The organism is Virgibacillus litoralis, assembly GCF_017873675.1.
GTDB lineage: Bacteria > Bacillota > Bacilli > Bacillales > Amphibacillaceae > Lentibacillus > Lentibacillus litoralis.
Genome location: NZ_JAGGKK010000010.1, coordinates 1 through 115,343, shown reverse-complemented (window position 1 = coordinate 115,343; position 115,343 = coordinate 1). Strand labels below are relative to the sequence as shown.

The following is a 115,343-nucleotide window of genomic DNA, read 5'->3' as shown; positions in this document are numbered from 1 at the left end:
AAATATAAAATTATACAATTTAATTGTAATTGTCCGTATAGCCAATGTCAAGGAATCGTAACAATTAGCAATCGCTCTCAAAATAATAAATCCTTTGCCAGTAATTACCAGCAAAGGATTTAAGTAGTTAAATATTCTTATACATCTAAGCTTTCCTGTCCCTTTTCTTCTGTTTCTTCTGGCTGTTCATCTAAATTATAATGCTGACGAATCATTCCATGTAGTTCTGTCATGACATTTTCATTAGCCTTCAGATATTCTTTTGCATTTTCCCGGCCTTGTCCAAGCCTATCTCCATTATAGGAATACCATGCACCACTTTTTTGAACTATATCAAGGTCAGATCCAACATCTATTATTTCGCCCTCTTTGGAAATACCTTCCCCATACATAATGTCGACCTCCGCCTTCTTGAAAGGTGGCGCTACTTTATTCTTAACCACTTTTATTCGTGTTTTATTACCAACCATATCATTTCCCTGTTTCAATGTCTCCGCACGGCGAACTTCCAATCTAACAGATGCATAGAATTTCAGTGCGCGACCACCAGGAGTTGTTTCCGGATTACCAAACATAACCCCAACCTTTTCTCTGATCTGGTTAATGAATATAGCAGTTGTCTTTGATTTATTAATTGCACCTGATAGTTTTCTAAGCGCTTGTGACATAAGTCGTGCCTGCAAGCCCACATGCGCGTCACCCATTTCACCTTCAATTTCCGCTTTGGGAACTAGGGCAGCAACCGAGTCAACAACAACTATATCTACAGCGCCACTGCGCACAAGTGCCTCAGCAATTTCCAAAGCTTGCTCACCGGTATCTGGCTGAGATAATAGTAATTCATCTATATTCACCCCTAATGCTCGCGCATATGTAGGGTCAAGTGCATGCTCCGCATCTATAAATGCTGCATGTCCACCTTTTCGTTGGGCTTCAGCAATTGCGTGAAGAGCAACAGTTGTTTTACCAGAAGATTCTGGTCCATATATTTCTACTACTCGTCCTCTCGGATATCCACCAATACCTAAGGCTACGTCCAATGCAAGCGAACCACTTGGAATTGTTGCGATCTTTTGTTCAGCCTGTTCACCTAACTTCATAACAGAACCTTTACCGAATTGTTTTTCAATTTGTTTTAACGCCATATCTAAAGCTTGTTTTTTATCTCCCAACGAGCTTACCTCCTTTAATTAACTATCTACATCATACCTTGTTTTTCATGATTTGCCAAGAAAAGAACGAATAAATGTTCTCATTTTCCGAGGTTCATTAAACGGGAAAATTGGTTTTTACTAGATTATTAGACTCTGAAAATACAATTTCCCAGTAAATTCATGATTCAAAAATTCTATTTCAATAAATTATACAAAAGTTCAAACCCTTTTAAAGTGGCTTTTTTTCGTATAGCTTGCCGACTGCCCTGGAATGTATATTTTCTTACAATACTATCATTAGAACCGTCATAAATTGCGATGAAAACAGTTCCAGGAGGATGGCCTTCCACACTATCCGGTCCAGCTGCTCCCGTAAAGCTAATACCTATATCTGAATCTAAAAGGGTACAAATGTTTCTGGCCATTTCTGCAGCACATTCATCACTGACCGTTCCAAACTGTCTAATAGTTTCAGGCGAAATATGCAAAACATTTTCTTTAACGTTTGTATCATAACAGACTAGTCCGCCACGGCATACTTTAGAAGTACCCTCAACAGCTATAAGCTTTTCAGTAAACATACCTCCTGTTAAGCTTTCAGCAGCACCTATGTACTTATTTTGAGCTTTTAATAAGGCAAACACGTTCTCCTCTATTGTTTGCTCATCGGCTCCGTACATGTGGTCTCCTACTTTGGCTTGAATTTGCAGCCTTGTCTTGCTGATTAAATTGGAAGCCTCTTCTTGTGTGTTCGCCTTAGCAGTAAGCCTAATAGCTATACCTTCACTTTGTGCCAAAGGAGCAATCGTGGGATTACTTTGATTTTGAATAATATCACTAAGTTCATCCTCGAGCTGTGACTCACCAATGCCAATAAATCGTAGCATTGTGGATTTAATAACTGAGCTTTCCCCTGTTAGTTGCTGAAGATACGGCATTACCTTATCCGACATCATCTGTTTCATTTCTCTTGGTACACCAGGCAAAAAAATCCAAGTTGTATCGTTTTCAGATACAATCATTCCTGGTGCCATCCCCACGGTATTTTCAATTACGTCAGCACCAGTAAATACGCGCGCTTGTTTTCGGTTGTTCGGGGTCATTTTAGATTTTTGATTCCTATAAAACGCCTCTATTTTTTCCATTGATGGTCGGTGTACAATTATATCCCTTTTGGCGATTTTCTGAAAAGCTTCTCTTGTTAAGTCATCCTCAGTCGGACCTAATCCACCAGTAACAATTATAATATCTGCCCGGCTCTTTGAATGCTCAAACTGTTCCCTCACTCTTTGCAGGTTATCTCCCACTACTGAATGATGAAATACATTCATTCCTATCGTTGCCAGTTTTTCGGACATCCACTGAGCGTTTGTGTTAGCAATCTGTCCCAATAATAGCTCTGTACCCACTGCAATAATTTCTGTTCGAAACTGTTTCGTCATTTTGAATCCCTCATAACATGCCAATTTTTAACAAAGTAATCATAACCTGATAAAATGGTAAAGAACAAAGCTACATACAGCATTATAGTAGCAAAGGGTAATCCCATATATGAAAATGGAAAATTATGAAGCAGTAATGCCGCAATCGCAACCATTTGAGTTACTGTTTTTAACTTCCCCATGCTGCCAGCTGCTAAGACTACTCCCTCACCAGCAGCTACCAAACGCAGACCAGTAATTGCAAATTCTCTACTAATAATTATAATCGTAACCCATGCAGGTGCCAGTCCTAGTTCAACAAGTAAAATGAGTGCAGTAGCTACAAGCAGTTTATCTGCTAGTGGATCCAAGAATTTCCCTAAATTTGTGACTAAATTATACTTCCTGGCGTAATAGCCATCCACCCAGTCAGTTGTTGAAGCAACGATAAATAAAATTGCCGCAGCAAGATGTGATACAGGGAGAGATGACTCGCCAATGCTCCATACCCCCCAGTCGAATGGAACACTTAATAGAATAATGAAAATTGGGATTAAAAATATACGTGAGAGCGTGATTTTATTTGGTATATTCACAACTATTTCCTCCTACGGTATAAACCCCCTCCACTATAAGGAAGGGGGTATAATAGAATGGCTATTACTAATTTGATTGTGCACTTGCTTTGTTAATATTTATCCACAGCTTTTGAAGCACATATTCATTCTCATCAACCGGATATTTAACCTCTACACCATCAATCGTAATAGACAAATCAGGTGCAGACCCAACTCTAAACCAGACGCGTTCTGCTTCAGAAAGATCTAGTTCAAGCGGAGAGTCATCAGCAGTGAACATCCCTGAAAATAAAGATTCACCATCACTGTTCTCCACTTCAAGCCATGATTTGGCAGATGTCTCTAATGTCGCCGTTACATTATCACTTGCATTATCCAGAGCAAGTGTTGATTCAGGTCTGGATCCAGCGCCTTCTTCAACTACTGTTAATTTTGGCTGTGGTTGTTCTGGTTCTTCAGCTTGTGAGTCATTATTTTCCTCATCGGTTTCATCAGAACTTGCATCGGAATTATCATCTTCTGCTTGTTCTTCATCTTGGTTGTTTTCATCAGGGTTATAGGTTACCTCATTATCATTTTGTGGGTCTACAGGTTCTGAACTGTCATTAGACAATGTTTGCTGGTAGAAATACCATGCCGCAAAAACGATACCTATCACTAAAAGAACAACAATTATAGTTGGAATAAACGAGAAAATGGCTGTGTTTTTTGTTGGATTATTATCCTTGCGTGATCGATGAATTTGGGTATATTGGGTAGAACTCTCTGCTTCAGTCTGTGGTATCTCATCCTTATATTCTTCCAGTAGCTCGGTTGAATCCAAACCAACTGCATTTGCATACTCTTTAATAAATGCCCTGGCATAAAATTTTCCTGGCAATATATGGAAATTACCCTGTTCAATTGCTTCTAAATATCTTTTTTGAATTTTGGTTGTTTCCTGTAAACTTTCCAACGATATCTTATTTTCTTCTCTAGCTTCTTTTAGTCTTAATCCTATCTCCATAAATAACACCATCCATTTTTAGTTGCACTTATGCAGTAATAAAGCATTTATACTTTCTTAACTGCTAGAAATCAAACATCGAAAAGCCGTTATCCTGACTGAATTGATCCTTCTCAACTGTTTCGTATGTAATTGCTTCGTCTTCATTGCTGCGTAATTCAATAATATAATCAAAGTCATCTAATTTATATTCAGTAGTTTGTACAAACATATCAGGATGCTCCACAACTTTAATGGCGGGAAGCTGCATTATTTCACGAATTAGCTGCCAATGCTTTTCATTAGCACGCCTAGTCGAGACAATACCATCAATAATGTACAAATTATCACTATTATACTCATCTTGTATTAATTGACTTCGGATGGTTTGCTTTAATAAAGTACTTGATACAAATAACCAACGTTTATTTGCACAAACGCTTGCAGCTACAATTGATTCCGTTTTGCCTACACGTGGCATTCCACGAATTCCAATTAATTTATGACCTTCCTTTTTATATAACTCCGCCATAAAATCAACTAATACACCTAAATCAGCACGGACGAAGCGAAAAGTCTTTCGATCATCAGCATCGCTATGTATGTATCGCCCATGTCTTACAGCTAGTTTATCACGAAGTTTGGGTTTACGTAATTTTTTTACTTCTATCATATCCATCGTTTGTAAAATTGATTTCAATCGAGTGATTTGTTCGTCTTCTCTTGAAAGTAATAACATACCCCTTCTTGAATTCTCCACGCCATTTATAGATATAATATTAATAGAGAGCATTCCTAACAAGGAAGAAATATCACCCAGTAATCCAGGGCGATTATATTGAATCTCATATTCTAGATACCATTCTGTCTTTTCCATAATAAGCCCCTTTATATTCATGCTGTATTAATGGTAACGAAACAAACATATTATTGCAATCTATCTATATAACTATAATAAAGGATTTTAGGTCCCGTGAAAAGAAGATTATGCATATCTATATAAGAAAAAATAAAGAAGCTGCATTTATTCATTAACAGCTTCCCTATTTATATAGATAAATTTAATTTGTATTTCCTTGATTCTGTACGAGTTTAACCATTGTATTAGCTAACGCATGTCTTTCATCTGTATCTGCTGCGTTCCAAAGCTCTCTTAGCACAGCTTCTTCATTATTCTTGGCCTCTGTACCTTTAGCTAAGTAATCACCAACTTCGTATGCCATATTCGATACGGCCTGCTGACTCATACCCTGCGACTCTGCTTGCTCCAGTTTATTGGCTAAAAAACCTTTCCATGATTCAAAATTATCCAGAACGGACATACAAATCTGCCTCCTTCAATTTTTTACATGTTTAGTATTTGATTTTTTAGCAAGTTTATACATAACTATTTAGGATTACCAGCCGCCGGTTACATTAATAATTTCTCCTTGAATATAACTAGATTTATCGTTTATCAAAAAAAGGATTGCATTGGCAACATCATCTGCTGTCCCAGCTCGGTTAATTGGTATATCACTTGTTATTGTTTCTTTTTCAATCGGCAGCAAATGGTTATTCATTTTCGTATCAATAAATCCTGGGCTAACAGCATTCACAGAAATTCCTGAGGGTGCAACTTCTTTAGCCAGCGATTTCACAAAACTATTCTGCGCACCTTTTAGTGACGAATATATTACTTCATTACTTGCACCAATTTCACCCCAAATGGATGTAATAAAGATAATCTTTCCTTGCTTATTCTGGATCATCGCAGGGAGTAAATGCTTGGTAATCAACCAAGGTGTTTTCACGTGTAATGCAAGCATTTCGTCCATTATTTTCTCATCTGAATCCTGGAATAATCCATAGTGAGCCTTGCCGCTCGCAAAAATAATTGCATCAACTGGAAAAACAAGCCCTGATAATAATTGCTTAACTTCAGATTGCACGCTTAGATCTGCCTGAATTTCGGTTAATACCGATTCTTTATTAAGATTTAATCTGTATCTGTCAATTGCTTGCTTATTTTTATGGTAATGCAGTATAAGTTTATAGCCTTCGCTTGCAAGAGCTTTAGCAATAGCACTACCAATATCACCACTAGCTCCTATCAGTAATACATTTTTCCCCATATAATCCCCTATTCATTAACAATTTTACAAACAGCAATTCGATCATCCTGTATCCAATCCTGCACAAATGAATTGAATTGATCTACCGTCAATGATTGAATAGATGGTATCAATTTAAATAAATCTATCCCCATTGTATGATAATGGATATATTTGTTCGCAATAAATTCAAGTGAATTCATCGCACGTAATAGCTGTCCAATTTTTTTCTTCTTCATACGGTCAACTTCTTCTGTTGTAAATGTAGCATCGTATGTTGATTTTAATAGCTCTTGAACCCTGCCCGCAAATTGGTCAGGATTATCTGTATTACTACCGATAAAAGAATAGCCAAAGTTTTTTTCTAAATTTGTTTCAAATGAGAAACTGCTATCGATAAGCTTCTCTTCGTATAACTTTTTATAAAAGGGACCACTTTTTGAAAAGTAAAAGTCTATAATCATACTTTGGAGCAAATCTTTCTCCAAGAACTCCTGTTCACTTAGTTCTCCTGATGATTCTTTAATACCTACAGTACATTTTGCAATGGAGACAGGCATCACAATCTTATTTTCTTTCATTGCAACCCCTTTTGGTTCTTCGGGGAATTCCCGTTTAATGGCATCCAATTTCGCAAAGTCTTTGGAGTCCTGATTACTTTGAATTAAATTCATCATACTTTCTGCATCAAAGTTACCCGCAATAAACAGTGTCATGTTCTCAGGATGATAAAACGTATTATAACACGTATATAAATCATCCTTTGTAATTGAGTTAATGGAGTCCACTGTACCTGCGATATCAACCTTAACAGGATGATTATGGAACATACTCCTGAGTGTGCCGGTGAAAGACTGCCAATCAGGCTGGTCATTATACATTTCGATTTCCTGAGCGATGATTCCTTTTTCTTTTTCGACCGATTCTTCTGAAAAGTAAGGATCCTGAACAAAGTTGAGTAATGTTTCAACATTTTTTTCAATATAATTTGTAGCGGCAAACAAGTATGCCGTCTTTGTAAATGATGTATAAGCATTTGGTGATGCACCTTGTTTACTGAAATCTGCGAATACATCCCGATCTTCTTTTTCAAACATCTTATGTTCCAGAAAGTGGGCGACACCTTCGGGAACTGTAATTTCTTCACGACCATTAATCGGCACAAATGTTTGATCAATTGATCCATAGTTGGTGGAGAAGACACCATACGTTTTTGACATCTCGGGTTTTGGAAGTAAAAAGACAGTTAAGCCATTTTTCAATTGGTTTGTATATATTGTTTCATCAATATTTTCATATGCTAACTTATTCATCTGATTCGCCTCCTTTACCAGTCAATAAGTAAATCGTATCCAGTTCAATTTTATTCGCTACTTCAATTACATTTTCTGTTGTTACCTGTTTAATACCATCAATTAACGTTTGCGGTGGTCTTTCTGTCCCTGCAACAACCTGCTGGTACAATAACTCAATCATACCTTGTGTGTTGTCCATGGTTTCAAGCAGCTGATTAATAATTAGTTCCTTGGTATTATCCATCTCTTCTGCAGAAAAATCACCATTTTTCATTGCATCCATCTGCAGTTCAATAATTTCTCTAGCTTTTTCGTAATCATTGGGCGCTATACCGCTAAACACAAATAATAACCCTTTATGACTTTCGAATCTTGATGCTGCATAATAAGCAAGGCTGTTTTTTTCCCTGACATTGATAAATAATTTGGAACTGGGAAATCCACCAAAAAGACCATTAAATACTTGCAGTGCAAAATAATCGTCGTCCTGATAAGTACTGTGTGTTCGGTATCCAAAATGCAGCTTCGCTTGCTGGATATCCTGTTCTTCAATGACAACATTTGGCTGCTTCTTTAATTCTTTAATCGTTTCTTTCTTTTCATTAGGTGCAACTCGATTTTCATTGCGATGGAATGTTGAACGTATTTTTTCTTTTACTGTTGCAGAATCAAAATCACCTAATACATAAATGTCCAGCTGATCTTCCCGCAATACAGTTTGATAATATGCAAAAAGATTTTCAGGAGTAATTAAATCCAGGTCTTCTTTATACCCGTGAACATGCAGTTTATATAGTTCGTCATCACACATTTCATCAATTAGCTTCATGTTGGCATAACTCATTTTATCATCAATTATAGCACTCATTTTTTGTCTTAATGTATCTTTTTCCCTATCTATAATAGATTGTTTAAAAGCTCCATTCTCACTGTACGGATGAAAGATAACTTCATTTAATAATGCCATTGCCTCTTCTAGAATAGCGGATTCATTACTAATAAACTTTTGATTGGCCACCTCCATACGGATACTGAGGATATGATTATTCCCTTTCTTTCCTCCCCCCATTGAAAGAACTGCACCGTATAAGCTGTCAAGTTTTAATTGTATGTCACTCCTGCTTGGGAAAGATTTTGTCCCCTGCTGTAAAACATATGGAAGTAAAGCACGCTTTGTTATGGTATCTCTTGATAATGGAGCTTTTAGCTTTGCTGTAATCGTTACCGTTTTGAACTTTTTACTTGGGACAACATGAAGGTTTACCCCATTTTCATGCGTCACATCTTCAACCGTCGTATCCATTTATGACCCTCCCGGGCTATGTATTTTGTTTTAAACTCATTTATTTTTAGTGTGCTCTTATAATTGTTATTTTATAGCATAAAAACCTAGTTTGCTATTAATATAATAACAAACCAGGTTTTTTATAATTGTTTAGGAAACTGTAAAATTCAAGTCCTACTAGTCAATTTACTAAATCACCAGGCTCTTCGTGGGTCCTTTTCACTTTCCAAGCATCGATTCACTTCGACTTTTCGTCATAATCGAGAAAAGTCAAGCTCATCTAATTTCAGTAAAAAACTTGGCTTATCGCCAAACTTTAATATAGATAAGCCTTCATTGTACTTATGCAATAAGAAAGTATTTATACTTTCTTATCTGCTGAAAAATGAACATCGACTGCTCTTTCATAAGAATCCATTTAACGAATGCCAAGTTATCTAATCTTACCTGCCACCCTTAATATACGGGACACCGTTTGCTTTAGGTGCTTCAGCTCGACCAATAAATCCTGCTAAAGCCAAAATTGTTAATACATATGGTGCAATTAATAATAATACTTGTGGTACATCTTCTAAGAATGGAACTCCTGAACTTATAACACTTAAACTTTGTGCAAAACCAAAGAATAATGCAGCTCCCATCGCACCTAGTGGATGCCACTTTCCAAATATAACTGCTGCAAGAGACATAAACCCTTGGCCAACAATTGTTGCATGCGAGAAGTTTAATGCGATAGTTAAAGCGAACACAGAACCACCTAAACCACCAAATGCACCTGATAGAATAACAGCAATATAACGCATCTTATAAACGTTTATACCGTTTGTGTCTGCTGCCATTGGATGTTCACCCACAGCACGCAACTGTAATCCAAATGGTGTTTTATATAATACATACCAAGCGATGAATGCCAGGATAATAGCAACATATGATGTTACATATATGCCCTGGAAGAATATAGGGCCGATAAACGGAATATCACTTACCCCTAAAATGTTGGTTGTGTAGAAAGGTTCGCTAACCATATCAGTTTGACCTTTTCCGTACCACTGTTTCGTTAAAAAGACACCTAACCCTAATGCTAAAAAGTTAATGGCAACACCACTTACAACCTGATCAGCACGGAATGAAACAGATGCCACTGCATGAATCATCGCAAATATAGCCGAAACTACCATAGCAACCAGAATCGAAATCCATGGTGTCCATGCACCTAAAACATCAGCAAATGCTAAGTTGAAAACAATTCCAACAAATGCACCCATTATCATTAAACCTTCTAACCCTATATTAACAACACCTGAACGTTCACTGAATACTCCACCTAACGCCGTAAATATTAAGGGCGCTGAAAAGAAAAGTGCGGGCGGAATAATTGATTGTAATAGATCTACAAGCCCCATTTATTTCTCCTCCTTTTTGAAGCGAAGTATTGCCCATCTAATAATATAACTAGATGCTACAAAGAAGATGATTAATGCAATGATAATATCAACAAGTTCAGTAGGAACACCTGCAACAGTCGGCATATTAACTGCACCGACTTTTAATGTTCCAAATAAAATCGCCGCAAGTACAACTCCAATCGCAGTGTTCGCACCTAATAAGGCAACAGCAATCCCGTCGAAACCAAGATTGGTAAACCCTGACATAACAGAGATAGATCCATATGTACCTAATCCTTCCATTGCGCCTGCTAGCCCAGCGAAAGCCCCTGCAATTACCATCGATAAAACAATGTTCTTACTTACATTCATTCCAGCATATTTTGATGCATGCTCGTTATATCCAACAGATTTTAGTTCGTATCCTATTGAAGTCCTTTGTATAATAAACCACATAATAATAGCAGCTAATAATGCAATTAATATCCCGTAATGCATTCTTGAAAAGAAAGTAAGTCCTTGCAGCCATTCTGATGCCAATGATGCTGAAGCAGAAATAGATTCCGTTGTATCCAGATTATCTGTTAATACACTTCTAATTAATTCATTTGTTACGTATAAAGCAATATAGTTCATCATGATCGTTACAATAACTTCATGTACGCCTAGCTTTGCTTTCAAAATACCAGGAACAAATCCCCAAAGTGCCCCTGCTGCTGCTGCAGCTAATACTGCCAACGGTAAATGGACAATCATCGGTGCATCAAAAGCTAAACCTACCCAAACGGCGGCAAGCCACCCAACAATAACCTGACCTTCTGCACCAATATTAAACAAACCGGTGCGGAACGCAAATGCAACTGCAAGACCAGTTAGAATGTAAGGTGTGATTTGTCTGACTGTTTCACCCATAAAATACAAATCACCAAAAGCCCCTGACCATAAAGCCATATAGCCTTTTATCGGATTATATCCTGAAAACAACATAATAAATGCTCCAGCTATTAAACCGAGCAGAACAGAAATTATTGGAATTAAAATGTTAAATAAACGATTAGATGTCATTGGTTTCACCTGCCTCATCTTTGTTACTGCCAGCCATTAAGAGGCCAAGCTCATGCTCGTCTGTTTCGTCAGGTTTAACATTTGCTACAATCTGACCATCAAACATAACTGCAATTCGATCACTAACATCAAATATTTCATCCAATTCAAAAGAAATCAGCAAAACAGCTTTTCCTTTATCACGTTCCTCAATCAGTTTATTATGTATAAACTCAATTGCTCCTACATCAAGACCTCTTGTAGGTTGTGCTGCAATTAGTAAGTCTGGTGAGCGATCGACCTCTCGAGCAATAATCGCTTTTTGTTGATTTCCTCCAGATAGCGCACTTGCTTTGGTATATTCGCTTGGAGTTCTTACGTCATATTCTTCAATCAATTCATTAGCTTTTTTATAGATTTCTTTAAAGTTCAATATTTTATTTTTCGAGAAAGGCTTCTGATAATATGTTTGAAGCACCATGTTATCTCCAATAGGGAAGTCTAGTACTAATCCATATTTGTGCCGATCTTGCGGAATATGTCCGATACCACTTTCTGTAACCTTACGAGGTTTAAAGTTGGTAATATCCTTATTGTTAACTTTAATAGAACCGGATTGTGCCTTACGTAACCCAGTAATTGCCTCAACTAATTCAGTTTGTCCATTACCATCAATACCAGCTATTCCGACAATCTCTCCAGCTCGAACATCAAGGTTTAACCCTTTAACAATATTAACTCGTCTAATATCCTGCACATTAAGATTGGTGATATTTAAGACGTTTTCCTGAGGTATTGCTTCTTTTTTTTCTGTTTTGAAACTAATCTCTCTTCCCACCATCAATGATGCCAGTTCGTTTACATTTGTATCTTTCACATTAAGGGTGTCAATTCCTTTACCTTTGCGAATAACAGTGCAACGATCACATACTTGCATAATTTCTTTCAACTTATGAGTGATTAAAATAATCGATTTCCCTTCAGCAACTAATGAATTCATAATTTCAATAAGTTCCTTAATTTCCTGTGGTGTTAAGACAGCTGTCGGTTCATCTAAAATCAGCACGTTAGCCCCTCGATATAACGTTTTCAAAATTTCTACTCGTTGTTGCATTCCAACAGATATATCGCGGATTTTTGCAGATGGGTCAACATTTAGTCCATATCGATCAGATAATTCCTGTATCTCCTGCTCTGCATGCTTCAAATTTACTTTCCCAAATTTTGTTGGTTCACTGCCTAAAATAATATTTTGTGTAACGGTATATGTATCAACTAACATAAAATGCTGATGGACCATACCAATACCTAAATCATTGGCTATGTTTGGGTCGGTAATATTTGCTTTTTTACCTTCAACCCTAATTTCGCCTTTTTCAGGCTGATATAACCCAAAAAGAACATTCATTAATGTAGATTTTCCAGCGCCATTTTCCCCTAATAATGCATGTATTTCCTGCTTCTTAACTTGTATAGTTATATCATCGTTTGCAACAATTCCTGGAAATTCTTTACGTATATTTAGCATTTCAATTGCATAATCCAAATCACTTCACTCCTTTTTAAAGCTCTATCAATTTAATTTTTTAAAAAATCGCCAAATGAAAAGGGCTGGAAGAATGACTCTTCATTTGAGGATTTTCATTCTAAATTAAGCAGGGTGAAAAAAGGCTGGTAAACCAGCCTTATAACACCAATTAACAATTAAAGAGCTTCAACGAAAGCATCAGTTTCTTCACGAGTCTGAGGAACTTCCACATCGCCATTTATAATTTTTTCTTTCCAGTCTTCTATTGCAGTTACAATTTCATCTGTTAATGCTTCTTCATTCGTTTTTGCAGCACTTACACCGCCATCTTCAAGACCGTAAGCCAAAACTTCTCCGCCTGGAAAATCATCAGTCATAGCTCTGTTCGAAACGTCTTGTACTGCAATATCAACACGTTTGACCATAGATGTAAGTGTCACATTATGATCTCCAATTTGTCCTTCTTCATATTGGTCACGGTCTACACCGATAACCCAAATTTCACGTTCGGGATCATTTTGTTTAATATCTTTCGCTTGTGCAAATACCCCATTACCAGTTGCACCTGATGAGTGATAAATTACATCTACATCGTTACCATACATGTTTGAAGCGATCAATTTACCTTTGTCTGGTGCTGCGAAAGATTCTGCATATTGAACATCTACATCAATTTCAGGGTCTACTGATTTAACCCCTGCAATAAATCCTGATTCAAATTTGTTAATTAATGCTCCGTCTACTCCGCCAACAAAGCCAACCTTGTTCGTTTTAGTTTTCATAGCTGCTGCTACACCAACCAGGAATGAACCTTGTTGTTCTTTGAATGTTAGACTTGCAACATTTGACTCTTCAACAACATCATCTACGATAGCAAAATTTGTCTCAGGGTATTGCCCTGCAACTTTAGCAATTGCGTCATGTAATTTGTAGCCAATTCCAAATATCAAGTTATATTCCTGTTTCACAAGACGTGTTAGATTTGGTAGATAATCAGATTTATCATTTGATTGCGCATAGTCAAATCCTTCACCTTTTGAAAGACCATGTTCTTCTCCCCATGCATTTAGACCTTCCCATGCTGACTGGTTAAATGATTTATCATCAACTCCACCAACATCAGTTACCATTGCTGAGGAAAAGTCACTAGCTTCTTCGTTTGCTGAATTATCTTCACTGCCTGACCCACTATCGCCATCCGTGTTTTCTTCTTCAGATCCGCCACCACACGCAGCAAGAATCATACCAATCGTTAGCAACATTGCAGCCAATAAAAGAAATTTACGATTTTTCAAATTAAGAACCCCCTATTTTTGGTTAAATAATAAAAGTTAAGTAAAAAGATATAAAGTGGTTATCCTTCAATCACCTCCCTAACTAGAGTTATATTGAAACCCCTTACAATCGTTTTCTTAAAACGTGAAAACTAAATAAATCAGACCGAAAATAATTAACCGAATATAATACCGGTTCATCTTCATCGGTATAATGCATTTGTTTTAATAAAAGCAATGATTGTTCAGGGTCGCACTTTAAAATCTCGTAAATACGGTCATGATAGCTTACAGGTTCAATATATGTTACCGCATACGAAATTCTTTTGCCTGAAAAATCCTCCATAAGTTTAAACAATGAATCTTTTTTGTTAATTAAATCTATTGGCACTAGACCTTCTGGAACTTTATCAATACAAAATACGACAGGGTCGTTATCTGCTGTGCGAACACGCTCAATTTTCACGAGTGAACAGATTTCCTTTGGTGAAAACTTTAATCGCTCATCTTCAGTAGGTTCAAGGAGTTCTGTTGATAGAAAACGGGAACCAGGAGTCTTCCCAGATTGTTCAATCATATATGTAACACTATTTAGCTGCTCTATTCCTGAAGAAAAGATTGGTTTTGGATTTACAAATGTCCCTACACCATGTCGCCGCGTCACTATATTTTCCTCTTCCAACACACGTAATGCTTCCCTTAGAGTGGCACGCGAGACTCCTAATAATTTTGATAGCTGAAATTCTGATGGGAGTTTCTGCTTCGTTTTATATGTACCATTTTCGATGTCCCGCTTTATTTGGTCAATTACTCGTAAGTATAATTGACGTGAATCTATCTTAATCGACATGACACCCCTCCAATTTACCCTAATCAACAAAAAGAGATCTGACATCTGACGTATGACTCTTATATTCGACATAAATATAACACTTTTAGAGTAATAAATAAATAGATATAGGAAAATTTACATAAAAAAACTTATTTAAATATAGTTCGAAAGTCGAAGTTATAACTAGCAAGTTAAACGGACAGTTATTTCCTAAATTAATAGGAATAAACTGTCCGTCATAATTTTTTATGAAGACTTTTCCTCGCTTTGTGATACAAGCACAGTTCGTGGTTTACTACCTTCATACGGACCAACTATGCCCCGGTCTTCCATAGCATCGATTAAACGAGCTGCTCGTGTGTAGCCAATTCGGAATCTGCGTTGCAGCATTGATACACTGGCACTTTGCATTTCCGTTATAAGTCTAACAGCATCATCATATAAGTCGTCATCAACATCCGAAGTAACTTCATTAGTTTCCTCTGGTATCATCTCTTCCTGATATTTCGCTTTTTGCTGCTCAATACTATGATCAACGATCCGTTCAACCTCTTCATCAGATAAAAACGCACCTTGAACTCTTGTTGGTCTTGAGGATCCTACCGGCATGAACAGCATATCTCCACGGCCTAAAAGTTTCTCTGCACCACCTGAGTCCAGGATTGTACGTGAATCAGTTTGGGATGACACACTGAATGCAATTCTTGATGGAATATTTGCTTTAATTACACCGGTAATTACATCAACAGAGGGCCGTTGTGTAGCCAATATCAGGTGAATACCTGCTGCTCTTGCCATTTGTGCCAATCTAGTAATAGCATCTTCTACGTCGTTTGATGCGACCATCATTAGGTCTGCCAGCTCGTCCACTAACACTACAATATATGGTAGATTGGGTTGCTTTTCTTCTGATGTCTGATTGTATTTACGAATATATTCATTATAGCCTTCTATATTACGCGTCCCTGTGTCAGAGAATAGTTCGTACCTTCTCTCCATTTCTGCGACCACTTTTTTCAGTGCTCGTGAAGCCTTTTTCGGATCGGTAACAACAGGTGCTAGTAAATGTGGAATACCATTATAGACGTTAAGTTCTACTTTCTTTGGATCAATCATCATCATTTTTACTTCATGGGGTTTTGCACGCATTAATATTGTCGTGATAATTCCATTTACACAAACACTCTTCCCGCTTCCTGTTGCACCCGCGATAAGCAAGTGTGGCATTTTATTTAACTCAGCCACTACGGATTCACCGGATATATCTCTGCCTAGTGCAAATAATAGTTTTGATGCTTGCTTATTTAGTGTACTATCCAGCACTTCTCTTAATGAGACCATCGCTATTTCCTGGTTAGGAACTTCAATTCCAACAGCTGATTTTCCAGGTATTGGCGCCTCTATTCGTATGTCTTTTGCCGCTAACGCTAGAGCAAGATCATCATGTAAGTTAACAATCTTACTAACCTTCACTCCTGCATCAGGGTATACTTCATATTTGGTAACTGCAGGACCTACATGTACTTTAGTAACCCTAGCTTTCACACCAAAACTATTAAAAGTTCGTTCCAATTTTTTTACAGTAGCCTGAATATGTGACTTTTCATGCTGTTGTGAGCTTTGAGAAGGTTCGGCTAATAAACTAGGTGAAGGCAATATATATTCATAGTTTTCTGCTTCTGTCATCGGCAATGGATTTTCATTATCTGGCTCTTTATTTTCTTCGTTAGATTCTACCACTTCTTCAATAGCAGGTTTAGTCGATTCATTGGGATCAAACGAGTAAGCAATATCGGTGAAATCCTCAATTACTGGTTCCTCCTGATTAGTACCTGGTTCAGATTCCGAATTCATTTCATAGATTTCGTCGCCGTTATTGATTTGCTTATTTACACGTGATTCTTTCCATTTACCTTTAATAGACTTAATAGTTTTAGATATTCGTTTCGTCCATTTTGAAAAGAAGTCACCTAAGGAAAACTCTGTAATAAAAATAAAACCAACTATGATTGAGAAAATAGCAACAATCTTTGCACCAACAGATGAAAATAAGAAATAGCAAAACGCAAATAGAATTGCTCCAGTCATCCCCCCACCTGTTTGTGTAGAGGAGATACTGCCATCTATGTATGCGAAGAAATTGTTCCATGTTGTTTTAATAATTGATGTATCCTCTGACAACAATAGTAATCTTTCATATGTCTGAATATGTGTTATCAGTAATACACCAATAAAAATAATATAAAAACCGATCATCTTTTTATTAGTGAAATTTGGATAGCGTCTTTTAACCATTAGCATTATTCCCGTAATCAGTAAGAAGATAGAAGCAATAAAATACCAGATTCCTAAAAAGAATCGAAAAATATATTCAAGACCTCCTGGAATTGCTCCATCACTAATAGCACTAGCACCACTTCCAAAAATAGCTAGAAAAATAAATAGTAATCCTAATAACTCAAATTTCACTTGTTTCTTTAATTGACTTTTCTTTTTTCTCCTTTTTTTCTTTGCCAAAATTATCACCTCTATTACATCTGGGCAGTCAATAATAACAATTGAATAGCAAACCCCTGCCATTTTGATAGGCAAGGGTTGACTATACAATACAATTAATTACATTATAGCACAGATTTTTTCTGATGGCTTACTGATTACCGTAAAATAGTTCCAGGGTTGTAGTCACTATTCATAAAGTCCTGAGGGTCAGAGGACAATAATTGTAATAATTGGTAACTTCCATCTTCTGCCTGTTCTACATATAAATCTTTTCCTTGATAGGAAACACAGTGACGATTGGAGAAATCCTTTTCGGAATATGGAAAAATATCTGTTTCAGATAAAGGTGTATATAACATTACTGCATCACCTGATCTTCTGTTTGTTTATTACTCTTAATCATTTCATTTACTTTTTTCATCGCTTCGTTTACTCCTCCTACTGCATCTATCAGACCATATTCAACTGCATTATCCCCTACAACATTTGTTCCAATATCACGTGTAAGATTACCTTTAGCAAACATTAACTCTTTGAATTTTTCTTCTTTAATGTTGGAATGTTGTGTAACAAAGTTAATTACTCGATCCTGCATTTTATCCATATACTCAAATGTTTGTGGTACACCGATTACTAATCCTGTTAATCGAATTGGATGAATGGTCATTGTGGCTGTGGGTACAACAAATGAATAATCTGTAGCTACTGCAATTGGTACACCGATCGAATGGCCTCCACCTAGCACAATAGAAACAGTTGGCTTGGAAATAGATGCAATCATTTCGGATAGTGCAAGCCCTGCTTCGACATCGCCTCCGACTGTATTTAATAAAACAATTAACCCTTCGATTTTAGGATTCTGTTCAATTGCAATAAGTTGTGGCAGCAAATGTTCATATTTTGTTGTTTTGTTTTGAGGAGGTAATTGGACATGTCCTTCAACCTGGCCGATGATAGACAAAACATGGATATTGGAGTCTGGCGCTTGTGGGACATTCGATTGACCCAACTGTTGAATTTTTTGCACTAGTGAAGATGTATTTGATTGATCTCCCTGATTCTGATCATCCTTCTTTGATGGATTCTTATCCATTTATAGACACTCCCTTTTCTATGTTCAGTACGTATAACGTTAGTATGAACGAAGTGGAAGTTTACCATACAAGGAATAAAAAAATTATCGGCAGTGGATGCCGATAATTTTTTTATTGAATTAATTTTTCTAACGTACTTTCTTCTTGATCAGTAAGTGGCACCAATGGTAATCGAACACCACCAACATCCATACCTTTCATTTTCAATGCTGCCTTGACTGGTGTTGGTGATGGCGCAGCAAATAAACCATTCATAATCGGTAATAATTTACGATGTAATGATGCAGCATTTTTTACATCTCCTGATTGATATGCATTAACCATATTTTTCATTTCATTTCCGATGATATGAGAAGCAACTGATACAACGCCATCTGCTCCAATTGCAAGCATAGGTAATGTTATTGCATCTTCTCCACAATATACACTAAAATTGTCAGGTGTTCCTTCAATAACAGTTGATGTCAGATTAAGATCCCCGCTGGCTTCCTTTACTGAAACAATATTTTCAATTTCACTTAAGCGAATAATTGTATCAGCATTCATTTTGATTACAGATCTACCTGGTATATTATACATCATAACCGGTAAATTAGTTTCTTTTGCAATAGTAGCGAAATGCTCATAAAGCCCTTGCTGATTAGGTTTATTATAATACGGTGTAACAAGCATTATAGCATCTACCCCAACCGCTTCCGCTTCTTTTGTTAGCGCGACAGCTGAAGCAGTGTTATTACTGCCTGCACCCGCTATAACAGGAACTCGTTTATTTACTTTCTCTACTACGTGCTTAAATAGAGCAACCTTCTCTTCTACCGTTAATGTTGGCGACTCACCAGTGGTACCAGCAATAACTAATCCTTCACTGCCGTTTTCCAGTAAATATTCAATCAATTTGGTGGTCTGATTGAAATCAATATTTCCACTGTTATCAAGTGGTGTCACCATTGCTGTTAAAACTTTGCCAAACTTCATGTTAGTACACCTACCTCTTTCTATACCTTATACCGCATTATCACCGCTTAAATCAAAAACATCATGTAATGCATTAACAGCAGCATTTAAATCATTTTCATGAATGAGAACCCAAATAGTTGTGTGACTATCTGCTGATTGTAATATTTGTACACCGGCATTCGTCAGTGATTGCACTATTCTTGAAGCAACGCCTGGAACTCCTGTCATACCAGCACCAACAGCAGATACCTTCGCACAATTCTCAGTTATTTCTGGATAAAAACCCAGTGTCTCCAATATATGCACTGCTTTATCTGTATGTGCATTCGGAACTGTGTAAATTACTCCTGTCGGTGAAATATTAATAAAATCAACTGAAATCCCAGCCTCGGCCATTGCCTTAAATACTTCAGACTGTAACCGATGTGCCTCTTCTTTAGTTTGTACTTTAATTTGGCTTATAGACGAAATATGAGCAATTCCAGTTATTAACCGGTCTGGAATAACACTGTCTAATTCCTGCAATCTGGATGCAGTAACCAATGTTCCTTCTTCCTGTAGGTATGTTGACCTTACACGCATTGGGATTTTTGCCTGCATCGCAATCTCGACAGCACGCGGATGAATAACTTTTGCTCCCTGATATGCTAAATTGCATATTTCTGTGTACGTAACAATATCTAGCGGTCTAGCCTTAGAAACAACACGCGGATCTGCAGTCATAACTCCATTTACATCGGTAAAGATATCAATGCTGTCCGCTTCCAGTGCAGCACCTAGAGCAGCAGCTGTAGTATCACTGCCACCGCGGCCAATAGTTGTTATTTCACCTGTAGATGTTTGTCCTTGAAATCCAGCTACAACTACTACATCATGCTGTTCAAATTCTTTTAGGATACGCTCCGTTCTTACCTCTTTTATCTTAGCCTGGTTAAAATCATCGTTTGTAATAAATCCAGCCTGTGCCCCAGTTAGAGCTGAAGCACTTATATGACTTTTTTGAAGTTCATTTGACAAGACGACTGAAGCAATCGTCTCACCGCAGGACATTAACAAATCAAGCTCACGATTTGAATTATGATTCGAAGGAAACCCTATTAAATCCAGTAATGTATCTGTAGCGTACGGATCAGGTTTTCGCCCCAATGCAGATACAACAACAACTATTTTATAATTCTTAATTAGAGCATTTTTAATATGTTTAATGACATGATTTCTGTTTTCTTCGGTTTGTACCGAAGTACCACCAAATTTTTGTACTAATACCTGCATTATTTCACCTCTAAATTATAGCCAGTTATTTTTTATCAAACGATCGGCAATTTGAATCGTGTTCCACGCAGCACCTTTTACAAGATTATCTGATACAACCCATAAGTGAATTCCTTTATCATTATCCAAATCTTTTCGCACGCGCCCTACAAATACTTCTTCTTTATTTGAAGCGCTCAATGGCGTAGGATATGTTTGTGTACTTGGGTCATCTTCCAGAATTACTCCTTCTGCATCCCTTAACACGTTCCAAATATCTTCTACTGCTAATCCTTCTTTTTCAACATCAACATAAACACTTTCGGCGTGCGAAGTGAAAAGAGGTAGCCTAACGCATGTAGCTGCTACTGATAAATTTGGAGCATGCATTATTTTTTTAGTTTCATTTATCATTTTCATCTCTTCAAATGTATAGCCGTTTTCCTGAAATACATCTATTTGCGGGAGTGCATTAAATGCAATTGGATAATGCTTTTCATCCCCTTTTACAGGTAATAGCTCAGCTGTCATATCCTCATTATTTAAATATTGCTTTGTCTGGTTTTCCAATTCATTACATGCCTCGTTACCGGCTCCGGAAACTGCCTGATATGTTGAGACAATTACACGAGATATACCGAATGCTTCCTGAATTGGTTTTAAAGCAGCTACCATTTGAATAGTTGAACAATTTGGATTTGCAATAATTCCTTTATGTGATTTAATATCTTCTTCATTAACTTCTGGTACTACTAAAGGAACTTCATTGTCCATTCTATATGCACTTGTATTATCAACTACTACTGCTCCATGTTTTACTGCTTCTGGTGCTAACTGTTTAGAGACAGAACCCCCAGCTGAAAATAAAGCAATATCTACGCCAGCAAAACTATCTGGTGTAGCTTCTTCCACTGTTATTTCCTGATTTTTAAACAATAGCTTTGTGCCTGCTGATCGCTTCGATGATAAAAGCTTCAGCTCATTTATTGGAAAATTCTTTTGCTCAAGTATTTGAGTGATCTTTTGGCCTACTGCTCCAGTTGCACCTACTACTGCTATATTGTATGCTGTTTTCTTTGTCATTGTAATGACACCTCACTATAATAAGATTCTATTTATTTTACCATATTATCATACTCATGAGGTATAATTACAGGCTGAAGTTGTTTATGCTGAATCGCATGTTCAACTGTATCAAGCAAATAGTCCATGTCTGCGACTAACGAATTAGGCTTTTTTATAGGATCATCTTGACCGTAGGGAATAAAATAAATGAATTTACTTGCCATTAATCGCATTAAATTTACACCATTTAGTCCAAGTGCATCATTAGTGGCTATTCCAAGAACAACTGGATTCTGATTTCGCATTGTTGCCTTTGCTGCCATTAATACTGGCGAATCTGTTAACGCATTTGCCATTTTACTTAATGAGTTTCCAGTTAATGGAGCAATCACCATGCAATCTAAAGGCAATTTTGGTCCTAATGGTTCCGCTTCGGGCATTGTTGTGATAACACTTTTTCCTGTAATGGATTCTATTTTCGCAACATGATCTGCTGCTTTGCCAAACTTGGTATCTGTGGTTCTGACTGTATACGTAACGATAGGTATTACATCTGCTCCAGCCTCAACTAAACGTTCCAGTTGAGGAAATACTTTGTCATACGTACAATGTGATGCAGTAAATCCAAATCCGATTCTTTTTCCTTCTAATGACATTATATTCGTTCCTCCTCATTAGTTAAAAATTGCTTAATTACATCGGCCAATATTTTGCCTGCAGTCTTCGGCGCTACTATACCTGGTAGACTTCTTGCTAAAATTGCCTTAATACCTCGTTGGTCTGCATAAGCAAAATCCGTACCGCCAGGCTTTGAAGCTAGATCAATAATAAATGCGTGTGATGGAAGCTGTTGAATTGATTCTTTTTTAACAACTTGTGCTGGAACTGTATTAATTAGCAAGTCGCACTCATTTGTATGTTCATGTAATTTTTCAAATGGAATAGCTGTATGTCCCATTTCGGTTATTCTGGCTAAATCCATAATACTTCTTGCACAGACAGAAACTTCCGCCCCAAGGGCAGAGAATTTATTTGCTACTGTGTTGCCTACTCTGCCAAATCCAACCACAATAACTCGTGAAGAATGTATTGTATAGTCTGTATGCTCAATTGCCATCATTATTGTTCCTTCAGCAGTAGGAATTGAATTGTATATGGCTACATCATCCCGATTAAATAGCGGGATAAGCGAAACATGAAGTTCATCTGTAACAGAAGTTAAAAAGTCATTTGTTATGCCAGTAAATACGATTGATGATTTTTTTAACTGTGCAAACCACTGTTTTGTTAATTTAATTTCCTGATCGGAAAATACTGTCTCAACATATCCTGTACTATTTGTTCCAGTTATTGGCAGGATAACTGCATCTAGTTTTTCTTGCTCTAATTCGCTAAAATCAACTTGTTTTAATCCTGTGAATCCTTGTTCCAACTTATCAAATCCAACTAAAAAAATGGTTGTATCAGGCAGTGTTTGCAACTGTCGTATCAATTCCAGATAACGTGCATCTCCACCTATAACAGCGATTATTTGATTCATTGTCGAAAAACCCCTCCAGACATACTTTCACTAAATTCATTTCCTTATAGCTTATGTGCGTATCATGGGTTAGTGATTAGCAAAAACAAAAAAAAGGCTAGTATCATAAAAATGACACTAGCCCATAAACCGGATACTACTCTAATCGATATCAATCATAATCATATCTTCGCCGATTTTTTTAATTGAATTCCATCTGATTTTTGTTTCTTCGCCTTCTTTTTTTAAACCAAACCATTTGTAATTAGGAATGACAAACGATTCAATTTGACCTGTCTTTTCATTAATTTCAAGATCTGTCTGACCTAATATACCCAACCGTGATCCATGGTTGACATTAACAATTTCCTTACCGCTAATATCCTTATAGCGCATATGATCGCCCCCATGATTGTCTAGCTATTAGTATATATATGCCATTTAACCTAATCTATGATTAGGAAGGTGTTTTAGGTGCAATTAATGCACTTGATGGAGATTGTTTAAATATCGTCTTAATTACATTCTGTATTTTTTCATGATTGACTGCATCAATTTCCTGTATCATATCATCTAAAGATCGATGCCTGTTTAAGAGTAATTCGTTCCTTCCATTGCGACTCATACGACTGCTGGTACTCTCTAAGCTTAGCATGAGGTTACCTTTTAACTGTTCTTTACTATTCTTAAGTTCTTTGTCAGTTAAGCCATTACTTATGAGCTGCTCAACAGTTTGATTTATTGTGTCTTGCAGTTGCGGTAATTGATCATTGCCTGTTCCAGCATAAATTGTCAGCATTCCACTATCCTGAAATGATGCATGGTAGGAAAATACAGCATATGCTAATCCCTGTTTTTCTCTGACTTCCTGAAAAAGCCTTGAACTCATACTGCCACCTAGTACGTTATTCATGATGATTAAGCTGTACATATTCTCATCTCCGACAGCCAACCCGTTATATCCCAGACATAAATGAGCTTGTTCAGTATCTTTATTCCGTTCAATATTATTTGCTAAAAATGCAGGTTTCATTAATCTTGCTCGCTCCGAGCCTGATTCATAATTACCAAAATAACCATCTACTGTTTTAATAAATGATTCATCCACATTACCTGCAACAGAAACTACTACATTTTCTGGCGTATAGCTCTCTTTTATATAATCCCTTAATGAATCCGGTTTAAAAGATAGTAACTGTTCTTCTGAACCTAATATTGGATATCCTAATGGGTGATCTCCGTATGAAGCACGAGCCAGAATATCGTGAACGATGTCATCTGGTGTATCTTCATACATTTTAATTTCCTCCAAAACAACTTTTTTCTCACGTTCCATTTCTTCCTCATCAAAGGTAGAATTAAAGAACATATCAGCTAAAATTTCGAGAGCATATTCCTTATGTGTATCAATAACTTTAGCATAAAAACACGTGTATTCTTTTGATGTAAATGCATTAACTTGTCCACCTATTGCATCAAAAGCTTCTGCAATATCCTGTGGAGATCTTTTTTTGGTCCCCTTAAAAAACATATGTTCAAGAAAATGGGAAATTCCATTTGTTTGCTGTGATTCATTTCTTGATCCAGTTAATATCCAAATACCAATTGTAACAGAACGTACAGCAGGTATATTTTCTAACACAATTCGAAGTCCATTATTACTAGTATGTTTCTCTACCAATGTATTTCCTCCTAAAATCCATCCAAATACTATCTTTCCTCATTCAGTAATGAAGTAATCGCTCCTATTTTATAACCTTTTTCTTTTATATTTACAATTAACGAATCTAATCCTTGTGCTGTTGAGGATGTAGGGTGCATTAATACTGTAGCACCAGGATGAATGTTGTTGTTTACTCGGTTCATCATAACAGATACAGATGGATTCTTCCAATCAATCGTATCTATACTCCACAGGATCGTTTCCATGTTCATTTCATGTGCAATTTTAACTACTTGATCGTTGTAACTGCCGCTTGGCGGAGCTAACCATTTTGGTTTATTATCAGTAATTGCTTTAAGAATTTCATTTGTTCTATTGATTTGTTCAGTTATTTGCTGTTTAGACAAGCGAGACATATCCGGATGATTATATGCATGATTACCTATTACATGACCCTGTTCATCAATCATTTTGACGAAATCAGCATTTTCCTGAGCCCATTTCCCTTCAATAAAGAATGTTGCTTTGACGTTATGCTTTTTCAGAACGTTAAGTATCGAGGGAATATACTCATCTCCCCATGACACATTTATTAAGAACGCAATCATGTCTTTTTCTGGATGGCCTCTGTAAGTAGGAGCAGCTGGAAGTTCTTTATAAGTAATGTTCGGTGGAACCTGTTCATAAACCAGTAGTGTCTCGTCAAATACACCACCCTTTTTCATTTGTTCATATGATTTATTAACATCTACTCGGACACCATTTAATCCGGGTGTTTTCTTCCACACTTTATCAATTATTGCATTTTCAGGAGGTTTTCTATATTTAGTACTTTTTGTTCTGATTTTTTGAAACAGAGAATCCTCCGATTTAGATACAGTAAAAGAAAACGTTTCGGCATCATTTAAAATAAATGGATTATAGCTATTGTTAAATGCCAATGCTACAACAATAATAAATACGCAAAAATGAATAATAGCACGATAGCGATACATTCAAATCCCCCCTCATTCATTCATATGAATGAGAAGGACAGGATATGAAAGCATAAAAAAAGAAACTGGCTCTCCAGCTTCTTGATTTTAATACAGCTTACATACTCGATTTTTCACTTTTTTCTTTTTCTTCTTTTAATACAGCTTTTCTTGAAAGGTTTACCCGACCTTGATTATCAATTTCTTTAACTTTGACCATAATTTGATCACCGATTGATACAACATCTTCAACCTTATTCGTTCGTTCTTCTGCTAGCTCAGATATATGAACCAAGCCATCTTTTCCTTTGAATAACTCTACAAATGCTCCGAATTTCTCAATACGCTTAACTGTTCCCATATACATTTGTCCTGCTTCAACTTCCCGCACAAGATCTTCAATAATCTCTTTTGTTCTTTCGTTCATGGAAGCATCAGTTGATGAGATAAATACACTTCCATCCTGTTCGATATCAATTTTTGCACCAGTTTCTTCAATGATTTGATTAATCTGTTTACCGCTTGGTCCAATCACAGATCTGATTTTATCTGGGTTTATTTTCATCGTTAGGATCTTAGGTGCATATTGTGACAGCTCAGATTTTGGCTCTTTAATTGTCGCAAGCATGGATTCCAGAATATGCATACGGCCTTTTTTAGCCTGGGTTAATGCTTCCTTCAAAATTTCTTTTGAAAGTCCGTCAACTTTAATATCCATTTGAAGTGCTGTAACACCTTTTTCAGTTCCAGCTACTTTAAAGTCCATATCACCAAGTGCATCTTCCATACCTTGAATGTCTGACAAAATTGTATAGTCTTCACCAGATTTAACAAGCCCCATCGCGATACCTGCAACAGGTGTCTTAATCGGTACACCAGCATCCATCATAGCTAGTGTGCTTGCACAAATACTTGCTTGTGATGTAGAACCATTCGACTCTAAAACTTCTGATACTAAGCGAATCGTATATGGAAAGTCTTTTTCAGAAGGTATAACTTTCTCAAGCGCACGCTCTCCTAAAGCACCATGTCCGATCTCACGACGACCAGGTCCTCTAATTGGCCCTGTTTCGCCAACACTGTATTTCGGGAAATTATAATGATGCATGAAACGCTTGGACTCTTCCAAATCAAGACCGTCCAAAATTTGTACATCACCTAATGCCCCTAAAGTACACACACTCAAAGCCTGGGTTTGTCCACGTGTGAAAAGACCAGAACCATGTGTCCGTGGTAACACGTTAATTCTCGATGATAACGGACGTATTTCATCAACTTTACGGCCGTCTGGACGTATTTTCTCTTTGGTGATTAAACGACGTACTTCCTCTTTTACCATTTTATCAAGTGTCGCTTTTACATCACCAATAACTTCTTCATCGGCATCTTCGTATGAGGCTAATACTTCATTCTTTACATTACTGATTGCTTCTTCTCTAGCGTGTTTTTCTTCTACTTTAATTGCTTCCTGCAATTTACCTTTAGCTTCGGACTCCACTTTTGCAGCAATGTCTTCGTCTGTATCAAGTAATGGCATATCAGCTTTCTCAACACCAACAGCAGCAATTATTTTCTCTTGAAATTCAACAAGGCGAGTAATTTCCTTATGTCCAAACATAATGGCTTCAAGCATAACATCTTCTGGTACTTCCTGTGCTCCTGCTTCAACCATATTAATAGCATCTTTTGTACCAGCAACAGTTAATTCGATTTCACTATTTTTCTGTTGCTCAATGTCTGGATTAATAATGAACTCTCCATCTACAAGTCCAACATTTACTCCGGCTATTGGTTCTGAGAGTTGGATATCAGAAATTCCCAATGCGATAGAAGATCCTATCATTGCAGCCATTTCGGAAGAACAATCCTGATCAACACTCATAACCGTGCTGATAACTTGTACTTCATTTCTATAGCCATCTGGGAAAAGTGGTCGTATCGGTCTGTCAATCAGACGTGATGTCAGAGTGGCTTTATCGCTTGGACGACCCTCCCTCTTAATAAATCCTCCAGGTATTTTCCCAACAGCATATAAACGTTCCTCATAATTAACAGTTAAAGGGAAAAAGGGTAAGTCTTTTGGTTCTTTGGATGCTGTTGCTACTGATAATACAGAGGTATCACCGTAGCGAATCATACATGCCCCGTTCGCTTGTTTTGCGAATTCTCCCGTTTCAACGATAAATTTCTTACCGGCAATTTCTGTGGAGAATTCTTGATTTTCTTCTGCCATTTGTAATAGTACTCCTTTCAATGTAAAACATTCTACCATTCATTTTATAGTTAATAAGCCAAAATGTAAATTTTATGTATAGTTGCATTTATTCAGTAAGAAATTATTTATACTTTCTGAATTGATTAGAAAACTTGGCATTCGCCAAGCCTTATGGGCGAATTGCCTTAGTTGCACTTATGCAGTAAGAAAGTAGTTATACTTTCTTATCTGCTAAAAAAAGCAGGATTGCTCCTGCTTTTTAAAATACTTATCGGCGTAGGCCAAGTTTTTTAATTAATTGACGGTAGCGTGTAACATCGTTATTACGTAGGTAATTAAGCAAGTTACGACGTTTACCAACCATTTTCAAAAGACCACGGCGTGAATGATGATCCTTTTTATGAACACGTAAATGTTCATTCAGTGTTGTGATCTCTTCAGTAAGTACAGCAATTTGTACTTCTGGAGAACCAGTGTCATTATCGTGAACTTTGTGTTCACTAATAATTTCATTTTTACGTTCTTTTGTGATAGCCATCTGGCTCACCTCCATTAAATTATTAATATCCCCAGTCCCCTAGCAAACGTCGGAGTTACGATCTGCCAAGCGATGGTTTTACGTTTCTAAGCGTACATCTTTTTCGCTGAAAATGCAAGTGGTAAATCAAAGAAACGTTAACTGTAAAAGTAATTACGAATATATTTTTCATCATTATCTATATAGTCGACTAATTCTTCAACACTATTAAATTTTTCCTCTTCTCGAATGAATTTATGCCATTCTACATACAGTTCTTCACCATATAAATCATTATTATAATCAAAAATATTAACCTCTACAGATGGTTCAACCCTGTCATCTGTAAATGTTGGATTATACCCGAGATTCGCCATTCCTTCATAGACTTCATTTTTATAAAGTACTTTTACTGCATATACACCGACTTTAGGCAATAGTGTATCTGAGGTAACGCTTAAGTTTGCGGTTGGGTATCCAATTGTTCTTCCGCGCTGATCACCTTCAACAACAATCCCTTGAATAGTAAGCGGCCGTCCTAGCAAATAGTTGGCTTTTTCAAGTTCACCATTTTGGAGAAGCTCTCTTATTCTAGAAGAACTCACCTTTTCATCATCCAGTTCGACTTTGCCGATTGTTGTATAATCAAATAAACCTTTTGTTTGGTTTTTAATCCGTTCCATATTACCTTGACCTTTATGTCCATACGAAAAATCGAATCCTGCCACTAAATGTTTAATTTTTAATCCAATAATAAAATGATCAATAAATTGCTGTGGTTCAAGTGATGCTAATTCTTTATTAAAGGTAATAACATAAAGACGATTTACATCCAATTGCTGTAGAATCTCTTGCTTCTCCCTTAAAGGAGTAATATATCTTACATGTGGTGCATCTTTTTTTAATACAACAGATGGATGAGGATGAAAGGTAATAACCGCACTTTCCATTTTACGTTCCTTCGCCTTAGATACAGCTGTTTGTATAACTTTTTGATGACCTTTATGGATACCATCAAAAAAACCTATAGCAGCGACTGTTTCCGGTAGCTCTTCTAATATCAACGTGTGAGGATATGTTAATTCAATCGTTCGCAACGCTCTTCACCTACTCTTTTTCACTCTTTAAAAACTCTAATTGGTTTAATTAGATCCGTTTTTTCAGGATGTATTTGATAAATTGCCAACACTTGTTTATCAAACATCATTACAAATGGATCTGACTTTGAAACATTATCAGGCTTTGGCAGCTTTTGGCCATACAGCACTCGCTTTTTAGTGTTTTCATCAACGTTAATATGTTCCAGATGATTTAAACCTTTTGAAATTGGTATCAATAACTTTTCTTCGTTGTGCAACTCTATCGCTTCATCAATAGCCTTAAATGTAACAGTGTCTTCCTTTTTAATAATTCCTGTTTCTGTTCTAACCAAATGTGACATATGTGCTGGGTAACCTAACTTCTTACCGATATCTACACATAATGTTCGTATATATGTACCTTTTGAACAGGTTACCTTTATCGTAAACCTATCGTGATCTTCTGTATCTCCCACTTGGTTAAGCTGGTAAATTACTACTTTCCGCTGTAGCCGTTCTACTTGTTCATTTGCCCTTGCATATTCATATAACTTTTTACCATTTACTTTAACAGCTGAATACATTGGAGGAATTTGTGTGATCTCTCCCCTAAACAATTGTAACACGTTTTCAATCGACTGTTTAGATGGAGGATTTACCACTTTATATTTCTCGATAATTGCACCGTGACTATCTTCAGTTTCAGTAGCAACTCCTAACATCACTTGTGCTATGTATGTCTTCTTGGTATCTGTCAAATAGGGAACAATTTTAGTTGCCTGTCCAATACAAATAGGCAAAACACCTTCAACCTCCGGGTCAAGGGTTCCTGTATGTCCTACTTTCTTTAAATGGAATTTTTTCCTAATTGCTATTACACAATCATGGGAGGTCATTCCTTTTGGTTTCCATAAAGGCAATATACCATTCATTTAACCAGCTCCTGAGACTTATGTATCGTGCATGGAAAAATCTGACCCACTCATTTAGTTTGTGGGTCAGATTAAATTTCACTATATATTACTTGTCTTTGTTTAAATCACGTAAAATTGTTTCGATGCGATTTCCATATTCGAAAGCTTCATCAAATTCAAATGTTATCTCTGGTGTTTTCCGTAAACGGATGCGATTCCCGATTTCAGAACGGATAAACCCTTTAGCTTTAGCTAAGCCGACAAGTGTATCATGTTTTTTTTGTTCATCGCCTAGAACAGATATAAAAATTTTCGCCTGTTGTAAGTCACCAGTTACGTCAACATCTGTTACGGTAACAAATCCAACCCGTGGATCTTTGATTTTTTTGCTTAAAAGCTCACCTAACTCTTTTTTCATTTGCTCTGCGACACGATTTGAACGAATGTCACTCATTTTGATCACCTCTGTAAATTGACAACCTGATAATTTGATTATACATGCTCAACATCTGTTAATGTCCGTTCCAGTTCATTAAATGTGTCAATAATACGCAAACCTTCCTGGATAACCTGTTCAGCATGTTTTTTTTCATTGGAAACTGTCACAATTCCAAATTTAGTACGTTGCCATAAATCATGATAATCTAACTCTGTTACTGCTACATTTAATTCATTACGTAATTTAGCCATTAAACTTTTGATAACAGAACGTTTTTGCTTAAGTGAATGACCTTCATAGAGAATGCATTCTACTTCAGCATAAATTATCATTTGCGTTCAATCTCCTCCATGACAAATGCTTCAATTACGTCGCCTTCTTTAATATCATTAAACTTTTTAATTGTGATACCACATTCATAGTTTTTTGCAACTTCTTTGACATCATCTTTAAAACGTTTTAATGCGTCTATTTCCCCTTCAAACTGCACCACACTGTCACGAATAATACGTACTCCAGAGTCACGTGTAATCTTACCTTCTGTTACATAACTACCAGCGATAGTTCCAATTTTGGAAACCTTGAATATTTCACGAACTTCTGCTTGACCTATTACCTTTTCTTCGTATATAGGATCCAGCATACCTTTCATAGCTAATTCTATCTCTTCGATAACCTTATAAATAACGCGATGTAAACGCACATCTACTTTTTCTGATTCTGCAGCCTTCTTCGCGTTAGCATCTGGTCGTACATTGAATCCAATTACAATTGCATTTGAAGCGGATGCCAAAATAATGTCAGATTCAGTAATAGCACCTACACCTGTGTGAATAATTTTTATTTTAACACCTTCAACTTCAATCTTCCTCAATGAAGCAGCCATAGCTTCTGCAGATCCTTGAACATCTGCCTTAACTATAAGGTTTATATCCTTCATTTCGCCTTCTTTAATCTGATCGAATAAATCATCGATACTTACTTTAGTTTGTTCTGTACGATTTTCCTGAATATGCTTTTGCTGACGTGCTTCACCAATTTGACGTGATTTCTTCTCATCGTTAAATACTAGGAATTGATCGCCGGCTTGTGGAACATCGCTTAATCCAGTGATTTCAACTGGTGTTGATGGACCAGCTTCATTTATCCGTTGACCCAGATCACTAACCATCGCACGAACGCGTCCAAAAGTGTTTCCGACAACTACAGAATCACCTACATGTAATGTCCCGTTTTGTACTAGTAATGTAGCAACAGACCCTCTTCCTTTGTCAAGCCGAGCATCAATTACTGTACCAAAGGCATTGTTATTTGGATCAGCTTTCAATTCCTCTACTTCTGAAACAAGCTGAATCATTTCAAGTAAATCATCGATTCCTTCATGTTTGACAGCAGACAAATTAACAAATATTGTACTGCCCCCCCAGTCTTCAGGTACAAGTTCATACTCTGTTAACTCCTGCATAACACGATCTGGGTTAGCGCCTTCTTTGTCCATTTTGTTAACTGCTACAATAATTGGAACTTCCGCAGCTTTGGCATGATTAATCGCTTCAATCGTTTGTGGCATTACACCATCATCCGCCGCAACAACTAATATAGCGATATCGGTTACTTGTGCACCGCGAGAACGCATGCTAGTAAAAGCAGCATGTCCTGGTGTATCAAGGAATGTTACTTTCTTACCTTCACTTCGTACTTGATACGCCCCAATATGCTGGGTAATACCACCAGCTTCACCTTCAGTTACTTTTGTGTGGCGAATTGCATCCAATAATGTTGTTTTACCATGGTCAACGTGTCCCATAATGGTTACAACTGCAGGTCTCTCAATTAAGTCAGCTTCATTATTTTCTTCCCGGTACTTATCAAAATCAGTATCTTCCAGGATTATTTCCTTCTCTACTTCCACATCATACTCTGCACAAATTAGCTCGACTGCATCATCATCAAGATCCTGGTTTTTCGTCGCCATTACACCAAGGAACATTAACTTCTTAATAATTTCCGATGCATCTTTATTTAGTTTAGCTGCCAAATCACTTACCGTTAGTGTTTCGCTGTAAGTAATATGTTTCGGCGTTTCCTTAACAACAGGTTTTTGTTGCTGCTGAGGCGCTTGATTGTTCCTTTTGGCATTTTTACCCTGCTGATGCTTTTTGTTATTGTTCTTCTGACCCTTTTTTTGCTGAGCCTGCTGTGATTTTGGATTGTTATTAGACTTCCCATTATTAGTTGGTTTATTTTCTTTTTTTGCTTGATTTGCAACGTTGTTGTTATTTGCTGGTTTTTTCGGTGTTTCCTTTTGCTTCGGTTTTTCCGTTTCTTTTGTTCCAAACTTTTCATCCAACTTTAATATCGTTTCAATTGAAATTGTCGACATGTGGTTGGAAACCTCAACATTTAACTCTTTTAAATAGTTAATCACATCTTTACTTGTCGTTTTATTTTGTTTTGCATATTCATATACACGCATCTTACTCATACGTCCACCCCCGAATTTAATTACCCGAGTAACGATTTAATTTTAGTGGCAAATCCTGCATCTAAAACAGCTACAGCTACTCTTTGTGATTTTCCAATAGCATTTGATAATGTTTCTCTATCATCTACTATTAAAAATGGTACTTCATATGTTTTGCATTTGTCCGTTATTTTTTTTCGTGTTTGGGGACCGATGTCACTTGCCAAAAGAACAAGTTTTGCTCTGTTTTGCTTAATGTCTTTCACAATCGTTTCTTCCCCTAAAGAACACTTTCTAGCCCGATAAGCTAAGCCAATTAAATTTAAGTAATTATTTTTCATTATATTTTCCTTCAACTATTAGTTTAAGGTCTTCATAAATTGATGGTTCAATTTTTGTATTTAACTGACGGCTTAAAATCCCAGCCTGTTCAGCCTTTTCTATAACAGCTATATCATTCGACACATATGCTCCACGGCCGTTTTTTTTGCCAGTTGGATCAACAAAGACTTCTCCTTCTTTGTTACGGACAACACGAATGAGATCTTTCTTTGGTTTCATTTCATTTGTAACTATACATTTTCGTTCTGGTACTTTTCGTTTTTTCGCCATTACAGAACCTCCCTTATTCGAACAAACTATCTTCATCATTGTCAGAATAAGCATCTGCATCTTCGTCGTCTGTTAAAAGCCCTTCTTCCCGAGCTTCTGATTCACTTTTAATATCAATTTTCCAGCCGGTTAATTTTGCTGCTAATCGAGCATTTTGGCCACGTTTACCAATTGCTAGCGATAGTTGATAGTCAGGTACAATCACTGTTGTTGCCTTATCTTCTTCATTTACTAATACTTCTACTACCTTTGAAGGACTCAAAGCATTTGAAACATAGACAATAGGATCTTCAGACCATTCAACGACATCAATCTTTTCACCTTTAAGTTCATTGACAATCACTTGTACACGTTGTCCTTTTTGACCAACACATGAACCGACAGCATCGATTTCAGGATCATCTGCATGAACCGAAATTTTAGAACGATCCCCTGCTTCTCTTGCCACTGATTTAATATCAACAATACCATCATAAATTTCTGGAACTTCCATTTCAAATAGACGCTTTAATAGTCCTGGATGAGACCTTGAAATATAAATTTGTGGACCTTTACTCGTATTCTCAACTTTAGTAACAAATACTTTTAAACGGTCATGGACATAGTATTCTTCAGTAGGCATTTGTTCCGCCTCAGCAAGTTTAGCCTCTATTTTACCAAGGTTTACATAGACAAACCGTGGATCTTTACGCTGAATAATCCCTGTCATGACATCTTCTTCACGATCGGCGTACTCGCTAAATATCACACCGCGTTCAGCTTCCCTTACGCGTTGAGTAACAACTTGTTTTGCAGCTTGGGCTGCGATTCGTCCGAAGTCTTTTGGAGTTACCTCAACCTCAATAACATCCTCTAGTTCATAATTGGGATCAATTTCTTTTGCTTGATCCAATGAAATTTCCTCTTGCGCATCCTCAATTTCTTCTACTACGGTTTTACGTGAAAACACGCGCATGGTGCCAGATTGTTCATCAATATCTACTCGCACATTTGTAGCAGATTTAAAGTTTTTCTTGTAGGCTGATATTAGCGCGGCTTCCAATGCCTCCATTAGAATATCCTTATCAATACCTTTTTCTTTTTCTAGAAAATCAATCGCTTCAAACAACTGACTGCTCACTTTTATTTTCCCCCTTATAGCGTAACGGCTAACCTTGCTTTTGCTATTTTATTAAATGGAATTTCAACTAACTTTTTTCGGGTTTTTACTTTATATTCAATCGTCACCATATTATCTGTAAATTCCTTTAAAATACCTTCGTATTCTTTTTGACCGTCAATTGGTTCATATAGTTTCACAAAGACATTTTTATTTACATTTTTTTCAAAGTCATCTTTAGACTTCAGTGGACGCTCGACACCTGGTGAGGAAACTTCCAGAAAATATGCCTCTTCTACCGGGTCAGCTTCGTCCAGCTTTTCACTTAATTGTTCAGAAACGGTTCCACAGTCTGCTATGTCAACCCCATCTTCACTATCAATATAGACGCGAAGAAACCAATTCTGCCCTTCTTTTACATATTCAACATCAACTAATTCCAATTCTTTCTCCTGTAATATGGGCTGCATCAATTCTTCAGTTGTTTTAATTACATTGGAACTCAAAATTTATCCTCCTTTATTCAGTTGTGTATATTCCTTATTATGAACCATCATACGTCATTTCATTTGCTCAATATCCATAATAATACAAAACCCCTGCCGGAAGATGTGGCAAGGGATGTAGTCAAAGTGCAAATTGCAAAAGATAGTAGTATGAAGAAAGAGTGGGGTTCGCCCACTCTTTTTACCGTTCGTATCATTTCTTACCACTATAAACTATATCATACTAGGACTGATGTTGCAAGAATAGTAAATAATTGTTTATACCATTGCTTTGTTATATACCGAATTCTTACTAATTTTATATTAATTGATTAGTGTCTGCCGTGTTAGGTGTTAATTATAATTTAAATCTCTCTTCGTAAGTTTTGTTGCTTTTTAATCTTCACAGTTTATATAAACTGTGAAGTACTTTATAAAAATTTTAAGTACTTTGACACCGCTTCGGAAATACATTCCGCGCACCTTAGGGCAACGCTTCAGCTTCCTCGGAAGCAAAAATCGCTTCCTGCGGGATCTTCATCTGTTGCTTTTCCCGCAGGAGTCTCCATGTATTTCCTACGCTAGGTGTTGCTCTCTCTCTATCCTGTACATTAATCAATGCTTATCGTGACATTACCTCTTAGCCATAGGTAACACTTCACTCTATTCAAGAAACCTCTACCAGTGGAGGCAGAATACTTAGACTCCTATGGGAACACAGTACGTGCCTAAAGACCCCGGAAGAAGCGCACTTAATGTCACGTGACTAAGAAGAAACTGTAAAAACGTCAGCTTGAGCAGATGCCGCCTTGGTATCCGGGTCGGTGAAAGTGAGTATTTCCCTGCAGTTGGATTTATAAAGAACTGCGCGTTTCTTGGAGTTGCTAATTTAAATGATTTAGAGTCTTTTTTATCCATCACAATTATATTTGTTTATTTTAGGATTGTAATACACAATCCAGCGGAGGAAATACACGTAGACTCCTGTGGGAGCAGAGGCCTAGATAAGACTACGCAGCGACGTAGGAGCAAGGAGGCTCATAAGCCGCCCTAGGTGCGCGAAGTGTATTTCCGGAGCGGTATAATAGCACTCAAACTTTTTAAACGTAGTTCACAGTTTATATCAACTGTGTTATGAATTGATCACATTCATAACACAACAATCTTTTAGAAACAGCTAATTTAAAATGGTATCGTCCGAATGCAGATAACCATCCAGCGCTTGCTGCAACGAGCCTTTTGTTTCAAACTTTTGACCAAATTCTACTTCGAGGTCAACCATATTTCTGACTATATCAGGACGTAAGCCGGTAATCACTGCTTCACATCCCATCATGGAAATACCATCTAATAATTTAAGAAATAATTGCATAACTTCCGTTTCCATCTCAGCTATTCCAGAAAGGTCCATAATTAATTTTTGTATATGCCTCTGCCCGATTTCAAGCAATACTTTTTCTTCAATAATAGTTACGCGATATCTATCCATTGTTCCTATTATTGGCAAGATGCTAATCTTTGAAGTTATCGGAATAATTGGAGCAGATAAGTTCTCTACTAATTTACGCTGATCCTCAATTAGCTTGTCCTTAAACGAGGAATAGTTAATAAAGAATCCGTTGAGAAACTTATCAATTAAATCATTTATCTTACTCTCCATATTATAAAATTGTTCGCGGCTACTGACTTTTTCGTTCAGCTTATCATATTCATAAAGAAAATCCCATAATGTTCTACGGATTGCTTGAATCCATTCAATTTTTAGAGCTAGTGTCAAAGAATGCTTTGCCCATACTATACCTTCTTGCCGTGCAAAGTTCACTACTTCATCTTTTTTCTCATCAACTACGAATAAAACTAACTTATGGGCATTTTCTAATAGATTAATATTTCCAATCATTTGAATTTCTTCAATCTTATCCCGAACAGTATTTGCCTCTGCCAGAAGTTGATCTTCAAAAGTTTGACTGTTGTCAATTAAAAATTGTCGAATTGGTTGTCCTTCTTCATATGTTAACTCCATATGTAATCACTCTCCTTTTAAGATTTTTGGGTTTACACCCTACTGTTGAGATTATATATTTTGATTTAAACCGTTATAACCTGACTTCACTTCACTATTATATAGTGCCGACAACTAAAATTAGGATTAGTATTAAAACAGTGACAGCTGGTTCTTTTCAGCCATGCCTTCTAAACAACCATGATTATCAAGATATTCCAAAACTGTTTTAGAAATTTTACTGCGTTGTCGAAGATCTTCTTTAGAAAGAAATTCCCCATCTTCTCGTACTTTAACAATGTTAATAGCTGCGTTAGTACCCAGTCCATCAACAGCATTAAATGGTGGAACCAAGGTGTTACCATCCACTATAAATTCAGAAGCAGTAGACTTATATAAATCAACTTTTTGGAAGGAAAAACCTCGCTCAATCATTTCAAGTACTACTTCTAAAACAGTCGATAAGTTCTTTTCTTTTGGTGTTGCGTCATTACCCTTGGCCATTATACCTTCAATACGCTGTCTTACCGCGTCACGCCCTTTAACCATTGTATCTAATTCAAAATCACCTGCCCTGACAGAGAAATAAGCAGCATAAAAGTATATTGGATAATGTACCTTAAAATAAGCAATTCGAACTGCCATTAGAACATATGCCGCAGCGTGTGCTTTTGGAAACATATATTTAATCTTTTTACATGATTCAATATACCAATCGGGAACCCCGTTCTTTTTCATTTCTTGAATCCAATCATCTTGTAATCCTTTACCTTTTCGAACAAACTCCATAATTTTAAAGGCTAGTGAAGCTTCTAGACCCTTGTGCATTAGATATACCATAATGTCGTCACGACACCCTATCACATCAGCCAATTCACAAATACCATCGTTAATTAACTCTTGAGCATTGCCTAGCCACACATCTGTACCGTGTGATAGACCAGATATCATTACTAGTTCAGCAAATGTACTTGGTTTAGTATCCTCCAACATTTGACGAACAAATTTTGTACCAAACTCAGGTACGCCCAATGTACCCGTTTTACAATTAATTTGCTCCGGTGTTACTCCAAGTGATTCTGGTCCGGAAAATATTTTCATCACTTCAGAATCATCGGTTGGGATTGTTTTTGGATCAATTCCGCTTAAATCTTGCAGCATCCGAATTACTGTAGGATCATCGTGCCCTAGTATATCAAGTTTTAGCAAGTTGTCATGAATGGAATGAAAGTCAAAGTGTGTTGTTTTCCATTCGCTTTTTCGATCATCAGCCGGAAATTGAATCGGTGTAAAATCATATATTTCTTTATCATCAGGTACCACTATAATTCCACCTGGATGCTGACCAGTTGTTCGTTTGACCCCGGTACAGCCTTGTACAAGGCGATCAACCTCAGCATTCTTATAAACTAGCTGTTTATCTGAAGCATAGCCTTTCACATAGCCATATGCTGTTTTATCAGCAATTGTTCCAATTGTTCCAGCACGATAGACATTATCTTCTCCAAATAATTCTTTGGTGTAATTGTGTGCTCTCGGCTGGTACGTGCCTGAGAAGTTAAGATCAATATCGGGAACTTTATCACCTTTAAACCCAAGAAATGTTTCAAATGGAATGTCTTGTCCATCTTTTGTAAGAGGGCTGCTGCAATTTGGACAGTTTTTATCAGCTAAATCAAACCCGCTTCCTACAGATCCGTCCGTTATGAATTCATGATGATGACATTCCATACAGACATAATGAGGTGGTAAAGGATTTACTTCGGTTATTTCTGTCATAGTTGCTACTAAAGAAGAACCAACTGAACCTCGAGAACCTACCAAATATCCGTCATCCAATGATTTCTTAACTAGCTTGTGGGATATTAAATAAATTACTGCAAATCCATGTCCTATAATACTTGATAATTCTTTTTCAAGTCGGTCGACAACAATTTGCGGTACCGGATCGCCATAAATATGTTTTGCACGATTATAGCAAAGGTCACGCATCTCTTGGTCTGCACCTTCAATTGTGGGTGTATAAAGTCCATCCTTAACAGGAGAAAGTTCTTCTATTTGGTCTGCCAAATTATTGGTATTTGTTACAACAATTTCGTGCGCCTTTTCTTCTCCTAAAAAGTTAAAACTATCAATCATCTCATTTGTTGTACGAAAAGGTGTATCTGGTAACGTTTGTCTGTTCAACGGATTACCTGCTTGAGAAGCAATTAATATTTGACGGTAAAGTTTATCGTGTTCATCTATATAATGCGTATTTCCTGTTGCTACTACATTTTTATTCACACGATTACCTAAATCTACTAATTTACTAATGATATCCAAGATCTGAGCCTCATTCTGAACAAGATCCTTTTCAATCAAATGTGCATAGTTGGCTGGCGGTTGTACCTCGATATAATCATAGAATTCTGCTGCTTTTTCAGCTTCATCTGCTGATTTTTGCATCATCGTTTCAAACACTTCACCTTTATCACATGCAGACCCAACTAAAATTCCGTTTCGTAGCTTTTGCAATAATGATCTGGGTATTCGTGGAACACGGTAGAAATAATCAATATGTGCATATGAAACTAGCTTGTATAGATTCTTCAACCCTTCTTGTGTTTTAGCAATCAGTGTACAATGAAATGGTCGAGACCGCTGATATGCATTACCTTCTCCCATGTGATCATTTAACTTATTGTGATTTGTAATACCTTTATTCAAAAGCCCTTGAACTAATTTCCATAGTAAATAGCCAGTTGCCTCTGCATCATAGATAGCGCGGTGATGCTGCGTTAATTCAATATCCAAATGTTTACACATAGTATTGAGCCGATGATTTTTTAATTCTGGAAATAAAAATCGAGCAAGCTCAAGCGTATCAATAACCGGATTTTCAACTTTTTTATATTCAATCTTTTTAAATCCCTGATTTAAAAAACCAATGTCGAAACTGGCATTATGTGCAACAAGAATGCCATCTTCCATCCATTCATAAAAATCCTTTAGGACGTCATTAATCTCAGGTGCGTTATTCACCATATCATCTGTAATTCCGGTTAAATCTGTTGTAGTTTGTGACAATGGGTGATGAGGATTAGCAAATGATTCAAATCGATCAATAATCTCTCCCTGATAAATCTTAACACCAGCAAGCTCAATGATTGTGTCATATACCGCTGAAAGACCTGTCGTTTCTACGTCAAAGACAATATAGGTACCATTTTCTAAATCAACATCATGTTCGTTATAAGCAATTGGTACACCATCATCAACAACATTCGCCTCCACACCATAGAGAATTTTTATTCCATGTTTTTGGCCAGCGGCGTGGGCTTCTGGGTACCCTTGTACACCTGCATGATCAGTAATGGCGATTGCTTTATGCCCCCATGCTGCAGCTTGATGTATTAGTGCTGAAGGTGATACCACCGCATCCATTTGGCTCATTGTCGTATGTGCGTGTAACTCAACTCGCTTCTCGTCTTCAGGAGCTGTATCTTTCCGAGTTTCTACTTTCACTTCATGAATATCAGTAGCCATCATTGCCAACTCATTTGTGAACATATCAGTTTGAATACTGCCTCTAGCTTTAATCCAAATACCCGATTTTACATGTTCAAATTTCTCGGCATCCTCATCACCTTTTGAAAACATTTTTATTTGTAATGAGTCCGTATAATCTGTTGCTTTAATAATTAATAAACTTCTTCCGGAACGTAACTGACGAATGTCTGTAGCGAAAACATAACCTTGTACAGTGACACGACGTTCCTCGTCTTGGATTTCTTCCATTTGCAATGGCTCATCCTGAATTTTATAACCGAGCATGAGCGGTTTATTTCGCTCATTTTTCTGCCTGTCCTGATCACGTTTTTCTTTTTCCTGAACAGTCTTTAAAACCATTTTCTGGTCCTCCAAGGCTGTTTTTTCTCTGAACTTTTTCAATTCAGCCATTTCAGTTTTAACATCAATCACAAGAGAGTAAGGGTTTGTCCCAATTTTTTTACAAAAGTCCCGAAATGGATCTTCCAAACGTTTTTTCAGTGCATTACCTTCTGCTTCGTTTCTTGCAGTTAACATAATTTTATTATTCTCAACCCGAGGCACCTGGCTATGTACTAAATCTTTATAAGCAGGTGATAAATTGGAAATAGATTGAAGAAAAGTCTGCCAATAATCACAGATCGTCTGGTCATCACAATCCTTATCCTCTGCATACATTGTCAGGTCAATTTGAGCAAATTGCTGAAACGTTTCATGTAATTTTGTAAGAAGTAATGTATATATATCCTTTGGCAATAACCGCTTGACACTAATATGAAAATGCCAGCTTTTTATCTGTTTGTGTACTTCAAGTTTAATCAACTGACTTTCCCCGAAATAAGTTTCTAGATAATCATCAGGTATTTCCAACTGTTTTAATAATAGAACCATTTTCTCTCTTTTTGAAATATCCATCATGTTTTCCTCCTGATTATAGTTATGGAACTATAATGATGGAAAACCCTTGCCATTTGGACAAGGGTTTTCAACTGTTCTTAAGCATAAATCAAACTTTATAAAAATAACCGCTGGATATCATTCCATGTCACAACAATCATTAAGAGCATTAATAATGCAAATCCAATAAAATGAACAATACCTTCTTTTTGCGGATCTATTGGCTTGCCTCTAACCGCTTCAAGTGCAACAAATAGTAGCCTGCCACCATCGAGTGCCGGCAAGGGAACTAGGTTCACAATCCCTAAGTTTATACTTAAAATAGCAGTCCACATTAGGAAAGTCATAATTCCTGCCTTAACAAACTGATCTGTTGCATCATATATCCCTACAGGTCCGGATAATGTTTCAATCGGTAACTGACCGGTGACCAGCATCCCAAGGTTAGTTAAAATCAATTTAGTTGTATCATATGTCCGGGTAAATCCATATTTAACTGTTCCAGTAAGTGATTTTTCAAAAGCCCGCTGAACTCCTACTTGTCCAATTGTCATACCTTGAGTCTCAAGCTTTTTAGGTGTAACTGAGATTGGTTCAGTTTCACCATTACGCTGCACAGTCATACTGAGTTCATTTTCAGGATTGTTCTGAACGATTTCCGTAAATTCATCCCAAGTTGAGACTGAATTACCTTCAATCTGAACAATTTCGTCTCCTTCTTGAAGACCAGCTTCTTCTGCTGGGCTGTCCGGTTGTATCCCAGAAACTAATGCTCTATCGACAGGGACACCCTGAATTAGTCCAACAATAAAGAAAATGACTATAGCCAACATAAAATTCATCATTGGACCGGCAAATAATTGCATGGCCCGCTTACCTACACTCTTGGAAGCAAATTGTCGGTCATATGGAGCAATTTGCGTTTCCTTTTCATCCATAACATAAAATGCTTTACGATCTACTTCAAAGCTTAACTTTTGATCTTCTTCATCAATCTCATAGCCTTCAATAAGCAATTTATGATCTAAATCAGCATGTTCCACCTCAATAACACGTGCATGAGGATGCTTCGATTTGTTATTAACGATAATCTTGCTGACTTTTCCACTTTCATTAAATTCTAACCCTATATGCTGGCCAGGCTTAAGCTCAACAATCTCTGGATCTTCGCCAGCCACTCGAACATATCCACCAATAGGTAATAAGCGAATTGTATAAACTGTTTCATTCTTTGTAAACGCAAAAACCTTTGGACCAAAGCCAATGGCAAATTCTCGAGCAAGCATTCCGGCTCTTTTTGCAAATATTAAATGGCCAAACTCATGAATAAACACGAGCAGACCGAACATAAAAATAAACGCGATTACTGTGTTCAAAAGAAGCACCTTCCTTTATCTGATTAGGAATAACTTTGACTTCTTGTTATTTAAAAATTTCACTCTCAACTTGACGTTTTGTTAAGTTATTCATTTTTATATAAAATGAATAAAGTGTAGTATTGGTAAAACAAACAATAAACTATCTAGCCTATCCAATATCCCTCCGTGTCCTGGGAGTAAGTTACCAGAATCCTTCACATCATAATGACGCTTAAACGCAGATTCAACCAAATCTCCAATTTGTCCAAAAATGGATACTATAATTGTTACACCGATAACCAGAAGCAATGAGTCAGAAAATGGTTCAATAAGGTAGAAAATTATTGCTACAACAATGGCAAGAGCAATGCCACCTACAGCTCCTTCAATCGTTTTGTTAGGGCTTATTTTGGGCCAAAGCTTTCTCTTGCCAATAGCTTTGCCTGTAAAATATGCTCCAGTATCTGTCGACCAAATAACAAGTAACACATAAAATAAGTAAATTAATCCATCTTGCCGCGTTTCAATCAGGTAAAAGAATCCCATCCCAATATAAATAGTTGATAAAAGAATAAAACCAGCCTCGTCAAAGGTAAATTTATTCTTAACTAGTACAGTATATGACAGAAGTAATAAAACAAACAACATAATTACTTCAGACTTTGTAACCCATAAAATAGGAATAGAACCTAAGACAAGCCACAATAAAGCAATTGCTAAAATCGCTGGTAAAGAGTATTTACCAATTTCACGCATACGCATTAACTCTACTAATCCAATTGTCGCAAGTATATAGACAAATATTTCAAAGGGTATTCCTCCGATTAGAACAAATGGCAAAAATACTATAATTGCTAAGATGGCTGTTTGAATTCGTTGTTTCATATTTGTTTCAACACCTTAAATACCTCCATATCTTCTTTTTCGCTGTTGATAATCATGGAGGGCATTTTTAAATATTTCTTCCGAAAAATCTGGCCATAAAACGTCTGTAAACCAAAATTCTGAATAAGCTACCTGCCACAATAGAAAATTACTTAATCGTTGTTCACCACTTGTTCTAATTAATAAATCAGGGTCTGTCAAATCTTTCGTATATAGATACTCTGAGAAAGTGTTTTCGTCTAAATTGTCAATCGATAATTTTGAGCCATCGATATCTGTCATAACTTGTTTGATAGCACGCATGATTTCAAGTCTACTACCATAGTTTAAAGCAAAATTTAATAATAAGCCATCATTATTTTTTGTCTTTTCTTTCGCATATTGTATAGCTTCTTTCGTATGATCAGGAAGTGCTTCAAAATTACCAATTGTATTAATTCTCACTTTGTTTTCCATAAGCTCCGGTAAATATATATGTAAAAACTCTTTAGGTAATTTCATAAGAAAGTCAACTTCTGATTTGGGTCGTTTCCAGTTTTCAGTGGAGAAAGCATATAATGTTAGGATCTGTACATTTGAATTTCTTGCTGCTTTGACGATTTCTTTTACAACATTCATTCCTTCTTTATGTCCAGCTATCCGGGGTAATCCTCTTTTTTTGGCCCATCGTCCGTTTCCGTCCATTATGATAGCAACATGATTCGGTATATTATCAAGATCGTGCTCTTCACTTAAATCTTTTTGTTGTTTATTTTTAAAAAAAGGAAGCTTCATTGACATAATTTGTCCTCCGATATGGTTGATTATCCTTATACAACCCTCTTAAATATAATCAATATGAAGGATTAGAAAACTCATCCTGTCGATTCTAACGATATTAGCTGTATTAAATCATTTCATACTATTAGGATGAATTACCATTATAGCATTATAATGATTAAATTTTCATAAGAATTTTATTAAAATATAAGAAAAACCTGCCTTATACCTATGTTTAGAAAGGATAGTTTTTCTTATATTTTAAGAAAAAACCATTTATAACATTTATATAATCAATAATTTAGCTTTACTATTTTAATACGCTTGAACTGGAAATAAAAGCCCTCTTAAACAAGAGGGCTAAAGCTTCTTATTTGACTCACCATATATTTAAACCTCAAGAATTTCCTTTTCCTTGCCTTTTGCTAGCTGGTCAATCTTATCAATATGATTATTAGTTTCTTTTTGCACATCATCTTGCGCACTTTTAAGCTCATCTTCAGTTAAATCATTATTCTTCTCAGCTTTTTTTAGTTGATCATTCGATTCACGACGAATATTCCTTACCTGTACACGTCCCTCTTCGGCATATTTTCCTACGACTTTAACTAAATCCTTACGACGTTCTTCTGTTAGAGATGGTATGTTAATACGGATAACATTCCCATCATTTGAAGGTGACAACCCTAGATCAGATTTTTGTATGGCCTTCTCCACATCACCAATCGATGACTTATCAAATGGTGTGATGACCAGTAACCTAGCTTCTGGTGCAGATATAGTTGCTAATTGATTAAGTGGTGTTGTTGCACCATAATAATTAACATATACGCTGTCCAAAAGCGATGGGTTGGCACGACCAGCACGTACTGTTGCCAGGCTTTTTGAGAATGCCTGAACTGCTTGCTCCATTTTACTGCGAGTCTCCTTCAATATAGCATCTGACATCTTTATTTCCCCCTTATTGTTGTTCCAATTGGTTCACCTTGTACCACTCGTTTAATATTACCTTCTTCGGTAATAGAGAATACAATTAGTGGAATATCATTATCCATACATAATGATGATGCAGTTGAGTCCATTACACCGAGACCTTCATTTAGCATTTCCAAATATGATATCTCCGTATACTTTTCAGCTTTTTTATTAACTTTTGGATCGTCAGAATATACCCCATCAACATTATTTTTTGCCATTAAAATAACTTCTGCTTCGATTTCTGCAGCCCGTAACGCTGCTGTAGTGTCAGTGGAGAAGAATGGGTTTCCAGTACCTGCTGCAAAAATGACAACACGTTTCTTTTCGAGATGGCGAATTGCTTTTCTTCTTATATACGGTTCAGCTACTTGTCGCATTTCAATAGATGTTTGGACGCGAGTCTGAATCCCATTATTTTCTAGGCTATCCTGAAGTGCTAGCGAATTCATAATTGTTGCCAACATCCCCATATAATCAGCTGTCGCACGATCCATTCCCATCTCACTGCCAACTTTACCACGCCATATATTTCCTCCACCAACTACAATTGCTACCTCTACACCTAATTCTGCTACTTCTTTCACTTGTGCGGCAACAGATTGAATTACCTGTGGTTCTATTCCATAGCCTTCTTTTCCGCTTAAAGCCTCTCCACTTAATTTTAACACAATTCTACGGTACCGAGCTGTTGTCATAATTACCTCCATAGAAATATTATATTGTTTATATTAATGTTTGTTAAGTACTGGTCAAGTATTGTACTTATTAGTACTAGTTAGAAAACTGGGCTTATCGCCAGAAGTCGAACATCATTTATTCCTTATCATAAGGACGTACAGGTAATCCACTAGTCACTGGACTGGAGCTAGATGTTGCTTATGCAGCAACTAAAGTACAAAACACAAAAGATTTATACTTTCTTTACTCCAGAAATAGGGAACAACAGTTACGTGTTCCCCATTTTTAGAATTTATTATTTTTTCATTTGGCTCTTTACTTCTTCAGCGAAGTTTTCTTCACGTTTTTCCATACCTTCGCCTACTTCATAGCGAACAAACGTTTTTACCTCAGCACCTTTATCAGCTACATAATTCTTTACTTTTTGGTCTGGATCTTTGACGAAGTTTTGTTCCAAAAGACAAATTTCTTCAAAGAATTTACCAAGACGACCCTCAACCATTTTTTCAACGATCTTTTCTGGCTTGCCTTCATTTAAAGCCTGTGTTTTTAGTACCTCGCGCTCACGGCTCACTTCATCTTCAGACACTGCATCGCGTGATACATAACGCGGGCTAACAGCTGCTGCATGCATTGCTATATCTTTCGCAACTTCATCATCAGTTGTTCCTTCAAGTAAAGAAAGTACACCAATACTGCCTCCCATATGAAGATAAGCACCAAACGCGTCATTATCAGTTTTGTTCAAAAGTGTAAAGCGACGAAGTGAAATCTTTTCTCCAATTTTAGCAATAATAGAGTTGATGTATGATTCAACTTTGTCACCTTCACCATGAAGATTTTGCTGTAAAGCTTCTTCAACTGTTTCGGGATTTTGCTTCACAATATGTTTTCCTAGTTCAGATAGCAATTGTTTAAATTGATCGTTTTTAGTTACAAAGTCTGTTTCACAGTTAACTTCTAAAAGTACAGCAGAGTTATTGTCAATCTCAATATGTGTTAATCCTTCCGCAGCAACGCGATCTGCCTTTTTCGCTGCTTTTGCAACACCTTTTTCACGTAAGAAGTCTATTGCTTTATCGATATCTCCATCTGTTTCCTGAAGTGCTTTCTTACAGTCCATCATTCCAGCACCAGTTCTTTCCCGAAGTTCTTTAACCATTTTAGCGGTAATGTCCATTGTAAATCCTCCTTGTAATGTGAAACTATATTTTATTGTAAAACCTATGTGTCAAATTTATCAGAAGTCCAAGCATTATTTGCACCTATGCAGCAGAAAAGTAGTTATCCTTTCATAGCTGTTAGAAAACTTGGCTTATCGCCAAGCCTTAATATAGATAAGCCTTAGTTGCACTTATGCAGTAAGAAAGTATTTATACTTTCTTATCTGCCAAAAAAGGGTGATAAAAGGCTTATCCCCTTATCACCCGACCTTTTACAAAACTACTCTTTATCAGTTTCAGCGTTGTCTACAGCTACAGCTTCTTCAGCTTGTGCTTTTGCTTGCGCTTCTACTTCTTCAGTTTCTTCGCCTTGCTTCACTTCTAGAATAGCGTCTGCTATTTTAGATGTTAACAGCTTGACTGCACGAATTGCATCATCGTTTGCTGGGATAACATAGTCAATTTCATCTGGGTCACAATTTGTGTCAACCATTCCGATAATCGGAATATTCAATTTATGTGCTTCAGCAATCGCAATGCGTTCTTTACGCGGATCGATTACAAACATAGCGTCTGGAAGTTTTTTCATTTCTTTAATTCCACCGAGAAATTTAACTAAGCGATCTTTTTCTTTCAATAAGTCTACTACTTCTTTTTTCGGAAGTACTTCAAAGGTACCGTCCTCTTCCATACGCTCAATGTCTTTAAGACGGTTGATACGTTTACGGATTGTTTGGAAATTAGTTAATGTTCCACCTAACCAGCGTTGGTTAATATAGAACATGCCAGAACGAGTTGCTTCATCACGAACTGAATCCTGTGCTTGTTTTTTTGTACCTACGAAAAGAACTGTACCGCCATTTGATGCGATTTCTTTAACATATTTGTACGCTTCATCTACCTTCTTAACTGTTTTTTGAAGGTCAATGATATAAATACCGTTACGTTCTGTGAAGATATATTTCTTCATCTTTGGATTCCAACGGCGTGTCTGGTGACCGAAATGTACACCAGCCTCCAACAATTGTTTCATCGAAATTACTGACATAAAAAATTCCTCCTATTGGTTTTATTCCTCCGCTTAGGTCATTTTTGCATAAAGACCATTAGATGGCACCATTTACCCAAATCACTAAACGTGTGTTGTTTAACTTGCTCACTTTCGATCGGTGAACATAGTATTTACACCAAAAATAAATATACCATATCAGATACTCGCAATCAAGTTTTATTAGTAGTTTTCTCATAATCAATAATGATTTTTGGCTCTGTGTAAATTCTGTTGTCTTTTCTGGTAGTTGATGTAATATGCGAAGTAACATGGAATAATAGCTGAGTGCTACGCCATCGCTTTGGAAATACACTTCACGCACCTCAGGGCAACGCTTCAGCTGCCTCGGAAGCCAAAACCGCTTCTTGCGGGATTTTCAGCAGTTGTTATGAAAGCGAAGTATTCTGCCGGAACAAATCTAAGCACTCCACCATTTTTATAAATAAAGTGAAGGTTAAAAAATTATTTCACTATGTAGCAGCTTACAGATTTTATGCCACAACGAAGTTTTAGAATGGAGATATTCTACCTGTCCATAAGTCAGATAGCCAGGGCCAGGGTAATTCTTTTGCTTTTGGTTTACTTACCATGCAATTTTATTATTAGCTCTGCTTCAGTTTTTCCACAGTTCAAACGTCGCGCGATATTTTCTGCTTTTAATCCCTGGTCATGAAGCTGCAGTATTTTAGCCTGCAAAGAAGTTTCGGAATCATCAACCACTTTAGCAGATTCAGGAATATATTCAGATACTATTTCTTTTTTCTGTTCTACTTCAAATCCTTCCGTCGATGAAGCAGGGGGCTCATAATTAGGCTTCCCAATTTCTTCCTCTAAAAAACGGTTTTCTTCTTTTATTTCCTCTAAATATGTTTCCAATAGTTCCATTATATCTTGTGAGCTATCCTTTTTTAATAGCTGAAGCTGCTTGAACAGTTGGAAAATTGCTACTAAAGCAACCAAGTGTAACAAAAAACTTATTATAAGTAACATTGATGTCATCGTATCCCTCTATCCACTAAAATCAATTTTTTTACCCAAGTAAGGATGTTCTGCAAATTCATCATTTGGATCATACTCAGATCCAGTTTTTTGTTCTTCTGAATTAAAAGCACCGTGCTCCTCTTCGTCCTTGATTTTAACGTCATTAATGCTTTCAAATTCTTGTACCCGCTTACGTTTCTGTTCAATTTCTTTTAATTGACTTTGCGCAAGCGACTCTTGAAAATGCTGGTTTTGTTTCAGCATTTGCTCTTGAAGTTTTCCTGCATCTTGTGTCCTTGGAAGCGCCACCTGCATTTCTATTGATTTCCAGCTCAACAGAATCACTTCCCTTAATTTTCTACTTTATATTGTGCATAACAATTTCATTATTGTCTAACTTCATTTTTATATATTGATGATTTCTATCAATTTTACATTTATATCTCCCAAAAGTAATAATTACATTTGGATTAACTTGACCTCTTATAATCAAGAGGGATTCATGTTCACTGCCTATCTCTGCGGTCAATTGTTCTAATGTCACTTCTGTTTTCTGAAGCTGGTCAGCAGCTTTTTGGTAAGAGTTTTTAATACGCAGCAATGTTAATTTCGATTTGGCAGTATCCGTTTCTTCCTGCTGATCAAATAATTTCTTCTCAATTGTATTTAATTTCGATAGTGTTGCCTGTAACTCCTTTTTTTGGGCCAATAATTTTTTCTCACGATCAGCTACCGCTTTATTAACTCCAAATATAATCTCTGTTTTGGTACCCAATCGATTCCCGATATCTTTTGCTTCTACTAACTTTCCAGCAGAGATAGAACCACCAATAATATTGCCTCTTTGACAAAAGACCTGTTGTTTTGCAGTAATGTTGCTATGTAAAATTGAATTTTCTGCATAAATGTTCTTTCCAACATACACTGTTCCTTGATTAATGTAACCAATTGTTAAATTTTCTCCTGCGTTAATAAATCCTTTATTTAATCCTGAAAGTCCTTCTGATATATATACAGAACCTTCTGCGATGATTGAAGCAGCCTCTACCATACCAAAAATTCTAATATCACCTTTTGCTTTTACTGTATACCCTGAGGGTACATTCCCTTTAATTACAATTGAACCAACAAAATCCAGATTTCCTTGTTTCATGGATAAGTCTTCGCTAACTTCAAACACGTTATATACTTGTAAAAATCGTTCTGTTACATGAACTTGTCCTTCTGTTGTTGCGTAAAATGAAAGATCTTCTTCGTGGAATATAACATTTTTACCTGGCTTTATTCGAGATGGCTTGCCAGGGTGAGCTTGTATCAACTTCCCGTATACATCATAGCCATTTACTCCTGCAGTGGGCAAAGTTAAAGTAGCAAGCCGCTCTCCTTCCTTAACAGATGGAATACGCATTACATCACGAAAGTTCAAGCTTGAGGTTACGCTGGTGTTATTGTCATCAAAATCAAATTCACAATGAATTTCTCCATCCAAACCATCTTCAGGAAAGATGCCTGTCGCTATCGTTAAAGGGAAAATAGCTGAATTATTTTCTGACAGTAAAGTATCAAGTGCATGTTCATCGATACCATATGTTATTTTATTATCTTGTAAAAACTGTATAACAGCTTTTTTATCCAATTCTAATGCGCTTTCATCATTACCCCCTGTGTAATCGATATAAGCGTTCATGCGATCATTAGATGTGGTTACAGTAAAGAAATCTTGTATTTGATCCATGGTGATTCCCCTCTTTATTTTCTCTCTTAAGTCAACTGCATAATGATAATTCAGTAAAAATGCTCCACCCGTGTTGGATCGTACGATATACTTGTTTTCCGTGAATGTCCCGTTTATTCCCACTGCTGGAGAGAGAGGGGGGGCAGTTCTAAACTTCTTGAGCGTTTCCTAATACAACCACAAACATTTTTCACATTTTTAAACACTGGACCTACAAGGTTTGATAATTCTGAGACACTCTCTTATTTAATGGTTAGATTGCATTTTATTAATTGTATTTTTTAGCTTGAAAATTGCTTTTCTGTGAATTTGCGATATACGTGAAGTCGTTAATTCCAGAACTTGCCCTATCTCTGTCAAAGTGAGCTCCTGATGATAAAATAAACTAACAACCATCTGTTCGTTTTCATTTAACAGTTTAATACTTTCTATTAGTTCCTGCTTTATTTCCGTTTGAAGCATATGATCATCTGGTGAAATGGAAGATTCATCGGGGATGGTATAACCAATACCCTCTTTATGTTCTACTGAATTATCTTTAGGTTTTTCTTCAATTGACAATATGTTTGCAAAAAGGGAGTCTCGTACCAGTTCTTCCACTTCGTGTACAGGTATTTCTAGCTTAGCAGCAATCTCATCAGCAGTTGGAGTACGGTGATAACTTTGCTCCAACTCTTGGGACACTTTTTCTATTTTTTTAGTCTTTTCCCTAATGGACCTTGGCAGCCAATCTTCCTTTCTAAGCCCATCTATAATAGCACCACGTATACGAAATGATGCGTATGTATCAAACTTAAGGTTACGATTGTGTTCGAATTTATTCAACGCATCAAATAAGCCCATCAATCCAAAACTTTTCAAGTCCTCTTTGTTAACATTACTTGGCAGGTGACTCGAAACTCTTTCGACATGAAAGGTTACTAGATACATATAATTTTCAATTAGTTCGTTTGCGGCTTCATTATCCTTGTTTTCTAGCCAGTTTTTCCAAAGTCTTTGCTCTAGAGGAGATTTATTAGTTGTCATTTGATTGCTCCTCCCTTTTATTTATAGTAAATGAGGACTTCTATTTTTACTCTATATGACCAATTCAACCTTATTAACTGTACGTATTTTCAAGTTGCCTGTGGCAGGGTCAAAATCGATTGTTCTGCCACTGTTACCACCAACATCCATAGCTGCCACTGGTATTTCGTATTGTCTTAGCTTCTCTTGGATAGCCTGTACATTTCTTGGACCAATCCGCATTAAATCATTAGGTGATTCAAAGTGAAACATTTGTGCACCACCGGCTAACTTAGCTTGTAAGGCATATTTTCTTGCGCCATTTGTGCATAATTCTTTAATTAAATAGTCTATTGCAGTATTTGCATATTTAAATTCATTCATATTTGACTGTTTGGCAAGGTTAGAGTCTGGCAGCATTACGTGTGCTAATCCTGCAATTTTACGGGACAAGTCATATAAAACTACACCTACACATGACCCAAGGCCTGATGTGCGTATTAGATGTGGTGCTTTTACAATGTTCAAATCAGCAATTCTAACCTTTACCACTGTTTGTGTATCATCCATTATTTTCAATTCCCAATACATTAAATATTTTTGGAAACGCTTCTGGATCTGGCAGAAAAAAGAAATTACCATGTATTCCATCAGCAGATTCACTATCATTGATTTTGGTATCAATAATTATGGCATAATCAGTAACTTGTGATACTTCAATTAAGCCAACTGTCAATACAGCTCCAGCCATATCAATACTTAAATATGGAACGGATGGTTGCATCTGAAGGCTTGTAAAATCAGATAGGGCAGTTATGTAGGAGCCAGTTAGTATATTGCCTGTTTCTTTTAATGCAGAAAGTACCAATTCATTTGGTTCTTCATCACTTAATAATTTAAAGTCATCTTCCTTGGTAATACTTCTTACCAAGGATTCAGCTTCTTCAATACTTAGAATAAAGTAGACTTTTCCTGAAGCCTCACCCGAAATGTGTATCATAATTCCAACGATGGGCGTTTCTGGACCGCCTATCATCTCCATCACTTCGTCAAATGCCACTACATTCACAGAAGGAACCTGCATATCAATTTTTTTATTAATCAATTTGGACATTGATGTCGCTGCATTTCCAGCACCAATATTTCCTATTTCCCGCAGCACATCCATTTGTACTGTTGAAAGACGACTTATATCTTCCATTCGGTTAACCTTCCACTGATTTTAACTCGTTTATTTCTTCTTTGGTTAAAACCTTTTGTAAATTGAGTAGTATTAGTAAACGATTATCAAGTTTTGCAACACCGTCAATATAATCAACATCTACTGACCCTATTACTTCTGGCGCTGGTTCAATCGTATCTTCTGGAATATCAATTACATCGTTCGCAGCATCAACAATCAGACCTACCTCCATTTCATCAAGGTAAACAATAATAATCCGACTGGATTCTGTGAACTCAGTTTCCTTTAACCCAAAGCGTACTCTAAGATCGATTATCGGTGTAACGACCCCACGTAAATTAATAACTCCTTTAACGAAGTCAGCTGTTTGTGGTACTCTAGTTATCGGTTGAATTCTCTCAATTGAACCCACTTGCTGTACTGATACTGCATATTCTTCATCATTTAATTGAAATATAATTACCTTACGATCAACAATTGTCTCATTGTTCATTTTAATTCCTCCAATTTCAGTTTTTATTTAATTAGAGCATTACTGTCAATGATTAAGGCGACTTCTCCGTCTCCCAGAATAGTTGCTCCAGATATAGCAAAAGTGTTGGATAAATAATCTCCCAATGATTTTAATACGACTTCCTGCTGACCAATCAGCGAGTCGACAACAAGTCCAGCCATTTTATCCCCTTTACGAACAATGACAACCGATAAATATTCTTGATCTTCTCTATTTGTTTGTGGAACAGTAAAAATCTTGTTCAAATAAGCTAGCGGAACGACTTTGCCTCGAAAATCTATTACGCTTTTATTATGAGCATTCATAATCCGGTCTTTATGAATGATGGAAGTCTCAATTATCGATGATAATGGAACTGCATACTTTTCATTTTGTAACTCTACTAATAACACAGACATTATTGATAAAGTTAACGGTAATTGAATCGAGAATTTTGAGCCTTCATCGATTGTTGCGTCTATTGTTATACTTCCGCCTAATGACTCTATTGTATTCTTTACAACATCCAACCCTACCCCACGTCCTGATAAATCGGAAATAGTGTCTGCGGTTGAGAATCCACTTTCCATAATTAGTTCATAAATTTGTTGATCTGATAGTGTTTCAGCATAAGCACTGCTTATTACTTCGTTAGTAATCGCCTTTTCAAGTACTTTTCGTTTATTTATCCCGCCACCATCATCTGATATTTCTATGAAAACATGATTTCCGCTATGGTATGCCTCTAAGGTAATTGTCCCTTTCTCGGGCTTTCCTTTTGCTTTTCGTTCCTGAGGTAATTCAATCCCGTGATCCATTGCATTTCTTATCAGATGGACTAATGGGTCACCAATCTCATCAATAACTGTTCGGTCTAATTCTGTTTCAGCACCAATGATGTCAATTTCCACAATTTTATTTAAATCACGTGCAATCTGCCTTATCATACGCGGAAATCGATTAAATACCTGATCAATTGGTACCATTCGCATTGTTAGAATGATATTTTGCAGGTCTCCGGACACTCGTGTCATACGCTCGACAGTTTCCTGCAAATCGTCGTTATCAAGCTCCATTGAAATTTGTTCTAAACGTCCGCGGTCAATAACCAATTCCTCAAATAAGTTCATTAAAACATCCAGGCGATCAATATTTACTCGAATTGTTTTACTGAGAGTGCTCTTACCAGTACTTTTATCTTCAGTTTTATTTTTTTCTGGTATCTCCGTTTCCTCTTGGACTTCCATCGCAGACTCTTTATCCTTCTGCTCCTGTGTATATGTATCTACTGAAAAATAATTTATGATTACCTTATCTACTTCTGACACTTTCATAATTTTCGATTTTATTTCTTCTTCTTTTAATTGAGATACTAGAAGCACTGTAAAAGTGTTTTCAAAGTTCTCTTCTTCCAGCTCATTAACAGATGGTTCGGATTTAATAACCTCTCCAAGCTTTTCAAATACCTCGAATACCATAAAAACACGAGCGCCTTTTAGTAAACAATCTTCGCTTAAGTGCACTGATATTTCATAATTGGAAAACCCACGTTCTGACGATTCTTTTAAAATAGAAATCTCAAACTGGTCTAATGATTTAACAGTTTCCAGTGTATTAAAGGCTTGACCTGATTCGTTCTTTTTGCTTTCTTTTACATTAACTTTTTCCTTTTCACCTTTTTCAATTTTATCCAGATATGTAACAATATGGCTTACATCTCGTTTTCCGTCTCCACCGTTTCCGATATCTTCAACGATAGCGTTTAACTGATCTACGGCGTCAAAGAGAATATCAATCATGTCAGATTGGACAGCTATTTTATCGTATCTGATACCATCAAAAATGTTTTCCAACTTATGTGTTAAGTTAGCTACATTAGTATAACCCATTGTTGCAGACATACCTTTCAATGTATGCGCAGCCCGAAATATTTCGTCTATGATTGTTTTGTCTTCCGGATTTTTCTCCAATTCAAGTAACTGTTTATATAACTCTTCCAAGTGTTCCGTGCTTTCATCAATAAACACATCTAAATATTGTGTTGTATCCATTTTACGTCCCCCTTGATCTATTTACTAACTTCGTAATGGTATCCCCCACTTGATGTAAATGAACAATATGATTGACGTGGTTTGTTCTCACAGCTGCTTTAGGCATTCCATATACAACAGATGATTCTTCCGCTTCGGCAATAATAATTGATTCCGGATCAGATTCTTTCAAATCATTTATTCCGTGTGATCCATCATTGCCCATTCCAGTTAATACAGCAGAAATTTTGTTGACCTTTTCAACTTTTGCCAATGATTCAAAAAGAACATCAACTGCAGGTCTATGTCCATTTCTGGGATTTTCCTGAGTCAACTCAACAGCATGCGCAGTTCCAACAGTTTTCAATTTCATATGATAATTTCCTGGTGCAATGTATGCTGTGCCTTCATTTATAAATTCTCCATGGGATGCTTCTTTAATATGAATATCAGCTATTTTATCTAATCGCTCAGCAAGTGACTTGGTAAACCCTGGAGGCATATGCTGTACAATCAAAAGGGATGCCGGAATGTTACTTGGCAAATCGGTTAAAACCCGTTGCAATGCTTTCGGTCCACCTGTAGATGCTCCTATAGTCACAATTGATTTGGAGTATCTTCGTAGAACGGCAGTATCTGTTACACTGCCATTTTCCTTTAAGGGGCTTTTTTTAACTAATTTCGCTTGTGAAGCAACAATAACCTTTGTTATTATCATTTCCTTGATTTGAGCTATGTCTATAGAATTTACTCCTGTAGGCTTTGTTATAAATTCTACTGCCCCTTCAGATATTGCTTGGACTGTCTTGGATGTACCTTCTTTTGTCGCACTTGATAGCATAATTACTGGAGTAGGTATCAGTTTCATAATATGTTGTAATGCTGTAATTCCATCCATTACCGGCATTTCAACATCGAGCGTAACAACATCTGGCTTATGTTCCTGAATTTTTTGAAGTCCATCCCTGCCATTTCTTGCCGCAGCTACTACCTCGATTCGATAATCGCTGGATAGCATATCTGTGATTATTTTACGCATAAATGCTGAATCATCAATCACTACAATGCGTATAGGCGTCATGTGAATTACCTCTCCATCATAAACTGCTTAAGTCTTTTTACAAAGGAAGTAGATTTTTGTTGCTGATATTCAGTTCCATATGTTGTATAGTTGCTAGCAATTTCTCTAATAGCCTTTGACACAGCAGCCTTTTCATTTAATAAAACGTATGGTATTTGGCGGATTACTGCAGTGGATACGATTTTATCATCAGGGAGTATGCCAAGCTTATGAATTTCTACATCTAAAAATTGAGTGACAACTCGTTGAAATCTATCTAATGCCTGGTACCCACTTTTCAGAGATGCTGAGCGATTCATTATAACGGATATCGGCATATTCCTCTGCTTATTTAAAATGTGCTTTATCATGCCATACGCATCAGTAATGGATGTCGGTTCGGGCGTGGTGACGACAATACATTCATCAGATGCAATAATTAATGATAAACTATCATTTGTTGCTCCTGCCCCCATATCAAATATGATATAATCATACATTTTAACTAATTCATCGTATTGCTGGTAAAAGTAATCTCTTTTCTCCTGATCCATCATAAAAAGATCTGTTAGCCCCGACCCTGCTGCAACATATGCCAAATCACGTGGTCCTGTTTTTATAATATCATGAACGGATAAATGATCAGTAAACATATCAACGATTGTTTTCTCCGAATGTAAACCTAGTAATATATCAATATTACCCATTCCAACATCCAAATCTAGAAGAAGAACTTTCTTATCCTGATTCAGTAGCTCTAATGAAAAGTTTAACGCGACATTTGATTTTCCCACGCCACCCTTTCCGCTTACTACTGCTATAGTTCTTGCCTGTCTTGGGTTTTTGGAAATTTCCAGTTGACGTCTAAGGCTTGCAGCTTGATCATGCATCACTATATTCACCCACTATATAACTACTAATAAGACTCGGGGATGGTTCAATAATATCGTCCGGTACATCCTGCCCATTTGTCATAAATACCACCCCTACGTTTTTCTTTAACGCAATGTTCAACATGCTGCCATATTGTCTTGTCTCATCAACCTTAGTAAAAATAACTTCACTTATCGATAAATGGCTGAATTGATCGTGTATTTCTGTTATATCCTTTGGCTTTGCTGTCATGGATAATACTAAATACGTTTCAATAGAAGCATTAAATTGAATACTATTCTGCAGTTCTTTTACGTACTTTTCATCCCGAAAATTTCGTCCAGCAGTATCAACAAGAATTAAATCATAGGATTTAAATTTTTCAACAGCATCCTTGTAATCTTTAATATTATAAGCGACTTCAATTGGTATATCTAGTATTTTTGAATATGTTTTTAATTGCTCTATAGCTGCAATTCGATATGTATCAGCAGTAATTAGTGCAACTTTTTTGTTATCATTTAGCATACTAGCCGCTGCTACTTTTGCAATTGTGGTTGTTTTTCCAACCCCTGTTGGACCAACAAATTGAATAATCTTCTTTTGATATGTCAGTCCATTAAATGGTAATTCACTTAACCTGTTTTCTATCTCTGCCTTTGTATCATCCAAAATACTATCTTGTGTTGGAGTATATTCCGGTATATTGTCATGTCTGTTAAGAATGGTATCTATTATGCTTTCTGCCAAATCCTTATCAATTTCTTGATTTATCAAATGGTAAAAGATAATTTGATACTCATCCGGATAATCGTTATTTTTATTTGATGACTGCACTTCAATAATTTTCTTTAAGTGTCGTATTTCATTTAAAATAGTACCATCTTCAACATTCGCTGGTTTATTGACACTGCTCGTATCCTTTATCATTTCCTGCTTTTTTGGTGGTTGAGGCTGTGGATCAAGTGCCGCAATTACTTCAATATTTCTCTTCTTAAAAAACCCTAAAAAGCCACCGTGAAAAATCTCCTTTGAATTTAAAATGACAGCTTCAGGTCCAAGTTCTTTGCGTATTCGATTCATGGCCTCTGGCATTGTTGATGCTACATACTTTTTCACCTTCATGCTACATTCACCACTCCAACACTTTGTATTTGAACACTTGGTTCTAATTCGTTATACGATAGCACAACCACTTGTGGAAGGAATCGATCTAATAACTGTTTTAGATACATCCTGATTGCAGGAGAGCATAGGACAACAGCAGTTTCTTCTTGCAATGTCAGCTTTTCTACTTCATCATGAAGTGTTTTCACAATGATTTGCTGTGACTCGGGGTCTAACGTTATATAATTACCGTGCTCAGTCTGCTGAATACTTTCTGCAATCATTTTCTCTACTTTCCCTGAAACAGTAATCACTTTTAACGACATATCATCAGTTACATATTGTTTGGTTATCTGTGATGATAATGCTTGCCGTACATATTCGGTTAAAAGTTCTGTGTCATTTGTCATCTTGGCAAAATCAGCCAACGTTTCGAAAATAATCGGTAGGTTCCGAACCGAAATATTTTCCTTGAGCAGCTTGGCTAGAACTTTTTGAACATCGCCAACTGCTAATGGCTCTGGAGTAACCTCCTCTACCAGGATTGGATAGTTTTCTTTCAGGTGATCGATTAACTGCTTTGTTTCCTGACGTCCCAATAACGCATGTGCATTTTGTTTAATAATTTCCGTGATATGAGTCGAAACAACTGATGGAGGATCAACCACCGTGTATCCGGATAACTCTGCATCATCCTTATTCTCTTCACTTATCCACTTTGCCGGTAAACCAAATGCCGGCTCTTTTGTCTCGATACCATCTATCTCCTCATCATCTATGTCTGGAGTCATTGCTAGATAATGATCAAGCAATAACTCTCCGAATGCTACTTCATTTCCCTTTATTTTCAACCGATACTCATTCGGATTTAACTGAATATTATCCCGAATTCGCACTACGGGAACTACAATACCTAATTCAATCGCAAGCTGTCTTCGGATCATTACTACCCTATCAAGCAAATCTCCGCCTTGGCTTGCATCGACCAATGGAATAAGTGCATAGCCAAATTCAAATTCAATCGGGTCCATGTTTAATAAGTTCACGACACTTTCAGGTGATTTCATTGATGAAGATTCTGTCTGCTCTTCCTCTTCGATATCAGGCTCTTCTTGTTCATCAGACTGCTTCAGAAGTACATATCCTCCCAAAGCTAATAATCCGGCCAACGTTGTAGTTAGAAAGAAATTAATCGGTGTAAATCCAAGCAGGAATAAAGTTCCTGCTGCGATAAACAACAGTTTCGGGTATTGCAGAAGCTGTTCGGTCACATCGCTTCCCAAATTTCCGGTTGATGTTGTTCTAGTAACTACAATCCCAGTAGCAGTTGCGATCAATAATGCAGGTATCTGACTTACTAATCCATCGCCAACAGTAAGGCGCATATATGTATTCATTGCTTCTGTAAAGGTGAAGTCCATTTGAACCATACCAATAACAAGTCCAAAGATAATATTAATTAACACAATAATAATCCCTGCTATGGCATCACCTTTCACGAATTTACTTGCACCATCCATAGCACCATGGAAATCAGCTTCACTTTCTACTTTCTCACGTCGTTCTTTAGCTTGTTGCTCTGAAATCAATCCAGCATTCAAATCAGCATCAATACTCATCTGCTTACCAGGCATAGCATCTAATGTGAATCTTGCAGCAACTTCAGATACTCGCTCTGCACCTTTTGTAATAACTAAAAATTGAATAATAACTAGAATAACAAATACAACAAAGCCTACAAGCGGGTTATCGCCAATTACAAAAGATCCGAATGTAGCAATGACACCACCAGCTTCTGCCTCAGATAGTATTGATCTTGTGGTAGAAACATTCAATGCAAGTCGAAACAATGTCAATAACAATAAGAGAGAAGGAAATATTGAAAACTGCAGTGCTTCACGTGTATTCATCGAAACTAAAATAACGACAAGTGCTAAAGATATATTACATAAAATAAGTATACTTAATAGCCATCCCGGTAAAGGGACGACAAGCATAACTATTATTAAAATTACTCCTAAAAGTACGGATAAATCACGTGCTTTCATAGATGTCTCTCCTTATTGCCCAACTTTTTTCTCTAACCTGTAAACGTAAGCAAGCATTTCAGCTACAGCCTGATAAAATTCTTCTGGTATAATATCACCAATTTCAATCACATCATATAAAGTTCTTGCCAATGGCTTATTTTCAACTGTAACCACATTGTTTGCTTTGGCAATTTCCCTAATTTTGAACGCTATCTGATCGACCCCTTTTGCAACAACATATGGAGCAGAAGCTTTATCTTCATCATACTTAATCGCAATAGCAAAATGTGTAGGGTTCGTAATTACCACATCTGCTGAAGGAACCTCGCTCATCATCCGCCTCGTCGCCATTTGACGCTGTTTCTCTTTGATTTTTGCTTTGATTTGAGGGTCACCTTCAATATTCTTATGCTCATCTTTAACATCTTTTTTTGACATTTTTAAACTTTTTTCGAAGTCATATTTTTGATAGGTGTAATCTAAAACGGATAGGAATAGTAATGCGAACGCTGCTGAAACACCCATGATAATTGTAATTCTTCCAAAAAAACCAATAGCATTCTCAGCAGTTTTGAACGCAAGCATCATCATCTCATCTTTATACATCCAAATAATTAAAAACGTAATTATTCCAATGAAGGTGATTTTTAATAACGACTTTAGCAATTCAACTAAAGCTCTAGCCGAAAAAATCTTTTTTGCCCCTTGAATTGGATCAAGTTTCTTCAAATCAAGCTTTAAAGGTTCTGTCGTAAACAAAAATCCGATTTGTGTAAAGTTAGAAGCCAAACCTGCAAGAATTGCAACGACCATTATTGGGGCAAGCATTTTCCCAAGCTCTAATGAAGTTTCTGTTAATACCAAGCCAACTGAGGCTATCGTTACGTCCCAGTTCATATACTCTGTAAAGGTGTGTTGAAACATTGTTGTCATAATGTCTTTCATGAATCCGCCAAACACTACTAATATCACGAAACAAAAAAACAATAAAAATGCTGTGTTTATGTCCTGACTTTTGGCTACTTTCCCTTTTTTCCTTTCGTCCTGACGTTTCTTGGGTGTAGCTTTTTCTGTTTTTTCATCGGCGCCCGCAAAATATTGCAAGTCCAGTTTCAAGTGCACATTAAGCACCTCCGAATAATTGCATTAAACCTCGCATTGCATCAAACATCGTTTCAAAAAGGCTTTTCGCCAAAACAATGTAAAGACTAAGGAAAAATAAAATAACAACAAAACTCACGAAAATTTTTATTGGCAATCCAACTACAAACACATTTAATTGTGGTACTGCTCTAGCAATAATCCCCAGTGCAACATCCACTAAAAATAAACAGCCAACAATTGGAATTGCCATCTGGAATGCAATGACAAACATTTTATTAAAAGTAGTTATCACAAAATCAGCTATTGTACCATCCTCAAACGGAATAAAAGATTCGATAGGGATTAAATTATAGCTATAAAAGATTCCATCTATTAACAAATGATGACCATTTACCGATAATAAGAATAATAATGCAATGATATAAAGGTATTGACCTGTTAAGGGACTTTGAGCACCTGTTTGCGGATCAATTACGTTAGCTATTGCAAACCCCATTTGGAAATCTATGAAACCGCCAGCAATTTGGATTGCTGAAAGTATTATATAGGCTAGTAACCCTATTAAAAGACCAACAATTGCTTCCTTTACTAATAAAAACAAAAACATATCATCAATTGACACATTCGATGTATCAACGGTATAAAACATTACTAATGCCAGAAAAAACGAAAAACCAATCTTAAATGGCGTGGGTATAGTTCGATATGAAAACAACGGAACTGTCGAGAAAAACGCTAGTACTCTTACAAAAACTAGTAAAAAAACAGGAATACTAGAAAGATTAATAATATCTAACATACTTTACCCTACAAACTGATTGAGATTTTGATATAAATTTACTGTGAATTCGACCATCTTCGTAAGCATCCATGGTCCAAAAAATACAAGTCCTACTAATACAGCAACTATTTTTGGAATAAAGGCCAGTGTTTGTTCCTGTATTTGAGTTGTGGCCTGAAAAATACTGACAAGAAGTCCCACAGATAGTGCCAAGATAAGCAATGGACCGGATATAAGTAAAATAACATAGACACCTTTTTCAGCTAAGGTTAATACAAACTCACTCGTCAAATATAAACACCTGCCTTAAAAACCTTGTAATAATGACTGTGTAATCAAGTACCAGCCGTCTACTAATACAAATAACAGTATTTTAAATGGTAATGAGATCATTACTGGTGGTAACATCATCATCCCCATTGACATAAGAACACTTGCAACAGCCATATCAATTATTAAAAATGGAACAAAAATCATAAATCCCATCTGAAAGGCAGTTTTTAATTCACTTATCGCAAAAGCCGGTACCAACGTAGTTAATGGAATATCCTCTATATTATCGGGCCTATCAATTTCCGCATAATTCATAAATAATGCCAGGTCTTTTTGCCGTGTATGTTTCGACATAAATTCTTTCATTGGCATACTTGCCCGATCATATGCTTCATCCAATGTTATTTCTTCTTCAAATAGCGGCTGTAATGCCTCATCATAAACCTCATTAAAAGTTGGTGCCATTACGAAAAAGGTAAGAAACAACGCCAGCCCGATTAATACTTGGTTTGGTGGCATTTGTTGTGTAGCGAGTGATGTTCTAACAAATGACAGTACAATTATTATCCTTGTAAAACTTGTCATTAGAATTAATATACTTGGTGCTAATGATAAAACAGTTAGTAATAATAATAGTTTTACTGATGTTGATATAGATGAAGGATCGGATCCAGAAAACATTTCGACAAATTCATTCATGTTTATCTTCCTTCTGTTTCCGTTGATTGATTAATTTTGTTCTGCTTTGTTTTAATTTATTTAATTCACTCGAAAACATATTTTTAAAATCTTTCTTAGATTGATTTGCTTCGTCAGAACCTGATTTTTGTTGAAAAATAGACGTCAATATTGACTTTGTTTCAACTTCATTGGATGCATTATTATGTAATATTTCTTTCTTTGCTTCTTCTTCAGTAATTTCTTGTAGCATTTCCACATTTTCACCGACACCTATAACAAAGATTCTGGAACCAATTCGAACCAGCTGAATTGATTTATTAGGTCCAACTGAAATACCACCTAAATTCTCCAACGCTTTTACTTGTTGAAACAGTTTATTACGCTTGCTTAAAAACTTAAGTAATAAGTATATAAGTCCAAGTACCAACAGTAAGGCAAAAAACATCTTGACCAAGTTAAATAGTAATGACCCATTACTCATTTCACCAGACTCTTCATCACTATCGGTTTCAATAGGAGTTGTTTCAGCCTGTGTACAATCTGTATCTTCATCGAGGCAATTTTCTACACTGGGTTCCGCCTCGGTAATCACAGGATACGAAGCTGTGAAAATGAAAGCTATGATACAAATAAATAATCCTAATCTTTTTATCACTATACTCACTCGTTTCTTAATCTAGCGCCTTCTGGATTGCTTCCACAACTCGTTCTGCCTGGAACGGTTTAACGATGAAATCTTTAGCGCCAGCCTGAATAGCATCTATAACCATAGCCTGTTGTCCCATAGCTGAGCACATGATTATATTTGCATCACCATCTAGTTGTTTTAGTTCTTTTAAAGCAGCTAACCCGTCCATCTCTGGCATCGTAATATCGAGTGTAACGAGATCAGGTTTCAACTCCTTATATTTCTCAATTGCCTCTACGCCATCCTGTGCTTCGCCAACTACTTCAAATCCGTTTTTACTTAAGATATCTTTTATCATCATGCGCATGAAAGCTGCGTCATCTACTATTAAAATTTGTTTTGCCATTGTAGTAATCCCCCTTTTAGATATATTATTATTTTAGTTTCATCAAACGGTCTGTTCTGCTGCTAATATCCGTTACACGAACACCAAAGTTCTCATCAATAACTACTACTTCACCCTTAGCAATTAACTTTTCGTTCACTAAGATATCCACTGGTTCACCTGCAAGTTTGTCTAATTCAATTATAGATCCAGCTGATAGTTCCAAAATATCCTTAATGGTCCTTTTTGTACGACCAAGTTCTACCGTTACTTTCAATGGTATATCTAAAAGCATGTCCAGGTTACGCTGCTCACTTTTGTTCAACTCAACTTGTTCAAAGTTCGAGAATGTTGCTTGTTGAATAGAAGAATTATCTTGGTCAATTGAATCTCCCAAATATTGTGCACTCTCAGGCATTTCCTGATCTGAATTAGCCTTTTGTTCAGTTTTCACTTTTGGCTTTTCTGTCTCTGCTGTTACTGCTGCTTCTTCTTTCGCATCAGAAGAAGAGGCATTCAACAACTGATCAACCAATTGCTTGGCAAATTGAACAGGTATCAACTGCATTATATTAGAGTCTATCAGGTTACCAACTTGCAGCTGAAACGAAACTTTCACAAAATGTTCTTCGTCAGGGAAAGATTCTGCGCTTTCATCGCCTTTAGATTTTTCAAGATTAATAGTTGGCGGTGAAATATCAACACGTTTCCCAAATACCGTTGACATACTTGTTGCAGCAGTTCCCATCATTTGATTCATTGCTTCCTGAACAGCACTTAAATGTATTTCATTTAATTCATTATCTGGAGATGTTCCCTCACCACCTAGCATAATGTCTGAGATTACAGCAGCATCTTCTGACTTCATAACTAGTACATTTTGTCCATTGAATCCCTCTATATAATTCACCTGAATATTTACATGATCATAATCAAAGACGTTATTCAATTCAGTATTTTTAATAACAGTAACTTTTGGAGTCGTAATATCTACTTTTTGATTTAGTAAAGTAGATAATGTTGTTGCCGAGCTTCCAAAAGAGATATTACCTATTTCCCCTAGGGTATCTATTTCAATTGTTGATAATGAATTTAAAGTATCGCTTGAATTTTTATCCATCTCGTCTTCTTCTTCACCTACTTTTAGAAGTGCGTCTATTTCGTCTTGGGAAAGCATACCATCATTCATTATTGTTCCCCCCCTTAATTTCTCCGAGTACTTGGACTGACATCTTATTTTTAAATTTGCCAGGCTGTACATAGAACTTAGCTTCATCATTTACTGCTAATGTTAATGGATGATCTATTGGTTGATTTAGCCCTATTATGTCATCTGTATTTAAATTAAGTAGCTGCTGAATGCTAATATTGGCGTTACCCAATATTGTCTTTGCTTCAACATTAGCAAGTTGAATATTGTTAGATAATTTTTCATATGCTTCTGGGTCCCGCTTCTTAGTAGCTGTTTGCATCCAATAATGTACTGATAACTTTGGAATAATAGGTTCCAAAACTATATGTGGAATACAAATGTTAATCATGCCACTTGTTTCGCCTATTGTTGTATTTAATGAAACTACAACAACTGTTTCATTTGGTGATACCATTTGAAGGAATTGCGGATTCACTTCAAAATCCTCTAATACTGGATCAATTTCTATTAAGGATGACCAAGCCTCTTGTAAGTTTACCGTCGCTTTTTCAAAAAGCTGAGACATTAGCATCGTTTCAATTTCAGTTAGATTTTCTACTTTGTTAACACTATACCCTTTTCCTCCAAGGACCCTGTCAAGCATCCCATATGCTATATTCGGATTAACTTCCATTAAAATTCTGCCTTCAAGTGGTTCTAGACTATACATGTTTAATACGGTCATTTTCGGAACAGATCGAATAAATTCTTCATAAGGTATTTGGTCAACAGACGCAACAGAGATATTTACATATGTTCTTAATTGCGCAGAGAAGTAAGTCGTTAATAAACGGGCATAATTCTCATGAATCCTGGACAAACTGCGAATTTGATCTTTAGAAAACCGAAGCGCACGCTTAAAATCATAAACTCGAACCTTTTGCTCTTTTTCTTCTTTTTTTAATTCATCTGCATTCATTTCGCCCGACGATATTGCTGATAATAATGCATCAATCTCATTTTGCGAAAGTACTTCTTCCACTTGAAACCTCACCTCCAAACAGGAGAATTTACCTTACTACTGTAATATTTTATTTATTGTATAAACATCTGTAATACTGCCTTCTGTCATTACCTTATTTAATTCTAACTGAACAACATCTTCTAAATTTGATAATCCTGATTTAAAATCTTCTTCATTCATTTTAGCAAGTTCTTTTATTAAGATGTTTTTAAGCTGAAATTCCCTTTTTATAACTTCTTCCTTAGCGTCCTTACTATCCGTTATAATTTGAAACTGAATTCGTACAAAACTGCCATCTTGTAAATCGGTAGTGATCTCAGAGGTTTGATACGAATTTTCTACGATTTCATCAATTGATTGTGCATTGCCATTATTTTTATCACCGGTAAAATTTAAAACTACTATAAGTGCAACTACACCAGCCAACAATAAAATGCTTATAGATGTAACCATCGTTTTCCCTAACCTACCGCTCATTAACATCACCCACTTCTTTAAACCATCCATTTATACCGATTTTTCGATAATAATCTGTTACTAATTGTTGAACCTCAGATTCAGAGTCCTTGACAACTATTTTCTTACCATTCATCAATGTAATCGTCGTATCTGGATGTGATTGAATCTGTTCAATCATAATTGCGTTTAATAGAAAAAGTTCTCCATTCAGTCTAGTAAGCTGAACCATATTTATGGCGGGAGTGCCACCTCATTGATGGACACTCCCTACCTCCCTACATTAACGTTTTAAATTCACCAGTTCTTGAAGAATCTCATCTGATGTTGTAATGATTCTAGTATTAGCCTGGAATCCACGCTGTGCTGTAATCATCTCCGTAAATTCTGAGGCAAGGTCCACATTTGACATTTCAAGTGAACCACTGACTATAGATGCAACTCCATCAGTTTCAGGTTCAGATAATCCGGTATAACCCGCATTCTCCGTATTTAAATACAAGTTACTACCTGCTTTTTGAAGACCGGCTGGATTTGAGAAATTTGCAAGGGCAACTTGCCCGGCAACTTGAGTATTACCATCTGCATCAATATAATTTACAGTACCATTTGTTTGGACACTGAAACTTTGTGCTGTTTCAGGTATTTTTAATACAGAGTTATTGTTTGTATTTATACCGCCATCACCATCTTCTGCATATCCCATTAAGTACAACCCATCTGAATTAACAATGTTACCATTTGTATCTAAATAGAAGTTACCTGCTCGTGTATAAGAAACATTTGATTCGTCCAAATCTATATTACTAATAATGTTTTCCGGATCAAAATCGGTTGCACCAGTTCTTTCCAGGTCACTTGCAACAACAAACATCCCATCACCTTCCAGTGAAAAATCTAGCGGATTATTCGTTGTTTGACGGAAACCTTGTGTATGAATGTTATCAATTGAACCCATTTGTGAACCTAATCCAATCTGTGCCGGGTTAACACCACCACGAGTATCTGTTGCACCTTGTGCACCTGATGACATTTGACTCATCATATCCTGAAACGTTACACGCCCTTTTTTAAATCCTGCAGTATTGACGTTGGCAATATTATTACCAATAACATCCAATTTCGTTTGAAAACCTTTCATTCCAGAAATACCTGCATACATTGAACGTAACATAATTATTTATCCCCTTTATTGGTTTTTATCAAATCCGGATACAGCGACTAATAGAAGTGCATCCGCTATTCGTTTTAGCTGCATCACTCATTCAACAGCTTAATGGCCTCCCAATCGGGTCCAGCCTATTCGTTTATTAGTATTGTGCCATTAATATTGGTGAAAATTTTACTTGTTGCTTCTGCCTTGTTCATTGCTGTTACGACTGTATTGTTCTTAGTACTTACAAGCAATGCGGCGTTATCGGTAACTACTAATGAATCCGTTACACCTTTTTGTTTAGCTTCAGTCATTTTTTCTGAAATGGCTTGCCATTGTGTATCACTTATTGTTATATTTCGTTCACTTAAGCGTTCTTTGGCATGCTTACTGACTTTAGGATGTTGTATTCCTGCTAAAATGTCCTTAAAGCTAGTTGATTCATTCTTTGTATCTGCTTTCTTTACTGGTGGCAATGGCATTGCATGCTGTAATTGATTAATGCGTTCCATATTACTCACTTCCTTCAGGGGCAGGTCCTGTTATATCTTCTCCATCAGTACCACTACCTGAACTGGCATCCGGATCGCTCACCTGTGTAATCGAATCTGCATAAATCTTCTCACCATTCTCAAGCTCCAGCACAGCCCATCCCTCATGCTGACTTACAGCAGTAACATTACTTGTTTCAATATCGAGCTTCTCTCCAGTCTCTTCATCGTAAGCCTGATAAGAAACTTCTTTGCCAATCATGTGACTATTTTTTAATATTGGAGAAACCGTTTGATTTTGTACAAGATTATCAATGGAGTTTGTCATATTCATCATTTGTTCCAGGGATGAAAATGATGCCATTTGAGAAACAAATTCTTGATCCTTCATTGGATTTGTAGGATCCTGATTTTGCAGCTGAGTCATTAAAATTTTCAAAAATTCATCCTTACCTAGATCAGGACTTGGAACCCGCTTTGTTGATTGATTATTTAAATAAAGTGATGGATCTATCGTTGTCATGTTTTTCACCTACACTTTCTCATTCATTAGGATATTTTGAAATTGCGTCTCAAAATCACCTTCACCCTCTTGATCGTCCTGTTCAGAGTGATTGGACTGATCTTGTTCCTGTCCACTATTGTTTTGATCATCTTGTTCACTTTGGTTCGTCTGTGCTTGTTGAGATGATACTTCCTGCTTTTCAACCACTACCTGTTGTGGTGAAAACATGTTTCTCAGTTGATGCATATTCGACTCAAGCATTTCTTTAGCTGCATGAGAAGTAACCATTATTTTAACAGTCATTTCTCCATTTATTTGTGTCAACTTGACCATCATGTCACCAAGGTTCTCCGGCCGTAATGTGATATTTAACTGTGATGTCCCATTTTGCATTGTTAAGAATTTGCTTGATTTCATAACTTTTTGGAACTGTTCTATTAGTTGTTTGTCTACTGGTCTGTTACTTTGATTCTGATTCATATGAATAACGTATTGTTCAACCTTTGATAATGGAATCGATGATGTCATTGACATGGATTGCTGTCCGGATATTTTATCACTATTTGCTTGACTTCTTATTGCATGCTGCAACCATTTTGCCACATCATTACTAGTTACTTTCGCATCAGAATTATACTGTTGTTTGGAAACAAGCTGATTTCTCTTTTGAAAAGATTGTAAGAGTTCTTTCCAAATTCCCTGTTCTTTACTTTCGCTCTTAAATGATTCTTGTGATATTACTGTTTGTTTCATATTTTGGTTTTTCTCTAGTGCTGCCCATTGTTCCAGCAACTTTAGTAAAGCCGGAGCTGCTTTAGAAGCACTTTTCTGATCTGTTACCTGTGAAAGTAACTTCTCAGCTTTCGCGAACAATGCTTCAAATTGCTTTTGAAGATTTTTATCGCTTATGATTGGTGACTGTTCTATAAATGCGAGTAATGACGCTGCTTTTACTTCTGCTTTACTATCCTGATCTGATGTAAGTTTTTTCACTGCACCTTCCAGCATTTGCATTACTTGTGCTTTTAATGTTCCACCTTCATCACCCATTTCAATACTGTTAATTGTATCTTCCAGTATTTGCATTGCTTGCTCTTTGGATAATGGACCATTTTTACTAGAACTAATGCTATTAAAAGCTTGTTCTAACATTAGTGTTGCTTCTTCTTTTGATGCAGCATTGTTTAACAGCTTTTGAACATCACTTGTATTCATCAGCATATTAACGATAGACATTTCATCCTGTGAGTTATCCTCGCCGGTTGTTCCCGTTCTTGATCCTGACAATAGATTTTGAAATACAGATTGTTTGTCTGGTGTACCCTTGCTGGAATTTCGCTCCAATGCTCCCCGTGTTTGCATTACCTGTTGAAAAATTGTTCCGATCGCATTCACTTTCTCACCCCCTTTCAAATTAAGTCGCTTAAGAATTAATTCGTTACAAATAATTGAGTCAACTCTGCAGCCAAATCAGGTTCCATTTCTTCAAAGATTCGCCCACGTACATCATTAGGTAATTTCTTCAGTATTCCTACTGCTAAATCTTGCTCCATACTTTCAATAATTAATGCTGCCTGTTCACTATCCATTTCTTTAAAAGATGACGAAATCGCCTTAATGGAATCCTTCCCTGATTCAGCCTCATCATCAGAAGTTTCTGATTGACTCTTATTCTCATTGGAATTACTGTTCTCAAGTTTGATAATCTCCTGCTCCAATTGTCCGACGGTAGACTCGAGATTGGATACTTTCTGATTCAGTTGTGATATTTTCTCATCTTTAGTTGCAATAATATTCTTCGTCTTCTGTTCTTCTCGCTGTTCATTCTTCTCTTTATCCGTCGTAATCATAGAAGATACTACTGGAATACTATTTCCAGTACTTTTCGCCCAACCAATAACATCAACACCAGCAACTGTAAATATAATTATTGTTAAAGTTACCGCAACAATAAATGGAATTATAATGGCAAAAAAGAACCATAGAATTGGATTCGTTTTATTTTGTTGTTTTTTATTATCCTTCACCATTCTTCTCACCTAATTTTCCGGCTAAAATACTGCTGCATAGAAATTTCATCCATTTGAGCATTTTCATTCTTCTTCGTAAGCTCTTCATCTGCCTTATGCCTGTGTTCAATTATTTTTTCGAATTTCTTCACTTCTACGAACGCATTGGTTAGTTTTTCATGGTTATTGTCCATTTCATTTCTTGCTTTTTGTACATCATGCTGAAGTTTGACAATTTGGTTATTCAATATTTCTATATACCCTACTTGCTCTTTAATTTTATCTATTGGTGTGGTCTGATTCAGATAGCCTTCATATGATTCCTCAGCTACTTCTTTTTTTCTTAGCAGATTGTACAACTGTGTAGCTATTTCCTCAAAGAAATCAATGGATTGCTGATATGCTTTTTGTGCATCCCTCTTTTCACTTTCACGTACATTTAATATTTTGGATAATGCAACTGTTTCTGCCATCAAATCCCTCCATTAAGCAACTTTTGCAGCTGGTTAATTGATTCTTCAAGCGTATGATATTCAAAAACTTCTTGCTTTAAAAATTCCTGTATCTTTGGGTGGTATGATATTGCCTTATCGATTTCCTGATTTGTTCCCCGCTTATAAGCACCAATTTGAATCAATTCGTTATTCTCTTCATAAGTAGCCATTAATGTCCTTATTTTTTGAGCAGCATCTAAATGTTGTTTACTAGAAACCTGGTTCATTACTCTACTAATCGATTTTAATATATTAATAGCAGGAAAGTGACCTTGTTCAGCTAAGTTTCTATCTAATACGAAATGGCCATCCAGTATACCCCTAACCGTGTCAGCAATTGGTTCATTCATATCATCACCATCTACCAGAACAGTATAGAATGCCGTTATCGTTCCATTTTTACTTGTGCCTGTTCGTTCCAATAGTTTAGGCAATGCAGCAAATACAGACGGGGTATACCCTTTTGTTGTAGGCGGCTCTCCAGTTGCTAAACCAACTTCTCTTTGTGCCATTGCAACCCTTGTTACGGAATCCATCATCAGATTAACTTGAAATCCCAAATCTCGGAAATACTCACTAATTGCTGTTGCAGTATATGCACCTTTTATTCGCATTAAGGCTGGCTGATCAGATGTTGCTACCACTACAATAGACTTTTTTAACCCTTCATCTCCAAGATCGTTCTCAATAAACTCTCGAACTTCCCTGCCTCGCTCACCAATTAAACCAATCACATTTATATCTGCGCTGCTATTACGAGCTATCATGCCAAGTAAAGTACTTTTACCAACTCCACTACCTGCAAATATCCCTATTCTCTGTCCTTTACCTACCGTTAATAATGAATCTATTGACTTAACCCCTACTTGAATTGGCTCAGATATGGGTGCACGTGATAGTGGGTTTGGTGGTGATTGTTCCGTTAAATAACTTGATAATCCTTTTGGTAGTTTAGAATCATCCAAACACCTGCCAAGCGAATCAACTACTTTACCGATTAAACCGCGACCAATTTTCACTGACAATGCTTCACCTGTTGACTCTACTAAACATCCTGGGCCTATTTCCGTTACCTGTGCATATGGCATAAGAATAATTTTTTCATTGTTAAAACCAACTACTTCAGACATAACTGGTTTTTTATTAGACGAGCTATGAATCAGACAAACTTCACCGATATTTGCGTCAGGACCTTGTGATTCAATCATGAGCCCCACAACCCGCAATACTTTCCCATATCGTTTTAATGTGTCTGCCTGATCTATTGCTTCGAAAAATTTTGTTGTTATCATTCGTCACTCTCCATATTGACCTCATATAATACTTCACGCAGTTCCTGGAGCTGTACATCTATACTGGCGTCAATTCGTCCAAAGGGATGTTCAATCAAACAACTATCTTCTTTTAATTGGTCATTAATATAGAAAGATACATTTAAATCCTTATCAACAAGTTGGACAATTTCATCTTTTTGCTTCATCACCAGCTCATAATTATTTGGGTGTAAATATATTGAAAGCTCAGACTGGTCTTTTATCTCTTTAATAGCTGTATTAACAATCTGGATGAACGATTCAGGATTCTCATTTAATTCTTTTTTGATAATCTTTTCTGCAACATGGATGGCTAACTCTAATATTGTTTCATCGCTTTGATCAATTGTAGAATGATAATCTTTTGTTGCTGATTCAACAATCTTATTAGCATTTGTCAGTAATTCCTTATATTGGTCCTGTCCCTCTTGTTTACCAAGTTCAAAGCCTTTTTTATATCCTTCATCCTGAGCCTGTTTAATGTACTTTTCTCTTTCGATTTCCCAATTTTCTTTAGCTTTCTCAATTTCAGCATTAGTTTGTTGCACCAAGATCGCTTGTTGTTCTTGTATTTGCTTGAGGCTATCGTGTGCCAAATCAATTTCCGATTGTATACTTTTCCGGTCATCTTCTAAACTAGCAGAAGCGTGAACGCTGTCTTGATTATTTAACTCAATCGGCTTCACTTTTATAAGTTTCTCTTTCATTATGCGTGATTGGTTTGAAAAAATATTAGACAATGATATCGTCACCTCCACCACGGGCTATGACAATTTCGCCAATTTCCTCCAAGCGACGTATGGCGCCGACAATTCTGGTTTGTGCTTCTTCCACATCTCGTAATCTGACTGGCCCCATATACTCCATTTCCTCTTTAAATGTCTCTGCCATCCTTTGAGACATATTGTTAAAGACTATATCCTTTACTTCATCACTAGCAACCTTAAGTGAAAGACGCAAATCTTCATTTTCAACTTCCCGAATAACACGTTGAATTGCACGATTATCCAGTACAACAATATCCTCAAATACAAACATGCGTTTTTTAATCTCTTCAGCCAACTCAGGGTCCTGGATTTCAAGTGCATCCAAAATTGTTCTTTCGGTACTCCTATCAACACCGTTTAATACTTCAACAACGGCTGCAATACCACCAGTTTGCGTATAGTCCTCAGTTAATGAGGAAGATATTTTCCGTTCTAATACCTGCTCTACCTGACTTATAATCTCAGGTGAAGTTGAATCCATTGTTGCAATACGCTTAGCAATTTCTGCCTGCATTTCCTGTGGTAACTCAGATAATATTTGTCCTGATTGCTCCGGATCTAAGTAGGATAATACAAGTGCGATAGTTTGCGGGTGTTCATGTTGAATAAAATTTAATACTTGCTGCGGATCTGCTTTACGGGCAAAATCAAATGGCCTGACTTGTAATGATGATGTAAGGCGTTCAATGATGTTAGTTGCCTCACTCTGCCCAAAGGCTTTTTCCAGCACAGATTTTGCATACCCAATTCCGCCTTGCGTAATATAATCCTGTGCCAAAGCAATTTGGTGAAATTGATCAAGAACATCTTCTTTCGTATTCGATTCCACTTTTTTAACCGAAGAAATTTCCAAACTCAATTTTTCTATTTCTTCTTCTGATAAATGCTTGTAAACTTGTGCAGATACGTCTGGACCCAAGGAGATTAAGAGAATAGCCGCTTTTTGTTTACCTGTGAGAGTAGATTGTTTTGCCATTTTAAAGTACCTCCTTAATCATCCGAAATCCAGCTTCGTAAAAGTTTAGCAAATTCTTCTGGTTTATCTTTAGCCATTTTCTCTAATTGTTTTTTACGTACTACCGATTCTGAGTCCTGTTCATTACCTATTTCTGGTAACTCTTCACTCGTTTGAGTTCCTACTGTCTCTTCTACTATTTCCTCTTCCTCCGTATTACGGTTCCGAACTAACAAGAAGATTAATAAAATTATAATAGCTAATAATATCCCGCCTGCTATATACATCCATAATGGAATAACTGGGGTAGTTGGTTGTGCTGTATCAGCACTTTCACTGAATTCCTGGAACACGATGGATGTTTTTTCTTCGGGCTGAATCTCCCCATATTCTCCATCTATCGATGTACTGATGATAGAATTTAAAATTGATGCCATTCCAGCAGAAACTGTTTCTTGTTCCTGGTTCGATAAATATTGAATTTCATCACCATTTTTGCTTTTCACTTCATCAACCGCTACTTGAATACCTAAATCACGAATTTTATAGGGACTTTCAACAATCTCTTTACGAATACGGTTATATTCATTATTTACCGTCTCTTTAGAAAGTTCATAGTCACCATCTTCCCCTTCTTCAGTTGCCTCATAGTTAGGTATGTCTTCTTCACCAGTTCCACCAGTTCCACCGACCGGGGGATTACCTGTATAGGTTTCCTGAATACTTTCAATACTTATCGGTACACCTTCCATATTTTCTACATCTACTGGCTCAATTAGTTCTTCAACCCGGTTTTCCTGTCTGAAGTCAACATCAGCTGTTACAGAAACAATAACATTCTCCATACCAACCATCGCTCCAAGCATCTGCTGAAGTCTTCGTCTTATATCACGTTCTATATCTTGCTTAACATCCTGCTGATATGTATATGTATCCTTATTAGCAACACCATTTTGTGTATTCCTGTCGAAGTATTCGAAATACTGATTCATAATAACGATATCTTCAGAAGGCAGATTAGGAACAGCTTTTGCTACTAAGTGATATAATGATTCAATTTGGTTACCTTTAAATTGATAGCCAGGTTGTGTATTTATCACTATAGAAGCACTTGCATCCTGTGCAGATTCGCTAACAAAAACAGGCTCTTCAGGCATATTGATCATGACTTTTGCATCTTCAATACCTTCTACACCTTTTATTAAATTAGCTAATTCCGTTTGCATAGCATCCAGTTTTATCATGCTGAATTCGTTATCTGTAATACCCCAGGAAGCATTTTCACTGAAAAAAGAGTAATCAATATTACCACTATTGGGAATTCCTTGACCAGCAAGATCAACAAGCAGTGAATTCACACTACTTTCAGGTACTGTAATGGTTGTGCCTCCACTTTCCAGTTCATAAGGAACGCCTCTTGCATCTAATTCAGTTTTTATTTGTCCGACTTCTTGTAAAGATAGGTTATTATATAAAGGAACTAGCTTAGAATCAGATGTAAACAGTATTATTGCTAGAATCAAAGCAACAACTATTGCAGCAGAACCTATAAATATTCCCTTTTGACCTTTAGTACGTCTGGTCCAAAAAGATTTAGCTGTATCTTTGAATTTCAATAATTTTTCCTTCATATATTCCCCCGCCAAATTCCAGTTTCTATTTAATAGCTATCTCTGAATTCTATAGCAACTATTAGGACCTCATAAAAATCGTTTGAATATTTCTATAGTATAATGAGCGAAAAAATATTAGAAAACTTCGCTTAACGCTAAGAAGTTTCTCAGAAAGCGTTTTTGTTTTCTTAGAGTCCTTATACTTTGTGGTTTCTTAAATGCTCAGCAAAATCAGTTGCTCTTATAACAGTTGCTATTAGATATTTTCTTTATATCTGCATGCGCATAATTTCTTTATAAGCATCAATTACTTTACGTTGTACTTGTACAGAGGTCTCCAACGTAATGCTTGCTTTTTGTGCTGTGATCATAACATTATGTAAATCATCTATTTCTCCATTTGCCATTGCCTCAGTTTTCGAATTCGAAGCAACTTGTGTATCGTTTACTTGTTCAATTGCTGCTTTTAACGAATTTGCGAAATTACTCTGTGCCTCACCTGGTGAAATTGACGGCTTACCTGCTCCTGAATTGGTAATTGCAGGCTGAGTTACTCCATTTACTAAAGGGTTCATATAATAGCTCCTTAGTTTTTATTTTCCGATTTCCAGTGCTTTTAACAACATGTTTTTACTTGCATTCATTGATGTGATATTCGCTTCATACGATCTGGTTGTACTCATTAAATCTACCATTTCTTTTAATGGGTCCACATTCGGCATTTCTACATAACCAGCTTCATCAGCATCAGGATGATTGGGATTATAAACAACCTTAAATGGCTCATCATCTTCTGTAATTTCTGATACTTTCACTCCAGAACCCTGGTCTGATGAATTAGTTGCCTTATGTAAGAAAGATTTGAAATTTTGTCCGTTAGGTTCCATAACAACCATTTTTCTTCGATAAGGTTCATATTCACCATTTTCATTCATTGTGGCCCTGGTTGTTTGAGCATTAGCAATATTCGAAGAAACAACATCCATCCGAAGTCTTTGCGCTGTTAGTGCACTTGCACTTGTGTTAATTGCATTAAATATTGACATAATTATCTCCCTCCTCTAATTACCGTTTGAAGACTGCTGAATTTACCATTCATTCGGTCAACCAAACTTCGATAATAGATTTGATTTTTAGCTAAGTCGGACATTTCTTTGTCTATGTCAACGTTATTCCCATTGTGGTTATACATGGAATTCTTGTCCGTAAATGTTTGAAAAGATTGGTTAGAATTCACATTGTTAAATGGTATATGTTTTGGATGTGTTCGCTTTGTTTCAAATGATGTATTTAATTCTTCATTTAACACATTTTTAAATGCAACGTCTTTTGACTTATAATTAGGTGTGTCGACATTTGCAATATTGTTTGAAATAGTTCGGTTTTTAGCCGATGCATAATTTAGGGAGTTTTCAAGTTTTTGGAATGTACCACCAAATAATTCCATTGCCATTCCTCCTAATTTTTTATAAAAAGACGGACATAAACTATTTTATGTATACGAACATTGTAATTTATATCAGATTTAAAGTCTATCACATTTCGACAATTTTCTCTTTGGGAAAAATAAATAGTTAAATTTATCTAGGACTATTCGCATGTAAAATATACTTTTTCTTACAAAAATTGATATGAAATGTTAATTTTTATGAAATAATTACCTCTAAAAAATTTTTTCAGAGTTAAAAGCGCAAGCGCCTAATCAGTGCAGTATGGACTATGCTCAGCACTGCGGGTGGGTCGACGTTGCCGCGCAAAGCGGCGGTCTTAGTCGATCTTCCTCTTCCCTGATAAAGGATACACGAAGAGCATAAGCTGCCCCACAGGACGTGGGGTAGTTCGACGTTGCCACAGGATATGGTGGTTTTAGTCGAACATCCTTTATTTCTTATCGTAGACACGGGGAGGGAAGTCTACTAGGTGCTGTGCGCTGGCCTGTGAGAACGCCACGCCCTGTGGCGTCACCGGCACTAGTACATCCGAGCTGGACATGGCTGATTCTTGAGTCCAGTTATACACAGCACTTAAAATTTATAGTTTCCTACACAATAAAAAAACGGTTATCCCAAGGATAACCGTTTTTTTTATGAATATTTTATCTTGAACGTAATTTTTCCAATTCTACGAGGAATTTGCTGTTTAATACTTTAATGTAAGTACCCTTCATTCCAAGTGAGCGTGACTCAATTACACCAGCACTCTCGAGCTTTCTTAAAGCATTAACAATGACTGATCTGGTAATTCCAACTCTGTCTGCAATTTTACTTGCAACCAGCAGTCCTTCGTTACCATTTAATTCTTCAAAAATATGATCTATCGCTTCTAATTCACTATAGGATAGAGAACTAATTGCCATTTGAACTACTGCTTTACTTCTAGCTTCAACTTCAATTTCTTCTGTTTTTTCATGCAAAATTTCCATACCTACTACAGTTGACCCATATTCAGCAAGAAGTAAATCATCATCACTGAAACTATCATTTAATCTGCTTAATATAAGCGTACCCAGACGCTCTCCTCCACCGATTATCGGAACAATTGTAGTTAAGCCACTACCGAACAATTCACGATTTTCTACCGGGAATGCAGTATAAGGGCTATCAATATCAAGGTTTGCAGTAGTTTCATGAATATTGAATAATCCATCTGTATATTCCTCAGGAAATTGCCTTTCTTCCAGCATAGATTTCATACGTTCATTCTCGATTTCCTGGTTAATTGCAAACCCTAACAACTTTCCTCGTCTGCTCAAGATAAAAATATTACCTTTGATTACATCTCTTAAGGATGCAGACATCTCATTAAAGTTCACCGATTTCCCTGTTGCTTTTTGTAGCATAGCGTTAATTTTTCTTGCGCGATCTAAAAGTTCCATAATGATCCTCCATTTCGTTAATTCGATTTATAGAATAAATTGACTTAAATCTTTGTTTTTAACAATATTGCTTAACTTTTTATCGACATATTCTTTCGTAATATCAATAGTTTCCATATTAATATCCGGAGCTTCAAACGATAAATCTTCTAAAAGCTTTTCCAAGATGGTGTGGAGTCTTCTTGCACCAATATTATCTGTATCCTGATTAACTTGATAGGCAATTTCTGCCAGTCTATTTATAGCTTCGTCCGTAAAAACAACATTTATACCTTCAGTTTTAATCAATGCAGTATATTGTTTTAACAAAGCATTTGAGGGTTCTTTCAAAATTCGCTTAAAATCTTCAACAGTTAGCTTTTCAAGTTCTACTCTGATTGGAAATCTTCCTTGCAATTCAGGTATTAAATCAGAAGGTTTTGCCATGTGAAATGCACCTGCAGCAATAAAAAGCATGTGATCCGTCTTCACAGGACCATGTTTTGTTACTACAGTAGATCCTTCAACAATAGGTAAAATATCGCGCTGTACCCCTTCTCTTGAAACATTTGCAGAATTATCTTGTTTCGCTGCAACCTTATCAATTTCATCGATAAATATTATGCCTGATTGCTCGGCACGATGAACAGCCTCTTGCCCAGCCTCTTCCATGTCAACCAGCTTATGTGCTTCTTGCTGTGTTAAAATTTTTCTTGCTTCAGAAACGGGAAGTTTACGTTTTTTCTTTTTCTTAGGCATAAATTGACCTAAAGCATCTTGCATATTTGTACCCATTTGCTCCATTCCTGAACCCTGAAGCATATCAAACATTGATGGTGGTACTTCTTCAATTTCAATTGTTACTAGATTATCCTCTAACTCCCCAAGAGATAACTGATTTTCTACCCGCTTACGTTTATTCTTAATTTCTTCATCTTTTGGTGCATTTTCACCTTCATCATTCTCTTCCTCAGCCGAGAATAACATTTCAAACGGATTTTTCATACTATTTTGCTTTTTTGCTTGTGGTACCAGTAATTGAACAAGCTTTTTATTAGCTTCATTCTCTGCTTTGTCCATTACCTCACTCATCTTTTCTTCCTTAACCATCCGCATAGACATTTCAACCAGGTCACGAATCATCGATTCAACATCACGACCAACGTAACCAACTTCAGTAAACTTCGTTGCCTCTACTTTTACAAAAGGTGCACTAACTAATTTAGCCAGTCTTCGAGCAATTTCAGTTTTTCCTATTCCAGTTGGTCCAATCATTAAGATATTTTTCGGCACTATTTCCTCTTTAATATCCTCATCAAGCTTCATTCTGCGGTATCGGTTCCTTAATGCCACAGCAACCGACTTTTTTGCATTATCCTGACCAATTATATACTTATCTAACTGACCCACAATTTGTTTTGGCGTAAAATCAATACTCATTATTCACGAAGGCCTCCTCATTAATCAAGTACCTCTAATGTAATATGGTCATTTGTATAGACACATATTTCACCCGCTACTTCCAACGCTGCTTTAGCAATCTCTTTTGCTGTTAAACTTCCTGAATATCTCACTAAAGCTCTCCCAGCACTTAATGCATAGTTTCCACCAGAACCTATTGCAAGTATACCATCGTCAGGTTCAATGACTTCTCCAGTGCCAGACACAAGAAACATGTTCTCTTTATTCATAACAATTAGCATAGCCTCTAATTTACGAAGAACTTTGTCACTACGCCATTCTTTTGCTAATTCTACAGAAGCTCTGGCAAGATTACCATCATATGCTTCAAGCTTTCCCTCAAATTTCTCAAATAAAGTGAAAGCATCCGCAACAGACCCTGCAAACCCGGCTAACACCTGGCCATTAAATAATGTACGAACTTTTTTTGCTTTATGTTTCATGACAACAGCATTTCCCAATGTAACCTGCCCATCGCCACTCATTGCACATTGGTCACCATGCTTAATAGCAAAAATCGTTGTAGCATGCATTTCAGCTGCCACTATCATCACCTCTTTGATCTGAATATTTATCATTTGCTCTTGGATGACTATTCATATATACATTACGCAAACGATCCTTTGTTACATGTGTATATATTTGAGTAGCTGATAAATTTTCGTGCCCTAATAATTCCTGAACTGTACGAAGATCAGCACCCTCATTCAACATATGTGTTGCAAATGTATGACGCAGCTTATGTGGGTTAACATGTACCGTTAATGCTGCTTTTTCAACTATTTTATTGAGAATTAGTCGCATTCCTCTTGAAGTCAGCGGAGCACCTCTAGCATTGAGAAAAACTGAGTTTGTAGAACTATTAGCTTTATCTAAAAGTTTATTCCTTCCATCATTTATGTAAGTATCCAATGCAACTTCTGCAAATCGCCCAAACGGTATATATCGTTCTTTTCTACCTTTCCCCTTTATAAACATTGTACCAATAGTGAAATCAATATCTTCCAATAACATCCCTTGACACTCACTTACTCGTATACCCGTTGCATAAAGTGTCTCAATTATTGCTTGATTTCGCTGTCCAATAGGATCGGACAAATCATTCACTTCGAATAACTTTTCCAATTCCTCCATATAAAGAAAACTGGGTATTGGTTTAGAAGCCTTGGGAAGAGTCACATTAACGAATGGATTACCAGTCACTTGATTTTCACGTTCCAAAAATTTATAAAAACTTCTTATGCTGGAAATTTTCCTTGATACAGATCTCCTGCTCAACTTTCGGTCGTATAAAATTGTTAGAAACAAGCGAATCTCCTGATAATTAACTTCTTGAAGATTTTCAATTCCCTCCTGGTATAAAAAAGCGAAAAAAGTTTCCAAATCATTTAGATAGTATTTGACAGTGTATTGCGAAGCGTTCTTCTCTATCTGTAAATACTCAATAAAGGCCTCACTGAATTTTTTAAATTGAGTCAATTTTTCACCTCTGTTCAAACAGCGAATAAATCATATCACAGAATAATAGGGAAAGCAATAAACTTAACTAAATTGTAACAAAATTCTGAATTGAACTCAATGCCGTTCATTGTAATAAGATAAGGTTACCCAATTTAACGAACCTTAAGGGGTAACCTACGTCTGTCAAGTAAATAATCTTACCAATGCGTAATTATATCTTTTTCATATTCAATAGTCAACAATCAAGAATTGAATTATTTAAAAAACTTGGCATATTGTAAAAGGAGTTTTCTATGAAAGGTGTTTTACTGACTTAGAACTATGGCGTGCGAGACTTAATGACAAATTTATTAACTTTTACACTCAAAATAATCCTAACTGATTTATTTTATTTTTCGTATCATTTGTACCTAATTCATATAAACGACGGTAAATTTTAATCAGATGATCATCATAATTCCTTCGTTCATCATCAGCTCCCCACTCATCAAATGGTTTTCCTAAATATTCCGTTGCTTTTCGACCATCCTTACTTTTTTTAATAAATAATTGTTGTATTTCTTTAACTTCATCAGGGCTGGCCATAATTTCATATTCAATGCTGCTATCAGGAACTGACACTTCGCGTATTTCTTCTGTATCCACAGCCACAAAGTAAGTTTTTTGTTCCTTCATGTTAATAACCTCCCTGTTTATTCATCTTTCCCCTATTCATTAAATTAAAAACCTGCATTTTATACAGTAAGAAAGTACTACTTAAATGAAACAAAAGCGCAACCGCAATTCAGCGCCGTATGGACTGTGCTCAGCGCTGCGGGTAGATCGACTTTGCCACAGGATGTGGTGGTTTTAGTTGAACATCCTTTATTTCTTTTCGTAGACACGGGAAGGGAAATCCACTAAGAGCTAGGCACTTGCTAGTGAGAACGCCACGTCCTGTGGCGTCACCAGCACTAGCGTCCAGTACGTCGGAGCTGGACGTGGCTGATTCGAGAGTCTAGTTATCCACTGCACTTAAGTTTTCTAAATAACAAAAAAACTACTCGTGAGAACGAGTAGTTAATTTTGTATACTTTCTTTATAATCACAATTTACACATTGTATTCGAGTTTCTTTTTTACTTTTCTTTTCAACAAGCAATGATTCGCATTTTGGGCATGGTCTTGAAATTGGTTTATCCCATGAGACAAAGTCACAATCAGGAAAACGATCACACCCGTAAAATGTTCTCTTTTTCTTTGACTTACGTTCAACCACATTTCCTTCTTCACACTTAGGACATTTAACACCAATTTCTTTTAATATCGGTTTTGTGTTCCGGCACTCTGGGAAATTTGAACAGGCTAGAAACTTGCCATATCTCCCCATCTTGTAAACCATTTCATGCCCGCAATTTTCGCAGTCTATACCTGCTGGTTCATCTCTTATTTCTATTTTTTCCATTTCTTGTTCTGCTTTTTCCAGGCGTTTGTGGAAATCCGAGTAAAATGTATCGAGTATTTGAACCCATTCTGTTTTTCCTTCTTCAATGGAATCAAGATCATCTTCCATCTTAACAGTAAAATCAATATCGATAATTTCCGGGAAAAATTCTTCTAAGATATCTGTTACAATACCACCTAATTCTGTTGGAATAAAACGTTTATTATCAATACTTACATACCCGCGACGCTGAATTGTATCCAATGTAGGCGCAAATGTCGATGGTCGTCCAATGCCTTGCTCTTCCATTGTTCTAACAAGTCGTGCTTCCGTATATCTTGGTGGTGGCTGTGTAAAATGCTGGTTTGGTGTAATTTCTGTTGCATCAACAACCATACCTTCCTTAAGATCAGGCAAGAACTTGTTTTCATCCTTCTTCTTATCGTCTGTACCTTCCACATAGACCTTCATAAAACCTTTAAATTTAACTTTGGATCCAGTTGCCCGAAACTCGACTCCATTATTTAGCATATGAACAGTCATGGTATCCATAATAGCCGGAGCCATTTGACTTGCTAGAAAGCGTTCCCAGATCAGTTTGTACAGACGGTACTGGTCTCTTGACAAAACGGGCTTCATTGTTTTTGGATCACGTAAAGCTGATGTAGGTCTGACGGCCTCGTGAGCATCCTGGGCCCCCTCTTGTTTCTTAGCCTTACTTTGGTTACCCAAATACTCTTTACCGTATTGTTCTTCTATATATCCTTTAGCCTCTTGTTTGGCAGTCTCAGAAATTCGGGTTGAGTCTGTACGCATATATGTGATTAAACCGGTTATTCCCCCAGATTTTTTTCCTAGATCAATACCTTCATATAATTGCTGTGCAACCATCATTGTCTTCTTTGCACGAAAGTTAAGCTTACGTGCAGCTTCCTGTTGTAACGAAGATGTTGTAAAGGGATTAGCTGGGTTTCGCTTGCGTTCACGTTTATTTACTTTATCAACCGAGAACTTTTTATCATCCATTTTTTCGATAATGGATTTAACATCCTGTTCTGTTTTCAATTCCTTCTTCTTGTTGTCAACTCCATAAAATGATCCTTCGAAAACTTCTTTATCTTTGAGGAAATTAGCCTCGATAGACCAGTACTCCTCAGGTTTAAAGTTCTCAATTTCCCTTTCTCGATCAATAATCATTTTAACTGCTACCGATTGTACTCGACCGGCGCTCAAACCTTTTTTAACCTTCTTCCATAACAAAGGACTTATGTTATAGCCAACAAGACGGTCAAGAATTCGCCTTGCTTGTTGGGCATCAACCAAATCATTATTGATTGTTCGTGGGTTTTTAAATGATTCCTTAATTGCATCTTTTGTAATTTCATTAAAAACAACACGGCACTGTGAGTTCTCATCAACATTTAAACTGTGCGCTAAATGCCAGGCAATTGCTTCTCCCTCTCTGTCGGGGTCAGCTGCTAGATAGACTTTTTTTGCTTTTTTTGCGGCAGATTTTAATTCTTTTAGCACATCGCCTTTACCGCGAATAGTAATATACTTTGGTTTAAACTTATCGTCTACATCCACAGCCATTTGACTTTTTGGTAAATCTCTAACATGTCCCATGGATGCTTTTACTTTATATTTCTTTCCTAAATAACGTTCGATCGTTTTCGCTTTTGCAGGCGATTCCACGATCACGAGGTAATCTGACATTTATTTTCCTCCCAAAATGAGGTTATTATTAAATAAATTGGAAATCTTCACTAATATTAAATAGTTACCATACATTTGTCAAACATGTACAGGTAACCATAAGCTTGAACTACGACTCAAATAACCCAATTTGGCATTATTCTATCCCAATCTTCTAGGATATCATCAGCTTCCTGTACTAATTTTGCACCATCCTGAATCATTTTATGGCACCCTTCAGTCTGTTTCAATAATGGAGACCCAGGAACCGCATAAACCTCTCTTCCTTGGTCTAAAGCCTGGTCAACTGTAATCAGGGTACCGCTCTTTTTAGTAGCCTCAATCACTAGTGTACCGAAACTTAAACCGCTTATAATTCTATTTCTCTCCGGAAAGTAAAACCGTTCTGGCGGTGAATCAGGAGTGTACTCAGAAAGTAGCAAGCCATTTTTAGCAATTTGATTAAAAAGAACTGTATTCTGTTTAGGATATATATGCTTAAATCCACTACCCAGGACTGCAATTGTCTTTCCATTATTTTGCAATGCCAGCTGATGTGCAAAACTATCGATCCCTGTAGCCATACCACTAACAATTACCCAGTTTCTCTGAATTAACGGCAGAACATATTTCTCCATTTTTAATTTGGCTTCTCTGGATGGTTTTCGTGTCCCAATTACACTCAGAATTGGATTTTTGTGCAATAAATCTGTATCACCAATGGCATATAGTACCAGTGGCGCGTCTTTAATAGTTTTTAACACAAAAGGATAGTTTTCGTCAACTACTGTTATCACTTTATATGAATTTAAGTCACTTATAAGCTGGGTCTTTAATTCGTGGTTACGAAGGTCTGAATGAAATAAAACAGCATTTTTATGGGGTAATGAAAAAAATTGGCTGACTTGCGTTGAATTAAGTGAGTAGATGCTTTTTAATGTAGGATCATAGCGGATAAATTTTCGAATGGTTTTTCGTGTAACACCCCGACATCGGTGCAAATGAATTAATCGCTTACGAACTAATTCCAATAGATCACTTCCTTACTTATATAGGAGGAACCCAGAAGCAATATCACCTCAGGGTTCCATACATTTTAATTAATGTGTTTTACATTTGTCTTGAAGATTTTTTTCTTTTAATACGCTAATCATGGTTTCACCCATTACTGCTGGTGTCTCAGCAACTTTAATACCACAATCGTTCATGACACGTATCTTCTCATCTGCTGTACCTTTACCACCAGAGATAATCGCACCAGCGTGACCCATACGCTTTCCTGGAGGTGCGGTAGCGCCACCGATAAAACCTACTACTGGCTTGGTCATGTTTGCTTTAACCCACTCAGCAGCTTCTTCTTCAGCAGTTCCGCCGATTTCACCAATCATAACTACTGCTTCTGTATCAGGATCATCATTAAATGCTTTTAATACATCAATGAAATCTGTACCATTCACTGGATCTCCACCAATACCAACAGCAGAAGATTGTCCATATCCGTTTTCCGATAATTGATGCACTGCTTCATATGTTAATGTTCCAGAACGTGAAACAACTCCGATATGTCCTTTCTTATGAATATAACCTGGCATAATACCAATTTTACATTCTTCCGGTGTAATGACACCTGGGCAGTTAGGACCTACAAGGCGTGTCTTTTTACCTTCCATGTACCGTTTCACTTTGACCATATCCATAACAGGAATATGCTCCGTAATACAGATAGCAAGGTCTAATTCCGCATCTACCGCTTCCAGAATTGCATCTGCAGCAAATGGGGCTGGCACATAAATGACAGAAGCAGTAGCTCCTGTTTTTTCAACCGCATCCTGTACTGTATTAAATACAGGAACCCCTTCTACTTCTGTACCGCCTTTTTTCGGTGTCACACCGCCAACGATTTTTGTACCATATTCAAGCATTTGTTTTGTATGAAATTTTGCTGTACCACCAGTAATACCTTGGACAATTACTTTAGTATCTTTATTTACATATACACTCATTTTCGTCCGTCCTTTCTGCACAAAATACAATCATTTTTTCTATAACAGTTGCCTCCGCTTTGAACCTACTTTACCATGGAGACGATTTTTTCAGCGCCATCAGCCATTGACCCCGCTGATGTAATGTTTAAGCCAGATTCATCGAGGATCTGCTTGCCTAACTTAACGTTTGTTCCTTCCAAACGTACTACAAGCGGAATTTCCAATCCTACTTGTTTAGTCGCTTCTACAACACCTTCAGCAATAACATCACACTTCATAATACCGCCAAAGATGTTAACAAAAATACCTTTTACATTGGAATCGGACAAAATGATTTTAAATGCTTCTGTAACCTTTTCAGCTGTTGCACCGCCCCCAACGTCAAGGAAGTTAGCGGGGTCGCCGCCGTAATGTTTGATGATGTCCATAGTAGACATAGCAAGCCCTGCACCATTAACCATACAACCAATGTTACCATCTAATGATACATAACTTAGGTCATATTTGGATGCATCAATTTCCTTCTCATCTTCTTCATCCAAATCACGTAACTCAAGGATGTCTTTTTGACGAAACATTGCATTATCATCAAAGTTTAATTTGGAATCTAATGCAAGAACCTGTCCATCACCAGTAGTAACAAGCGGGTTAATTTCAGCGATAGAGCAATCTTTGTCTACAAATGCAGTATAAAGACTCATCATAAACTTCGCTGCCTTACCAATTAATTCATCTGGAATATTTATATTAAATGCTAGTCTCCGAGCTTGGTAACCTGAAAGTCCCACTACTGGATCAATAATTTCCTTGAAAATTTTCTCCGGTGTTTCTGCAGCAACTTCCTCAATTTCTGTACCGCCTTCTTCTGATGCCATCATAACAACACGAGAAGTAGCACGATCCATTACTAGTCCAACATAATATTCTTTTTGAATATCACAGCCTTCCTCGATAAGAAGACGCTTGACTTCTTTACCTTCTGGACCAGTTTGGTGCGTAACTAATGTTTTGCCTAAAATTTCATTTGCGTATGTACGCACTTCATCCAAGTTTTTCGCAATTTTCACACCGCCGGCTTTACCCCGACCACCTGCGTGGATTTGTGCTTTAACTACTTTTACGGAACTATCGAGTTTTTCCGCAGCTTCAACTGCTTCGTCTACCGTATATGCAACATGTCCATTTGGAACATTTACACCATAGCTTCGCAAAATATCTTTGCCTTGATACTCATGAATGTTCATCTTTCATCCTCCCATCAAAATTCACTGCATTCCTATTGTATAAAAAAACAACAAATTTCACAACAATAAGTGATTATTAGACAAAATTGACAGAAACTGACCTGAGATGTACCGAGAGTGCTCAGCATTGTAGGTAGTCTGAGTGATAAAGGAAATCGACTTTTTTCACGAACACAAACTACCTTTCATTATTATAATCGAATATCAATCGAAAAAAGTGTCATAATATTTTATTAAAATATATGACACTTTTTATGGTCGGCAAACGATTGTATTTATAAGATAAGTATTTAACTAATTTTTGTTAGAATTTGCTGCATTTTGGTCTGTTTTGTAGACAAATGCGAACACTTCAGCAACTGCTTGATACAATTCTTCAGGAATAGTTTCATTTATGTTAAGTTCTGCCAAAAGCTCAACTAATGAGGAATCTTCTTGAACAGGAACATTATTTTCCTTGGCTTTTTCTATAATACTTTCTGCTATGAGTCCTTTTCCAGTTGCAATTACTTTTGGTGCATGCTCATGATCCTGGTCATACCTTAATGCTGCGGCTTTATTTCTTTTTTCAGTCATACCCAATAATCCACTCCTTGATAGGAATTCTGATACGCTGTTTTGAGCTTATCATTATCTGTGTGGTTGTTTTCATGAATTGGCTTAATAGTAATAGTTGAAAGCTTATAGTTTAATGACTCCAGTCCTTCTTTCAGTATCGGTTTAAGGGCAGTTGAATAATCAGCGATTTCACCTTGATCATTATATATGGTTATAGCTACAGCACGTTTTTGAATATTCATGTCAATAATGGTTTCTTTTAAATGCGCTAGTTCCAAATAAAATATTATTCGACAAAAATCAGGGTTTATTTTCCCGTTCTCAGACTTTTTACCCTCGAAATCTAGTTGCATATCATTAGGTAAATCTAATTTTTCAGCCGGAATTTGTAAGCTTGCTTGAAGAAAATTGGTTGTGTCATTTACTGACTGTATTTGCATTCCATTTATAAAATTCAACAATTGCTGTGAGCGATCATGAACCGTTCCATCAGATTGCTGCAGGATTTGCATAAGCATCGATTTAATTGTAGCTGTTTGCTGTTGTCCCATATTATTGGCAAGCTGATTCTCATAGTTCAGTCCAGTAAATCGTAAAACTTGTTGTAATTGACCTAAAAATTGTTCTTTTGGAGAAGAATTAAGAAATGATTCACCTAGTTTCATCGTTGTTAATACACTATCAATGTCTGCGTAAGTATCATTACTTGCCATAGTTCGTAGTACATTAAGGAGTTGACGCAATTGGGCTGGACTATTCTCTAAAAACTTAGTTAGCTGCTGCTGTTGTGTATCTGAGAGAAGAGGCATTACCGTCTTGGTCAGCTGCTGTTTTAGTAGGGAAAATTCCTGCCAAGGCAATTTAGTATTGTTTGTAGCTGCAGTTTCAACAGAATGTCCAAAGCTTTGAATAATTGCCCTTGAAGCAGCCCTAATACTAGTACTATTACTACTCATTTGCTCCAATACCCGAGTTATTTCCATATTGTTTAGTTTAAAGGGGAGCTTCGTATTGTTCCCTGAAGCAAGATTATCCTGCTTAACAAAAGCGGCCCATTCAGACTTCCAAGTGGGAAAATCTACACTTGCTATAACAGCCCCAGAACTCTTTAACACATTAAAAAGTTGTTGATTATTATTACTAGCTTGACTGATAATTTGCTTAACAATTTGATTAGATGGCCTCTCCGTCATTTGGCTTAATCGATTTATCAAATGCTGATGGAGTTTAGTTTGGTTGGGATCTTGTCTTAACTGCTGCAATAATGACTTCATTTGTTCTGTCATTCCGCTCGTGTTTTTTGCAGCAGCTAATGCCCGATAAACCGAATCTGTTATCGGTAATCTTGTAGCGATCATTTCCTTCGCTATTTGGTGAGCCTGAGATTTGTTTCTGGCACCATCCAATAGCTGGAATGCCTTTTGAAATTGTTCTTTTGAAAATGGTATCTTTTCACTAATTAAAGACTGTATGAGTGCAATGTTTGACTTAGTCGCATTCAATCCTAGCTGTCGCATCAAACTCATCATATTTACATTAGCCTGATTCTTTAATTGTTCTCCAATCACTTTTAAATGAATAACATTATCTGATGCTTGCACCTGAAAATGGTATTTTCCACCAACTGACAAGGAAGCTTCTAATTGAGCAATCATTTTTTGTGTTCCAAGCTGAATTTGTGCTTTATTGTTCGGGAATAATTTAACAATTTTTCCTTGAACAATTTGCCCTGGTCTTAAGGATTGCGTAGAATTAGAAACCTGAGATGAAGTTATTCGCTGTCCTGCTAAATTTTGAATACTCATAGAAAGCTCCCCTCTATCAATCAATTAAGCTCATTTCGTAAAACATACAGCTATTTAAACCGTCGCAGTTGATATAAACTGTGACGTACTTTATAAAAATTTTGAGTGCTATGATGGTGCTCCGGAAATACACTTCGCTAGGCTTTACTCACTGATTCAAAAAAATAAATGCATGTTGTGATGATTTAAACAAGATTTTAGACCATCTAAACCAGCAGATGGAATATGCGAGATTCCTGTGGGACAGCGAACCAAAGAGACCCCATAGGGAGCGATACTCGCGATCGAGGCAGACTAAGTACGCCACGTCCTGTGGCGACGTCTGCACTAGCACGTCCTATGCGTCGAAGGCTCGTGGTGAGCCCACGGCTAGCGAAGACACTGTGAAAGCGATAGCCTTGAACAGATGTCGCCTTTGTACCCGGAGTTGTGAAAGCTAGTATATTCCAACTGGTGGTTAGAGAACCACACTTACATTCAGTCTACTTAGCAATTTATATCAACTACGCTTTGATTTCGTTATTTTGGTAATGCAACAATCTCTTAGATAACGGTTATTAGTTAATAGCATTTCTAACAGGTGCATACGACTTTCGATGATAGGGAGATATGCCGTGTTCTGTTAACATCTCCATATGATGCTTGGTGCCGTACCCCATATTAGATTTAAATTCATAGACAGGATATTTCTTATGTAATTCCTTCATTAAATTATCACGGGTGACCTTTGCCAAAATACTTGCAGCAGCAATAGTTATGCTCTCTTGATCTCCCTTTATAATGGATTCGGAGCTACATGGTAAATTATCTAGTGATACGGCATCAAGTAATACATGATCTGGTTTTGGATTCAATTGGTTTATAGCATCATGCATTGCAAGCTTTGTAGCTTCGTAGATATTGACTTGATCGATTTTTTGGCTGGTTATAATGGATATTCCATAACTAACCGCCTGTTCCTTTACAATACTAAAAAACTTGTTTCTTGTGGACTCATTCAACTGTTTGGAATCGTTTAATCCAAGCAATTTAAATTCCCTTGGTAAAATAACGGAAGCGGCTACAACAGGACCCGCCAGCGGCCCACGACCAGCTTCATCAACGCCAGCTATATACTGGCAGCCATTTGCATAGCAGTTTTTCTCATACCGGGACATTTGCACAAAGTTCTGTTTTATTTTCTGTTCTCTTAGCTTTTGGCGTTCATACTGTTTAATAAGTTTCTGAACACCTTTTCGCTCATCCCTTTTCAAGTCATTTAGAAAGTATTCATCAATCTTTTCAGTTTCAAATAGCTCTTTTATCATAGCAATCGATTTTTGTTCCATTTAATCACCTTTTTCTATTTCTTTATATCGGCTGTTTTCTGAAAAAGTGAAAAGTGACATCATCCAAAGATGTATGCCACTTAACTTTCAGGTGTTTCAAGTGTGATGTTGCCAAGTTTACCGGTCCTTAGATCACGTATTACCAAATCTGACACTTTTTCAAAATTTACGTTTCCGCCACTTTCCAACGCACCACGCTGTTTTCCAATTGATACAAAAATCTCCCACATATCTTCAGTATCAGATTCAACTGCATAACGCTCTTCAAGCTGTACAGGGTAATGCTCTTGCATATATTTAATAACGAACGCTACGATATCCTGTAATGATAGCAATTGATCCTTAATGGTACCAATAGCTGCTAACCGATAGCCAACCATTTCATCTTCAAATTTAGGCCACAAAATTCCCGGTGTATCAAGCAACTCAAAGTCTTTTTTAACTTTAATCCATAGCTGGTGCTTGGTTACACCTGGTTTGTCGCCAGTTTTGGCAATCTTTTTATTTGCGAGACGATTAATTAAAGTAGACTTACCAACATTTGGAATACCAATTATCATTGCCCGGGCCGGACGTGGCTGAATACCTTTTTTCCTTAGCTTATCCATTTTTTCTTGACCTAGCTCTTTACCTAGTTGAATTACTCGTTTCAAGTCAGCCTTATCATTCACATTAATTGCTACTGCATGTACATTTTGTTCTTTAAAATAAGAAATCCATCTATCCGTTTCACGATTATCTGCTAAATCCCTTTTCATCAGAACAATCATTTTGGGCTTGTTTTGTAAGACCTGCTGCAGCATTGGGTTTTGTGAAGATAGTGGGGCTCTGGCATCAACTAGCTCCATTACAAAATCAACTAACTTTAATTTCTCTTCGACCTCACGTCTTGCTTTTGCCATATGACCTGGAAACCATTGTATAGTCATTGTTTTATCACCTTATTCACTTATAGTCTGCATTCTGTCAAATGGCCAGTATATTAAACTTGTTTTTCCAACAATTTGATCCATGGATACTAGACCTAACATACGGCTATCTGTTGAATTGTTACGATTATCCCCTAACACAAGCACATGATCTTCAGGAATCTGTTTATATTTACCAGGAAGCTCTTCAAGCTTAAAGTCACTTGTTAAAGAATTAGTAGACATTCTGTTTTGTTTTTGTGCTGTCAGAAATGGTTCCTTGACCTCTTCACCATTGATATACAATACATCATCGTCGACAGCAACGTGTTCACCAGGCAACCCGATAATCCGTTTTATAAAATCCTTTTGGTCTGAAGCATGGAAAACGACTATATCAAACCGCTTTGGCTCATCTATATCATATAAAAATTTATTAACAATCATTTGGTCCCGATCATGCAATGTGGGCATCATGGATGGACCATCTACAACAATTGGGGCAAAAAAGAACGTTCGGACAATAAAGGCTAATGCAAAAGCAATTAATAAAGCCTTTATCCAGTCAAACCATTCACTTTTCTGTTTAGCCATATATTCCCCTCCGACAACAGCTATATGTATTATAGTATTATATATTACCTTTATTATATCATTTAACATTAAAATATGTACTTGTTGTATTTAAAGTAAAAAGGAGCTTGCACACATGGGCCAAGCTCCTTTCCAATAATGTTGACTATTATCTGCGTTCTTTAATACGTGCTGCTTTACCACGTAAATTACGTAGATAGTATAGTTTTGCACGTCGAACAATACCACGACGAGAAACTTCAATTTTCGCAACGCGAGGTGAATGTACTGGGAATGTACGTTCAACACCAACACCGTAAGAAATCTTTCTTACTGTAAATGTTTCACTGATTCCACCGTTTTGGCGTTTAATTACAACACCTTCGAAAACCTGAATACGTTCACGTGTTCCTTCGACAACTTTTACGTGTACTTTAACAGTGTCTCCTGGGCGAAACTCAGGACGATCAGTGCGAAGTTGCTCTTTTGTAATGTCTGCAATTAATTGTTGCATCCTACTTCACTCCTTCCAAACCAATGCTCATATCTCGCTAAGGGACAGCGGAACACCGTTTATACGACTTAAGTATCCTACTTAAGCACAACAGTAAATATACCATAATGATATAATGAGTTCAACTATATTTATCTAATTATTATTAAATTCATTCCATATTTTTGCGTCTTCTTCGGATAAAGAGTGTTTATCAATTAATTCACGTCGTCTTTCATAGGTCCGTTTCAATGATTCTTTCCTGCGCCATGCTTCTATTTTAGCATGGTCACCAGACAACAGAATATCCGGAACCTTCATACCTCGAAAGTTAGCTGGACGTGTATAGTGTGGATGTTCCAATAATCCAGTTGAAAAAGAATCCTCAGGTGCGGATTCTTTGTTACCCAGCACATCTGGTAATAAGCGAACAACACTGTCGATAACAACCATAGCACCGAGTTCTCCACCGGTAAGCACATAATCACCTATAGAAATTTCATCGGTGACAAGCTGTTCTCTGATCCGTTCATCGTATCCCTCATAATGACCACAAATAAATACGAGATGATCTTCTTTTGCTAGCTCCTCGGCTTTTTTCTGATTATAAGGTTCACCCTGTGGACACAAAAGTACAATTCGCGGCTTAGTTGTTGGCCTTTCCTTAACAACTGCATCGACAGCATCAAATAAAGGTTGTGGAGTTAACACCATACCTGCTCCTCCACCATATGGGTAGTCATCAACTTTATAATGTTTGTCTTTGGTATAATCACGAAAGTTTATTAGGTTATAGCTAAATTTATCTTTTTCATATGCTTTTTTAAGAATCGAAGAATTAAAAACCCCGGACAACATTTCAGGAAATAAGGTCAATACATCAATATGCATTAGTCCAGCAGTCCTTCCATAGGATCGATAATCACTTTATTAGCCGCCACATCCACCTGCTTGACAACTTCCTCAATATAGGGAATGAGGACGTCTTTACCCTTTTCCTGTTTCATGACCCATACATCATTTGCTCCTGGTGACAATATTTCTTTAATTACTCCGATCTTTTCACCACTATGCATATAAACATCACAGCCAATAATTTCGTGGTAATAGTATTCATCTTCTTCCAGGTCGGTTAATTGACCTTCCGTTATTTTAAGAAATGCACCTTTATAATGCTCAACATCGCCAATGTTGTCGATTCCTTTAAATTGAAGAAGATCAAACCCCTTATGTATACGATGTGAAGTTATTTCCAATTCAATAGGAGCTTCGTTTTCTTTCACCAAAAACAATGTCCCTCCAACTTCAAACCGATCATCAAAATCACTGATACGCAGCACTTTTACTTCGCCTCTTATACCATGTGTGTTTATAATTTTACCTACATTTAACATCTTTTCAGTCATAAATTTCACCTGCTACTCATCAATTCTTATAACGATGTCATCTTCAATAACGATCGCTGTTTCTTCCATAATCTCATTCCAATGCGATCCAATTTTCACTTCAACAAGAGATTCAACTTCTTTTTCCGTAATTTCACTGCCTATTTCCAGCATATCCAACTGTTCAATTTTAAAGTCAAGCAGTTTAATCTTTTCCTTGCGATTCTTAACTTCCTGCTGAAATCGCTGAGAAAGTTCTTGTTTTGATACACCTGTTTTATTTTGTAATTTACGTTGTTCAAACAGGAGCTGTTGACACTCTTGTTCAAGTCGCATTTTATGATTATAAAAATTTTTGTGTAATTTTGCTTTGCTTTTGTCAGTAATAACTTGCTTTATGAGAACCTTCTTTATTATTTGCACTACTGTTCCTCGCTCTCCTAAACAGTGTTGGTACAGAAAATAATGAATTAGATGTGGAAAAAGGGAAAGGTATCCCCCTTTCCCTTTACATAATATCCAAATAAATACGTTTATTTGCATCCGATTTCGCTGCATAAACAACGGTTCGAATTGCCTTTGCGATACGTCCATTTTTACCAATAACCTTACCAACATCGTTTTGATTTACAGAAAGATGGTAAACAATCTTTGCATCCTCTTCTGTTTCTGTTACAACAATGTCCTCTGGTTGATCAACTAATGGTGTAACGATTGATTCGATTAGGGCTTTCATGATATCACACTACTTTACTTTTGATTTTTCTGGTCGTGGAATTTTTTCATGATGCCTTCTTTTGAGAAAAGGTTACGAACTGTATCACTTGGTTTTGCGCCTTTAGTCATCCAATCCAATGCTTTTTCTTCATCTATTTTAACTTCAACTGGATTAACCACAGGATTGTATGTTCCAATTTGCTCGATTAAGCGACCATCACGTGGAGAACGTGAATCTGCTACAACTAAACGATAAAATGGATTTCTTTTAGATCCCATACGTTTTAAACGAATTTTAACTGCCATGTTATTGCACCTCCAATAAATATGTTTTACACAATTTTAGATTCTAACAGAAAGTTCAAAGTCTGTAAAGTGTTTTTCCATTACATGATAAAAAGTTATTGAATATTTTAAAGTAAAACCGCCACTTTGCATGGCAACGTCGACCCGCCCGCAAGGAAGATCGACTAAGACCGCCGCTTTGCGCGGCAACGTCGACCCACCCGCGATACGCGGGCGCAGTCCATACGTCGCTGAACAGGCGCTTGCGCTTTTGTTCTTACATAAACGGAAATTTCATTCCTTTGCCTTTTTTACCCTTTTGGGCACCTGTCATTTGCTTCATCATTTTTTTCATTTCTTCAAATTGCTTCAACAAACGGTTCACTTGCGAAACTGAAGTTCCAGAACCTTTTGCAATTCGTTTTTTCCGGCTAGCGTTCATAATGCTTGGCTCTTGTCGTTCTTTCTTTGTCATCGATTGGATAATTGCTTCCACATAAACAAGCTGTTTCTCATCAATTTGTGCGTTTTTCAGACCCTTCATTTTATTAGCACCTGGAATCATACCCATCAGATCTTCTAATGGTCCCATATCCTTCACTTGACCCATCTGTTCCAAAAAGTCATCAAAGGTAAAGGATGCCGTACGCATTTTTTGTTCAAGTTCTTTTGCTTGTTTCTCATCAACGTTTGTCTGTGCTTTTTCAATAAGTGATAACACATCACCCATACCGAGAATTCGAGATGCCATCCGCTCGGGGTGAAATGCCTCAAAGCCATCTAGTTTTTCACCCGTACCTGCAAATTTTATCGGTTTATCAGTAACAGCTTTGATAGATAGTGCTGCACCACCACGTGTATCACCATCAAGTTTCGTTAATACCACACCAGATAAGTCTAGCTGCTCATTGAAGCTTTCGGCAACATTTACTGCGTCCTGACCTGTCATTGCATCGACGACTAAGAATATTTCATCCGGTTTTACGGATGACTTAATCTGTTGTAGTTCTTCCATCAAATCAGTATCAACATGTAAACGGCCTGCTGTATCAATAATGACATAATCATTATGTTCTGCTTTAGCCTGTTGCACGGCTTCAGATGCGATATCAACAGGATTAGCCTCTGTACCTTTTGAAAAAACAGGCATATCCAATTGCTGGCCAAGTGTTTTAAGCTGGTCTATCGCTGCTGGACGATAAACGTCGCATGCTGCTAATAATGGCGAGCGATTATGCTGTTTTCGTAAATGGTTTGCTAGCTTACCAGTTGTCGTTGTCTTTCCGGCACCTTGCAGACCAACCATCATGATTACAGTTGGTGAACGATCGGCAACAGCAATTTTACTTTGCTCACCACCCATTAATTCTGTTAATTCTTCTTTCACAACTTTGATTACCTGTTGTCCAGGTGTTAAGCTCTCCATCACTTCCTGACCAACAGCACGTTCTTTTATCCGTTTAATTAAGTCTTTTACAACCTTAAAGTTTACATCGGCTTCAAGTAAAGCGAGTCTGACTTCACGCGTCATTTCTTTAACGTCTTGTTCTGAGACCTTACCCTTACCTTTTATTTTTTTCATCGTGCTTTGTAAACGGTCGGCCAATCCTTCAAATGCCATAGAAGGTGTCCCCCTAGTCTAATTCTTTTAATTGATTAATAAACATTTGCATCTTACTATCATTAGCAGTCACTTCATCCAGCTGAGCTAAAATGGTGACACGCTGCTGAAATTTATTATATAGTTTCAACTTTTGTTCATAAGACTCAAGCATTTTTTCTGTACGTCTAATATTATCATAAACAGCTTGCCTGGAAACCTCAAATAGCTCGGAAATTTCACCCAGTGAATAGTCCTCCAAATAATACATTTCCATATAATTACGCTGTTTAGGGGTTAGCAGCTCTTGATAAAAGTCGAATAAATAATTAACTCGCGTTGTCTTTTCCAGCAATCAAAACACCCCTTGTTAAGTGAAATCCCTTTACAATAAATATACTAACATTATTCTGGACTATCTTCAAGGAGATCAGCGAATAAACCATAGACAAAAGCATGTGCGTTAAACTCTTGAAGATCATCTATTTTTTCACCAAGCCCCACGTATTTAACAGGTATGTTTAATTCGTTTCGGATTGCTAAAACAATTCCACCTTTTGCAGTTCCATCAAGCTTCGTTAGTACAATACCGGATACATCGGTTGCGTCGGAAAATGTTTTTGCCTGGCTCATTGCATTTTGTCCAGTCGTTCCATCTAATACTAACAGCACTTCATGTGGTGCCCCAGGAACTTCCCGCTCAATAACTCGCTTAACTTTGGAAAGCTCATTCATTAAGTTCACCTTATTTTGTAACCTTCCAGCTGTATCACAGATTAATACATCAGCATTACGAGATTTCGCAGCCTTAATCCCGTCAAATATAACCGCAGCAGGGTCACTTCCGGCACTTTGCTTAATTACATCTACATCGGCACGATCCCCCCACACATCCAATTGTTCGATAGCCCCAGCACGAAAAGTATCGCCGGCAGCTAATACAACATTTTTACCATCTTGCTTTAATTTGTGTGCAAGTTTACCAATAGAGGTAGTTTTACCGACTCCATTCACACCTACTACAAGGATTACAGAAAGTTGATCTTTCTCAATATGCAACTCTTCAATTTGTTCATCATCATCTCCATAGTAAATTTCTACAAGCTTTTCAGAAATAACATTCTTTACTTCTTTCGTATCTTTTATATTTTGACGTTTTACTTCCATCTTTAATTCTTCAACAAGATCCATTACCGTCATAACACCGACATCTGCCGAAATAAGTACTTCTTCCAGTTCTTCAAAAAAATCCTCATCGACTTTACGATAGCGGGCAATTAGATCATTAATTTTTCCTGAAAAGGAATTTCGCGTCTTTTCCATACCTTCCTTATATTTTGCTGAAACTTCTTCTGTTTCCTCATTTTGCTTAAATTTATTTTTTAATTTTTCCATGAAACTCATCTATGTGACATCCTCCCTACGAGTTAACTAATTCTTTAGTGTCCTCTAACCGAACAGATACTAAACGTGATACTCCAGACTCTTGCATTGTGACACCATATAACACATTTGCCTCTTCCATTGTACCTTTTCGGTGTGTGATCACAATAAATTGCGTATCTTTACTATATGCATTGACATATTTTGCAAACCTTGTAACATTCGCTTCATCAAGTGCCGCTTCTACTTCATCTAATACACAGAACGGTACAGGGCGAACACGCAAGATCGCAAATAATAACGCTATTGCTGTTAGTGCGCGTTCACCACCGGAAAGTAAACCAAGATGTTGAAGCCTCTTACCTGGTGGCTGAGCAATAATTTCCACACCCGTATCCAGAAGATTACTTGGATCGGTTAGTTTTAATTCAGCATGACCGCCTCCAAACAATTGCTCAAAAACTACAGCGAACTCGTCCTTTATCTGGCTGAACGTTTCACCGAATCGTTTTTGCATCTCCTCATCCATTTCTGAAATAACGGTATATAACGTTTGTTTCGCTTCCACCAAATCATTCTTTTGCTCAGATAAAAAGTCATAGCGCTCTGATATACGTTCAAATTCATCGATTGCGCCCAGGTTAACTGTTCCAAGCTGATCAATCGCTTGTTTAATTTGATTCACCATTGATTTAGTCTCTTCAATATCGTCTGTCTTATCGTAGGTTTGTTTAGCTTTTTCAAAGGTAATCGTATAATCTGATTGCAATTGCGACAGCCTGTTTTCCAGCTCTACATCTAAGCGATTCGCCTTAACTTCTTTTTGCTGAATCTCTTGCATAAATGATTGATGCTTTGTGTTCTCTTCTTTTAACTCTCTCTCTTGATCCTGCATAAGCTGTGTTCTTTCTGATCTATTGGAACGCATATGCTGAATTTTACTCGTTAGAGCTTCCTTATCATCCTTAGCCGACTGAATGTTCTGATCAATATCAGCTTCGGTTTCTGTGGAATTTTGCATTTCAAGTAAGTCATCTAAATCGCTTGTGTATTTCTCATATTGCGCTTGGTATTCTGTTAATTGATCATTTACCGTATTCGTTTTTTCACGTTGGCTCCTCAAACGTTCTTCCTGTTCAGCCAAAGTTACCTGCGCTTTTTGAAAGTCCTGTTGCAATTGCTCCTGATTTTCTTTAAAATCCGCTTCTTGTTCAGTAAGTTCATTAATCTGATTCTGTATCTTTACAAGCTGATTTGAAATATCACCTAGTTCACTTGAGAGTTGCTTATCACGAGATTCTAATTCCTCGTTATCCTGATCAAATTGCTGTTTATCTTGATCATATAATGTAAGACTATCATTAAGTGACACCAGTTTCATTTCCACCTCTTTGTACGAAGATCGAATATCCTGGAGTATCTGATGCTCATTCGTAACAGCGTGTTCTTCGTCTGTTAATTGCTGTTCTGTCGCCTCAATCTGCTGTTTTTGTTTGTCGACTTTCTGTTCAAATGCAGCAGCTTTCTTCTGAAATTCACTTAATTTATCTGTTACTTCCTGTAAATCCTTTTCTCTTGTGAATAAGGACTGATTTGATTTCTTCTGTGCTCCACCAGACATTGAGCCCCCTGGATTAACAACGTCACCCTCAAGTGTAACAATACGGTATTTACGCATAACAATTTTTGCTATTTCGTTAGCATCTCGTAATGTTTTGGCAATTATAACATGCCCCATTAGGTGGTTGACTGCTTTTTGAAGGTCACTTTGTGCAGATACTAAATCCGCAGCGACACCAATAAAACCAGCATGATTCTCAACTTTTGACAGTACCTCTTTCGGCACAAAGCGAGCTTTAATTGAGGATAATGGTAAAAACGTTGCTCGTCCACTGTTAGTTCTTTTAAGCCAGCTAATTGCATCACGAGCTGCCGTATCATCACTCACAACGACATGCTGCGCCTGAGCACCGAGTACTGTTTCAATTGCTGTTATATACGTTTTAGGTACATCAACAAGTTCAATCACAGCACCAGAAATACCATCAAGTTTCCTTTCCTCACGGGCTTTCAGAACGGCCTTAACACCATAGAAGAAACCTTGAAAATCTTCTTTCATATCTTCAAGCATTTCCTGTTTGGATTTTAGCTTTTCAATATATTGATAGCCTTGATATAGTTTCGTCTGTGCTTCTTGAAATTCTTGTCGGTCAGTACTCAGCTTTTCCTTCAATTGCTGTATAGCTGATGCCATAGCGTTATACTTTTTTTCTTGAGCTGAATAGTCGGACTGGAGTTTATCTTTTTGATTCGTAAGCTCGGTTCGTTGTATGAGCAAATCCTCAAATTTCTCTGCCTGTTTATCTTTTTTACCTGAAATCTGCTGTTGCTGCTGTTCAATCGATTGCTTTTCATTTCGCTTTGCAGCTTGCTTATTTAGAAACTCAATATATTCTGATTTCAGTTCTTCGATTTGCTCAGCAATGTTTTCTCTATCGGTTGTCAGCTTTTCTTCTAACTGTTCAACCTGTTGTTTTGTATAATTTCGTTTTGCTTGTAATGATGAAAGTTGCTCATTTTCTTCGTTTAGTTCATCTTTTAGCTTTTCGATACGATTAGCTGTTTCACTTTTCTGCAACTCAAGCTTTTCTTTGTTTTCTGCAAAATGTTTTGTGCGTTCATTATGTACCTGTTTTTTACCTTCAAGTTGTTCAAGTTGTTGTGTTGTTGTTAAAAGGTTTGCCTGCAGTTTCTCAACTTCTTCATCAAGTTCTTGGATTTCCTGACGCTCTTTTTCCAGCTTTGCTTCTTTTTGCTGGATTGACGTTTTTAAATTAATTTCATTCATTTTTTCTTCATCTAATTCATCGAGTAATGCTTGCCACTGTTCATGAAGTTGTTCAATTTCCGTAACAAGAAGCGAGATTTCTTGTTGTTTCAGCTGTTCTTTCTTATCCAAATATTTCTTAGCTGTTTCAGCTTGTTCTTCTAATGGATCTATTTGCTGCTCTATTTCATGTATAATATCTTCTACACGATTTAAATTCTCTTGTGTTTCAGCTAATTTATATTCAGCCTTTTTCTTGCGCTGTTTATACTTAAGTACGCCCGCTGCTTCTTCAAAAATAGTTCGTCGCTCTTCTGCTTTGGAACTTAAAATTTCTTCTACTTTCCCCTGACTTATAATCGAGAATGCTTCACGACCAAGACCTGAATCCATAAATAATTCCACAATATCTTTCAATCGACAGGCTTGTTTATTAATATAAAATTCACTTTCTCCTGAACGGTATACACGGCGTGTAACACTTACTTCTTCGTAGTCAAGTGGAAGCGCCTGATCACTATTATCTAGTACTAGAGTAACCTCGGCAACGTTCAAGGGTTTTCTGGAGTCACTTCCCTGAAAAATAATATCTTCCATTTTGGAACCACGCAAGGATCTTGCTGATTGCTCCCCAAGTACCCATCTGATTGCGTCCGTAATATTACTTTTTCCACTTCCATTTGGACCAACTACTGCTGTAACACCGGGAACAAAATCAACATTGATCCGTTCAGCAAATGATTTGAATCCTACACTTTCCAATCGTTTTAAATACATTATACATTCTCCTATTTCTTGCCGAGATAAAGTAAAATTTTATGTACCATATAAAATTTGGCTTTTTACCGCATTTATTTTATCATAAACATAGGCACAAAAGAAGGCATAGCCAAGTACATACATGAATAATTGCTTTGTTATTGTCAAACTAATTAGATGAGGTGTTTACATGAATTTGGAGAATCCATCACAAGAAAACTTAAAGTTTATCCTCGATGAACTTGCAGAGATGTTGAATGTCGTTAACCGTACTATTATGGACCCGGAAGATTATGATTTGGAAAAATACGAGGACATTAAATTTATGTATGAGATGATTAAGCAGAAGGGGCAGTTAAGTGCTTCAGAAACACAAGCATTTATTGATGAATTACGGTCTGTAAGAAAATCATAACATAAATCCATCAAATTAAAAGCACAATCGCCAGTTCTGGGCCGTATGCAATGCGCTCATCGTTGCGGATGGGTAATGTCGCCATATAAAGCTGAGGCCATAGTCGCCTTTATTTCTTATCGTAGATACGGGGAGAAAAGTCACTAGGCGCTGTCCGTTGAAAACACAACTTCCTGCAACGTCATCGGTGTTAGTATGCCCTGTAGTCAAGGCTGGGCATGGCTGATTCGTTGGTCAGTTATTCAGCAATTAAATCTTATAGTTTCCTACACTAGATAAAAGGCCAGAGAATCAAATGATTCTCTGGTTTATTCCTTAATACTTCTTAATCGTTATAGCTGTCCAATCCGTTCTTTGCTGCACGTTGCTCGGCTTCTTTTTTTGTACGACCAACACCAACTCCTACAACATCCCCTTTTATTATTACCTGCGTAACAAATTCTTTGTCATGAGAAGGGCCCTTTTCCTCCACAATACTGTATTCTATATTGTGAATTTTATGTTGTTGCACAAGCTCTTGCAGTTGGCTCTTATAATCCATCGCATGCGAAAAAGCACCAGTTTTAATTTTCGGAAATACATATCTCTCAAGAAATTGAATAGCAATATCATATCCCTTATCCAGATACAGTGCTCCAAGAAATGCTTCAAAAACATCCGCTAATAAAGCCGGGCGGTCTCTTCCACCTGTTTGTTCCTCACCTTTTCCTAAACGGATATAATCACCAAAATTCAATTCGCGGGCAAAATTCACTAGAGACGGTTCACAAACAATCGACGCGCGTAGTTTAGTTAGATCCCCTTCTGCCATACTATCCTTATTTCGATACAGATATTGAGAAACACCTAGTTCCAGAACGGCATCTCCTAAAAACTCCAAACGTTCATTATCCGAAAATGATTCTTCACGATGCTCATTCACATAAGATGAATGTGTAAAAGCCTGTCTGATTAAGTCATGGTCATTAAATGTAATATCAAGTTGTTCTTGCAACGATGAAATATTCATATCATTATCACCACTTTGTACTGTTTATTTTGCTTAACAAAAATTACTCTGAAATATTAAATATACGGAAAGTCCCGCATTTGCGAGACTTTCGACTATATTTATGATTGAATACTGTTTATGTAGTTAACAGCATCACCCACAGTATTAATTTTCTCTGCTTCTTCATCTGCTATTTCCATATCAAATTCATCTTCAAGCTCCATTACAAGCTCAACAACGTCTAATGAGTCTGCTTCTAAGTCATCTTTAAAAGAGGCTTCCATTTTCACTTTAGATTCTTCCACATCAAGACGATCAACGATGATATTTTTTACACGATCAAATACGTCTGCCATAATACTTCACCCCCCTTCGAGGATTTAATCTTTCGTGCTCAGTGATCCTGATTTACTCTTCCTGTTTCAGTTCATCAAGCTAGCGACTCGTGACGTAAGCAATTGTCACACGAGTACAAAACCCGTGCTCTACGGACTCTTGTTCACGCATGTCATCGCTCAGCAATCCCCATTCGCTATTATTGATCCAGTTCCTGCTCCTAGCGACTAGTAGACTTCCTTCTCCTCCTTACGATAAGTCAACGTCGAATCGCATACGCTCTTCGCGTTTCCTTCACCTCAGGGAAAAGGAAGATCGACTAAGCCCGCCGCTTTGCGCGGCAACGTCGACCCACCCGCAGCACTGAGCGCAGTCCATACGTCGCTGAACAGTCGCCTGCACTTTTCTTCCTATCCAGCTCATTGGGCTAGCGACTCGTGACGTAAGTAATTGTCACTTGAGCACAAAACCCGTGCTCTACGGACTCTTACTTACGCATGTCGTCGCTAAGCAAGCCCCATTCGCTTTTATACCTACATTACCATTCCACCATCTATGTGAATTGTTTGTCCAGTAATATAATTAGCGTCATCTGAAGCAAGAAAACGGACAACTTTTGCCACATCTTCCGGTTCACCAAGTTTTGCTAATGGAACCATCGCAAGCATGCCTTCTTTTTGCTCTTCAGTGAGTTCATCCGTCATATCTGTTGAAATAAAACCAGGCGCGACTGCGTTAACCAGGATATTGCGTGATGCAAATTCTTTTGCGGTGGACTTAGTCAAACCGATAACACCGGCTTTAGCAGCAACATAATTTGCCTGCCCTGGGTTTCCACTCACACCTACGATTGAAGCAACATTAACAATTCTGCCGCTTTTTTGTTTCATCATCTGTCTTGAAACAGCTTTTGTACATTGGAAAACGCCTTTGAGATTTGTATTAATAACTTGATCGAATTCATCTTCCTTCATTCGCATTATCAAATTATCTCGTGTAATTCCAGCATTATTTACCAGGATATCCAAACTTCCAAATTGGTTTACAACTTCTTTAACCATTGCTTTAGCATTCTCTTGGTTCGCAACATCAGCCTGTACCTTAAATGATTTTACACCCAATTGCTCGATTTCTTCAACAACAGATTGTGCTTTTTCTTCACTGCCAGCATAATTTACTACTACATTTGCACCTTGTTTTGCCAATTCCAGGGCAATGGAGCGCCCAATACCTCGCGAAGCGCCAGTTACGAGTGCGCTTTTTCCTTGTAACATTACAAGTCCTCCTTATACCACGAAATAAAATCGTTTAACGATGCCGGATCCTGTACTGCAAATGTTTTAACATTGCGGTTAATTTTCTTCACTAAACCACTTAACACTTTACCATTCCCAACCTCAACAAAAGCATCTACACCAGCATCAATCATATTACGGATGGATTCCTCAAATCTAACAGGTGAATAAAGCTGCCTGATGAGTAAATCTTTTATTTCTTCCTTTTCGGTTACAGGTTGAGCAGAAACATTCGCATAAACCGGAATGCGTGCTTCATTAAATTCTATATCATTTAATTTTTTGGAAAACTGCTCATTAGCTGCCTGCATAAGTCTGGAATGAAATGGACCACTAACATTCAATGGTAAAACACGTTTAGCACCATTTTCTTTTAAAAGCTTGCTTGCTGTCTCTATTCCTTCTTTAGAGCCGGAAATAACAATCTGACCAGGGCAATTCAGGTTAGCAATATCAACAACTTCATCTTCATTCAGATGTTGAAGAGATTGTTTTATATCCTCCTCAGACATACCCAGAACCGCTGCCATTGCTCCCTTTCCCTTTGGAAATGCTTCTTCCATCAATTTGCCACGCGAAGCAACAAGTGGCAGTGCTTCCTGGAAAGAGATTGCTTCGGCTGCGACCAGTGAACTATATTCTCCAAGACTATGTCCAACAGCCATATCAGGCTTTATTCCTTCTTTTACAAGCAATGTATGAACAGCAATACTAGAAAGTAATAATGCGGGCTGAGCGTTTTCTGTTTCTGTTAATTTTTCCTTAGAACCTTCAAACATAATAGTTGATATATCCACGTCTAGAAGCTGATCCGCTTCACGAAATAATTCCTGTACCTCGGGATATTCTTCATAAAATGACTTTCCCATACCCACTGTCTGTGATCCTTGCCCAGGGAACATAAAGGCTATTCGTCTCATTCGTTCTCCCCCCATTCAATTGTTTCCATTGTAGTTTTCATTGTATTTGTAACGTCAAATTCCACCATATGCGCCGCCTGTTTAATTGCATTATATATAGCACGGCGATTCGACGACCCATGTGCTTTTATTACAGGTGCAGAAAGACCAAATAACCCTGCCCCGCCATACTCTGAATAATCCAGCTTACCTTGCAGCCCTTTTAAGTCGCTTTTTACCATTCCAGCAGCAATTTTTGTTTTAATAGATGACATAAACGTTTCTTTAAGCATCGAAAACATTGTCATAGCGGTACCTTCAATAGTCTTTAGTGCAATATTTCCGCTAAATCCATCTGTTACAACGACATCAGCAGCTCCGGATAATATATCTCGTGCTTCAACATTCCCAATGAAATTAACTGGGGCTTTCTTTAATTGAGTAAATGCTTTTTTAGTTAGCTCATTTCCTTTTCCATCTTCAGTTCCAACATTTAATAATCCTACTGTTGGGCTCGTAATCGCGCGTACTTTTTCTGTATATATGGAACCCATAATTGCATATTGGACAAGATGATGCGCCTTTGCATCGACATTGGCTCCTACATCGAGAAGTAAAAAGCCTTTTCCATCTATTGTTGGCAATGTCGGACTTAGTGCAGGACGGTCAACACCTGAAATTCTTCCAACTACAAATAACCCAGCGCTCATAAGGGCACCAGTATTCCCAGCAGATATGCACGCATCAGCACGATTCTCTTTCACTTCTTTTCCCATTAATACAAGCGAGGAATTCTTTTTACGACGTACCGCGCGAACAGGTTCATCGGCAGCAGTAATTACTTCATCCGTATGTATAATATCAATATTTTTTGAATTTGATAAATGTGAACTTATTTTTTTTTCATCGCCAATTAAAGTTATCGTTAAATTTTCAATCTGAGAAACGGCATCCATAGCTCCCAAAACAATCTCTCTAGGTGCATGGTCGCCTCCCATGGCATCAATTGCTATTTTCATTTTGGATTGTCCCCTTTTTGATCATTTGAGCGATACATATGAAATAACCCGGTAAACACTTTTTCATTTTCAACGAAGCTGTTTACCCTGACAATCGTTAAACCTTTATCGCTCACATCTTCTACAAAGGCCTTTGCAACCACACGTTCTCCCTCTTTAACCTGACGCGTAAACTTAAGTTCAGATTTTACGGTTAATGCGAGTTCATCATTAATAACGGCAACAGCAAGTGAGTTTGCTTGAGCAAACAAGTGATGTCCCCTTGCTATCTTGTTTCTTGAAAAAACATGTTCTTTATTTATTACTAAAATTGAAATGGCCCTGTTATCCAATTCCAAATCAATAATTTCCCCAATTACTTCATCGAGGGTAAGTGCTTTCACCGTTTCGTTCCATTGGTATGTGGCAACCGACTTAATTCGCTCGCGAAGCTCCGGAATCGATAGTTCCATTCGGTCTAAACGAATTGTCTGGATACTAACGTTAAATTTTTTTGATAAATCATCATCAGTTATAAACGGAGTATTTTCAATCGTTTCTTTTAATAATCGCTGCCGTTCCACTTTACGTATCTTCATTTACTGGCACCATCCAAATAACAAAAGCGTAAGTGACTGTTTAGTGACGTATGGACTGCGCCCGCGTATCGCGGTGATTTTAGTCGATCTTCCTTTGCCTGAGATAAAGGCAAAACGCCCCTTCATTGGGGTGTGTCGACGTTGGGCGCAAAACCCTTTTTTAGTCGGCCTTCCTTCGTCATTCGATTCGATGTTAACTTATCGTTAGGAGGAGTAGGAAGTCCACTAGTCAATAGTCACCGAAACTGAACGTGGCTTATTTTTTTAATTCAGCTGTACACAACGCTTCTATTTTATAATTTCCTTATAAAAATGTGGTATTACTGCTAATACTATGACTTGGTACTAATAGTAATATATAATACCAAGCCTAAATATGCAAGTTAACAATTAATCGAGTTTATCCTGAAGAAATGTATCGTTTTCTAAGTTTACTCTTAGTTGATAAAATTCGCTATTTTCCTCCAGTAAATTCTTCTCAATTATTTCCTGCGCGTCCTGCCTGGCAGTTTCCAATGCGCGATAATCATGAATCATATCTGCTACCTTGAAGTCAGGCAAACCACTTTGTTTTTTGCCAAAGAAATCACCCGGACCACGTAGCTTTAAATCCTGCTCGGATAACTCAAAGCCGTTATTGGTTTCAGTCATAATACGCATCCGTTCTTTTCCGACTTCCCCTTTTGGATCGGCAATTAAAATACAATAACTTTGCTTATCTCCACGACCTACGCGCCCTCTAAGCTGGTGTAACTGGGATAAACCAAAGCGCTCTGCATCATAGATAACCATAATTGTTGCATTTTGGACATTCACTCCCACTTCAACAACAGTAGTCGAGACCAATACTTGAATTTCATTTGCTGCATATTGTTTCATGACCTCATCTTTTTCATCGGCTGTAAGTCGCCCATGCATAAGTCCAACTTTTAAAGAATTTGAATAAAATTCCTGTAATTGATGAAAAAGGTCAACAGCATTTTGAATATCCATCTTGTCCGACTCTTCGATTAATGGACAAATAACATAGGCCTGTTCACCTTGATTAACACGTTTTTCAATAAATCCGAGTACCCGGTCAAGCGTATTTTCTTTTGTCCAGTATGTTTCAATTTCTTTTCTGCCTGATGGCATTTCATCAATTACAGAAACATCCATATCACCAAAAGCAGTAATTGCTAATGTACGCGGGATTGGGGTAGCTGTCATAAATAAAACATCAGGGTTTAATCCCTTATCTCGCAAGGTACGACGTTGTTTAACCCCAAACCGATGCTGCTCATCAACAATGGCAAAGCCAAGATCATCAAAGAAAACATCGTCCTGAATTAATGCATGAGTTCCGATAACAATATTTACCTCATGTCTTTCAATAGCAGCGGTCATCTCTTTTCTTTTTTTACCCTTCACAGAACCGGTCAGTAAAACAATAGTGGCTTTATCTCCAAATAATTCTGTAAGTGATTGATAATGCTGCTCAGCCAATATTTCTGTTGGTACCATTAATGCCCCCTGTTTGCCAGCAGTTATAGCAGCATATAGGCAAATTGCTGCTACAGCTGTTTTGCCGGAACCAACATCACCTTGTAAAAGACGATTCATTCGGTAGGGTGATTTCATATCTGCTAGTATTTGATTCAATGATTTTTGCTGCGCATTGGTTAGTGAGAATGGAAAGCAACCGATAAATTCATTAAGCTGCATCGCATCATAGTGTTGCGCATTGCCTTTTGTTGCCTCACGTTTAACTTTTCTTAATAACTGCATTCTTAACTGAAATAATAGAAACTCTTCATATGTAAATCTTCGTCGTGCATGTTTTAAATCAATTCTATTTTTCGGAAAATGCATGGTCTTGACCGCGCTTTGTCGATCTGGAAGTTTATAAGTTTCTAAATAGTAAGCTGGTAAAATTTCAGTAATTTCCGCTCCATAGTCGCTTATAGCAGTTTGTATCGTTTTTTTTATCTTATAATTAGTTACGTCACCTTTAAGCGAGTACATGGGCTGAATCGCTGTCTGCTCAGATGCGGGACCTTTTTTATAATTACTGACAGTGATTTGCAATCGATGTGCATCCCACTTACCAGTTAATGTGATTGTGTCGCCTGCATTAATTTGTTTTTTGGCAAATGCACGGTTAAACATAACAGCCTTAATCGCTACATTCTCTACTTCAACATTAAAAGTTAACCTGGACTTTTTCTTTCCATAAAAAGTAAGGGAAGGCTCATTTACTACTCTTCCCTCAATTGTAACTTTATCGTCATGAATTAATTCGCTAAGAGGTTTAATTTCAAATACATCGTAGCGGTTGGGGAAATAGTACAGCAAATCTTCCACAGTATGCAGATTCATCTCTGCCAGACTTCCTGCGAACTTATCACCTACCCCTTTTAATTGCATTACTGGATCACTTAGCACGTTAATCACTCTTTCTAAACGGACATACCGAATATTTTCTCTTTTAATAGACGTCCTGTCGGTGTGTCTGCTAGTCCGCCTTCACCTGTCTCACGCAAACTTGATGGCATTTGCTTACCAATACGGTACATGGCACCAATTACTTCATCACACGGGATTCTGCTTGTTACACCAGCTAAAGCCATATCTGCTGATACGATAGCAAGTGAAGATCCCCCAGCATTACGTTTTACACATGGGACTTCAACAAGACCCGCAACTGGGTCACAAACAAGACCAAGCATATTCTTCAATGTCATAGCAAATGCCTCAGCTGATTGCTGCGGCGTTCCACCGGCCATTTCAACTATTGCAGCAGATGCCATTGCACCTGCTGAACCTACCTCTGCCTGACATCCGCCAGCAGCTCCAGAAATAAATGAATTGTTTGCAACAACAAATCCAAATGCACCAGAAGTAAAAAGATAACGGATCATTTGTTCGCGCGTCGGATTCAATTGGTTCTTAACAGCAAATAATGTCCCTGGTACACAGCCTGCACTCCCCGCGGTTGGTGTTGCACAAATTGTACCCATTGCTGCATTCACTTCATTAGTACCCATTGCCTTACTAACAGCATCCATTAATAGATTACCTGATAGTGGTGTCTTTTCCTTCATATAATTTTGAATTAAAACTGCATCTCCGCCAGTCAGTCCAGTAACAGATTCTACACCTTTCAGGCTATCTTCTACTGCTTTTTCCATTACTTCAAGATTCTTCTCCATTTCAGAATAAACTTCTTCACGTGATTTATCTTTAACTTCCATCTCTTGACGGATCATTATTTCTGAAATTAACGTATCTTCCTTTTCTGCCATTTCTACTAATTCTGCAGCATTACGAAACATATGATGAAAACTCCTCTCTATTGACGATTAGCTGACTATTTTTGAGATCTGGATAATATGATCAGCACTCTCTAACTCTTTTAAAATAGTATCTTCCACATTTTGGTCGACCTCAATAACCATTAATGCTTCTTTTCCAACATCTTTACGATTCACTTCCATATGTCCAATGTTAATCTCATTTTTAGCCAAAATTTTAGTTACAGAAGCAATAGCTCCATAGCGATCATTATGCATGATTAGAATTGCTGGATGATTGCCTGATAAACGTAATTCAAAGCCATTTAATTCAGTGATTTCTACTTTTCCACCACCAATAGATATACCTACGAGCTCAATCTGATCTGTATCATTTCCAATAATGAGCCGTGCAGTATTCGGATGATCAACACCAGCACTATCCTCAATAAATTGAACATCGATATTTTTCTCTTTTGCAGTGTCCAATGCTTGATTCATTCGCGTATCATCTGTTTCATATCCTAACAAACCGCCAACTAAAGCAAAGTCTGTTCCGTGTCCTTTATATGTTTTAGCAAATGATTCATATAAATGAATTCTTGCCCATTTTGGCTCTTCACCAAATAAATTACGTGCAGCTTTACCGATCCTTGCTGCACCTGCTGTATGTGAACTGGAAGGACCAATCATAACTGGTCCAATAATATCAAAGACTGAATTATACTTCACGAATCAACACCGTCCCCCAAATAAATTTCTCTCCATTATTAATTATAACAAAAACCCATCTAATAATCACCCGAGGGTTGAATTGAGCTTTATTTTTCTCTAGTCTAACTTACCGCTTGACTTCATTGACTTTTTTTGGAGGGGAACATATAATAATTATTTGTGGATTATACATTTAAGAGTGTATTCATTTAACTATTGAACACACTATATATAGTCGGGTGGGAGAGGGACAGTTAGAAATTTGAGGAGATTAGATGCCTTATAATAACAACACTGAGTTAGAAGCTACTAAAGGTAAATGGCGAACAGAAATTGTTGCCGGTTTGGTTGGCTACCTTACTACAGTCTATATTGTTGCTGTAAATGGTTCTATCCTTAGTGAAGCAGGAATTTCACTTGAAGCTGGAATGCTTGCAACGATAATGGCAAGTTTTGTCGGAACAATTTTGATGGGATTATTTGCAAAGCTCCCTTTGATTCTGATTCCTGGGATGGGGATTAATGCATTATTTGCCTATTCCATTGTCGAAGGTGCAGGATTAACATTTCAAGAAGGCTTAGCAGTTGTAATGATTGCTTCTATATTATTTTTAATTACTGCGTTTAGTCGCTTGGGTGTCCTACTAAAAGAAGCAATACCTGAATCATTAAAACATGCAATTACAGTAGGGCTCGGATTTTTCCTAATCTTAATAGGCTTAGAGAAAAGTGAACTTGTTGTCAGTGGTGCAAACACCATTGTTGCTATTGGTGACTTCACTTCACCTACTGTCATCGTAAGTTTACTAACATTATTCATTGCGATATTCTTATTTATTAAGAATATCCCAGCAAACTTTCTAATTACGATGATAAGCGGGACTATATTTGCACATTTCTTTGGTATTCTGGACACTGGAAAAAGCGCTGTGAGTATTAATATGGATGAAATGTTATTCATGCCATCATTTACAGCAGTTGATGAGCTTGGATTCTGGCTGGCAATCTTTCCATTAGCGATGATTCTTATCTTCGAAAACATGGGATTATTGCATGGACAGCTTCACATGTTGGAACGTAACAACAGCTATAAGAAAGCATATCAAGTAACTGCATTCTCATCGCTTACTTGCGCATTTTTTGGTACTTCTCCAACTGTATCGGCAGCAGAGAATGCGGCTGTAATAGCATCAAATGGCAGGTCGAGAAAAGCTTCTGTAACAGCTGGGTTACTTTTCTTAGCAACGATATTTATTATTCCATGGATATCCATGATACCAAATGCCGCTATTAGCCCAATATTAATCATTGTCGGAGTTCTAATGGCACAGAATATCAGACACGTTCCATTGGATGATTTATCAGAAGCGTTGCCAGCATTCTTAATCGTCGCTTTAATACCGTTCACTTACAGTATAGCGGATGGGATGGCATTTGGTTTTATTGCATACCCAATTGTTAAGCTAGCTTTAGGTAAGCAGAAGGAATTATCTATTACATTAATTATTATCTCCGCATTGTTCCTGTTTGACTTCATCATAAAAATAACAGGAATCTAAAAATAAGCAGTTCAATTTCGCAGTACAAACCGCACCTTGTACCCTTAATTGAACTGCTATTTTTATTCGGCCTTTTGGAAAACAGCCGTATATTTTAGTAACAGTAATTAAGGAATTGACTCAAGTAATAGAAAAGAGCATCAAAGGTAGTGACCCCCAAAAGTTAGAGTTTTGATTATGCAACTGTTTGGCTGGTTTGAGTTCGGTATTCCACTGGACTTAAACCAGCCAATTTTTCT

Annotated in this window: 116 protein-coding genes; 2 read left to right on the top strand and 114 right to left on the bottom strand. The window is 37.0% G+C overall.

The features are described from left to right. Nucleotides 1–137: 137 nt before the first annotated feature. The 105 genes from recA to smc all read right to left on the bottom strand — a co-directional run bounded on the left by recA (nucleotide 138) and on the right by smc (nucleotide 104,044). The gene (gene recA / locus J2Z82_RS10335; protein WP_092492879.1) at nucleotides 138–1,172 is read right to left on the bottom strand and encodes a recombinase RecA; all 1,035 of its coding nucleotides are present in this window, start codon (nucleotides 1,170–1,172) and stop codon (nucleotides 138–140) included. A gap of 176 nt (nucleotides 1,173–1,348) precedes the next feature. Beyond that, a complete protein-coding gene (locus tag J2Z82_RS10330; RefSeq protein WP_209480718.1) occupies nucleotides 1,349–2,596 on the bottom strand; it encodes a competence/damage-inducible protein A in 1,248 nt (415 codons plus the stop codon). After that, the gene (gene pgsA / locus J2Z82_RS10325; protein ID WP_209480717.1) at nucleotides 2,593–3,171 is read right to left on the bottom strand and encodes a CDP-diacylglycerol--glycerol-3-phosphate 3-phosphatidyltransferase; all 579 of its coding nucleotides are present in this window, start codon (nucleotides 3,169–3,171) and stop codon (nucleotides 2,593–2,595) included. Before pgsA ends, J2Z82_RS10330 begins: the two co-directional genes overlap by 4 nt. A gap of 67 nt (nucleotides 3,172–3,238) precedes the next feature. Next, a complete protein-coding gene (locus J2Z82_RS10320) occupies nucleotides 3,239–4,159 on the bottom strand; it encodes a RodZ domain-containing protein (protein ID WP_209480716.1) in 921 nt (306 codons plus the stop codon). A gap of 64 nt (nucleotides 4,160–4,223) precedes the next feature. Then, nucleotides 4,224–5,015: a YmfK family protein gene (locus J2Z82_RS10315; protein ID WP_092492883.1), complete on the bottom strand. Its 792-nt coding sequence runs from the start codon at nucleotides 5,013–5,015 to the stop codon at nucleotides 4,224–4,226. A gap of 184 nt (nucleotides 5,016–5,199) precedes the next feature. Further along, nucleotides 5,200–5,460, bottom strand: coding sequence for a DUF3243 domain-containing protein (locus J2Z82_RS10310; protein WP_092492884.1), 261 nt, complete (start codon nucleotides 5,458–5,460; stop codon nucleotides 5,200–5,202). A 75-nt stretch (nucleotides 5,461–5,535) separates the two neighbouring features. After that, nucleotides 5,536–6,252: an elongation factor P 5-aminopentanone reductase gene (gene ymfI, locus J2Z82_RS10305; protein ID WP_209480715.1), complete on the bottom strand. Its 717-nt coding sequence runs from the start codon at nucleotides 6,250–6,252 to the stop codon at nucleotides 5,536–5,538. A gap of 8 nt (nucleotides 6,253–6,260) precedes the next feature. Beyond that, the gene (gene yfmH, locus J2Z82_RS10300; RefSeq protein WP_209480714.1) at nucleotides 6,261–7,544 is read right to left on the bottom strand and encodes an EF-P 5-aminopentanol modification-associated protein YfmH; all 1,284 of its coding nucleotides are present in this window, start codon (nucleotides 7,542–7,544) and stop codon (nucleotides 6,261–6,263) included. After that, a complete protein-coding gene (yfmF, locus tag J2Z82_RS10295; protein WP_209480713.1) occupies nucleotides 7,537–8,829 on the bottom strand; it encodes an EF-P 5-aminopentanol modification-associated protein YfmF in 1,293 nt (430 codons plus the stop codon). The genes yfmH and yfmF overlap by 8 nt, the downstream gene beginning before the upstream one ends. 425 nt (nucleotides 8,830–9,254) lie before the next feature. Next, nucleotides 9,255–10,214, bottom strand: a complete 960-nt coding sequence (locus J2Z82_RS10290; protein WP_209480712.1) for an ABC transporter permease — start codon at nucleotides 10,212–10,214, stop codon at nucleotides 9,255–9,257. Further along, nucleotides 10,215–11,261, bottom strand: coding sequence for an ABC transporter permease (locus J2Z82_RS10285; RefSeq protein ID WP_209480711.1), 1,047 nt, complete (start codon nucleotides 11,259–11,261; stop codon nucleotides 10,215–10,217). After that, nucleotides 11,251–12,786 carry an ABC transporter ATP-binding protein gene (locus tag J2Z82_RS10280; RefSeq protein WP_209480710.1) on the bottom strand — a complete coding sequence of 512 codons (1,536 nt, stop codon included), beginning with the start codon at nucleotides 12,784–12,786 and terminating at the stop codon, nucleotides 11,251–11,253. Before J2Z82_RS10280 ends, J2Z82_RS10285 begins: the two co-directional genes overlap by 11 nt. A 158-nt stretch (nucleotides 12,787–12,944) precedes the next feature. After that, nucleotides 12,945–14,063, bottom strand: coding sequence for a BMP family lipoprotein (locus J2Z82_RS10275; RefSeq protein WP_280922990.1), 1,119 nt, complete (start codon nucleotides 14,061–14,063; stop codon nucleotides 12,945–12,947). Nucleotides 14,064–14,166: 103 nt separating this feature from the next. Continuing rightward, entirely contained in the window at nucleotides 14,167–14,892 is a 726-nt protein-coding gene (locus J2Z82_RS10270) for a GntR family transcriptional regulator (RefSeq protein ID WP_209480709.1), read from the bottom strand. Nucleotides 14,893–15,120: 228 nt separating this feature from the next. Beyond that, entirely contained in the window at nucleotides 15,121–17,391 is a 2,271-nt protein-coding gene (locus J2Z82_RS10265; RefSeq protein WP_209480708.1) for an FtsK/SpoIIIE family DNA translocase, read from the bottom strand. Between the two features lie 137 nt (nucleotides 17,392–17,528). Beyond that, nucleotides 17,529–17,732, bottom strand: a complete 204-nt coding sequence (locus J2Z82_RS10260; protein ID WP_209480707.1) for a YlzJ-like family protein — start codon at nucleotides 17,730–17,732, stop codon at nucleotides 17,529–17,531. Further along, complete coding sequence (locus J2Z82_RS10255; RefSeq protein ID WP_209480706.1) at nucleotides 17,732–18,466, bottom strand: ClpP family protease; 735 nt, start codon at nucleotides 18,464–18,466, stop codon at nucleotides 17,732–17,734. Before J2Z82_RS10255 ends, J2Z82_RS10260 begins: the two co-directional genes overlap by 1 nt. 112 nt (nucleotides 18,467–18,578) lie before the next feature. Next, complete coding sequence (dapA, locus tag J2Z82_RS10250; protein ID WP_209480705.1) at nucleotides 18,579–19,442, bottom strand: 4-hydroxy-tetrahydrodipicolinate synthase; 864 nt, start codon at nucleotides 19,440–19,442, stop codon at nucleotides 18,579–18,581. A gap of 27 nt (nucleotides 19,443–19,469) precedes the next feature. Beyond that, nucleotides 19,470–20,696 (bottom strand): aspartate kinase, encoded by a 1,227-nt coding sequence (dapG, locus tag J2Z82_RS10245; RefSeq protein ID WP_209480704.1) that lies wholly within the window; start codon nucleotides 20,694–20,696, stop codon nucleotides 19,470–19,472. A 15-nt stretch (nucleotides 20,697–20,711) separates the two neighbouring features. Beyond that, on the bottom strand, nucleotides 20,712–21,758 hold the full coding sequence (gene asd / locus J2Z82_RS10240; RefSeq protein ID WP_209480703.1) for an aspartate-semialdehyde dehydrogenase: 1,047 nt from the start codon (nucleotides 21,756–21,758) through the stop codon (nucleotides 20,712–20,714). Between the two features lie 32 nt (nucleotides 21,759–21,790). Further along, nucleotides 21,791–22,396 (bottom strand): dipicolinate synthase subunit B, encoded by a 606-nt coding sequence (gene dpaB, locus J2Z82_RS10235; RefSeq protein ID WP_209480702.1) that lies wholly within the window; start codon nucleotides 22,394–22,396, stop codon nucleotides 21,791–21,793. Further along, entirely contained in the window at nucleotides 22,396–23,280 is an 885-nt protein-coding gene (gene dpaA / locus J2Z82_RS10230) for a dipicolinic acid synthetase subunit A (protein ID WP_209480701.1), read from the bottom strand. The genes dpaB and dpaA overlap by 1 nt, the downstream gene beginning before the upstream one ends. A 141-nt stretch (nucleotides 23,281–23,421) precedes the next feature. After that, nucleotides 23,422–23,655, bottom strand: a complete 234-nt coding sequence (locus tag J2Z82_RS10225; protein ID WP_209480700.1) for a YlmC/YmxH family sporulation protein — start codon at nucleotides 23,653–23,655, stop codon at nucleotides 23,422–23,424. A gap of 61 nt (nucleotides 23,656–23,716) precedes the next feature. Then, the gene (locus J2Z82_RS10220; protein ID WP_209480699.1) at nucleotides 23,717–24,940 is read right to left on the bottom strand and encodes a M16 family metallopeptidase; all 1,224 of its coding nucleotides are present in this window, start codon (nucleotides 24,938–24,940) and stop codon (nucleotides 23,717–23,719) included. Nucleotides 24,941–24,969: 29 nt separating this feature from the next. Beyond that, complete coding sequence (locus J2Z82_RS10215; RefSeq protein ID WP_209480698.1) at nucleotides 24,970–25,917, bottom strand: polysaccharide deacetylase family protein; 948 nt, start codon at nucleotides 25,915–25,917, stop codon at nucleotides 24,970–24,972. A gap of 97 nt (nucleotides 25,918–26,014) precedes the next feature. Beyond that, nucleotides 26,015–28,129: a polyribonucleotide nucleotidyltransferase gene (locus tag J2Z82_RS10210; protein ID WP_209480697.1), complete on the bottom strand. Its 2,115-nt coding sequence runs from the start codon at nucleotides 28,127–28,129 to the stop codon at nucleotides 26,015–26,017. 250 nt (nucleotides 28,130–28,379) lie between these two features. Continuing rightward, nucleotides 28,380–28,649 carry a 30S ribosomal protein S15 gene (gene rpsO / locus J2Z82_RS10205; protein WP_092492905.1) on the bottom strand — a complete coding sequence of 90 codons (270 nt, stop codon included), beginning with the start codon at nucleotides 28,647–28,649 and terminating at the stop codon, nucleotides 28,380–28,382. Between the two features lie 137 nt (nucleotides 28,650–28,786). Beyond that, the gene (ribF, locus tag J2Z82_RS10200; RefSeq protein ID WP_209480696.1) at nucleotides 28,787–29,725 is read right to left on the bottom strand and encodes a riboflavin biosynthesis protein RibF; all 939 of its coding nucleotides are present in this window, start codon (nucleotides 29,723–29,725) and stop codon (nucleotides 28,787–28,789) included. 20 nt (nucleotides 29,726–29,745) lie between these two features. Next, complete coding sequence (gene truB / locus J2Z82_RS10195) at nucleotides 29,746–30,639, bottom strand: tRNA pseudouridine(55) synthase TruB (protein ID WP_209480695.1); 894 nt, start codon at nucleotides 30,637–30,639, stop codon at nucleotides 29,746–29,748. An 88-nt stretch (nucleotides 30,640–30,727) separates the two neighbouring features. Then, nucleotides 30,728–31,075: a 30S ribosome-binding factor RbfA gene (gene rbfA / locus J2Z82_RS10190; RefSeq protein ID WP_092492908.1), complete on the bottom strand. Its 348-nt coding sequence runs from the start codon at nucleotides 31,073–31,075 to the stop codon at nucleotides 30,728–30,730. A 38-nt stretch (nucleotides 31,076–31,113) separates the two neighbouring features. Beyond that, nucleotides 31,114–31,392 carry a DUF503 domain-containing protein gene (locus J2Z82_RS10185; RefSeq protein WP_209480694.1) on the bottom strand — a complete coding sequence of 93 codons (279 nt, stop codon included), beginning with the start codon at nucleotides 31,390–31,392 and terminating at the stop codon, nucleotides 31,114–31,116. Then, nucleotides 31,389–33,545, bottom strand: a complete 2,157-nt coding sequence (gene infB, locus J2Z82_RS10180; RefSeq protein ID WP_209480693.1) for a translation initiation factor IF-2 — start codon at nucleotides 33,543–33,545, stop codon at nucleotides 31,389–31,391. The genes J2Z82_RS10185 and infB overlap by 4 nt, the downstream gene beginning before the upstream one ends. A gap of 20 nt (nucleotides 33,546–33,565) precedes the next feature. Beyond that, nucleotides 33,566–33,865: a YlxQ family RNA-binding protein gene (locus tag J2Z82_RS10175; protein ID WP_209480692.1), complete on the bottom strand. Its 300-nt coding sequence runs from the start codon at nucleotides 33,863–33,865 to the stop codon at nucleotides 33,566–33,568. Beyond that, entirely contained in the window at nucleotides 33,855–34,136 is a 282-nt protein-coding gene (gene rnpM / locus J2Z82_RS10170) for an RNase P modulator RnpM (protein WP_209480691.1), read from the bottom strand. The genes J2Z82_RS10175 and rnpM overlap by 11 nt, the downstream gene beginning before the upstream one ends. A gap of 13 nt (nucleotides 34,137–34,149) precedes the next feature. Next, nucleotides 34,150–35,256: a transcription termination factor NusA gene (nusA, locus tag J2Z82_RS10165; RefSeq protein ID WP_209480690.1), complete on the bottom strand. Its 1,107-nt coding sequence runs from the start codon at nucleotides 35,254–35,256 to the stop codon at nucleotides 34,150–34,152. Nucleotides 35,257–35,270: 14 nt separating this feature from the next. Further along, a complete protein-coding gene (gene rimP / locus J2Z82_RS10160) occupies nucleotides 35,271–35,741 on the bottom strand; it encodes a ribosome maturation factor RimP (protein WP_209480689.1) in 471 nt (156 codons plus the stop codon). Nucleotides 35,742–36,897: 1,156 nt separating this feature from the next. Continuing rightward, on the bottom strand, nucleotides 36,898–37,743 hold the full coding sequence (locus tag J2Z82_RS10155) for an STAS domain-containing protein (protein WP_209480688.1): 846 nt from the start codon (nucleotides 37,741–37,743) through the stop codon (nucleotides 36,898–36,900). Nucleotides 37,744–37,875: 132 nt separating this feature from the next. Beyond that, nucleotides 37,876–42,168, bottom strand: coding sequence for a PolC-type DNA polymerase III (locus tag J2Z82_RS10150; protein ID WP_209480687.1), 4,293 nt, complete (start codon nucleotides 42,166–42,168; stop codon nucleotides 37,876–37,878). 98 nt (nucleotides 42,169–42,266) lie between these two features. Then, a complete protein-coding gene (gene rseP, locus J2Z82_RS10145; protein WP_209480686.1) occupies nucleotides 42,267–43,526 on the bottom strand; it encodes an RIP metalloprotease RseP in 1,260 nt (419 codons plus the stop codon). A 96-nt stretch (nucleotides 43,527–43,622) separates the two neighbouring features. Beyond that, entirely contained in the window at nucleotides 43,623–44,393 is a 771-nt protein-coding gene (locus J2Z82_RS10140) for a phosphatidate cytidylyltransferase (protein WP_209480685.1), read from the bottom strand. 15 nt (nucleotides 44,394–44,408) lie between these two features. Beyond that, nucleotides 44,409–45,173 (bottom strand): undecaprenyl pyrophosphate synthase, encoded by a 765-nt coding sequence (locus tag J2Z82_RS10135; protein ID WP_209480684.1) that lies wholly within the window; start codon nucleotides 45,171–45,173, stop codon nucleotides 44,409–44,411. Between the two features lie 369 nt (nucleotides 45,174–45,542). Further along, nucleotides 45,543–46,100, bottom strand: coding sequence for a ribosome recycling factor (gene frr, locus J2Z82_RS10130; RefSeq protein ID WP_209480683.1), 558 nt, complete (start codon nucleotides 46,098–46,100; stop codon nucleotides 45,543–45,545). A gap of 2 nt (nucleotides 46,101–46,102) precedes the next feature. Beyond that, nucleotides 46,103–46,825: a UMP kinase gene (pyrH, locus tag J2Z82_RS10125; protein ID WP_209480682.1), complete on the bottom strand. Its 723-nt coding sequence runs from the start codon at nucleotides 46,823–46,825 to the stop codon at nucleotides 46,103–46,105. Between the two features lie 278 nt (nucleotides 46,826–47,103). Beyond that, nucleotides 47,104–47,988 carry a translation elongation factor Ts gene (gene tsf, locus J2Z82_RS10120; protein WP_209480681.1) on the bottom strand — a complete coding sequence of 295 codons (885 nt, stop codon included), beginning with the start codon at nucleotides 47,986–47,988 and terminating at the stop codon, nucleotides 47,104–47,106. Nucleotides 47,989–48,251: 263 nt separating this feature from the next. After that, nucleotides 48,252–49,019 carry a 30S ribosomal protein S2 gene (rpsB, locus tag J2Z82_RS10115; protein ID WP_209480680.1) on the bottom strand — a complete coding sequence of 256 codons (768 nt, stop codon included), beginning with the start codon at nucleotides 49,017–49,019 and terminating at the stop codon, nucleotides 48,252–48,254. A 582-nt stretch (nucleotides 49,020–49,601) separates the two neighbouring features. Further along, on the bottom strand, nucleotides 49,602–50,021 hold the full coding sequence (locus J2Z82_RS10110; protein ID WP_209480679.1) for a DUF6115 domain-containing protein: 420 nt from the start codon (nucleotides 50,019–50,021) through the stop codon (nucleotides 49,602–49,604). A gap of 9 nt (nucleotides 50,022–50,030) precedes the next feature. Then, complete coding sequence (locus tag J2Z82_RS10105; protein WP_342453621.1) at nucleotides 50,031–50,348, bottom strand: hypothetical protein; 318 nt, start codon at nucleotides 50,346–50,348, stop codon at nucleotides 50,031–50,033. Between the two features lie 13 nt (nucleotides 50,349–50,361). Beyond that, nucleotides 50,362–51,738 carry a FapA family protein gene (locus tag J2Z82_RS10100; protein WP_209480677.1) on the bottom strand — a complete coding sequence of 459 codons (1,377 nt, stop codon included), beginning with the start codon at nucleotides 51,736–51,738 and terminating at the stop codon, nucleotides 50,362–50,364. A 246-nt stretch (nucleotides 51,739–51,984) separates the two neighbouring features. Then, on the bottom strand, nucleotides 51,985–52,764 hold the full coding sequence (locus J2Z82_RS10095; protein WP_209480676.1) for a FliA/WhiG family RNA polymerase sigma factor: 780 nt from the start codon (nucleotides 52,762–52,764) through the stop codon (nucleotides 51,985–51,987). A gap of 51 nt (nucleotides 52,765–52,815) precedes the next feature. Next, nucleotides 52,816–53,313: a chemotaxis protein CheD gene (locus J2Z82_RS10090; RefSeq protein ID WP_209480675.1), complete on the bottom strand. Its 498-nt coding sequence runs from the start codon at nucleotides 53,311–53,313 to the stop codon at nucleotides 52,816–52,818. Next, nucleotides 53,306–53,944, bottom strand: a complete 639-nt coding sequence (locus tag J2Z82_RS10085) for a chemotaxis protein CheC (protein ID WP_209480674.1) — start codon at nucleotides 53,942–53,944, stop codon at nucleotides 53,306–53,308. Before J2Z82_RS10085 ends, J2Z82_RS10090 begins: the two co-directional genes overlap by 8 nt. 4 nt (nucleotides 53,945–53,948) lie before the next feature. Next, a complete protein-coding gene (locus tag J2Z82_RS10080; RefSeq protein WP_209480673.1) occupies nucleotides 53,949–54,419 on the bottom strand; it encodes a chemotaxis protein CheW in 471 nt (156 codons plus the stop codon). A 23-nt stretch (nucleotides 54,420–54,442) separates the two neighbouring features. After that, the gene (locus J2Z82_RS10075; RefSeq protein ID WP_209480672.1) at nucleotides 54,443–56,470 is read right to left on the bottom strand and encodes a chemotaxis protein CheA; all 2,028 of its coding nucleotides are present in this window, start codon (nucleotides 56,468–56,470) and stop codon (nucleotides 54,443–54,445) included. Nucleotide 56,471: 1 nt separating this feature from the next. Next, nucleotides 56,472–57,530 (bottom strand): protein-glutamate methylesterase/protein-glutamine glutaminase, encoded by a 1,059-nt coding sequence (locus tag J2Z82_RS10070; RefSeq protein ID WP_209480671.1) that lies wholly within the window; start codon nucleotides 57,528–57,530, stop codon nucleotides 56,472–56,474. A 5-nt stretch (nucleotides 57,531–57,535) separates the two neighbouring features. Then, complete coding sequence (locus J2Z82_RS10065) at nucleotides 57,536–58,399, bottom strand: MinD/ParA family protein (RefSeq protein WP_209480746.1); 864 nt, start codon at nucleotides 58,397–58,399, stop codon at nucleotides 57,536–57,538. Then, a complete protein-coding gene (flhF, locus tag J2Z82_RS10060; protein WP_209480670.1) occupies nucleotides 58,392–59,507 on the bottom strand; it encodes a flagellar biosynthesis GTPase FlhF in 1,116 nt (371 codons plus the stop codon). Before flhF ends, J2Z82_RS10065 begins: the two co-directional genes overlap by 8 nt. Beyond that, nucleotides 59,504–61,537 carry a flagellar biosynthesis protein FlhA gene (flhA, locus tag J2Z82_RS10055; RefSeq protein WP_209480669.1) on the bottom strand — a complete coding sequence of 678 codons (2,034 nt, stop codon included), beginning with the start codon at nucleotides 61,535–61,537 and terminating at the stop codon, nucleotides 59,504–59,506. The genes flhF and flhA overlap by 4 nt, the downstream gene beginning before the upstream one ends. 12 nt (nucleotides 61,538–61,549) lie before the next feature. Further along, nucleotides 61,550–62,641 (bottom strand): flagellar biosynthesis protein FlhB, encoded by a 1,092-nt coding sequence (gene flhB, locus J2Z82_RS10050; RefSeq protein ID WP_209480668.1) that lies wholly within the window; start codon nucleotides 62,639–62,641, stop codon nucleotides 61,550–61,552. A 1-nt stretch (nucleotide 62,642) separates the two neighbouring features. Then, on the bottom strand, nucleotides 62,643–63,422 hold the full coding sequence (fliR, locus tag J2Z82_RS10045) for a flagellar biosynthetic protein FliR (RefSeq protein ID WP_209480667.1): 780 nt from the start codon (nucleotides 63,420–63,422) through the stop codon (nucleotides 62,643–62,645). Between the two features lie 3 nt (nucleotides 63,423–63,425). After that, entirely contained in the window at nucleotides 63,426–63,695 is a 270-nt protein-coding gene (gene fliQ, locus J2Z82_RS10040) for a flagellar biosynthesis protein FliQ (RefSeq protein WP_209480666.1), read from the bottom strand. Nucleotides 63,696–63,710: 15 nt separating this feature from the next. Continuing rightward, nucleotides 63,711–64,376: a flagellar type III secretion system pore protein FliP gene (fliP, locus tag J2Z82_RS10035; protein ID WP_209480665.1), complete on the bottom strand. Its 666-nt coding sequence runs from the start codon at nucleotides 64,374–64,376 to the stop codon at nucleotides 63,711–63,713. Further along, nucleotides 64,369–65,013 (bottom strand): flagellar biosynthetic protein FliO, encoded by a 645-nt coding sequence (locus J2Z82_RS10030; protein WP_209480664.1) that lies wholly within the window; start codon nucleotides 65,011–65,013, stop codon nucleotides 64,369–64,371. Before J2Z82_RS10030 ends, fliP begins: the two co-directional genes overlap by 8 nt. Before the next feature lie 16 nt (nucleotides 65,014–65,029). Beyond that, a complete protein-coding gene (locus J2Z82_RS10025; protein ID WP_092492940.1) occupies nucleotides 65,030–65,392 on the bottom strand; it encodes a response regulator in 363 nt (120 codons plus the stop codon). A 28-nt stretch (nucleotides 65,393–65,420) separates the two neighbouring features. Continuing rightward, nucleotides 65,421–66,563 (bottom strand): flagellar motor switch phosphatase FliY, encoded by a 1,143-nt coding sequence (gene fliY, locus J2Z82_RS10020; RefSeq protein ID WP_209480745.1) that lies wholly within the window; start codon nucleotides 66,561–66,563, stop codon nucleotides 65,421–65,423. Beyond that, nucleotides 66,553–67,545, bottom strand: coding sequence for a flagellar motor switch protein FliM (gene fliM, locus J2Z82_RS10015; protein WP_209480663.1), 993 nt, complete (start codon nucleotides 67,543–67,545; stop codon nucleotides 66,553–66,555). Before fliM ends, fliY begins: the two co-directional genes overlap by 11 nt. 36 nt (nucleotides 67,546–67,581) lie before the next feature. Next, complete coding sequence (gene fliL / locus J2Z82_RS10010) at nucleotides 67,582–68,004, bottom strand: flagellar basal body-associated protein FliL (RefSeq protein ID WP_092505015.1); 423 nt, start codon at nucleotides 68,002–68,004, stop codon at nucleotides 67,582–67,584. Continuing rightward, entirely contained in the window at nucleotides 67,994–68,215 is a 222-nt protein-coding gene (locus tag J2Z82_RS10005) for a flagellar FlbD family protein (RefSeq protein ID WP_209480662.1), read from the bottom strand. Before J2Z82_RS10005 ends, fliL begins: the two co-directional genes overlap by 11 nt. 51 nt (nucleotides 68,216–68,266) lie before the next feature. After that, complete coding sequence (flgG, locus tag J2Z82_RS10000) at nucleotides 68,267–69,157, bottom strand: flagellar basal body rod protein FlgG (protein WP_209480661.1); 891 nt, start codon at nucleotides 69,155–69,157, stop codon at nucleotides 68,267–68,269. A 125-nt stretch (nucleotides 69,158–69,282) separates the two neighbouring features. After that, the gene (locus J2Z82_RS09995; protein WP_209480660.1) at nucleotides 69,283–69,648 is read right to left on the bottom strand and encodes a TIGR02530 family flagellar biosynthesis protein; all 366 of its coding nucleotides are present in this window, start codon (nucleotides 69,646–69,648) and stop codon (nucleotides 69,283–69,285) included. Nucleotide 69,649: 1 nt separating this feature from the next. After that, a complete protein-coding gene (gene flgD / locus J2Z82_RS09990; protein WP_209480659.1) occupies nucleotides 69,650–70,150 on the bottom strand; it encodes a flagellar hook assembly protein FlgD in 501 nt (166 codons plus the stop codon). 9 nt (nucleotides 70,151–70,159) lie between these two features. Then, nucleotides 70,160–71,527 (bottom strand): flagellar hook-length control protein FliK, encoded by a 1,368-nt coding sequence (locus J2Z82_RS19695; RefSeq protein ID WP_209480658.1) that lies wholly within the window; start codon nucleotides 71,525–71,527, stop codon nucleotides 70,160–70,162. Nucleotides 71,528–71,562: 35 nt separating this feature from the next. Beyond that, on the bottom strand, nucleotides 71,563–72,159 hold the full coding sequence (locus tag J2Z82_RS19690; protein WP_209480657.1) for a MotE family protein: 597 nt from the start codon (nucleotides 72,157–72,159) through the stop codon (nucleotides 71,563–71,565). A gap of 8 nt (nucleotides 72,160–72,167) precedes the next feature. Beyond that, nucleotides 72,168–72,614 (bottom strand): flagellar export protein FliJ, encoded by a 447-nt coding sequence (fliJ, locus tag J2Z82_RS09975; RefSeq protein WP_209480656.1) that lies wholly within the window; start codon nucleotides 72,612–72,614, stop codon nucleotides 72,168–72,170. Then, the gene (gene fliI / locus J2Z82_RS09970) at nucleotides 72,614–73,927 is read right to left on the bottom strand and encodes a flagellar protein export ATPase FliI (protein ID WP_209480655.1); all 1,314 of its coding nucleotides are present in this window, start codon (nucleotides 73,925–73,927) and stop codon (nucleotides 72,614–72,616) included. Before fliI ends, fliJ begins: the two co-directional genes overlap by 1 nt. Then, nucleotides 73,924–74,688, bottom strand: coding sequence for a flagellar assembly protein FliH (gene fliH, locus J2Z82_RS09965; RefSeq protein WP_209480654.1), 765 nt, complete (start codon nucleotides 74,686–74,688; stop codon nucleotides 73,924–73,926). The genes fliI and fliH overlap by 4 nt, the downstream gene beginning before the upstream one ends. Beyond that, complete coding sequence (gene fliG / locus J2Z82_RS09960; RefSeq protein WP_209480653.1) at nucleotides 74,681–75,691, bottom strand: flagellar motor switch protein FliG; 1,011 nt, start codon at nucleotides 75,689–75,691, stop codon at nucleotides 74,681–74,683. Before fliG ends, fliH begins: the two co-directional genes overlap by 8 nt. 14 nt (nucleotides 75,692–75,705) lie before the next feature. Further along, entirely contained in the window at nucleotides 75,706–77,301 is a 1,596-nt protein-coding gene (gene fliF, locus J2Z82_RS09955; RefSeq protein ID WP_209480652.1) for a flagellar basal-body MS-ring/collar protein FliF, read from the bottom strand. A 251-nt stretch (nucleotides 77,302–77,552) separates the two neighbouring features. Further along, nucleotides 77,553–77,858 carry a flagellar hook-basal body complex protein FliE gene (gene fliE, locus J2Z82_RS09950; protein WP_209480651.1) on the bottom strand — a complete coding sequence of 102 codons (306 nt, stop codon included), beginning with the start codon at nucleotides 77,856–77,858 and terminating at the stop codon, nucleotides 77,553–77,555. A gap of 18 nt (nucleotides 77,859–77,876) precedes the next feature. Beyond that, complete coding sequence (gene flgC / locus J2Z82_RS09945; RefSeq protein ID WP_092492955.1) at nucleotides 77,877–78,329, bottom strand: flagellar basal body rod protein FlgC; 453 nt, start codon at nucleotides 78,327–78,329, stop codon at nucleotides 77,877–77,879. A gap of 2 nt (nucleotides 78,330–78,331) precedes the next feature. Then, nucleotides 78,332–78,730, bottom strand: a complete 399-nt coding sequence (gene flgB / locus J2Z82_RS09940; RefSeq protein ID WP_209480650.1) for a flagellar basal body rod protein FlgB — start codon at nucleotides 78,728–78,730, stop codon at nucleotides 78,332–78,334. Between the two features lie 648 nt (nucleotides 78,731–79,378). After that, a complete protein-coding gene (gene codY, locus J2Z82_RS09935) occupies nucleotides 79,379–80,158 on the bottom strand; it encodes a GTP-sensing pleiotropic transcriptional regulator CodY (RefSeq protein ID WP_092492957.1) in 780 nt (259 codons plus the stop codon). 27 nt (nucleotides 80,159–80,185) lie between these two features. Further along, entirely contained in the window at nucleotides 80,186–81,577 is a 1,392-nt protein-coding gene (hslU, locus tag J2Z82_RS09930) for an ATP-dependent protease ATPase subunit HslU (protein WP_209480649.1), read from the bottom strand. Between the two features lie 20 nt (nucleotides 81,578–81,597). Then, the gene (hslV, locus tag J2Z82_RS09925; protein ID WP_342453620.1) at nucleotides 81,598–82,143 is read right to left on the bottom strand and encodes an ATP-dependent protease subunit HslV; all 546 of its coding nucleotides are present in this window, start codon (nucleotides 82,141–82,143) and stop codon (nucleotides 81,598–81,600) included. Next, nucleotides 82,133–83,077 (bottom strand): tyrosine recombinase XerC, encoded by a 945-nt coding sequence (gene xerC / locus J2Z82_RS09920; protein WP_209480648.1) that lies wholly within the window; start codon nucleotides 83,075–83,077, stop codon nucleotides 82,133–82,135. Before xerC ends, hslV begins: the two co-directional genes overlap by 11 nt. A 345-nt stretch (nucleotides 83,078–83,422) precedes the next feature. After that, on the bottom strand, nucleotides 83,423–83,734 hold the full coding sequence (locus tag J2Z82_RS09915; protein WP_209480647.1) for a hypothetical protein: 312 nt from the start codon (nucleotides 83,732–83,734) through the stop codon (nucleotides 83,423–83,425). A gap of 384 nt (nucleotides 83,735–84,118) precedes the next feature. Continuing rightward, nucleotides 84,119–86,197: a type I DNA topoisomerase gene (gene topA / locus J2Z82_RS09910; protein WP_209480646.1), complete on the bottom strand. Its 2,079-nt coding sequence runs from the start codon at nucleotides 86,195–86,197 to the stop codon at nucleotides 84,119–84,121. Nucleotides 86,198–86,313: 116 nt separating this feature from the next. After that, nucleotides 86,314–87,207, bottom strand: coding sequence for a DNA-processing protein DprA (gene dprA, locus J2Z82_RS09905; protein WP_209480645.1), 894 nt, complete (start codon nucleotides 87,205–87,207; stop codon nucleotides 86,314–86,316). Nucleotides 87,208–87,276: 69 nt separating this feature from the next. Further along, entirely contained in the window at nucleotides 87,277–88,179 is a 903-nt protein-coding gene (sucD, locus tag J2Z82_RS09900) for a succinate--CoA ligase subunit alpha (protein WP_209480644.1), read from the bottom strand. 65 nt (nucleotides 88,180–88,244) lie between these two features. Beyond that, nucleotides 88,245–89,405 (bottom strand): ADP-forming succinate--CoA ligase subunit beta, encoded by a 1,161-nt coding sequence (gene sucC / locus J2Z82_RS09895; RefSeq protein ID WP_209480643.1) that lies wholly within the window; start codon nucleotides 89,403–89,405, stop codon nucleotides 88,245–88,247. A gap of 294 nt (nucleotides 89,406–89,699) precedes the next feature. Further along, entirely contained in the window at nucleotides 89,700–89,981 is a 282-nt protein-coding gene (locus tag J2Z82_RS09890) for an EscU/YscU/HrcU family type III secretion system export apparatus switch protein (protein WP_209480642.1), read from the bottom strand. After that, nucleotides 89,978–91,768, bottom strand: coding sequence for a hypothetical protein (locus tag J2Z82_RS09885; RefSeq protein ID WP_209480641.1), 1,791 nt, complete (start codon nucleotides 91,766–91,768; stop codon nucleotides 89,978–89,980). Before J2Z82_RS09885 ends, J2Z82_RS09890 begins: the two co-directional genes overlap by 4 nt. A gap of 557 nt (nucleotides 91,769–92,325) precedes the next feature. Beyond that, nucleotides 92,326–93,096, bottom strand: a complete 771-nt coding sequence (locus tag J2Z82_RS09880) for a ribonuclease HII (RefSeq protein ID WP_209480640.1) — start codon at nucleotides 93,094–93,096, stop codon at nucleotides 92,326–92,328. 80 nt (nucleotides 93,097–93,176) lie between these two features. Then, nucleotides 93,177–94,025: a ribosome biogenesis GTPase YlqF gene (gene ylqF / locus J2Z82_RS09875; RefSeq protein ID WP_209480639.1), complete on the bottom strand. Its 849-nt coding sequence runs from the start codon at nucleotides 94,023–94,025 to the stop codon at nucleotides 93,177–93,179. A 12-nt stretch (nucleotides 94,026–94,037) separates the two neighbouring features. After that, nucleotides 94,038–94,598 (bottom strand): signal peptidase I, encoded by a 561-nt coding sequence (gene lepB / locus J2Z82_RS09870; protein WP_209480638.1) that lies wholly within the window; start codon nucleotides 94,596–94,598, stop codon nucleotides 94,038–94,040. A 148-nt stretch (nucleotides 94,599–94,746) separates the two neighbouring features. Beyond that, nucleotides 94,747–95,091, bottom strand: coding sequence for a 50S ribosomal protein L19 (rplS, locus tag J2Z82_RS09865; protein WP_209480637.1), 345 nt, complete (start codon nucleotides 95,089–95,091; stop codon nucleotides 94,747–94,749). A gap of 135 nt (nucleotides 95,092–95,226) precedes the next feature. Continuing rightward, nucleotides 95,227–95,961 (bottom strand): tRNA (guanosine(37)-N1)-methyltransferase TrmD, encoded by a 735-nt coding sequence (gene trmD, locus J2Z82_RS09860; protein WP_209480636.1) that lies wholly within the window; start codon nucleotides 95,959–95,961, stop codon nucleotides 95,227–95,229. After that, nucleotides 95,961–96,476, bottom strand: coding sequence for a ribosome maturation factor RimM (rimM, locus tag J2Z82_RS09855; RefSeq protein ID WP_209480635.1), 516 nt, complete (start codon nucleotides 96,474–96,476; stop codon nucleotides 95,961–95,963). Before rimM ends, trmD begins: the two co-directional genes overlap by 1 nt. Nucleotides 96,477–96,488: 12 nt before the next feature. After that, on the bottom strand, nucleotides 96,489–96,878 hold the full coding sequence (locus J2Z82_RS09850) for a YlqD family protein (protein ID WP_209480634.1): 390 nt from the start codon (nucleotides 96,876–96,878) through the stop codon (nucleotides 96,489–96,491). An 85-nt stretch (nucleotides 96,879–96,963) separates the two neighbouring features. Further along, nucleotides 96,964–97,191, bottom strand: coding sequence for a KH domain-containing protein (locus J2Z82_RS09845; RefSeq protein ID WP_092492973.1), 228 nt, complete (start codon nucleotides 97,189–97,191; stop codon nucleotides 96,964–96,966). Between the two features lie 14 nt (nucleotides 97,192–97,205). After that, nucleotides 97,206–97,478, bottom strand: coding sequence for a 30S ribosomal protein S16 (gene rpsP, locus J2Z82_RS09840; RefSeq protein ID WP_092492974.1), 273 nt, complete (start codon nucleotides 97,476–97,478; stop codon nucleotides 97,206–97,208). A 36-nt stretch (nucleotides 97,479–97,514) separates the two neighbouring features. Beyond that, nucleotides 97,515–97,667, bottom strand: a complete 153-nt coding sequence (locus J2Z82_RS09835; RefSeq protein WP_209480633.1) for a hypothetical protein — start codon at nucleotides 97,665–97,667, stop codon at nucleotides 97,515–97,517. A 67-nt stretch (nucleotides 97,668–97,734) separates the two neighbouring features. After that, nucleotides 97,735–99,078: a signal recognition particle protein gene (ffh, locus tag J2Z82_RS09830; RefSeq protein WP_209480632.1), complete on the bottom strand. Its 1,344-nt coding sequence runs from the start codon at nucleotides 99,076–99,078 to the stop codon at nucleotides 97,735–97,737. A 13-nt stretch (nucleotides 99,079–99,091) separates the two neighbouring features. Continuing rightward, nucleotides 99,092–99,412, bottom strand: a complete 321-nt coding sequence (locus J2Z82_RS09825; protein ID WP_209480631.1) for a putative DNA-binding protein — start codon at nucleotides 99,410–99,412, stop codon at nucleotides 99,092–99,094. A gap of 50 nt (nucleotides 99,413–99,462) precedes the next feature. Next, on the bottom strand, nucleotides 99,463–100,461 hold the full coding sequence (gene ftsY / locus J2Z82_RS09820; RefSeq protein ID WP_209480630.1) for a signal recognition particle-docking protein FtsY: 999 nt from the start codon (nucleotides 100,459–100,461) through the stop codon (nucleotides 99,463–99,465). A 16-nt stretch (nucleotides 100,462–100,477) separates the two neighbouring features. After that, nucleotides 100,478–104,044 carry a chromosome segregation protein SMC gene (smc, locus tag J2Z82_RS09815; RefSeq protein ID WP_209480629.1) on the bottom strand — a complete coding sequence of 1,189 codons (3,567 nt, stop codon included), beginning with the start codon at nucleotides 104,042–104,044 and terminating at the stop codon, nucleotides 100,478–100,480. 172 nt (nucleotides 104,045–104,216) lie between these two features. Here smc and J2Z82_RS09810 point away from each other — a divergent pair, with 172 nt between their 5' ends. Beyond that, nucleotides 104,217–104,441: a DUF1128 domain-containing protein gene (locus J2Z82_RS09810; protein ID WP_209480628.1), complete on the top strand. Its 225-nt coding sequence runs from the start codon at nucleotides 104,217–104,219 to the stop codon at nucleotides 104,439–104,441. 325 nt (nucleotides 104,442–104,766) lie between these two features. Here the strand turns inward: J2Z82_RS09810 and rnc are convergent, their stop codons facing one another. The 9 genes from rnc to sdaAB form a co-directional block, all read right to left on the bottom strand. Further along, entirely contained in the window at nucleotides 104,767–105,450 is a 684-nt protein-coding gene (rnc, locus tag J2Z82_RS09805) for a ribonuclease III (protein WP_209480627.1), read from the bottom strand. 101 nt (nucleotides 105,451–105,551) lie between these two features. Next, complete coding sequence (acpP, locus tag J2Z82_RS09800) at nucleotides 105,552–105,788, bottom strand: acyl carrier protein (RefSeq protein ID WP_092492981.1); 237 nt, start codon at nucleotides 105,786–105,788, stop codon at nucleotides 105,552–105,554. 513 nt (nucleotides 105,789–106,301) lie between these two features. Then, nucleotides 106,302–107,042, bottom strand: a complete 741-nt coding sequence (gene fabG / locus J2Z82_RS09795) for a 3-oxoacyl-[acyl-carrier-protein] reductase (RefSeq protein ID WP_209480626.1) — start codon at nucleotides 107,040–107,042, stop codon at nucleotides 106,302–106,304. Continuing rightward, nucleotides 107,042–107,983 carry an ACP S-malonyltransferase gene (gene fabD / locus J2Z82_RS09790; protein WP_209480625.1) on the bottom strand — a complete coding sequence of 314 codons (942 nt, stop codon included), beginning with the start codon at nucleotides 107,981–107,983 and terminating at the stop codon, nucleotides 107,042–107,044. The genes fabG and fabD overlap by 1 nt, the downstream gene beginning before the upstream one ends. Then, complete coding sequence (gene plsX, locus J2Z82_RS09785; protein WP_209480624.1) at nucleotides 107,980–108,981, bottom strand: phosphate acyltransferase PlsX; 1,002 nt, start codon at nucleotides 108,979–108,981, stop codon at nucleotides 107,980–107,982. The genes fabD and plsX overlap by 4 nt, the downstream gene beginning before the upstream one ends. Then, entirely contained in the window at nucleotides 108,978–109,559 is a 582-nt protein-coding gene (gene fapR, locus J2Z82_RS09780; RefSeq protein ID WP_209480623.1) for a transcription factor FapR, read from the bottom strand. The genes plsX and fapR overlap by 4 nt, the downstream gene beginning before the upstream one ends. 390 nt (nucleotides 109,560–109,949) lie before the next feature. Continuing rightward, on the bottom strand, nucleotides 109,950–111,989 hold the full coding sequence (gene recG / locus J2Z82_RS09775; protein ID WP_342453622.1) for an ATP-dependent DNA helicase RecG: 2,040 nt from the start codon (nucleotides 111,987–111,989) through the stop codon (nucleotides 109,950–109,952). Nucleotides 111,990–111,997: 8 nt separating this feature from the next. After that, nucleotides 111,998–112,873 (bottom strand): L-serine ammonia-lyase, iron-sulfur-dependent, subunit alpha, encoded by an 876-nt coding sequence (sdaAA, locus tag J2Z82_RS09770; protein ID WP_209480621.1) that lies wholly within the window; start codon nucleotides 112,871–112,873, stop codon nucleotides 111,998–112,000. A gap of 27 nt (nucleotides 112,874–112,900) precedes the next feature. After that, nucleotides 112,901–113,563, bottom strand: a complete 663-nt coding sequence (gene sdaAB, locus J2Z82_RS09765; protein ID WP_209480620.1) for an L-serine ammonia-lyase, iron-sulfur-dependent subunit beta — start codon at nucleotides 113,561–113,563, stop codon at nucleotides 112,901–112,903. Nucleotides 113,564–113,820: 257 nt separating this feature from the next. Here sdaAB and J2Z82_RS09760 point away from each other — a divergent pair, with 257 nt between their 5' ends. After that, a complete protein-coding gene (locus J2Z82_RS09760; RefSeq protein WP_209480619.1) occupies nucleotides 113,821–115,104 on the top strand; it encodes an NCS2 family permease in 1,284 nt (427 codons plus the stop codon). The last annotated feature ends 239 nt before the right edge of the window (nucleotides 115,105–115,343 follow it).

Excerpts from the sequence above, each read along its gene's own strand:
- J2Z82_RS10330 (WP_209480718.1), bottom strand. The coding sequence starts at position 2,596 with ATGACGAAACAGTTTCGAACAGAAATTATTGCAGTGGGTACAGAGCTA.
- J2Z82_RS10320 (WP_209480716.1), bottom strand. The coding sequence starts at position 4,159 with ATGGAGATAGGATTAAGACTAAAAGAAGCTAGAGAAGAAAATAAGATA.
- J2Z82_RS10315 (WP_092492883.1), bottom strand. The coding sequence starts at position 5,015 with ATGGAAAAGACAGAATGGTATCTAGAATATGAGATTCAATATAATCGC.
- J2Z82_RS10310 (WP_092492884.1), bottom strand. The coding sequence starts at position 5,460 with ATGTCCGTTCTGGATAATTTTGAATCATGGAAAGGTTTTTTAGCCAAT.
- ymfI (WP_209480715.1), bottom strand. The coding sequence starts at position 6,252 with ATGGGGAAAAATGTATTACTGATAGGAGCTAGTGGTGATATTGGTAGT.
- yfmH (WP_209480714.1), bottom strand. The coding sequence starts at position 7,544 with ATGAATAAGTTAGCATATGAAAATATTGATGAAACAATATATACAAAC.
- yfmF (WP_209480713.1), bottom strand. The coding sequence starts at position 8,829 with ATGGATACGACGGTTGAAGATGTGACGCATGAAAATGGGGTAAACCTT.
- J2Z82_RS10290 (WP_209480712.1), bottom strand. The coding sequence starts at position 10,214 with ATGGGGCTTGTAGATCTATTACAATCAATTATTCCGCCCGCACTTTTC.
- J2Z82_RS10285 (WP_209480711.1), bottom strand. The coding sequence starts at position 11,261 with ATGACATCTAATCGTTTATTTAACATTTTAATTCCAATAATTTCTGTT.
- J2Z82_RS10270 (WP_209480709.1), bottom strand. The coding sequence starts at position 14,892 with ATGTCGATTAAGATAGATTCACGTCAATTATACTTACGAGTAATTGAC.
- J2Z82_RS10260 (WP_209480707.1), bottom strand. The coding sequence starts at position 17,732 with ATGTTATATACACCTTTATCTGAAACAGATATTTTTCCATATTCCGAA.
- J2Z82_RS10255 (WP_209480706.1), bottom strand. The coding sequence starts at position 18,466 with ATGGATAAGAATCCATCAAAGAAGGATGATCAGAATCAGGGAGATCAA.
- dapA (WP_209480705.1), bottom strand. The coding sequence starts at position 19,442 with ATGAAGTTTGGCAAAGTTTTAACAGCAATGGTGACACCACTTGATAAC.
- dapG (WP_209480704.1), bottom strand. The coding sequence starts at position 20,696 with ATGCAGGTATTAGTACAAAAATTTGGTGGTACTTCGGTACAAACCGAA.
- asd (WP_209480703.1), bottom strand. The coding sequence starts at position 21,758 with ATGACAAAGAAAACAGCATACAATATAGCAGTAGTAGGTGCAACTGGA.
- dpaB (WP_209480702.1), bottom strand. The coding sequence starts at position 22,396 with ATGTCATTAGAAGGAAAAAGAATCGGATTTGGATTTACTGCATCACAT.
- dpaA (WP_209480701.1), bottom strand. The coding sequence starts at position 23,280 with ATGAATCAAATAATCGCTGTTATAGGTGGAGATGCACGTTATCTGGAA.
- J2Z82_RS10225 (WP_209480700.1), bottom strand. The coding sequence starts at position 23,655 with ATGCGCTATAAGGATATTAGCGGTAAGGAAATTGTTAATGTCAACCAT.
- J2Z82_RS10215 (WP_209480698.1), bottom strand. The coding sequence starts at position 25,917 with ATGTATCGCTATCGTGCTATTATTCATTTTTGCGTATTTATTATTGTT.
- J2Z82_RS10210 (WP_209480697.1), bottom strand. The coding sequence starts at position 28,129 with ATGGCAGAAGAAAATCAAGAATTCTCCACAGAAATTGCCGGTAAGAAA.
- rpsO (WP_092492905.1), bottom strand. The coding sequence starts at position 28,649 with ATGGCTATCACAAAAGAACGTAAAAATGAAATTATTAGTGAACACAAA.
- truB (WP_209480695.1), bottom strand. The coding sequence starts at position 30,639 with ATGAATGGTATATTGCCTTTATGGAAACCAAAAGGAATGACCTCCCAT.
- rbfA (WP_092492908.1), bottom strand. The coding sequence starts at position 31,075 with ATGAGTGACATTCGTTCAAATCGTGTCGCAGAGCAAATGAAAAAAGAG.
- J2Z82_RS10185 (WP_209480694.1), bottom strand. The coding sequence starts at position 31,392 with ATGATAATTTATGCTGAAGTAGAATGCATTCTCTATGAAGGTCATTCA.
- infB (WP_209480693.1), bottom strand. The coding sequence starts at position 33,545 with ATGAGTAAGATGCGTGTATATGAATATGCAAAACAAAATAAAACGACA.
- J2Z82_RS10175 (WP_209480692.1), bottom strand. The coding sequence starts at position 33,865 with ATGAAAAATAATTACTTAAATTTAATTGGCTTAGCTTATCGGGCTAGA.
- rnpM (WP_209480691.1), bottom strand. The coding sequence starts at position 34,136 with ATGGCGAAAAAACGAAAAGTACCAGAACGAAAATGTATAGTTACAAAT.
- J2Z82_RS10155 (WP_209480688.1), bottom strand. The coding sequence starts at position 37,743 with ATGGAGTTAACATATGAAGAAGGACAACCAATTCGACAATTTTTAATT.
- J2Z82_RS10150 (WP_209480687.1), bottom strand. The coding sequence starts at position 42,168 with ATGGATATTTCAAAAAGAGAGAAAATGGTTCTATTATTAAAACAGTTG.
- J2Z82_RS10140 (WP_209480685.1), bottom strand. The coding sequence starts at position 44,393 with ATGAAACAACGAATTCAAACAGCCATCTTAGCAATTATAGTATTTTTG.
- J2Z82_RS10135 (WP_209480684.1), bottom strand. The coding sequence starts at position 45,173 with ATGTCAATGAAGCTTCCTTTTTTTAAAAATAAACAACAAAAAGATTTA.
- frr (WP_209480683.1), bottom strand. The coding sequence starts at position 46,100 with ATGTCAGATGCTATATTGAAGGAGACTCGCAGTAAAATGGAGCAAGCA.
- pyrH (WP_209480682.1), bottom strand. The coding sequence starts at position 46,825 with ATGACAACAGCTCGGTACCGTAGAATTGTGTTAAAATTAAGTGGAGAG.
- tsf (WP_209480681.1), bottom strand. The coding sequence starts at position 47,988 with ATGGACATTACCGCTAAAATGGTTAAAGAACTTCGGGAAAGAACTGGT.
- rpsB (WP_209480680.1), bottom strand. The coding sequence starts at position 49,019 with ATGTCAGTAATTTCGATGAAACAATTGTTGGAGGCTGGTGTACATTTC.
- J2Z82_RS10110 (WP_209480679.1), bottom strand. The coding sequence starts at position 50,021 with ATGACATCAATGTTACTTATAATAAGTTTTTTGTTACACTTGGTTGCT.
- J2Z82_RS10100 (WP_209480677.1), bottom strand. The coding sequence starts at position 51,738 with ATGGATCAAATACAAGATTTCTTTACTGTAACCACATCTAATGATCGC.
- J2Z82_RS10095 (WP_209480676.1), bottom strand. The coding sequence starts at position 52,764 with ATGACAACTAATAAATCTCCTCTAGAGCAAAGACTTTGGAAAAACTGG.
- J2Z82_RS10090 (WP_209480675.1), bottom strand. The coding sequence starts at position 53,313 with ATGGATGATACACAAACAGTGGTAAAGGTTAGAATTGCTGATTTGAAC.
- J2Z82_RS10085 (WP_209480674.1), bottom strand. The coding sequence starts at position 53,944 with ATGGAAGATATAAGTCGTCTTTCAACAGTACAAATGGATGTGCTGCGG.
- J2Z82_RS10080 (WP_209480673.1), bottom strand. The coding sequence starts at position 54,419 with ATGAACAATGAGACAATTGTTGATCGTAAGGTAATTATATTTCAATTA.
- J2Z82_RS10075 (WP_209480672.1), bottom strand. The coding sequence starts at position 56,470 with ATGGATACAACACAATATTTAGATGTGTTTATTGATGAAAGCACGGAA.
- J2Z82_RS10070 (WP_209480671.1), bottom strand. The coding sequence starts at position 57,530 with ATGACGCCTATACGCATTGTAGTGATTGATGATTCAGCATTTATGCGT.
- J2Z82_RS10065 (WP_209480746.1), bottom strand. The coding sequence starts at position 58,399 with ATGCATGATCAAGCTGCAAGCCTTAGACGTCAACTGGAAATTTCCAAA.
- flhF (WP_209480670.1), bottom strand. The coding sequence starts at position 59,507 with ATGAAGGTGAAAAAGTATGTAGCATCAACAATGCCAGAGGCCATGAAT.
- flhA (WP_209480669.1), bottom strand. The coding sequence starts at position 61,537 with ATGAAAGCACGTGATTTATCCGTACTTTTAGGAGTAATTTTAATAATA.
- fliR (WP_209480667.1), bottom strand. The coding sequence starts at position 63,422 with ATGTTAGATATTATTAATCTTTCTAGTATTCCTGTTTTTTTACTAGTT.
- fliP (WP_209480665.1), bottom strand. The coding sequence starts at position 64,376 with ATGAATGAATTTGTCGAAATGTTTTCTGGATCCGATCCTTCATCTATA.
- J2Z82_RS10025 (WP_092492940.1), bottom strand. The coding sequence starts at position 65,392 with ATGGCAAAACAAATTTTAATAGTAGATGACGCAGCTTTCATGCGCATG.
- fliL (WP_092505015.1), bottom strand. The coding sequence starts at position 68,004 with ATGAGCGGTAGGTTAGGGAAAACGATGGTTACATCTATAAGCATTTTA.
- J2Z82_RS10005 (WP_209480662.1), bottom strand. The coding sequence starts at position 68,215 with ATGGTTCAGCTTACTAGACTGAATGGAGAACTTTTTCTATTAAACGCA.
- flgG (WP_209480661.1), bottom strand. The coding sequence starts at position 69,157 with ATGTTACGTTCAATGTATGCAGGTATTTCTGGAATGAAAGGTTTTCAA.
- J2Z82_RS09995 (WP_209480660.1), bottom strand. The coding sequence starts at position 69,648 with ATGGAACGCATTAATCAATTACAGCATGCAATGCCATTGCCACCAGTA.
- flgD (WP_209480659.1), bottom strand. The coding sequence starts at position 70,150 with ATGACAACGATAGATCCATCACTTTATTTAAATAATCAATCAACAAAG.
- fliJ (WP_209480656.1), bottom strand. The coding sequence starts at position 72,614 with ATGGCAGAAACAGTTGCATTATCCAAAATATTAAATGTACGTGAAAGT.
- fliI (WP_209480655.1), bottom strand. The coding sequence starts at position 73,927 with ATGATAACAACAAAATTTTTCGAAGCAATAGATCAGGCAGACACATTA.
- fliG (WP_209480653.1), bottom strand. The coding sequence starts at position 75,691 with ATGGCAAAACAATCTACTCTCACAGGTAAACAAAAAGCGGCTATTCTC.
- fliF (WP_209480652.1), bottom strand. The coding sequence starts at position 77,301 with ATGAAGGAAAAATTATTGAAATTCAAAGATACAGCTAAATCTTTTTGG.
- fliE (WP_209480651.1), bottom strand. The coding sequence starts at position 77,858 with ATGAACCCTTTAGTAAATGGAGTAACTCAGCCTGCAATTACCAATTCA.
- flgC (WP_092492955.1), bottom strand. The coding sequence starts at position 78,329 with ATGTCAATATTTAATGCAATTAACACAAGTGCAAGTGCACTAACAGCG.
- flgB (WP_209480650.1), bottom strand. The coding sequence starts at position 78,730 with ATGGAATTATTTGGTGGTACATTCCAAAAACTTGAAAACTCCCTAAAT.
- codY (WP_092492957.1), bottom strand. The coding sequence starts at position 80,158 with ATGGAACTTTTAGATCGCGCAAGAAAAATTAACGCTATGCTACAAAAA.
- hslU (WP_209480649.1), bottom strand. The coding sequence starts at position 81,577 with ATGAGTATTGATTTTACGCCAAAACAAATTGTGGGTCAGTTAGATAAG.
- J2Z82_RS09915 (WP_209480647.1), bottom strand. The coding sequence starts at position 83,734 with ATGAAGGAACAAAAAACTTACTTTGTGGCTGTGGATACAGAAGAAATA.
- topA (WP_209480646.1), bottom strand. The coding sequence starts at position 86,197 with ATGTCAGATTACCTCGTGATCGTGGAATCGCCTGCAAAAGCGAAAACG.
- sucD (WP_209480644.1), bottom strand. The coding sequence starts at position 88,179 with ATGAGTGTATATGTAAATAAAGATACTAAAGTAATTGTCCAAGGTATT.
- sucC (WP_209480643.1), bottom strand. The coding sequence starts at position 89,405 with ATGAACATTCATGAGTATCAAGGCAAAGATATTTTGCGAAGCTATGGT.
- J2Z82_RS09890 (WP_209480642.1), bottom strand. The coding sequence starts at position 89,981 with ATGACTGAAAAAAGAAATAAAGCCGCAGCATTAAGGTATGACCAGGAT.
- J2Z82_RS09885 (WP_209480641.1), bottom strand. The coding sequence starts at position 91,768 with ATGAGTATTCAAAATTTAGCAGGACAGCGAATAACTTCATCTCAGGTT.
- J2Z82_RS09880 (WP_209480640.1), bottom strand. The coding sequence starts at position 93,096 with ATGGAACAAAAATCGATTGCTATGATAAAAGAGCTATTTGAAACTGAA.
- ylqF (WP_209480639.1), bottom strand. The coding sequence starts at position 94,025 with ATGACTATACAATGGTTTCCAGGTCATATGGCAAAAGCAAGACGTGAG.
- lepB (WP_209480638.1), bottom strand. The coding sequence starts at position 94,598 with ATGGCTAAACAGAAAAGTGAATGGTTTGACTGGATAAAGGCTTTATTA.
- rplS (WP_209480637.1), bottom strand. The coding sequence starts at position 95,091 with ATGCAACAATTAATTGCAGACATTACAAAAGAGCAACTTCGCACTGAT.
- trmD (WP_209480636.1), bottom strand. The coding sequence starts at position 95,961 with ATGCATATTGATGTATTGACCTTATTTCCTGAAATGTTGTCCGGGGTT.
- rimM (WP_209480635.1), bottom strand. The coding sequence starts at position 96,476 with ATGACTGAAAAGATGTTAAATGTAGGTAAAATTATAAACACACATGGT.
- J2Z82_RS09845 (WP_092492973.1), bottom strand. The coding sequence starts at position 97,191 with ATGAAAGCCCTAATCGAATCAATCGTTACACCATTAGTTGATCAACCA.
- rpsP (WP_092492974.1), bottom strand. The coding sequence starts at position 97,478 with ATGGCAGTTAAAATTCGTTTAAAACGTATGGGATCTAAAAGAAATCCA.
- ffh (WP_209480632.1), bottom strand. The coding sequence starts at position 99,078 with ATGGCATTTGAAGGATTGGCCGACCGTTTACAAAGCACGATGAAAAAA.
- ftsY (WP_209480630.1), bottom strand. The coding sequence starts at position 100,461 with ATGAGTTTCATGGAAAAATTAAAAAATAAATTTAAGCAAAATGAGGAA.
- smc (WP_209480629.1), bottom strand. The coding sequence starts at position 104,044 with ATGTATTTAAAACGATTGGAAAGTGTAGGATTCAAATCATTTGCTGAA.
- J2Z82_RS09810 (WP_209480628.1), top strand. The coding sequence starts at position 104,217 with ATGAATTTGGAGAATCCATCACAAGAAAACTTAAAGTTTATCCTCGAT.
- rnc (WP_209480627.1), bottom strand. The coding sequence starts at position 105,450 with ATGAATATTTCATCGTTGCAAGAACAACTTGATATTACATTTAATGAC.
- acpP (WP_092492981.1), bottom strand. The coding sequence starts at position 105,788 with ATGGCAGACGTATTTGATCGTGTAAAAAATATCATCGTTGATCGTCTT.
- fabG (WP_209480626.1), bottom strand. The coding sequence starts at position 107,042 with ATGTTACAAGGAAAAAGCGCACTCGTAACTGGCGCTTCGCGAGGTATT.
- fabD (WP_209480625.1), bottom strand. The coding sequence starts at position 107,983 with ATGAGACGAATAGCCTTTATGTTCCCTGGGCAAGGATCACAGACAGTG.
- plsX (WP_209480624.1), bottom strand. The coding sequence starts at position 108,981 with ATGAAAATAGCAATTGATGCCATGGGAGGCGACCATGCACCTAGAGAG.
- fapR (WP_209480623.1), bottom strand. The coding sequence starts at position 109,559 with ATGAAGATACGTAAAGTGGAACGGCAGCGATTATTAAAAGAAACGATT.
- sdaAA (WP_209480621.1), bottom strand. The coding sequence starts at position 112,873 with ATGTTTCGTAATGCTGCAGAATTAGTAGAAATGGCAGAAAAGGAAGAT.
- J2Z82_RS09760 (WP_209480619.1), top strand. The coding sequence starts at position 113,821 with ATGCCTTATAATAACAACACTGAGTTAGAAGCTACTAAAGGTAAATGG.